The 115,343-nt window shown below is 68.3% G+C and carries 89 protein-coding genes and 5 pseudogenes (1 of these 94 running past the window's edge); 37 read left to right on the plus strand and 57 right to left on the minus strand.

What is annotated here, in order from left to right:
- Positions 1-730: 730 nt before the first annotated feature.
- On the plus strand, positions 731-1,852 hold the full coding sequence (locus ACWD02_RS04525) for an SAVED domain-containing protein (protein WP_451204414.1): 1,122 nt from the start codon (positions 731-733) through the stop codon (positions 1,850-1,852).
- A gap of 14 nt (positions 1,853-1,866) precedes the next feature.
- On the opposite strand, the gene ACWD02_RS04530 is transcribed toward ACWD02_RS04525, so the two are convergent.
- The 11 genes from ACWD02_RS04530 to ACWD02_RS04580 form a co-directional block, all read right to left on the minus strand.
- Positions 1,867-3,612, minus strand: coding sequence for a ThiF family adenylyltransferase (locus tag ACWD02_RS04530; RefSeq protein WP_451204416.1), 1,746 nt, complete (start codon positions 3,610-3,612; stop codon positions 1,867-1,869).
- On the minus strand, positions 3,609-4,604 hold the full coding sequence (locus tag ACWD02_RS04535) for an SMODS domain-containing nucleotidyltransferase (protein WP_451204418.1): 996 nt from the start codon (positions 4,602-4,604) through the stop codon (positions 3,609-3,611). Before ACWD02_RS04535 ends, ACWD02_RS04530 begins: the two co-directional genes overlap by 4 nt.
- A 540-nt stretch (positions 4,605-5,144) precedes the next feature.
- A complete protein-coding gene (locus ACWD02_RS04540; RefSeq protein WP_451204420.1) occupies positions 5,145-5,663 on the minus strand; it encodes an ImmA/IrrE family metallo-endopeptidase in 519 nt (172 codons plus the stop codon).
- The gene (locus ACWD02_RS04545) at positions 5,650-5,967 is read right to left on the minus strand and encodes a helix-turn-helix domain-containing protein (RefSeq protein ID WP_451204422.1); all 318 of its coding nucleotides are present in this window, start codon (positions 5,965-5,967) and stop codon (positions 5,650-5,652) included. Before ACWD02_RS04545 ends, ACWD02_RS04540 begins: the two co-directional genes overlap by 14 nt.
- Positions 5,968-6,004: 37 nt before the next feature.
- A complete protein-coding gene (locus tag ACWD02_RS04550) occupies positions 6,005-6,175 on the minus strand; it encodes a hypothetical protein (RefSeq protein ID WP_451204424.1) in 171 nt (56 codons plus the stop codon).
- A complete protein-coding gene (locus ACWD02_RS04555; protein WP_451204426.1) occupies positions 6,168-7,025 on the minus strand; it encodes a hypothetical protein in 858 nt (285 codons plus the stop codon). The genes ACWD02_RS04550 and ACWD02_RS04555 overlap by 8 nt, the downstream gene beginning before the upstream one ends.
- Positions 7,025-8,551 (minus strand): AAA family ATPase, encoded by a 1,527-nt coding sequence (locus ACWD02_RS04560; RefSeq protein ID WP_451204428.1) that lies wholly within the window; start codon positions 8,549-8,551, stop codon positions 7,025-7,027. Before ACWD02_RS04560 ends, ACWD02_RS04555 begins: the two co-directional genes overlap by 1 nt.
- A gap of 400 nt (positions 8,552-8,951) precedes the next feature.
- Positions 8,952-11,186 (minus strand): Helicase associated domain protein, encoded by a 2,235-nt coding sequence (locus ACWD02_RS04565; RefSeq protein ID WP_451204430.1) that lies wholly within the window; start codon positions 11,184-11,186, stop codon positions 8,952-8,954.
- Positions 11,187-11,248: 62 nt separating this feature from the next.
- On the minus strand, positions 11,249-14,257 hold the full coding sequence (locus ACWD02_RS04570; RefSeq protein WP_451204432.1) for an AAA family ATPase: 3,009 nt from the start codon (positions 14,255-14,257) through the stop codon (positions 11,249-11,251).
- A 1-nt stretch (position 14,258) separates the two neighbouring features.
- Positions 14,259-15,458: an exonuclease SbcCD subunit D gene (locus ACWD02_RS04575; protein WP_451204434.1), complete on the minus strand. Its 1,200-nt coding sequence runs from the start codon at positions 15,456-15,458 to the stop codon at positions 14,259-14,261.
- Positions 15,459-15,901: 443 nt separating this feature from the next.
- Entirely contained in the window at positions 15,902-16,108 is a 207-nt protein-coding gene (locus tag ACWD02_RS04580) for a hypothetical protein (RefSeq protein ID WP_451204436.1), read from the minus strand.
- A gap of 116 nt (positions 16,109-16,224) precedes the next feature.
- On the opposite strand from ACWD02_RS04580, the gene ACWD02_RS04585 reads away from it, so the two are divergent.
- Positions 16,225-19,131: an NACHT domain-containing protein gene (locus ACWD02_RS04585; RefSeq protein WP_451204438.1), complete on the plus strand. Its 2,907-nt coding sequence runs from the start codon at positions 16,225-16,227 to the stop codon at positions 19,129-19,131.
- 179 nt (positions 19,132-19,310) lie between these two features.
- Here ACWD02_RS04585 and ACWD02_RS04590 read toward each other — a convergent pair whose 3' ends face one another.
- Complete coding sequence (locus tag ACWD02_RS04590) at positions 19,311-19,607, minus strand: hypothetical protein (protein WP_451204440.1); 297 nt, start codon at positions 19,605-19,607, stop codon at positions 19,311-19,313.
- Between the two features lie 221 nt (positions 19,608-19,828).
- Entirely contained in the window at positions 19,829-20,161 is a 333-nt protein-coding gene (locus ACWD02_RS04595) for a hypothetical protein (protein ID WP_451204442.1), read from the minus strand.
- 549 nt (positions 20,162-20,710) lie between these two features.
- On the opposite strand from ACWD02_RS04595, the gene ACWD02_RS04600 reads away from it, so the two are divergent.
- A complete protein-coding gene (locus ACWD02_RS04600; RefSeq protein ID WP_451204444.1) occupies positions 20,711-21,394 on the plus strand; it encodes an HNH endonuclease family protein in 684 nt (227 codons plus the stop codon).
- Between the two features lie 665 nt (positions 21,395-22,059).
- On the opposite strand, the gene ACWD02_RS04605 is transcribed toward ACWD02_RS04600, so the two are convergent.
- The 3 genes from ACWD02_RS04605 to ACWD02_RS04615 form a co-directional block, all read right to left on the minus strand.
- Positions 22,060-22,377, minus strand: coding sequence for a hypothetical protein (locus tag ACWD02_RS04605; protein WP_451204446.1), 318 nt, complete (start codon positions 22,375-22,377; stop codon positions 22,060-22,062).
- 22 nt (positions 22,378-22,399) lie between these two features.
- Positions 22,400-28,936, minus strand: coding sequence for an RHS repeat-associated core domain-containing protein (locus ACWD02_RS04610; RefSeq protein WP_451204448.1), 6,537 nt, complete (start codon positions 28,934-28,936; stop codon positions 22,400-22,402).
- A 102-nt stretch (positions 28,937-29,038) separates the two neighbouring features.
- Positions 29,039-32,800 (minus strand): LamG domain-containing protein, encoded by a 3,762-nt coding sequence (locus ACWD02_RS04615; RefSeq protein WP_451204450.1) that lies wholly within the window; start codon positions 32,798-32,800, stop codon positions 29,039-29,041.
- A 644-nt stretch (positions 32,801-33,444) separates the two neighbouring features.
- On the opposite strand from ACWD02_RS04615, the gene ACWD02_RS04620 reads away from it, so the two are divergent.
- The gene (locus tag ACWD02_RS04620) at positions 33,445-34,008 is read left to right on the plus strand and encodes a hypothetical protein (protein WP_451204452.1); all 564 of its coding nucleotides are present in this window, start codon (positions 33,445-33,447) and stop codon (positions 34,006-34,008) included.
- Positions 34,009-34,464: 456 nt separating this feature from the next.
- Here the strand turns inward: ACWD02_RS04620 and ACWD02_RS04625 are convergent, their stop codons facing one another.
- Together ACWD02_RS04625 and ACWD02_RS04630 are read right to left on the minus strand one after the other, a co-directional pair.
- Complete coding sequence (locus ACWD02_RS04625; RefSeq protein ID WP_451205888.1) at positions 34,465-34,992, minus strand: hypothetical protein; 528 nt, start codon at positions 34,990-34,992, stop codon at positions 34,465-34,467.
- 22 nt (positions 34,993-35,014) lie between these two features.
- A pseudogene (locus ACWD02_RS04630) lies at positions 35,015-35,473 on the minus strand (hypothetical protein); the annotation flags it as partial.
- A 301-nt stretch (positions 35,474-35,774) separates the two neighbouring features.
- Here ACWD02_RS04630 and ACWD02_RS04635 point away from each other — a divergent pair.
- The gene (locus tag ACWD02_RS04635) at positions 35,775-36,458 is read left to right on the plus strand and encodes an HNH endonuclease family protein (protein WP_451205837.1); all 684 of its coding nucleotides are present in this window, start codon (positions 35,775-35,777) and stop codon (positions 36,456-36,458) included.
- 382 nt (positions 36,459-36,840) lie between these two features.
- On the opposite strand, the pseudogene ACWD02_RS04640 reads toward ACWD02_RS04635, so the two are convergent.
- From ACWD02_RS04640 to ACWD02_RS04650, 3 genes and pseudogenes are all read right to left on the minus strand, one after another.
- Positions 36,841-37,341, minus strand: a pseudogene (locus ACWD02_RS04640) (RNA polymerase sigma factor); the annotation flags it as partial.
- Between the two features lie 150 nt (positions 37,342-37,491).
- Positions 37,492-38,022: pseudogene (locus tag ACWD02_RS04645) on the minus strand (RNA polymerase sigma factor); the annotation flags it as partial.
- Positions 38,019-38,834: a hypothetical protein gene (locus ACWD02_RS04650; RefSeq protein WP_451204454.1), complete on the minus strand. Its 816-nt coding sequence runs from the start codon at positions 38,832-38,834 to the stop codon at positions 38,019-38,021. The pseudogene ACWD02_RS04645 and the gene ACWD02_RS04650, both read right to left, overlap by 4 nt.
- Before the next feature lie 940 nt (positions 38,835-39,774).
- Here ACWD02_RS04650 and ACWD02_RS04655 point away from each other — a divergent pair.
- The 4 genes from ACWD02_RS04655 to ACWD02_RS04670 are packed head-to-tail and all read left to right on the plus strand — an operon-like array spanning position 39,775 to position 48,201.
- On the plus strand, positions 39,775-41,433 hold the full coding sequence (locus tag ACWD02_RS04655) for a DUF2397 domain-containing protein (protein ID WP_451204456.1): 1,659 nt from the start codon (positions 39,775-39,777) through the stop codon (positions 41,431-41,433).
- Positions 41,430-42,674 carry a TIGR02678 family protein gene (locus tag ACWD02_RS04660; protein ID WP_451204458.1) on the plus strand — a complete coding sequence of 415 codons (1,245 nt, stop codon included), beginning with the start codon at positions 41,430-41,432 and terminating at the stop codon, positions 42,672-42,674. The genes ACWD02_RS04655 and ACWD02_RS04660 overlap by 4 nt, the downstream gene beginning before the upstream one ends.
- On the plus strand, positions 42,671-46,885 hold the full coding sequence (locus tag ACWD02_RS04665) for a TIGR02680 family protein (RefSeq protein ID WP_451204460.1): 4,215 nt from the start codon (positions 42,671-42,673) through the stop codon (positions 46,883-46,885). Before ACWD02_RS04660 ends, ACWD02_RS04665 begins: the two co-directional genes overlap by 4 nt.
- A complete protein-coding gene (locus ACWD02_RS04670) occupies positions 46,882-48,201 on the plus strand; it encodes a TIGR02679 family protein (RefSeq protein WP_451204462.1) in 1,320 nt (439 codons plus the stop codon). The genes ACWD02_RS04665 and ACWD02_RS04670 overlap by 4 nt, the downstream gene beginning before the upstream one ends.
- Positions 48,202-48,337: 136 nt before the next feature.
- On the opposite strand, the gene ACWD02_RS04675 is transcribed toward ACWD02_RS04670, so the two are convergent.
- Positions 48,338-48,784: an SDR family oxidoreductase gene (locus tag ACWD02_RS04675; protein WP_451204464.1), complete on the minus strand. Its 447-nt coding sequence runs from the start codon at positions 48,782-48,784 to the stop codon at positions 48,338-48,340.
- 24 nt (positions 48,785-48,808) lie between these two features.
- Here ACWD02_RS04675 and ACWD02_RS04680 point away from each other — a divergent pair, with 24 nt between their 5' ends.
- Positions 48,809-48,937, plus strand: a complete 129-nt coding sequence (locus ACWD02_RS04680; RefSeq protein WP_451204466.1) for a hypothetical protein — start codon at positions 48,809-48,811, stop codon at positions 48,935-48,937.
- 139 nt (positions 48,938-49,076) lie between these two features.
- Positions 49,077-49,322, plus strand: a complete 246-nt coding sequence (locus ACWD02_RS04685) for a TetR family transcriptional regulator C-terminal domain-containing protein (RefSeq protein WP_451204468.1) — start codon at positions 49,077-49,079, stop codon at positions 49,320-49,322.
- 47 nt (positions 49,323-49,369) lie between these two features.
- On the opposite strand, the gene ACWD02_RS04690 is transcribed toward ACWD02_RS04685, so the two are convergent.
- Genes ACWD02_RS04690 through ACWD02_RS04710 form a run of 5 tightly spaced genes read right to left on the minus strand, consistent with a single transcriptional unit; the run spans position 49,370 to position 54,656 of the window.
- The gene (locus tag ACWD02_RS04690) at positions 49,370-50,524 is read right to left on the minus strand and encodes a thiolase family protein (RefSeq protein WP_451204470.1); all 1,155 of its coding nucleotides are present in this window, start codon (positions 50,522-50,524) and stop codon (positions 49,370-49,372) included.
- A 31-nt stretch (positions 50,525-50,555) separates the two neighbouring features.
- Entirely contained in the window at positions 50,556-51,317 is a 762-nt protein-coding gene (locus ACWD02_RS04695; protein WP_451204472.1) for an enoyl-CoA hydratase, read from the minus strand.
- Positions 51,314-52,981 (minus strand): (2,3-dihydroxybenzoyl)adenylate synthase, encoded by a 1,668-nt coding sequence (locus ACWD02_RS04700; RefSeq protein WP_451204474.1) that lies wholly within the window; start codon positions 52,979-52,981, stop codon positions 51,314-51,316. The genes ACWD02_RS04695 and ACWD02_RS04700 overlap by 4 nt, the downstream gene beginning before the upstream one ends.
- 15 nt (positions 52,982-52,996) lie before the next feature.
- Entirely contained in the window at positions 52,997-53,779 is a 783-nt protein-coding gene (locus ACWD02_RS04705) for an SDR family NAD(P)-dependent oxidoreductase (protein ID WP_451204476.1), read from the minus strand.
- A 34-nt stretch (positions 53,780-53,813) separates the two neighbouring features.
- The gene (locus tag ACWD02_RS04710; RefSeq protein WP_451204478.1) at positions 53,814-54,656 is read right to left on the minus strand and encodes an amidohydrolase family protein; all 843 of its coding nucleotides are present in this window, start codon (positions 54,654-54,656) and stop codon (positions 53,814-53,816) included.
- A 156-nt stretch (positions 54,657-54,812) separates the two neighbouring features.
- On the opposite strand from ACWD02_RS04710, the gene ACWD02_RS04715 reads away from it, so the two are divergent.
- From ACWD02_RS04715 to ACWD02_RS04725, 3 genes are all read left to right on the plus strand, one after another.
- Positions 54,813-56,216 carry an MFS transporter gene (locus tag ACWD02_RS04715; protein ID WP_451204480.1) on the plus strand — a complete coding sequence of 468 codons (1,404 nt, stop codon included), beginning with the start codon at positions 54,813-54,815 and terminating at the stop codon, positions 56,214-56,216.
- A 63-nt stretch (positions 56,217-56,279) separates the two neighbouring features.
- On the plus strand, positions 56,280-57,149 hold the full coding sequence (locus ACWD02_RS04720) for a TrmB family transcriptional regulator (RefSeq protein ID WP_451204483.1): 870 nt from the start codon (positions 56,280-56,282) through the stop codon (positions 57,147-57,149).
- A 324-nt stretch (positions 57,150-57,473) separates the two neighbouring features.
- The gene (locus ACWD02_RS04725; protein ID WP_451204485.1) at positions 57,474-57,830 is read left to right on the plus strand and encodes a hypothetical protein; all 357 of its coding nucleotides are present in this window, start codon (positions 57,474-57,476) and stop codon (positions 57,828-57,830) included.
- Positions 57,831-58,024: 194 nt separating this feature from the next.
- On the opposite strand, the gene ACWD02_RS04730 is transcribed toward ACWD02_RS04725, so the two are convergent.
- Positions 58,025-58,711, minus strand: a complete 687-nt coding sequence (locus ACWD02_RS04730) for a TetR/AcrR family transcriptional regulator (RefSeq protein ID WP_451204487.1) — start codon at positions 58,709-58,711, stop codon at positions 58,025-58,027.
- Positions 58,712-59,002: 291 nt separating this feature from the next.
- On the opposite strand from ACWD02_RS04730, the gene ACWD02_RS04735 reads away from it, so the two are divergent.
- The 7 genes and pseudogenes from ACWD02_RS04735 to ACWD02_RS04765 all read left to right on the plus strand — a co-directional run.
- Positions 59,003-60,268, plus strand: a complete 1,266-nt coding sequence (locus tag ACWD02_RS04735; RefSeq protein WP_451204489.1) for an MFS transporter — start codon at positions 59,003-59,005, stop codon at positions 60,266-60,268.
- A gap of 62 nt (positions 60,269-60,330) precedes the next feature.
- Positions 60,331-62,106, plus strand: coding sequence for a glycoside hydrolase family 3 protein (locus ACWD02_RS04740; protein WP_451204491.1), 1,776 nt, complete (start codon positions 60,331-60,333; stop codon positions 62,104-62,106).
- 97 nt (positions 62,107-62,203) lie between these two features.
- Positions 62,204-63,301: a 5'/3'-nucleotidase SurE gene (gene surE, locus ACWD02_RS04745; protein ID WP_451204493.1), complete on the plus strand. Its 1,098-nt coding sequence runs from the start codon at positions 62,204-62,206 to the stop codon at positions 63,299-63,301.
- Between the two features lie 15 nt (positions 63,302-63,316).
- Complete coding sequence (locus ACWD02_RS04750; protein ID WP_451204495.1) at positions 63,317-64,816, plus strand: carboxylesterase/lipase family protein; 1,500 nt, start codon at positions 63,317-63,319, stop codon at positions 64,814-64,816.
- A gap of 34 nt (positions 64,817-64,850) precedes the next feature.
- The gene (locus ACWD02_RS04755; RefSeq protein ID WP_451204497.1) at positions 64,851-67,133 is read left to right on the plus strand and encodes a glycoside hydrolase family 3 C-terminal domain-containing protein; all 2,283 of its coding nucleotides are present in this window, start codon (positions 64,851-64,853) and stop codon (positions 67,131-67,133) included.
- 483 nt (positions 67,134-67,616) lie between these two features.
- On the plus strand, positions 67,617-68,228 hold the full coding sequence (locus ACWD02_RS04760) for a dihydrofolate reductase family protein (protein WP_451204498.1): 612 nt from the start codon (positions 67,617-67,619) through the stop codon (positions 68,226-68,228).
- A 221-nt stretch (positions 68,229-68,449) separates the two neighbouring features.
- Positions 68,450-68,799 (plus strand): annotated as a pseudogene (locus ACWD02_RS04765) (transposase); the annotation flags it as partial.
- Positions 68,800-69,156: 357 nt separating this feature from the next.
- Here the strand turns inward: ACWD02_RS04765 and ACWD02_RS04770 are convergent.
- A complete protein-coding gene (locus tag ACWD02_RS04770; RefSeq protein WP_451204500.1) occupies positions 69,157-69,738 on the minus strand; it encodes a fasciclin domain-containing protein in 582 nt (193 codons plus the stop codon).
- A 451-nt stretch (positions 69,739-70,189) separates the two neighbouring features.
- Here ACWD02_RS04770 and ACWD02_RS04775 point away from each other — a divergent pair, with 451 nt between their 5' ends.
- Positions 70,190-71,752 (plus strand): molybdopterin-dependent oxidoreductase, encoded by a 1,563-nt coding sequence (locus ACWD02_RS04775; RefSeq protein ID WP_451204502.1) that lies wholly within the window; start codon positions 70,190-70,192, stop codon positions 71,750-71,752.
- Between the two features lie 536 nt (positions 71,753-72,288).
- Here the strand turns inward: ACWD02_RS04775 and ACWD02_RS04780 are convergent.
- From ACWD02_RS04780 to ACWD02_RS04800, 5 genes and pseudogenes are all read right to left on the minus strand, one after another.
- Positions 72,289-72,945: pseudogene (locus tag ACWD02_RS04780) on the minus strand (hypothetical protein); the annotation flags it as partial.
- A gap of 193 nt (positions 72,946-73,138) precedes the next feature.
- A complete protein-coding gene (locus ACWD02_RS04785; RefSeq protein WP_451204503.1) occupies positions 73,139-73,954 on the minus strand; it encodes an AfsA-related hotdog domain-containing protein in 816 nt (271 codons plus the stop codon).
- A 201-nt stretch (positions 73,955-74,155) separates the two neighbouring features.
- The gene (locus ACWD02_RS04790) at positions 74,156-74,653 is read right to left on the minus strand and encodes a DUF4383 domain-containing protein (protein WP_451204505.1); all 498 of its coding nucleotides are present in this window, start codon (positions 74,651-74,653) and stop codon (positions 74,156-74,158) included.
- A 1,001-nt stretch (positions 74,654-75,654) separates the two neighbouring features.
- Positions 75,655-76,314: a fasciclin domain-containing protein gene (locus ACWD02_RS04795; protein ID WP_451205840.1), complete on the minus strand. Its 660-nt coding sequence runs from the start codon at positions 76,312-76,314 to the stop codon at positions 75,655-75,657.
- A gap of 96 nt (positions 76,315-76,410) precedes the next feature.
- The gene (locus ACWD02_RS04800) at positions 76,411-78,069 is read right to left on the minus strand and encodes a molybdopterin-dependent oxidoreductase (protein ID WP_451204507.1); all 1,659 of its coding nucleotides are present in this window, start codon (positions 78,067-78,069) and stop codon (positions 76,411-76,413) included.
- Positions 78,070-78,600: 531 nt separating this feature from the next.
- On the opposite strand from ACWD02_RS04800, the gene ACWD02_RS04805 reads away from it, so the two are divergent.
- From ACWD02_RS04805 to ACWD02_RS04815, 3 genes are all read left to right on the plus strand, one after another.
- Complete coding sequence (locus ACWD02_RS04805; protein WP_451204509.1) at positions 78,601-78,864, plus strand: chaplin; 264 nt, start codon at positions 78,601-78,603, stop codon at positions 78,862-78,864.
- Positions 78,865-79,038: 174 nt separating this feature from the next.
- The gene (gene sigK, locus ACWD02_RS04810) at positions 79,039-79,623 is read left to right on the plus strand and encodes an ECF RNA polymerase sigma factor SigK (RefSeq protein ID WP_451204511.1); all 585 of its coding nucleotides are present in this window, start codon (positions 79,039-79,041) and stop codon (positions 79,621-79,623) included.
- Positions 79,620-80,369 carry an anti-sigma factor gene (locus tag ACWD02_RS04815; RefSeq protein ID WP_451204513.1) on the plus strand — a complete coding sequence of 250 codons (750 nt, stop codon included), beginning with the start codon at positions 79,620-79,622 and terminating at the stop codon, positions 80,367-80,369. Before sigK ends, ACWD02_RS04815 begins: the two co-directional genes overlap by 4 nt.
- Positions 80,370-80,904: 535 nt before the next feature.
- Here ACWD02_RS04815 and ACWD02_RS04820 read toward each other — a convergent pair.
- Positions 80,905-81,249 (minus strand): ArsR/SmtB family transcription factor, encoded by a 345-nt coding sequence (locus tag ACWD02_RS04820; protein WP_451204515.1) that lies wholly within the window; start codon positions 81,247-81,249, stop codon positions 80,905-80,907.
- Between the two features lie 170 nt (positions 81,250-81,419).
- Between ACWD02_RS04820 and ACWD02_RS04825 the strand changes: the two genes are divergently transcribed.
- Complete coding sequence (locus ACWD02_RS04825) at positions 81,420-82,562, plus strand: FAD-dependent monooxygenase (protein ID WP_451204517.1); 1,143 nt, start codon at positions 81,420-81,422, stop codon at positions 82,560-82,562.
- A gap of 602 nt (positions 82,563-83,164) precedes the next feature.
- On the opposite strand, the gene ACWD02_RS04830 is transcribed toward ACWD02_RS04825, so the two are convergent.
- From ACWD02_RS04830 to ACWD02_RS04845, 4 genes are all read right to left on the minus strand, one after another.
- Positions 83,165-83,431, minus strand: coding sequence for a MarR family transcriptional regulator (locus ACWD02_RS04830; RefSeq protein WP_451204520.1), 267 nt, complete (start codon positions 83,429-83,431; stop codon positions 83,165-83,167).
- 1,290 nt (positions 83,432-84,721) lie between these two features.
- Positions 84,722-85,096 carry an STAS domain-containing protein gene (locus ACWD02_RS04835; protein ID WP_451204522.1) on the minus strand — a complete coding sequence of 125 codons (375 nt, stop codon included), beginning with the start codon at positions 85,094-85,096 and terminating at the stop codon, positions 84,722-84,724.
- Positions 85,097-85,210: 114 nt separating this feature from the next.
- Positions 85,211-85,645: a BON domain-containing protein gene (locus ACWD02_RS04840; RefSeq protein ID WP_451204524.1), complete on the minus strand. Its 435-nt coding sequence runs from the start codon at positions 85,643-85,645 to the stop codon at positions 85,211-85,213.
- Positions 85,646-85,735: 90 nt separating this feature from the next.
- A complete protein-coding gene (locus ACWD02_RS04845) occupies positions 85,736-86,203 on the minus strand; it encodes a hypothetical protein (RefSeq protein ID WP_451204526.1) in 468 nt (155 codons plus the stop codon).
- A gap of 391 nt (positions 86,204-86,594) precedes the next feature.
- Here ACWD02_RS04845 and ACWD02_RS04850 point away from each other — a divergent pair, with 391 nt between their 5' ends.
- Positions 86,595-87,068, plus strand: coding sequence for a transposase (locus ACWD02_RS04850; protein ID WP_451204528.1), 474 nt, complete (start codon positions 86,595-86,597; stop codon positions 87,066-87,068).
- 11 nt (positions 87,069-87,079) lie between these two features.
- On the opposite strand, the gene ACWD02_RS04855 is transcribed toward ACWD02_RS04850, so the two are convergent.
- From ACWD02_RS04855 to ACWD02_RS04870, 4 genes are all read right to left on the minus strand, one after another.
- Positions 87,080-88,558 (minus strand): UvrD-helicase domain-containing protein, encoded by a 1,479-nt coding sequence (locus ACWD02_RS04855; RefSeq protein ID WP_451205842.1) that lies wholly within the window; start codon positions 88,556-88,558, stop codon positions 87,080-87,082.
- Positions 88,555-89,025 (minus strand): hypothetical protein, encoded by a 471-nt coding sequence (locus tag ACWD02_RS04860; protein WP_451204530.1) that lies wholly within the window; start codon positions 89,023-89,025, stop codon positions 88,555-88,557. Before ACWD02_RS04860 ends, ACWD02_RS04855 begins: the two co-directional genes overlap by 4 nt.
- On the minus strand, positions 89,022-89,894 hold the full coding sequence (locus ACWD02_RS04865; RefSeq protein ID WP_451204532.1) for a DUF6083 domain-containing protein: 873 nt from the start codon (positions 89,892-89,894) through the stop codon (positions 89,022-89,024). Before ACWD02_RS04865 ends, ACWD02_RS04860 begins: the two co-directional genes overlap by 4 nt.
- A 176-nt stretch (positions 89,895-90,070) precedes the next feature.
- Complete coding sequence (locus ACWD02_RS04870) at positions 90,071-90,325, minus strand: helix-turn-helix transcriptional regulator (protein ID WP_451204534.1); 255 nt, start codon at positions 90,323-90,325, stop codon at positions 90,071-90,073.
- A 606-nt stretch (positions 90,326-90,931) separates the two neighbouring features.
- Between ACWD02_RS04870 and ACWD02_RS04875 the strand changes: the two genes are divergently transcribed.
- Positions 90,932-91,495, plus strand: a complete 564-nt coding sequence (locus tag ACWD02_RS04875) for a hypothetical protein (RefSeq protein WP_451204536.1) — start codon at positions 90,932-90,934, stop codon at positions 91,493-91,495.
- A 158-nt stretch (positions 91,496-91,653) separates the two neighbouring features.
- On the opposite strand, the gene ACWD02_RS04880 is transcribed toward ACWD02_RS04875, so the two are convergent.
- From ACWD02_RS04880 to ACWD02_RS04890, 3 genes are all read right to left on the minus strand, one after another.
- A complete protein-coding gene (locus ACWD02_RS04880) occupies positions 91,654-92,007 on the minus strand; it encodes an ANTAR domain-containing protein (protein WP_451204537.1) in 354 nt (117 codons plus the stop codon).
- An 875-nt stretch (positions 92,008-92,882) separates the two neighbouring features.
- Positions 92,883-93,290, minus strand: coding sequence for an STAS domain-containing protein (locus ACWD02_RS04885; protein WP_451204539.1), 408 nt, complete (start codon positions 93,288-93,290; stop codon positions 92,883-92,885).
- Between the two features lie 11 nt (positions 93,291-93,301).
- Positions 93,302-93,616 carry a helix-turn-helix transcriptional regulator gene (locus ACWD02_RS04890; RefSeq protein WP_451204541.1) on the minus strand — a complete coding sequence of 105 codons (315 nt, stop codon included), beginning with the start codon at positions 93,614-93,616 and terminating at the stop codon, positions 93,302-93,304.
- 682 nt (positions 93,617-94,298) lie between these two features.
- Here ACWD02_RS04890 and ACWD02_RS04895 point away from each other — a divergent pair.
- Positions 94,299-94,718 (plus strand): ATP-binding protein, encoded by a 420-nt coding sequence (locus tag ACWD02_RS04895; protein WP_451205845.1) that lies wholly within the window; start codon positions 94,299-94,301, stop codon positions 94,716-94,718.
- A 733-nt stretch (positions 94,719-95,451) separates the two neighbouring features.
- Here ACWD02_RS04895 and ACWD02_RS04900 read toward each other — a convergent pair.
- The 4 genes from ACWD02_RS04900 to ACWD02_RS04915 all read right to left on the minus strand — a co-directional run bounded on the left by ACWD02_RS04900 (position 95,452) and on the right by ACWD02_RS04915 (position 101,399).
- Positions 95,452-96,930 carry a zinc-ribbon domain-containing protein gene (locus ACWD02_RS04900; protein ID WP_451204543.1) on the minus strand — a complete coding sequence of 493 codons (1,479 nt, stop codon included), beginning with the start codon at positions 96,928-96,930 and terminating at the stop codon, positions 95,452-95,454.
- Between the two features lie 282 nt (positions 96,931-97,212).
- A complete protein-coding gene (locus ACWD02_RS04905; protein WP_451204545.1) occupies positions 97,213-98,382 on the minus strand; it encodes a hypothetical protein in 1,170 nt (389 codons plus the stop codon).
- A 192-nt stretch (positions 98,383-98,574) separates the two neighbouring features.
- Entirely contained in the window at positions 98,575-100,545 is a 1,971-nt protein-coding gene (locus ACWD02_RS04910; RefSeq protein WP_451204546.1) for an SsgA family sporulation/cell division regulator, read from the minus strand.
- Positions 100,546-100,565: 20 nt separating this feature from the next.
- A complete protein-coding gene (locus ACWD02_RS04915; protein ID WP_451204547.1) occupies positions 100,566-101,399 on the minus strand; it encodes an RNA polymerase sigma factor in 834 nt (277 codons plus the stop codon).
- Between the two features lie 225 nt (positions 101,400-101,624).
- On the opposite strand from ACWD02_RS04915, the gene ACWD02_RS04920 reads away from it, so the two are divergent.
- Complete coding sequence (locus ACWD02_RS04920; RefSeq protein WP_451204549.1) at positions 101,625-101,816, plus strand: hypothetical protein; 192 nt, start codon at positions 101,625-101,627, stop codon at positions 101,814-101,816.
- A 119-nt stretch (positions 101,817-101,935) separates the two neighbouring features.
- Here the strand turns inward: ACWD02_RS04920 and ACWD02_RS04925 are convergent, their stop codons facing one another.
- From ACWD02_RS04925 to ACWD02_RS04940, 4 genes are all read right to left on the minus strand, one after another.
- A complete protein-coding gene (locus ACWD02_RS04925) occupies positions 101,936-102,154 on the minus strand; it encodes a DUF6207 family protein (protein WP_451204551.1) in 219 nt (72 codons plus the stop codon).
- A gap of 136 nt (positions 102,155-102,290) precedes the next feature.
- On the minus strand, positions 102,291-103,016 hold the full coding sequence (locus ACWD02_RS04930) for a helix-turn-helix domain containing protein (protein WP_451204553.1): 726 nt from the start codon (positions 103,014-103,016) through the stop codon (positions 102,291-102,293).
- The gene (locus tag ACWD02_RS04935; RefSeq protein WP_451204555.1) at positions 103,016-105,130 is read right to left on the minus strand and encodes a hypothetical protein; all 2,115 of its coding nucleotides are present in this window, start codon (positions 105,128-105,130) and stop codon (positions 103,016-103,018) included. The genes ACWD02_RS04930 and ACWD02_RS04935 overlap by 1 nt, the downstream gene beginning before the upstream one ends.
- Positions 105,131-105,156: 26 nt before the next feature.
- Positions 105,157-105,753, minus strand: a complete 597-nt coding sequence (locus ACWD02_RS04940; protein WP_451204557.1) for a helix-turn-helix domain-containing protein — start codon at positions 105,751-105,753, stop codon at positions 105,157-105,159.
- A 285-nt stretch (positions 105,754-106,038) separates the two neighbouring features.
- Here ACWD02_RS04940 and ACWD02_RS04945 point away from each other — a divergent pair, with 285 nt between their 5' ends.
- The 5 genes from ACWD02_RS04945 (at position 106,039) to ACWD02_RS04965 (ending at position 110,870) form a co-directional block, all read left to right on the plus strand.
- Positions 106,039-106,755 (plus strand): hypothetical protein, encoded by a 717-nt coding sequence (locus ACWD02_RS04945; protein ID WP_451204559.1) that lies wholly within the window; start codon positions 106,039-106,041, stop codon positions 106,753-106,755.
- Positions 106,756-108,034: 1,279 nt separating this feature from the next.
- Positions 108,035-108,181, plus strand: coding sequence for a hypothetical protein (locus tag ACWD02_RS04950; RefSeq protein ID WP_451204561.1), 147 nt, complete (start codon positions 108,035-108,037; stop codon positions 108,179-108,181).
- Positions 108,182-108,318: 137 nt separating this feature from the next.
- Positions 108,319-109,407 (plus strand): helix-turn-helix domain-containing protein, encoded by a 1,089-nt coding sequence (locus ACWD02_RS04955; protein WP_451204563.1) that lies wholly within the window; start codon positions 108,319-108,321, stop codon positions 109,405-109,407.
- Positions 109,404-109,865 carry a hypothetical protein gene (locus ACWD02_RS04960; RefSeq protein ID WP_451204565.1) on the plus strand — a complete coding sequence of 154 codons (462 nt, stop codon included), beginning with the start codon at positions 109,404-109,406 and terminating at the stop codon, positions 109,863-109,865. The genes ACWD02_RS04955 and ACWD02_RS04960 overlap by 4 nt, the downstream gene beginning before the upstream one ends.
- A 189-nt stretch (positions 109,866-110,054) precedes the next feature.
- A complete protein-coding gene (locus tag ACWD02_RS04965) occupies positions 110,055-110,870 on the plus strand; it encodes an SAM-dependent methyltransferase (protein WP_451204567.1) in 816 nt (271 codons plus the stop codon).
- A 152-nt stretch (positions 110,871-111,022) separates the two neighbouring features.
- Here ACWD02_RS04965 and ACWD02_RS04970 read toward each other — a convergent pair whose 3' ends face one another.
- Both ACWD02_RS04970 and ACWD02_RS04975 read right to left on the minus strand, forming a co-directional pair.
- Positions 111,023-111,955, minus strand: coding sequence for a helix-turn-helix domain-containing protein (locus ACWD02_RS04970; RefSeq protein WP_451204569.1), 933 nt, complete (start codon positions 111,953-111,955; stop codon positions 111,023-111,025).
- A gap of 86 nt (positions 111,956-112,041) precedes the next feature.
- The gene (locus ACWD02_RS04975; protein WP_451204571.1) at positions 112,042-112,275 is read right to left on the minus strand and encodes a DUF397 domain-containing protein; all 234 of its coding nucleotides are present in this window, start codon (positions 112,273-112,275) and stop codon (positions 112,042-112,044) included.
- 252 nt (positions 112,276-112,527) lie between these two features.
- On the opposite strand from ACWD02_RS04975, the gene ACWD02_RS04980 reads away from it, so the two are divergent.
- Positions 112,528-112,980, plus strand: a complete 453-nt coding sequence (locus ACWD02_RS04980; protein ID WP_451204573.1) for an ATP-binding protein — start codon at positions 112,528-112,530, stop codon at positions 112,978-112,980.
- A 522-nt stretch (positions 112,981-113,502) separates the two neighbouring features.
- Positions 113,503-114,372 (plus strand): radical SAM protein, encoded by an 870-nt coding sequence (locus ACWD02_RS04985; RefSeq protein WP_451204575.1) that lies wholly within the window; start codon positions 113,503-113,505, stop codon positions 114,370-114,372.
- Between the two features lie 19 nt (positions 114,373-114,391).
- Here ACWD02_RS04985 and ACWD02_RS04990 read toward each other — a convergent pair whose 3' ends face one another.
- Positions 114,392-115,343, minus strand: the 3' portion of a protein-coding gene (locus ACWD02_RS04990) for a helix-turn-helix domain-containing protein (protein ID WP_451204577.1). The gene runs 533 nt beyond the window's last position; only the last 952 of its 1,485 coding nucleotides appear in the window; the start codon falls outside the window, past its right edge; the stop codon is at positions 114,392-114,394.

Here is a 115,343-nt window from a genome sequence, read left to right on the forward strand (position 1 = left end):
ACCGATATAAACAAAATCGCTGTCACACCCTTCCCCCCCCCCCCCCCCTCCGGAGCGGGGGGGCGACCCGGTGCCTCTACTGTGGGGCCTGGCGGCCCAACACGGCCCTGACGGGCCGTCGGACGGGCCTGACGGCCCGTCAAGGTTGCTGTCGTCGTGCCTGGCGGCACGACGGTGTGTCAGGTGCAGGTGTTGGCCCTGACGGGCCAACTTCTTTGGTTTCTTTGAGAGTTGGCAGTCCTGACGGCCTGCGCTGGTTAAGGGAGTGTGTCCTGCCTGGCGGCAGGACAGGGCCTGACGGCCTGTCCTGGGTGCTGTCGTCGTGCCTGGCGGCACGACAGTGTGTCAGGTGCAGTGCTAGGCCACTCCCCTCCCCCGAGTCAGGATTTGGGTTCCGGCGCCTGGCGGCACCGGTGATGTCAAGCCGTGGCGTTACGCAAAGTTTTAGGTTCGCTCCCCTGCCGGGGAGCTTGCTCAGCGCCGGATGGGGACGGTTTCGTCTGTGCTCGGCGGCCCTCCGGCAGGGCCGGTGAAGCCCTCGGCGTTGTCAATCCCCCTCATTGAAAGGGCAGTTACTGTCTAGTGTCGGGAGGGAAGATCGGGAAGTTTTCGGTGAAGGCGAGGACAGGTGGACGGAGGCAGCGCGGCGGGCGGACGGCGCAAACAGCCCTCCGCGCAGACACGCTTGGAAGTGTGGGTGCGCAGCGGAGGCCGGTGTGTGTTGTGCAATATGTACCTGCTCGAGGGGCCGATGTCGGCGCGGACACTGCACCTGGGCGAGTTGGCGCACATCGTCGGTCAGGGTGTCGGTGCGCGGTCGCCTCGGGGTGGGTACCCGCTGGATCCCGGTCTGCGGGACGAGGCCGACAACCTGATGCTGCTCTGTGCGCATCAGCACGGTGAGATCGATGCTCAGGGGGCTCTGGACGTCTTTAGCGTGGAGCGGCTGCGTCGGTTGAAGCGGGAGCACGAGGACCGGATCCGGCATCTGACCGGGCTCGGGCCTGAGCGGGCCACGACGGTGGTGCGGCTGCTGGGTTCGGTGCACGGTCGGGCGGTGGAGTTGTCGCGGCAGACGGCCGCGGACGCGGTTACCGCGCGGCACCGGTTTCCTCTGTTCTTGGAGTCGTATGCGCGGCATGGCGTGGAGATCGACCTGCGGCAGATTCCCGGGGAGCGTCCTGCGCTGTCCGAGGACGCGGTACGTGCTGCGGCCGGGAGCCGTGCGTACTACGAGCAGGCTGTGCGGATCATTGACGACGTGCTCGAGCACCGGTTGCGCGCGGGGGTGGAGCGGAATGTGGTGCAGCATGTGAGCGTGTTCGGGTTCGCTCGTCTGCCGCTGTTGGTGTACTTGGGGGCGCGGCTGGACGACACCGTGCCGACGGATGTCTTTCAGCGGCACCGGGGTGAGGAGTCATGGAGGTGGCCGGACGAGGGTGGTGCGGGGGTGCAGTTCGCCGTGCACGTTGATCAGGATGTTCCGGCCGGGGACGACGCGGTGGTCGTCGTGAACGTGTCGGGGATGATCGGGCGGCACGAGGTGCCCGAGGAGCTGTCCGCGCTGCGCCGCTATGTGATCAGTCCGGTCGGCGTGGCGACGGGGCCGGACATCCTGCGTCGGCGTGCCTCCTTGGGGCTCTTGGAGGGCGTCCTGCGGGAGTTCTTTGCGGTGCTGGAGGTGGAGGGAAAGCCGGTGCGGCGGCTGCACGTGCTGCCGGCCATGCCGATGTCAGCGGCGGTGGCACTGGGGCGTGCTCATCATTTTCAGGTGCACCCGCAGCTGGTGATCTACGAGCGGTTGGCGGGGGCGTACGTGCCCACACTGGAGCTGGGCCGGTCGGCCGGTTGATGCTGCGCTGTTGGTCAGGGTGGATCTGCGTGGGCGATGAAGTGGTGCGCGGGGTGGGTCCCGGTGTGGGGCTGGGCGCACAGATGGGTTCCGGAGACCGGGTGGCGTATCTGGGTGCCCAGCAGGTTGACGAGGGTCGCGGTGGTGGCCATGAGGTCGGCGGCGGAACCGTGGAAGGTGGGCACGGAGCAGCCGCGGGTGGGGCGCAGTTCGTCGCCCGGTGCTGGCTGGGTCCACAGGCGGTGATAGGGCTCCAGGTGGGGTGTGGTCAGGACGTGGTGGCCGCTGGCCTGGTCGATGGCGGTGGCGGTGGTGCGGGTGTCGGGGGCGACGAGGATGAGGATGCCCAGGCTGGCGCTGAGGCTGTCGGTGGCGAGTTGGGCGAGGACGGCTTTGCGGTGGGGGTACTGGGCCAGCAGGTCCAGGAAGCGTCCGGCGGTGATGCTGACGGTGGTGTCGATGATGAGGTCGGCGTGGTCCGCGGCCTGGAGCAGTGAGGGGGCGGGCGGCGGGTCGGTGATGTCGATGGTGAGGTCGTCTCGGATGCTGCGCAGGCGTCGGGCCAGGGCGGTCGCCTTGACGGTGCCGATGTCGTTCTCGGTGTAGTTCTGGCGTACGAGGAGCCCGCCGGTGATGCGGCCGGGGTCGCTGAGGGTGAGGTGGCGGGCTCCGGCGCGGGCGATCAGTTCGGCCGTCCATGAGCCGATGGCGCCGCAGCCCCAGATGTGGACGTGTGCGCCGTGGAAGGAGTGGGCCGGGCGTTGCGTGTCGCGGCGGGTGGTGACTTCGGGGCGTTCGTCGGACAGGGGGCACCAGGTGAGGGCGGCGTCGCGCAGGAGGGTGGGGAGGGTGTCGCGGGGTGGTGGGGTGCGCGGGTCGAGGTGGCGCAGTGCGTCGCTGGGTTGGGGCTCGAGGCGTCCGGCGAGGAGGAACGGGGGTGCGGTGGGGGTGGCGGGGTGTGGGACGGCGAGGAGGAAGTGCTGGGTGGTTTTGGCAGGGTTGCGGCGGGCGCTGGCGGCCAGGGCGGTCAGTAGGAGGTGGGAGGGGGTGTTTAGTGTCGGGGGTGCGGTGTCGGGGGTGCGGTCGATGAGCGTGAGCAGTTCGTCGAGGGTACTGCCGGCGCCCAGGGGCAGTGAGTGGTTCAGGAGCAGGATCGGGGTCCGCTGTCCGTCGGTGGGGTGGGTGGTGGTCAGGTCGAGGCGGTTGTCGGTGCGCGGGGTGAGCCAGGCGGTGCCGGCGCGGCGGTTGGGGACGGAGGTGCGCACGACGATGGTGGGGGTGCCTGGTGTGTGGTGCAGGACGCCGCCGACGGGGTGGTAGAGGGCGGTGTCGGGGTCGAATTTTGCGGCTGCTGCGTCGGTGAGCCACTGCCACAGGCGGTTTATGACGGGGGTGAGGCCGGCGGCGGGGTCCCATTCGCGGGCGGGGTCGAGGTAGAGGCACAGTCGGTTGCCCTGCAGGACGTGCGGGGTGCCGGCGAAGCGGAGGTGAGTGGTCTCGACGCGGGGCGGGGTCAGCGGGGTGGGTGCCAGGACGAGGAGGAAGTCCTCGTCCTGGCCGAGGTGCAGGCCGCCCGGTGCGTGCGACATGTCTGCGGTGTGCAGGCGGATGGGCACGGTGCACGGGCCGTCGGGGGCGGTGTGCGGGCGGGCGGTGAGGTGGATGTCGGCGGGGTGCTGGGCTGAGAGGGTCTTGAGCTCGGCCAGCAGTTGCTGTTGATATGCGTTGGGGTGCCGTGCCGGGGGCTTTCGCTTGGTCATCCGGCGCGTCCGGTGCGGGAGACGGTGGTGAGTAGGGCCGGTGTGGCGAACTTGACTGCGGCAGGGGTGATGCGGCTGTTCTGGGCGGGGAAGGTGTCGCCGAACAGGAAGCGCCAGAGGCGCACGCTGCGGTCAGGGTCCGTCTCGTGGTACGCGTCGTGGATCTGGCGGGCGTGGGTGTGGATGCGGTCGCGGAAGTAGCTGTAGGTCTCATGGTTCCAGCGGTGGTCGAAGGTGACGCCCGAGCCGGACGGGTCGGGGATCGATGGCTTGAGCGGGCGGGCCTGGAGCCAGGTGTCGAGGTCCTCGACGATGGTGAGCAGGGCGGTGGGGACGTTGGCGTAGCAGCCGGGGCGGGTCATGGCCTGCAGTTGGCTGACGCGGTTGCCGAGCAGGGTGGTGAGGATGATCGAGCGGGTTCCGGTGAAGGAGTCCCTGTGGTCGCGCACGAACTTCATCAGACGGATGACCAGGCGCAGGTGGCCGTTCGCGATCTTGTCCTGCTGTTGCATCCAGGCGGTGAATCCGGCCGGGTTGGTCTGCTCCCACGTGTTGTCGTCCCGGTTGACGATCACTTCCCGTCCGTCGGCCAGGTGCAGGTAGGGCACGATGTCGACGTGCATGGAGTTGGCGTAACTGAGCTGCACGCAGCGGCACTTGCGGGTGTGCGGCATGTCCCCGTAGACGCTGTGGTGGTGGAGAGCGGCGTAGACCTTGTCGATGTAGGTCTTGGGGCTGTCGGACCAGGCGGGCACCTCGGCGAGGTGGAGCATGAAGTCGGCGTCGAACTCCTTGCCGCTCTGGGGGTTGATGATGGTGCGCTGGGCCCAGGACCCCTGGGGCTTCTTGCCGAGGACCAGGGGGCCGAGGTCGGGGTCGTTCTTGAGGGCCTGGTAGATGGCCTCGACGCGGTCGGTGAGCAGGTTTAGTCGGCTCTGGCTGAGGTTGACGGTGTCGCGAAGGAACGTGCGGAAGCTGTCGGCGTGCTGCATGGGGGTTCCCTTCTGTGCTGCCTGGGGTGCAGCGGGTGTCTGGGGTGAGGGGTGCGCGTGGGAGCGCAGCCAGGCTGGCCGGGGGCATCGCGGGGTGCGCGCAGGGGTGTGCCCTGGTGCGTGCCGTTGGGGATGCCGTGTGGTGTGCGGTTGTGTGAGGGGCGCCGGGTCTGCCGGTGGTGGGCACGGCCAGCTGGAGCCGGGGCCCTGGGGCTGCGCGGTCTGGCCGTGTCGGCAGCGGATTGGTGCTGTCCGGTCAGTGGTGCCTGGCCCCCGTGGGCGGGCACGTGTACGCGATACAGCCCGGCGGGTGGAGGTCTGCTCGGCTTGGCGCCAGGCAGGGTTCACCCGTTGCAGGAGGCTCGTGAGCCTTCTGCTGTAACAAGGACACCACACAGAGCGACACTCACACAAGGCCCATTTTCATGGACAGTTTCCCTGACATTGCGGCAGGTGCCGTCCATCCGGGCCGAGTTAGCCGCCGTGACGCTCAACCCCTGTGACCGCAGGAGCTTTCGGAAAAAACGCGGTGCCCGGTTTTCAGAGTGCCGGGCCGGAGATGATGCCGAGGTTCATCAGGCGGTAGGTCATCGCCGTCTCGCTGAGCTGGAACTGCCCGGCAAGTACCTTCACCAGGTCCTCGACCGTCGAGATGGCAACGTGCTGAGCGGCCTGGCGGACCATCGGCTCGGGGGCCAAGAGCGCGGCGGCGAAGCGGTTAGCGTCGATCTCCTCGCGGTCGGTGGCCATGCCCGACACTGTGTTGCGGTAGTTCACGCGCACGTCCGTGTCCAGGATCAGGGGGCGCCCCTCGTGCAGGCGCAGGTGGCCGAGTTCGTGGGCCACGGTGAAGCGGCGCCGCAGCCGCGAGTGGTCCTGGTTGACGCCGATGACGCAGCTGCCGTCCCTGCGCAGCAGCATGCCCGAGACGTCGGGGTCCAGTTGCTGGGGCACCACCACCACGCCGAGCCGTTCGGCCAGTGCGAAGGGGTCGACGGGCGGGGCGCTGACCTGCATCTCCCCCAGCAGGGCCTGCGCTGCGATGTCAGCCTTCGCCATGACCGCCCCTCAGTTCGGCCGCCCGGGCCCATACGGCACTGACACCGGCCGCATGCCGCGCGGAGAGGTCCGCGGTCTCGTCGGGCACAAGCGGCGGAAGGAGTTCTGCGGGCTGCACGTTCAGCGCCGCGGCGATGCGGGCCAGCCGGTAGAGCGGCGGCGCCTGGGTCCCGGCCTCGATGTTCGTGATCGACCCCCGCGACAGTCCCGCCCGCCGCCCGAGGTACTCCTGGGTCACCCCTGCGCGCGCCCGCGCCTGCCGGATCAGCCGGCTCACCGCCGCGTTGAACTCCTGCTCCTCCACACCGCCCCCTCCCTGCATGGCCAGCCTCGCTGACAACCTACTTCCCCACCGCGGGCCGGACCAGGCATGTGCGGTTCTCCTGTCCTGCGGCGGCACCGCCCGAGTTGGCACGGCCGCCGTCCTCGCCGCCGGTCACCGCGAGCCCTTGTATCTGCAGAGAAGCCGAGCCCAGCGCCCCGTTGGCCGCGTGCAGCGGACACCTACTCATCCTGCAGCCCTTCGGTGAGGTACAAGTCGCTGTCGGCCAGGGCGAAGTACAGCGCGGTCTCCCAGGCGTTGGGGTTGGTCTTCGTCCAGCTCTCGGCTTCGTCGCGCAGCGTCTCGCGCAGTAGTTCCGCGTCCATGGCGAGCAGTTGTCTGTGCTGGCTGTGTCTCCCGGCCAGGTGCCTGCTGGCCTTCATCGCATACCGGCTGCCCAGGTCGTACGCGGTGAAGTGGTGTTTCACCCGGGCCGTCAGCACGGTTGACCACTCCGGGAGCGCCCTGACGGCGAAGCACGCGGTGACGGGGATCGTGGGCAGGATCTCGGCAACGAGCCAGCGTCCCGGGCCGAGCTGGTCGAAGTAGGGGTGCAGCGGCTGGGCGTCCGGCGAGTCGGAGACGGCCGGTCCCTTGTCGTGGTTGCAGTGCATGCACGCCGGGACGAGGTTGATCGGCAGGATCGCGCACAGCGGGAAGTGGGCCTTGGGCAGGTAGTGGTCGAGCGTGTCGACCTCGCCTATGCCGCACAGCGGGCACTCGCCGTGCGGCGCCAGCGCCTTGATGCGGTTGTAGAGCGCTCTGCCTTCCTGGCGGGTGACCATCCCCTGGTCGTAGATGCGCACGAGGACATTCTTGTCGGGGTCCGGATTGCAGGAGGTGTGCCTGCGCAGGCCGGGCTCGGTCAACAGCGCGTGCAGGTCTGCGTCCTCGGCGCAGCGCCGGTAGCTGTCCTCCGCGCTCTGCATGTCCGCCAGTCGGCCGCGCAGGCGCGTCTCTTCCGTGCCGTCCTGCATACCGGTGCAGCAGGCGTCCAGGGCTTGCGTGACGGTCGTCTCGGGGCGTTGGGGCCAGCGCATCAGGCCTGCCGTTCACGGCTGCGCATGACCGTCATGGCGCGCAGGAGGGCCCGGGCTTCGGAGCCCATCCCGGTGAACTCGGCGACGATCTCCTCGTAGGACAGGTCCTGCTGGACGAGCTCGGTGAGGGTGGCGTGGTAGCCGGTGGCGGCCACTTCCAGACCGAAAGCCTCGTGGGTGAGTTCGCCGAGATTCTCGCCGTAGGTCTCGCGCTCGGGGCGCTGGGCGGTCAGGATGTTGCCGTAGCGGCGCATCTTGTACACGCACGAGGCGGGGATCTCCTGCAGGACCACGGGTGAGTGGGTGGCCATGACGGCCATGCCGTTGCGGTCGGTGAGCAGATCGGTGAGCGTGCGGATGAGGGCACTGAGCAGGGGCGGGTGGAGGTGGGTCTCGGGTTCGTCGATGAGGACGAGGGTCGCCTCTGTGACGGTCTCGATCAGCCGGGTCACGATCAGCAGGGCGATCCGGTGGCCGGAGCTCAGCGTGTCAAAGATGTCGAGGAGGGTGTCGACGACATGCTCATGGTCGTCTGAGCGGATCAGGGACTCGATGCGGTCGCGGTGTTCGTCGAGGAAGCCGGAGGCGGAGTAGCTGAGGGTCTCTATCGCCTTCTGCCACCGCTGGCCGCGCGCGCCGATGCGGCAGACGAAGAAGCTCTGGACGAACTCCATGCCCAGTTCGTGCTCGGTCTTCAGACGGACCTGTGCCCCGGATGCGTCCGCGGGTTCGTCCAGGACCTGCAGCCCGATGTAGGTAAACGGCAGGGCGGTCGGGCCGGCCGGCTGCTGGGCGTAGAGCTTGTCGAACGGGCTGAAGGAGACGGCGACGCAGTTGGTCAGGGCGCCGGTGTCGGCCGAACGGCTCACCGGGATCTCCCCTGTGGCGACGCGGCGCGCCAGATCGCGCAGCAGGCTGGACTTGCCGACGCCGTTGCGGCCGATCAGCGCGTGCAGGTTCGTCGACGGCCGGGAGCCGGGCACCGCCCGGAAATCCAGCGTGGGCGCCACCGAGTCCGGGTCCATGACGGGTGCTGTGTAGGACCACTGATAGGGCAGGATGCGCTGGCGTCCGCCGGCGATCTGGCAGAGCCGTTGCAGCTCGGTCCGGTCGGAGCCCCGCATCAGGGAGTCGCGGAACACGTCCAGCTCCTGCACCTCATAGATCAGGTCGGGCCGGTAGGCGATGTCGCGCAGGCCGGTGAGCACGTCGCGGCGCACGGGCGCGGGCAGCGTGTTGAGCACCTCGTAGTAGGTGTCCTGGTGGGCAAGGCTGAAGTAGCCCTCCGGCAGCGCCTCGAATTGTGAGGGCATCCGGCTGGCCGTGGCGCGGAAGTCCGGATCGGTCTGCATGTCGGTGTGCGCAATACGCACGAACCCGGCCTGGAGCAGGCGCCCGTCGTCCTTGCGGACGTACAGATCGAACGTGGTCACATGACTGTAGTCGTCCCAGCTGTCCTTGATCAAAAACGCGCCGTCCTGGTTCGGCGTCGGATGCTGCCGGAACTCCAGGACGGTGAACAGCACGGTGACCTCATTCCCAGTGGTCTCGGCACACCGGCCGAGACGATCTCTTTGGGCCGCAGCTTAGACGCCAGCTCCGGCGAGAACTGCCCCGGTCAGCGCGGCAGTCGGCGCCCCGCTCGATGCGCCGGGCACCCGGGTTCGCCCACGGCTTCCCCGTCAGACCGTCCGCCGGTGTGGCCACCTCTGGGGTGGAACAGCCCTCACCCGGCCGCGCCGGGCGGACCGGGTGACGACGGCACGCAGACGGTACAGCTCGTGCGGCGCCGCACCGTCGCGTCGAGGCTTCACGACGCGGCGCACCGCCCTTCCGGCCGGGCACACACGCCTCTGCGGTGCGCGGAAGCGGCCGATTGCTGCTGGTTGTTCGCGGCGGGCCTGCTTCCCGCGCGGGGCGCAGACGTCACAGGCCCAGCGCGGCCAGCGCGGCTCGGCGCTGCTCGCTGAGAGCGGAGCGGCGCCGGTTGATGTTGCTGAGCCATTGCCCCAAGCGCACTTGCTCGCCGTCGATCTCCTCGATGTGCCGCTGCGGCACATCGAGGTGGCCTTCGCGGTCACGGAAGGTCCGTGCGGCGGTCAGGCCGCGTTGGAAGGTCCGCTCCCGGGGCGGTACCGGACTGCGGGTGGGAGGGGGGATGTCCGGCAGGTCCAGGCCCAACTCTTTGAGGAGGCGGCGCTGGTCGGGGTGGAGGCGGCTGGCGCGGGCGCGCTGTGCGGCCAGCCATGGTGCGGGTTCAGCGGCGGCGCGCTGGCGTGCGGCGTGGTAGGCGCGTTGCCAGGTGATCGGCCAGGGCGGGTTCCACCATGTATCCAGGGCGGTGAGGGCGGCGGCGCGCTCGGCGGTGAGGGGGCGGGCGCGTTGGTCGGCCAGCCAGCGGCCCAGGGCGAAGCCGTCGTGGACGGTGTCGACGGGTGCGGCCAGGTGGCCGTGGGTGGCGGTGTAGGCGGTGGCGTGGGCGAGGCCGCGGTCGAAGGCCTGCTGGCGGGGGTCCCAGATGATGCCCAGCCGGTCGAGGGCGCGGGCGCGGGCAGCGTCGAGGGCGCCGGTGGTGTTCAGGTGGCGTTGCCAGGCGAGCCACCGTCCCAGGGGGTAGTCGTGAGGGTCTTCGAAGTCGGTGGCGACGTCAAGGTGGTGGTGGGTGCGGTGGTAGCGGCGGGCTGCGTTCAGGCCGCGGCGCCACTCGGCGCTCTTGGGGGCCAGCACGCGCAGGGAGAGGGCAAGGGCGACGTCGTCGGCCTGGGTGGGGCGGTCGAAGCGGAGCCAGGCCTCGGGGTCCTCGGGGGGTGCGGTGGGGCGGTGGGTGCGGGGGTCGGCGAGGCGGGCTTCGAGGCGGTCGTCGTGGGCGCGCAGGGCCTTGATGGTGTGCCAGAGGGGGGTGTAGGCGTCAGCGCCGAGGAGGTCGTCGGGGTCTTCGTCGGGGGTGAGGTAGACGGGGACGACGAGGGTGGCTTTCTTGCCGGCGCCGGGTTGTTGGCGCAGGGCGCGGCCGACAGCCTGGACGGTGTCGACGGGGCTGTTCTTGGGGTCGGCGAAGACGACGGCGTCGATGGCGGGGACGTCGATGCCTTCGCCCAGGACGCGGGCGTTGGACAGGACGGCGGGGGTGTCGGCGGTGTGGGAGGCGAATTCGAGGAGGAGGCGGCGGCGGACCTGGGGCGAGTGGGTGCCGCTGATCCAGTCGGCCCACAGGCCCGGGGGGCGCAGCGTGGTGGGCAGGGTGGTGGCGGTCGTAGTGAGGGTGGTGGCGAAGGCGCGGGCGTCGGCGACGCGGTGGTGGAAGGTCAGCACGCGGCGCAGGTGGTGGTCGTGGATGGCGCGCAGGGTGGCGACCTGGCGGCCGGCCAGGCGCAGTCCGTCGACGCCGGCGCCAGGGCCGGTGGCGAGCCAGTCGCGCAGGTCGGTGTCGGTAATGACGGGGACGAGGATCTGGTAGTCGGCGAGGAGGCCGAGGTCGATGGCGTCGGAGAGGGTCAGGCGGTAGGCGACGGGTCCGAAAAGGGCCTCGTCGTCCATGGAGGCGGCCCCCTCTCCCCCGCCGTCACTGTCGCCGGCTGTGTCGGTGGTGTCATCCCAGATGCGGGGGGTGGCGGTGAGGTAGAGGCGGCGGGCAGCGGGGAGTTGGTCGTCGTGGTGGACGGCGGCCCAGGCCTTGCCGAGGCGGCCCGCGGTGCGGTGGGCCTCGTCGACGACCACCAGGTCCCAGGCGGGCTGGTGGTGCTCGCGGTGGGCGGCGACGACAACGGGCAGGGAGGCGTAGGTGGCGTAGACGGTGAGCGAGCCGGGGCCGGACTGCGTGGTGAGGGTGGTGAGTTCGGCGGGGTTAGTGGTGAGGGGGACGTCGGCGCCGAGGGGTTCGTGGGCGAGGGCCTGGCGGGCGGAGCAGACGGCGATGGCGGGGCCTTGGCGGCCGGCCATACGCCAGGAACGGATGGTCTGGGACAGCAGGTCCAGGGTCGGCAGGAGGATCAAGACGCGGCCGCGGGGTGCGATGCGGGCGGCGGTGCGGGCGGCGATGAGGGTCTTGCCGGTTCCGCATGCGGCGATGACACTCGCCCGGGGGTGGTCTTTGAGAGTACGGGTGGCGGCCGCGACAGCGTCCTTTTGGTGCGAGCGCAGCTGGAGCTCGGCGGAGGCCATGGAGTGGTGGCTTTCGGTTGCGGCGGGCTGGGATGGGGGCATTGTGGCATTCGCCTGGGCGGCTATTCGGCGGCTTCGGTCATCTGGGTGAGGGTGGAGCCGGCGGGGTCCTTGGACACGTGCAGGCGGTGGGTGATGCGGCGGCGCAGTTCGGGGACGTGGCTGATGACGCCGACGGTGCGGTCGTGGGCGCGCAGGGAGTCCAGGACGTCGAGGACGGTGTGGAGGGTGTCTTCGTCCAGGGTGCCGAAGCCTTCGTCGATGAAGAGGGTGTTCAGGGGGTTGCCGCCGGCTTCGTGGGTGACGACGTCGGCCAGTCCCAGGGCCAGGGCGAGGGAGGCGAAGAAGGACTCGCCGCCGGAGAGGGTGTCGGTTTTCCGGGGGCGGCCGGTCCAGGCGTCGGTGATCTGCAGGCCGAGGCCGGATTTGGCGCCGCGGGCGGCTTGCGTGTCGTCGTGGGCCAAGGTGTAGCGGCCGTCGGACATGATGTGCAGGCGGGTGTTGGCGGCGGCGGTGACTTCTTCGAGGCGGGCGGCCAGGACGTAGGACTCCAGCTGCATGCGGGTGTGGGCGCTGGTGGAGTTGCCGGTGACGAGGTCTGCCAGGTGGCGGGCGGTGCTGTGAGCGCTTTCGAGGGGCTCGAGGCGCTGGATGGTGGCGTCGAGGCTCTCGGCAAGCTTGCGGAGGTCTTGGCTGCGTGTGCCGGTGACGCTGGCCGTGGTGGCGGCCTGGGTGTGCTGCTCGTCGGCGGCTGCGCGTGCGGTGGCGGCGTCGTCGAGGTCGGCGGCGGGCTGTGCGGCGGCCTTTTGTAGGTCCGGGTTGTCCAGGGCGGCGGTGTGCGTGGCCTGGTGCTCGCGCCATTGGGCGATCTCTGCCTCGATAGTGCGCAGGGTTGCGTCATCAAGGAGCGCCTGCTGGGCCAGGAGCAGGGTGTCAAAGCCCTGGTCGTGCGCGGCCTGGGTGGCCTGCGTGGTGTGGTCGTGGAGGGTTTGCTGCGCGGCGGCCAGGGCGCGGGAGGCTTCGGCGGCATCTTTGAGGTGGTCGGCGGCGCGGGTGAGGTGTTCGGCGTGGGCGGCGACGGTGGGGTGGGGGCCGCGCGCTGCGGTGAGTTTGCTGTTCAGGTCGTCGATCGTGGTGGTGAGCGTGTCGTAGGTGGCGTTGCGGGCGGAAAGGCCGGTCATGGCGGTGTGGTGCTGGCGGGTCATCTCCTCGTGCTCCCGGTCGAGTTTGAGGAGTGCTTCTTGGACGGGTGCTTGGTCGGCGGCACGGGCGAGGGTGGCGGACAGCTGGGCGTCGAGGTCCTGGTGTTGGGCGGTGAGGTCGGCCAGAGGTGTGTCGCCGGCTTCACCGGTTGCGGTGGCGGCCGCTTCCCGCAGGTCGTGCAGGGCGGCTGCGGCGGCGTCCTGGTCGGTTTTGGCTTGCTCGTGGAGGGCTTCTGCGGCCTGCTCGTTTTCCTTGGTGGGTTGCCCGGTCTGGAAAGCGGCGGGCTGGGGGTGGGTGGCCGATCCGCAGACCGGGCAGGGGGCGCCGTCGGTGAGGGTTGTGGCGAGTTCGGCAGCCATGCCCTCGGTGCGCCGGCGGCGGATGTCAAGGTAGTCCTGGCCCGTTGTGCGGGCGGTTGCTTGTGCGCTGGTCAGTAGCGCCTGGGCTGTGGTGATCTTGGCTTGTTGCGCATCGCGGCGTTCGGCCGCCGCCAGGCGGACTTGAAGGCTCTCGAGGGCTTCGTGGTGGCGTTTGCTGTCTGCTTCGGCCTGGCGGGCGTTGTCGCGACGTGTCTGCAGGGCCTGGCGGCGCTCGGTCTCCTGCTCCAGCCAGTCCTGGGCGGTGTGCTGCTGGGCAGTGAACTCCTGGCGCTCGAGGTCGGTGCGCTCGAGGTCGGCCCTCATCTGGCCGATGGTGGCCTCTTGGGGCACCATCGCCGCAAGGACGGCAGCCCTGGCCCGCACGTCCTGTTCGGTGTTTGCCAAAGCGGTGGCGTCCAGGCTGGTGTGCTCGGGCGGCAGTTGGGACCGGGTGGCCTGTTCGGCGGCGGCACGGCGGGTGTGCTCGCCGGTGGCCGTGGCCACGTCGTGGAGCCGGGTCGCCAACTGCTGTGCGCGGTGAGCCTGTTCCAGGCGATCGCGCAGGGTGTCCTGGTGCGGGGCCTGTTCGTGCAGCAGGGCGAGCTGCTGCTGGGCGGTGGCGTAGGCGGTTTGCTGCCGGTGGAGTTCGTGGGTGGCCGCCTCGGCTCGCTGCTGCTGGCCGAGGTGGTCCTTGGCCGCCTTGGCCGCGTTAAGGGCTGTGGTGTGGGCGCTCTGGCTGGCCTGGATGAGGTCTTGGGCCCAGAGGCGGGCGGGTTCGGTGAGGGTGTGGGGGTCTTCGGCGGTGGGTGCGGGATGGTTGGGGGTCAGGTCGTCGCCTGCGGCCTGGTGGATGCGTTCGGCCAGGCGCAGTACGTCGCTGCGGGCGGCGTCCCGGTGTTTTTCGGTGGTGCGGCTGTGGTCGTTGAGCCAGCGTTCGATCTCGGCGAAGCGGTGGGTGTGGAAGAGCTTGCCCAGCAGTTCGCGGCGCTTGTGTGCGTCGGCGTGCAGGAATTTGGTGAATTCGTTCTGGGGCAGCAGGACGACCTGGCAGAACTGGGTGCGGCTCATGCCCAGCAGGTCGGTGATCTCCAGGGCGGCTTCCTGGTGCGAGCTGCTGGTGGGCTCGAAGCGGCCCTGCCCGTCGGGGCCGGGGGTCCAGTGGCTGAGGTGGGTCTCGGGCTTTTGTGAGGTCTCCCCTGTGCCGGAGCGCTTGGGGCGCATCTGGGCCGGGATCCGGGTGATGCGCAGGCGGCGGCCGGCCAGGGTGAGGTCCAAGGTGACCTGGGTCAGCAGGGTGTCGGGGGCGTGGTGGCTGCGCAGCAGCAGGTCACGCTCGCCCGGTGGTTTGCCGTAGAGGGCGAAGCAGATGGCGGCGAAGACGGTGCTTTTGCCGGCGCCGGTGTCGCCGTGCAGGAGGAACAGGCCGTCGGTCGTCAGGGTGTCGAAGTTGACGGTGTGGGTGGTGGCGAAGGGTCCGAAGGCCTGCAGGGTCAGGGAGTGCAGGCGCATGTCAGACCGTTTCCTTGTGCTGTTCGGTGATGCGGGAGGCGTCGATGGCCTGTTGGAGCAGGGCGTGTTCGTCCGCGGTGGGCTCCGTGCCGCGCAGGTGGGTGACGAAGTCGCAGGCGATGGTGAGGTCGCTGCGGCCGCGGACGCGTTCGCTGTAGGTGGGGGCCGGTCCGCCCTGTGCGGGGATACGGATCGGCTGGTGCTTGAGGCTGAGGGTGTGGGGGAAGCGGCGGCGCAGGCAAGCCATCGCTTCGAACGGCATGGCGGTGTCGGTCAGGGTGACCTCGAGCCAGGCATCGGCGAGTTGGGCGTGGGCGGGGTCTGTGAGCAAATCCTGCAGGAGGCCGGTCACCCGTTCCAGGCGGTGGGGTGCGGGGCAGGGCTCGCGGACCAGGCTGGGGGCTCCTTGGGCGGAGAGTTCGACGAGGGTGAGCGACTTGGTGTGTGCGGCCTCGGAGAAGGAGTAGGCGAGCGGGGAGCCGCTGTAGTGGATGCGGTCGGTGACGTTTTGGGGGCGGTGCAGGTGGCCCAGGGCGACGTAATCGATGCCGTCGAAGACGTCGGCGCCCGCGTGGGCGATGCCGCCGACGCTGATCTCGCGTTCGCTTCCCGGAGACTCGTCCAGCTCTTCGCGCGCGTGTGGCCCGCTGCCGGGGGTGACGAAGGCGTGGGCGAGGACGACTGAACGGGTGCCGGCGGGCTGGTTCTGGGTGAGGTCGGTGCGGATCTGTGACAGCGCTGCGCTGAGCACCGCGTGGTGGGAGGCGCCGTCGGCATCGAGGCGCTCGTGGACCATGGACGGCTCGAGGTAGGGGATGCCGTAGACGGCGACCGGGCCGTCGGCGTCGTGGAGGACGACGGGGATGTGGCAGGTGTCTGGGTCGGTGCGCAGGTGGACGTCTGCGCGGGCCAGCAGGGCGGAGCCGACGCCGAGCCGGTGGGCCGAGTCGTGGTTCCCGCTGATCATGATGATCGGTACGTCGAGGTCGGCGAGCTGAGTGAGCGCGCGGTTGAACAGGCGCACGGCATCCACACTCGGGATGGCCCGGTCGTAGATGTCGCCGGCCACCAGGACCGCGTCGACGTCACGGGTGCGGGCGGTGGCGACCAGATGGTCGAGGAAGGCCTGTTGGGCATCGATGAGATGTTCTGTATGAAACCGGCGGCCCAGATGCCAGTCCGAGGTATGTAAGAACCGCATGCACACAGACGGTAACTATCGGGGGCATAGTTACGGGCGGTTTTCCCGATAGACGGCCTCTTTACCGGGAGAGCGGAGGTGTGAGAGAGGGGCGCGCTCGTAACGTGGGTTTGATTGTGCGCCCGCCTTCTCTTCCAGGTCCTACCGGCGCGGTGGGGCGCAGCAGATCGCACGGCGGTGAGCAGCCGCCCGTCAAGGCAGATATTTGAAGCGGCCTTCGGCCCGCGCCAGGCGTTCCCGCATGCCGACCCGTCCGGGGTGTTCGCCTGGAGGTGCTTTGCCAGAACGCATGATCGAGCCTGCTGCCGCACGTGGCCCTCGGTGGGCTTGCGCAGCGTTGCGGCTTCGGTCTGGTAAACGGCCAGCGACCAACGCAGGTTCGTGGCCACCCAGTTCACCGAAGTCATTCTTCCGTGGCTATCGCTCTTGTGGACACCTGCTTCTCACAGTCCTGCGACAGCGAAGGTGAGGAAGGCAAGAGAGAGAGTGACACCGCCGGCGAAGACGCTGGCGCCGCGCAACAGCGCTTCGCCCGGGGTGGCGCCGTCCTGCCGGGTCACGAAGGCGGCTGCTACCGCTACCAGACTGCACAGCAGTGCATCGAGGATCAGTACCAAGACGAGGAGCATGCGGGCCTGAGGTGTGTTCATGGTCTTCTCCACGAGTCTCGAAGCGGTGGTGGTGAGGAGGTTCGCGGATTGTGTGTTCACGGGGGTTCGCGGCGAACGACAATGAACCAAGGTGAACCGGAAGGACGGCCGTGGTCATGGCAGATGACGGGGTAGGTGAAAGTGGCGGCCCGCTGCCGGATCTCGGCGCGCGCCTGCGTGTGTTGCGGTTGCAGAGAGGGCTCACGATGGGTGGGCTGCAGCGGCTGACGGGTCTCGGGCGTACCACGCTCAGCCAAGCTCTCGGTGGCAAGCGTCTCCCGTCGGAGGCCACCGTGGTCGCTCTCGCGGGAGCCCTGAAGGCAGATGCTTCCCCGCTCCTCGCCCTGCACAGGCAGGCAGCCTTGAGCCATTCGCCGACCAGCCGTGTCGGCAGGGGCGCTTCCAGGCCCGTACAGGATTTCGCACAGCGCTACTTGGCTTATGTGTCCCGGCGGCATGCTGATCTCACCGTCGTGGGGCTGGACCTGGCACGCCCGGACCGGGCGTGCTGGCCGCTTGATGCGGCCTATCTCAGCCTGGAGTTGGCCGAGCAGAGGGAAAACTGGGACCGCGGCAGCGAGGGGCCCCTTGAGACGAGTGTGGTCTGTCGCGCCGAGCAGGCCTTGGCAGGCCGACAGCGCATCCTGCTCAAGGGGCTCGCCGGTAGTGGGAAGACCACGCTGCTGCAGTGGCTGGCGGTCTCTGCGGCTCGTGCGGAACTTCCCGAGGAACTGACCGCTCTACGGGAGCGGGTTCCGTTTGTTCTTCCACTGCGTACCTTGGCACGCCGCGGCCCGCTCCCTCAGCCGCAAGACTTTCTTGCTGCCGTCGGCGCACCCTTGGCCGACGCGCAACCGCCGGGTTGGGCCGATGCCGTGCTTCAGGCCGGGTCGGCGCTGGTCCTGGTGGACGGGGTCGACGAAGTGCCCCAAGAACATCGGGCGGCAACGCGGCAATGGCTCAGCGATCTACTGGCAACCTACAAGGACGCCGCGTTCGTGGTCACGACTCGCCCTTCTGCCGTCCCCGATGGCTGGCTCGCGCCACTGGGGTTTTCGGAACTCTCGGTGCGTCCCATGAGCGCCGCAGACACCGGACTCTTCATCGGTAGGTGGCACGCTGCAGCGCAGCACAGCGTCCAAGACGAGGCAGAGCATGCCCATTTGGAACAGCTCGAGGCTCTTCTGCAGGTGACCGTGCGTGCCGAACGCGACGTGGCGCAATTGTCGACCACTCCCCTGATGTGCGCGCTGATCTGCGCGCTGCATCGGGAGCGGCGAGGTCATCTGCCGCACAGCCGGATGGAATTGTACGAGGCGGCGTTGTCCATGCTGCTGGCCCGCCGTGATCGCGAGCGCAGTATCGCGGTAGCTGAGGGCATTGAGCTCACCGAGCACCAGAGCATGCAACTGCTGCAGCGGCTGGCCTACTGGCTTATCCGAAATCAGCAGACTGAGATGGACTACACCACTGCATTGCACCTCGTGGGAACAGCGCTGCCAGCAATGAGCGCCGTGGCCAGCCAAGGCGGACCTGCCGAGGTACTGGCGCATCTGGTGGGCCGCAGCGGTCTCTTGCGGCTGCCCACTGCCGACACCGTCGACTTCGTGCACCGCACGTTCCAGGACTATCTCGGAGCCAAAGCCGCCGTCGAGAATGTGGACTTCCCTCTCCTGGTCAACAACGCTCACGACGACCAGTGGGAAGACGTCGTCCGCATGGCCGTGGCGCACGCCCGGCCACAAGAGGCAGACATGCTTCTGATGCTTCTTGTCGATCGAGGCGACCGTGAGGAGGAGTGCCGCTCCCGACTCCACCTGCTGGCAGCAGCCAGCATGCCCTACGCCACCGAAACTGCTCCCCATGTCCGCGCCGAGGTCGAGCGGCGGACAAGTACTCTCCTGCCACCCCGCTCACCGGAGGAAGCAGAATCGCTCGCCGCGCTGGGCCCAGGCATCCTGGATCTGCTCCCGCAACGAGCCGACCACCTGAAGACAGACGAGATCGCGGCCGTGCTGCGCACTGCCACCGCCATCGGCGGGGACCCCGGGTTAGCCTTCCTGCAACGACTGGCTCCTACCCTGGCACCGTCTGTATCTGGATACGAACTGATCAGGGGCTGGACAAACTTCGAGGCTGAAGGATACGCCCGGGATATTCTGGTCCCCTTCCCCGGTAATCTGCTTCCTGAAGTGAGAACCTTGGAACAGCAGCAGGCCCTGCGCCTGCTGACGCCGATCCCGAGGGCCTCCTTCGACGGCTCCTTCTCTGCGAAGGAGATCCTCAGGCATCTGTCACCCGACGTCACTCGCATGCTGAACATCTACCGCAACGACGTCATTGAGGATCTGGGATTCCTGCGGGACCTCCCCGCCCTGCGAGACCTGTCTGTCAGCGGGGGCGGCCAGCTGCGCACACTCGACGGCCTTGCCGGCCTGGACCTCACAGCACTGAGGCTCCTGGAGCTTGTACATGAGGTGCCCTTTGACGTCCTGGCATCGCTGCCTCACCTCACCGAACTCTCCCTGTACACCCTCTTGCCGTGGAGGAACCTTTCCCGGCTGCCCGCGCCCAAGGGGCTGACCAGCTTGTGGATGGGGCGTCAGATTGCTGCGTCTGCTACCGGAATTTCCCAGTGGCAGGGCCTGGAAGAGGTAGCTCTCAACCACATCCCAGACAGCGTGGAATGGCAGGAGATAGCCTCCCTCCCGCAACTGAGGAGGCTCTTCCTCAGAGACTGCGACTTCACGCAGGTGCCCTGCATGCCGGAAATTCATCACCTCGCACTCGTCCCGGAGCGCTCAGACACACGGCTCGACCTCATTCCAAGCTGCTTCCCCGACCTCAAAAGCATGTCTCTTGGCTGTCGGAATTCGGCTCCGGACGTCACGCCGCTCCAGGAAATTGCTGGTCTTCAGCTCTCCCTCAACTTCCCGTCGCACGTCACCGGCTTACAGGGGTTTCCTCCAGACTCACTCACCCTGTATCCAAGGCCCCGGCATACCGGAGAGCGACTGTCATAGACACGCCAGAGTGGTGGGTCCACAGGTCATCTCGGACAGCGAAGGCGGGCCTGAGCAGATCGTCGTCACCGGCCTTGCGGTCATGGGCCGCCACCTGGCCCGCGACTTCGCCCGGCACGGCTGCACCGTCACCGTCCCTGACCCCCCTCGCACGCCCGCGCCCTCATCGAGGAGTTTGGTCACGACAACACCTTCGTGCCAGCCGAGAGCGCCGAAGAGACCGCGGCCGCCCTTGAGTGTCTGCGCCGCCTCATGCTCGTGGTCCAGGCGGGCGCCTCCACCCACGCCGTCATCGACACCTTCGCCCGCTCCTGGAGAACGGCGGCATACCCATCGACTGCGGCAACGCCCACTACGCCAAAGCCTGCCGACACGAGACTGAACTCGCCGAGGCAGAGCGACCACTTCGTGGGCGCCAGCGTTTCCGGCGTCCTTAAACGGGCCCTTACCTCCACAGCGATGATCCAACGGGTCACGACTTCCTTCGTCAGCCCACCCCGCCCTCGTGCAGCACGTGGCAGCCTCCGATGACAGACGTGTGACGTACCGTCGCCCCCGCCGAGGGGGCGCGGCCGCCATCGTCAAGCGGCCAGACTAAAGACCGCCGGTGGCGACATCCAGATCGGCGCGGCCGAAGGAACGGCCCGGCTCTGGCATGAAAACGAGGATGCCGAAGTCGCTCACCGGGCCGGTCCGTTCAGATGTAGGTGACGGGGTTGCGGGACAGGTGCGGGCTGGGGGTAGGCAAGCCGACACGCGGGTCGCCGCGCAAGAGCTCACCCTCCAGGGCGTAGCGGCCGCCATGCTTGGAGATTCCGGTGATCTTCGCGACCGCGAGCACAACGCCTGCCGTGTTAATGATCTGCACCTCGTCCTGAGAGAGGGCCCGGTCGGCGTTGAACTTCCAGATACCGCGGCCCACTTCCCATGCCTCAGCCTCCCCCATGCCCGGACGCCAACCCAGCGTGGCCCGCCCCAGCAAGTCACCCGCGTCAGCCGTACGTTCGGCGCCGATCTGAATCTGCAACACCCGCCCACCCCTCACAGAAAACTCTTTAACTTGTTGCAAAGTTACCACTGTCCGGTGTAACTTCACAACAAGTTAGAGGGCTTATTCAACTCGTTTGCCCACAGCGCAACTTCACCTACCCGACGCGAAGGAGACGTCCGTGACCACGACGTACGGCGAGCCGCTCCGCGGCGTACGGACGGGCCAATGCCCCGCGTGCGCCGCGACCAGCGTGGAACTACTCCACGTACGATTCATCCCCGTAGCAGACATCCGTCGCTGCAGCGCATGCGACGCCGAGTCTGAGCACGAGATATGGGTGACCACTCCCCCGCGCGACGGGACTCTCCCCGGGGCCTGGTGAACCTACCGCCCGGGTGAACTTCCGGGTTGCCGACCACACCCGACTCCCCGAATTCCACGCGTACGTGCGGCCCTGGTACCGTCCCGGGGCTTCGCGCCGATCTGACTTACCGCTCGCGCGGGTGACACGAACGCCCTCTACGGCATGGCGGGGAACACCGACTCGCTACGAAGATCACGCACACTTTGTGACCTTCGAGGAGACCCGTGCCTGCCATCATCCGCATCGCCGTCCTGCTCACCGCTGCCCTCATCATCCCAACCGCCACCGCCCAAGCAGCCCCCTCTGGCCCCGGTGCGGCGCCGCGGGCCGTCGAGACCGTCACCCAGCCGCTGCAGGCCGCCCTGAAGTCCCTGACCATCAAGGACGAGGACCGCACCGGCTACGAGCGCACCTCGTTCAAGCACTGGGTGGACGCCGACAAGGACGGCTGCACCACACGGGCCGAGGTCCTGAAAGCGGAAGCGCTCACCACCCCCGACCAGGGCCCCAAATGCAAGCTGACCGGCGGCCGCTGGTACTCCGAATACGACGACCAGTACATCGAGGGCCCCTCCGGCCTCGATATCGATCACCGCATCCCGCTCGCGGAGGCCTGGGATTCCGGAGCCAAGGACTGGAGCGCTGCCGAGCGCCAGGAGTACGCCAACGACCTCGGCGACGCACGGGCGTTGATCGCCGTCACGGCGAAGTCTAACCGCAGCAAAGCCGACAAAGACCCCTCGACCTGGATGCCGCCAGCCGACGGCAACCGGTGCGATTACGTGAGCCAGTGGGTCGCCATCAAGACCCGATGGAAGCTCGCCGTCGACCCCAGCGAAGAAGCCGCCCTCGCCGAGAACGCCACTCGCTGCCCCAACACACCCATCAAAGTCCAACTCGCGCGCTAGCAGACGCTCACCTCGCCAGATCAGTCCTGGGTGAGGCCCTTGAGACTCGGGCCCCACCCAGGCGGCTCCTCTTCAGCACAGGATGTGCCGCCGGGCCCTGGCCAGCAGCGGTTGAAGAAGCTGGAGACCGCCGCCGGATTCGAGGTCTTCAACCCCCGAACACGCCCCGTCGTGGCGACGCCGCGCGGACGAGCGCTCCTTGATGAGGCTCAACGCCTGTTCGACCGGCTCGACCGAGGTGTGTAGTCGTAGCTGGTGCGGCTCCCGCCGGGAACCGTGACCGCCAACCCGCGGCCGCGCAGGCGGACAGGAGGCCGGACAGGAGAGTCTAGGTGTGGGCGCGGGGCAGGTGCTCAGCGTGCAGCGCAGTGGGGCGGGGGCGGCTGGAAGGCGGGTGGAGGCCCATGTGCGTGACCCGGTACCCGCCGACCGGACGATCGGCCATCTGGCCCTTGAGAACACATGCGGTGGCCCAACGATATCTTACGAAAGACGGGACGCACGAACCGAACGTCGATCCCTGAAGCGGCATCAACATTTTTTCCAACTCGGACCAAGCCCCGCAGGCGCTAACACACCTCGAGGGGCACTTAAATTCCAAGAACGCGCCCACACGCGACCTGGATCCAGCAGCTTTCCGGCGTCCACGACCTCGTGTAATTCCCCTATAGGGACTCGGATCGGAGAAGTTCGAGCCCCTCAACACCCCTCAGGCTTGCTTCTACATCCTCGGATACATTATCTGCGTAGACGAGGGTTGTGTACTGAGAGAAATCCGGCTCCGTCAGATCGCCATCATCATCACGGCCATGTCTTTCGATTGTAATCTCAAGATCGGAAGAGTCCTGAAAGTGATAGTACTCCCCTCCCTTGTATGAACTATCCCTCACAGCGAAGTCGCACCCCACGGACTCCGAGATCTTCTTAGCTAGTCGGGCCGTATCCGGCTCGACGGCTCCGTACAAGTTGAACCGATCAGACATGCCGAGCTCTCCCCTGGTTTCGCTACGGTCGCATGATAATGCTAGGCGACCGGCCAGCAGCCGACTCTGCCGAGCCGTAGATCATGAAGTTCACCGGTCGGCCTGCCTCGCGGGACAGGTCTTTCCGAAGCTGAGTCAGCCCCATCTTCTTCAGCGCCGCCCCCTTGAGTGGTCCAGTGCGCGTACCCTTTGAGCGCAATTTGATTCCCGCACCCTTGGCCCGGTTCAGCACATCCGCTCCGGTCAATGCGACGTCGAAGTCACTGTGCGAACCGAACGGTCTTCCCGTCTTGAAGCTTTTCCCAGTGACAGCACTTCCCTGGAACACCGGAGTCGTTCCCCCTAGCCCAGCTTTTTGCAGTCCGGCGTTGAGCTGCGTTGCAAACTTGGCGAATCCGGCCGGGTTGGAGAATCCCAGTGGCATGCGCCTCGGCCCGGGAACAGGAGCACCAGCCCTTCCACCTCCGCCTGGCCCCACTGGAAGGACAGCGGAAAGCATATTCTCGCATGGATATCCGGGATTGCAGACAGGGCCAGAAATGAGCCTTCGGAAGAATTCTCCGAAACCCATACCCGGTTGCGGTCCGTACAGCCAGTCTCCGTTCCCGGAGGATTTGGTGGAATCCTGTGGACCCTTCTTGGGGCCACCGCAATAGGTGAGGAGGCCCGTCCCGGTGCAAGAAAGAGTGGAGCCTCCACCGGAAGATCCGGAGCTGCTTCTATTGACCTTCCCGCTGCTGCCGGGATAGTTCGGGTACTTGTCCTCCCAGGTCTGACCAGATGCGAAGTCGGGTGCGGCATGCGCATCAACAAAGTCGTCCTTCTCGCTTCGCCCGCCACCGCCACCGCCACCGCCACCGCCAGCACAGTGGTCGTCGCCGCAGAGTTCCAGCCCTGAGGGGTCACTGAAAGTGACTGGACTGTTGTTCGCGTAGACGTAACCGTTGAGGGACTGGTGTTGATCCAGAGTCAGGAGTGGATCGATGCTGAGGAATTGACCGATGCCAGGGTCGTATTCGCGGGCGCCGATGTGGGTGAGGCCGGTCGCAGTGTCGGCGGGTTTGCCGAGGAAGGCTTTGTCGTCGGGCCAGTTGGTGGTCTTCTCGCCGCGTGGCGCGCCGAAGGGGGTCGTGTAGCGCTTGGTGACGGCGTAGGTGGTGGCGTCCAGGGCGATGCTGGAGGTGCCGTGGTGGTCGGCGGCCAGCAGGTTGAGTTGGGTGCCTGAGGTTCCTGCGGTGGCGGTGCGGACGGCGATGGACTGGCCGTTGGCCGTGTAGTAGCGAGTGCCGGCGAGGGTCTTGGTGCTGCCCTTGGTGGTGAGACGGACTTCCGTGCCGCCCAGGTAGAGGACGGTGTCGCCGTCCCCCTTGGCCCGGCGGATGAGGAGTTCGCCGCTGGCGTCGTACAGGTAGTCCGTCTGGGCCGGGCCCTCTGTCGTGCGGGACAGCTTACCCTCGGTGTTCCAAAGGAGATCCTGCTGGGCCGCACCATCGGGTCGGGAGATGGTGTTGCCGGTCTTGTCGTAGGCGTACTTCTGGGTCTTTCCGGCGCTCTCGGTCTCGGTCAGCGGGTGAGGCTGGCCCTGGTCCGTGCTGTACCTGTACGCCGTGGTCTTGTCGCCGGAACTGGCGTGCTGTGTCTCGGTTTTGCGCTGGCCTGATTCGTTGTAGGTGTAGCTGTTCCAGTACGGTGCGGCGCCGTCGATGTTGGAGGTGGCGCGGCCCGCGGCCGCGCAGTCAGAGGTTTTGGGGGTCCAGGCTTCGGTCAAGCGGCGGTGGCCGTCGTAGGCGAAGCACTGGTAGTCGGGCTTGGTGGTGCCGCCTTGGGTGGTGGCGTCGAAGATGGAGGTGACGTTTCCGGCGTCGTCCTGGGTGTACTTCAGTTCCTGCGGCATGTAGCCGTGGACGTCGTCGGTGACATAGGAGCGGGTCAGGCGGCGGGTGCCCGCTTCATAGTCGTAGTTGAGGTAGGCCTTCTTGGCCGAGGTTCCGCCGCTCATGCCCAGGGTGAGCTGGCGCAGGTCTCCTTGCGGGGAGTGGACTGCGCCTTGGAGGTAACCGCTGGTGCCCTTGGAGGTGAGCTGCTGGCCGGTGGCGTTGTAGGTGTAGGAGACGGTCTCGGCGGCGAGTCCGGCCACGGCGGGCTGGAAGTCCTGGCTGACGGTGCCGTCCAGGCGGTAGCCGGTGGTGAAGGAGAAGGTCTTGGGGACTCCGGCGGCCACCAGCGGGTCGTCGTCAGGCAGGGCCAGCTGACTGCCGGTGACCTGGTAGAGGCTGTCGTAGCCGGTGACTTTCTGGGTATAGGCCTTGCCGGTGGTGCCGCCGTCGTAGCGGACCGCGGTGTCCTGCTGTCCCTTGGCCAGGCTGTCGAAGGTCCAGGCGGCGAGCTTGTTGGAGTCGCTCTTGCTGGTCTGCCACAGCCCGGTCTTGCGGCCCAGGTCGTCGTAACCGGACAGCAGGGTCCGCTTCTCCATGTCCGTGACACTCACGGCCCGGTCAAGGGTGTCGTAGCTGGTGCTGCTCGTGCCGGAATCCGGGTCACTAGAGGTGGTCTGGCGGCCGAAAAGGTCGTAGGTGTAGGACCACTTGGCGTCGTCGGGTCCGGTGACGGTCTTCTGCTGGCCGTCGGGGGTGTAGGTGTAGTGCGTGGTGGTGAAGTCGGTTCCGGTGGGTTGAGGGCCGCCGTATTCCCGGCGCAGCGTCAACTGGCCTAGTGCGTTGGTAACTTCGGCGGTGGCCTGGCCGCCGGTGGGGGCGCTGGTGGCCACCGTGTCGCCGGTGTAGGTGGTATTGGTGGTCCAGCGGGTGACGCCGTAGTTCTTGGTGGCTGTCTTGGTGGTGCGGCCCGCGCCGTCGTAGGTGGTATCCGTCTGAATCGGGGCCTGGCTGCCCTCGGTCTGCACGGGGGTGGCAGACGGGGCCGAGGTGTTGTCCCAGATGTCGCCCTGGGCGCTGGTGGCCAGCCCCCGGTCGTCGTACTGGGTCAGCGAGACGAGGCGGCCGCCGACGGGGGTGGGGGTCTGGGTCTGGCGGGCGCGCAGGAGGGAGTCGTAGAACTCGTAGGTGGTGTTGTAGCCGGATCCGTCGCCCTTGAGGACGCCGGTGGACACCCACGGCATGGCCTTGCTGGTGACCTTGTAGTCGTAGACGTAGTTGGGGGTTTTGCCCAGGTCTTTCGAGCGGTTGGGCAGCCAGGCCTTGGTGACGCGGCCCAGGCTGTCGTACTCGCTCTCGGTGATCTTGCCGTTGGCGTCCTTGGTCCTCACCGTCGCCCCGGTGGCGAAGTCGAGGTAGGTGGCTTCCTCGTGCTGCTTGGCGTTGGTCACGCTGCTGGAGGTGAGCGGACCGGCTGCAGAGGGGGTATAGGTGGAGGTGGCGATGGTCAGGTCGTTGGTGTCCTTGACCAGCAGGGGGCGGCCCAGGGTGTCGTATTCGGTGGTGGCTGTCTTCTGCCAGAGGGGGGTGTTTTCGCTGGTGTAGGACTTGGCGCGGCCGCTCCAGGTGACCTCGCCCGTGGTCGGCTTCTGAGAGGCTGACCAGGTGGTTGCTGCCTTGTCGTCATACACGGTGGCCGAGTCCGCGATCACGTCGCCGGGCTTGTCGGAATCGGTCGGCAGGTCCAGGTCCGTGTCTGTGGTCGTGCAGGGCTTGGCGACGGTGCGGGTACGCGAGGCGAGGGAGTTGATGCCGACGCCATCGTTGCGGGCGTACCAGGAGCGGGTGCAGGTCTCATCACCCGGGACGGCGTCGTCGCCGTTGTCCTCGACCGTTTCGGCCATGCCGTAGTCGTCGTAGCTGGTCTTGGTCGTGCGGATGCGGTCGCGGGGGGTCGCGGTGCTGGTGATGTTGGTGCGTTCGTGGCTGGCGGCGGTGCGGACGTAATAGGCCTCGGTGTCGGCATACGACTTGTGCTGGGTGGCGGTCCTCTTCGACCAGGGGGTGCTGATCGTCCCGCCGATTTCGGTGTCGCCGTTGTAGGTGACTTCTTCGCGGGTGAAGCCAGCGTACTGGTCGGCGTCCATTATCTCGGCGGCCTTGATACCGGTGACCTTGACGCTCTTGCGTTTGTCCGGGTCGGGGGTCTTGCCGTCCGCGCCCGCGACGCGGTCGCCGTTCATGCCCCGCAGGTAGACGCTGACCGTCTTGAGCTGGGCGCTGTCCTTGTCGCCGGTGAGGCGGGTGACCTTTTCGTAGCCACGCCAGATCGACCAAGTGCGTTCCTTGGCCGGGGTCATGGGGTCGTCGTCGTAGTGCCAGGCACCGCCGCCGGAGTACTGGTAGGTGCGCTGGACGGCTTCCGAGCCTCCGTGCGGGTCGGTGGTGGAGACCGCGGTGACCGGGTACTTCTGGAACCAGTCCAGGATGGGGGTCTGCTCACCGTTGGGCGACCAGTACACCGGGTAGCAGCGACGGGTGTTGTCATCAGGCTTGGGCATGGTCTGCCCGGCCACGCAGTCCGCCTCCATGTAGGAGACGATCGTCTGCGCGCCCGTCTCGGAGGTGACGGTGCGCAAGCGGGGCTTGTCCAGGGAGAGGATGTCGTCGGAGGCGCCGTCGACCCGGTTGGGCAGGAAGGCGTGGGTGAACTTCACCGGATCCAGGGCAAGATCGGTGCCGCGCTTGCCGGTGTGCTTGATCTCATCCAGCCACAGCGACTGGTCGCTGGTGTCACCGGTGTCACCCGGGTCGAGGTAGAGCTGCTTGAGCTCCCAGGCGTCCACCGCGGCAAAACCGGGGGTGGCGGCGGCCGCGTCCCACGCGTAGGTAGCGATGGTGGTCATGCGCTTGCGGGTGAAGAACGACGGGCCGACGTTGCCGGTGCACTTGTCGCCATCCTTACAGACCGAGTCGAAGGGCACGTCGGGCCAGTTGTCGCGCTTGTCCTCGGTCAGCGCGTCACAGCCGGTGCCGGTGGCAAGGCAGCGCTCGGCGTAGCTGAAAGTGACCTTGTTGGAGACGGCCGGGGTAGCGGAGAAAAGGGAGCCGGCGCGCTGGCCGTAGCGGATTTCCTTGAGGTAGCCGCCGCGAGTGTAGTTGGTGCCGGTGGTGTCGTCGCCGAGCTTGTCGTAGTTGTTGTGTTCGGCCGCGTACCAGTAGGTCATGGCGTTGGTGTGGGTGTCCTCGACGAGGTCGAGGTTCCATCGCCAGGCCTGCTTCTTGTCGCGCCCGGAGAAGGATGTGCCGTCCGTGTAGCCCGGTTCGCCCTCGTCGTCGCCGAAGACCGGCACCGTCCACACCGACTGGGTGCGGTCATCGGCGCCTGCACCCTTTAGCTTGTTCAGGCCGAAGGTGTAGGTGGTGCCGTCGCCGGTGGTGACGGTCCAGTATTCGCCGTTGTCGTCGCCGTTGTCGGCGCCGGTGGATTTGGTGACGGTGGAGGCGTCGTCGTCCTTCAGGCGCCACTTGCCGCTCGTGTCGTCTTTGACGAGCTCGGTGGCCTGGCCGTTGAGGACGAGGGAGGCGTTGTCGTACTTCCAGCACAGGTCGTACTTCTTGTCCTGGCCGTCGTCGTCGCAGGAGCCGTACTTGCGCTCGATGTAGGAGGAGGTGAGGTCGAATCCCTCACCGATCGCGGTGCCCTGGTTGTTCGTGGAGGCAGTACGCCCGTCCACACTGCCGGAGTCGTAGGAGATCGACATGTCGGGCGAAGGACCTGCCGCAGCCGGGGGTGTGCGCAGCGGGTAGGACCAGGTGAAGGCGCCCGCCGAGCCGCCCGCCTCCCAGGTGGAGGAGGAGGCCAGCGGGGTGGCCTTGTAGTCGCCGGAGCCGGACTTGGTGCCCGCCGCCAGGGCCAGCACCATCGTCCGGTCTGCGGTGGCACCGCTCTTGGCAGCGGCCGGGAAGGCGAGCGCAGTGGTGAGCTGCTGGCTCTTGCGGTCATTGGTGGAGTTGAGCGGTGTGCGGGTGCGGCAGTCGGCCTTGGACGGGTCGCTGAGCGCGCAGTCGGGCAGCCGCAGGACCTGCAGGCGGCCGGCCCAGTCGCCGCCGTACGCGGAGGCGAATGCCTCGTAGCCGAGACTCAGTTGGGCCTGTCCAGCATTTTTCGGTGCGGTGACGCTCAGCACGACGCCCTTGACGCCGAGCTTCTTGGCCTTCTTCTGGTCCAGGACCTGGACGGTGAGTTCCTCGGCGGCCGGCGTCTGCTTCTTGCCCTTGGCCTGCTTGGGCGCGGCGAGGGTGAGGGGCAGGTTGCCCGGGTTCGCCGTGGCCTTGCCCGACGTGGGCACCGACAGAGTTGACTGCCCGCCCTTGGGCCAGGTGACCGTGCGCTCCTGGGCGTTACGCGAGCGCCGGGCGGCCGTCTCGTCGGCCGCGGCCGACTTGGCCACCGCCGACGCGTTCTTCTTGTTCGTCTCGGCGGTGAACGGCGTCACCTTCGATGCGCGCGGCGCCCCCAATTTCGGCCTGCCCAGCGGATCGGTGTCCGCAGCGAAGGCGACCGGGCTCAACAGGCCCGGTAGCAGGGCGAATCCGGTCAGCGCCGCGATCCGCCGCGCGCGTATCCGCGAAGGTCTTTTGGAGCCGCCCGTCCTGGGCAGGCCGAAGGCAGACAGGTTCATCACGCATCTCCTCGCGTGCGGCCACCCACAGTTCGGTGGCCGCACGCCGTTGAAAATCGCCAAGAAGACAGAAGGAAGAGCACAGGGTGCTCGGCGGTGCCGCTAGGTCGAGGGCTGGGCAATCTGGCTGCTCACCTGATCCGGCGCCATCGCCCCGGTCCATACGCGCAGCTTCGCCATGTCGCCCGGCAGGTAGTGACCAGTCGTGCCCTGAGCCGCACCGCGGCCAACCGAGAGGGCGCCGCTGCCCTGTTGTGGCGTGCCGAGGCCGGGATCCTCTTCACCCTGCTGGATAAATGGCCCGACATACAGCTGGGCGACGCCGGACTGCTGCTCGCCCTGGTCATCGATGAAGTCCAGGCCGGCGTCGAAGACGCCGGTCACATCCACCCAGGTGTCCCACTCCTTCTCCCCGACCGGCTCCTGGGCCGGGGCAAGCGCGGTGTCGATGATCTTGCCGGTGGCGTCCACGGCGCTGCGGCCGAACTTCCACTGGTAGATGTCGGCGGACACCTTCTCCACCCACAGGCCCCAGGAGGACTCCTTGCCGACCGGGGTGGCCTGGGCGGCGACCAAGCCGCGGTAGCCAACCGGCTTGGCCGCCAGCAGTGCCTTGCTCAGCCGCACCCGCGCCGACACGGTGAACGAGCCGGTCTCATCGACCACCGGGCCCGTCCCCGAGGCGTATCCGGAAGTGCCATTGAGCACCAGCGCCGTGGCGTCCTCGCCCGTCAGTCCGGCTCCCGACCCTGACAGCGCCATCGCGCCGCGGCGATAGGGGAAGGAGGCACTGCTCGGGTCGTCCGGGTCCTCTGGGCTCTCGGTCACCTGGCTGCCGGAGGAGATGGTCGCGTCCCAATGGGCGACCAGTTCATTGGCCGCCAGGCCCTCCGGACTCTCCAGCCGGTTCTCGGTGCGGATCTGCTCAGGGGTCAAAGCCTCCTGCCAGGTCGCCACCTCGTCGATGCGGCCGTGGAAGTACTCGCCGTAGTTCCCCCCGACCTTCGAGCGGCCGATCATCAGGTTCCGGTCCGCCGTCCAGGGCGTGTAACCGGCGGCCTCGTCCGCCAATACCACCTCAGGGCCCTGGGGCTGCCCGTTGACAAACAGCCGGATCGTGTCGTTGCTCTTGTCTCCGTCATTGTGGCTGTCGAAGACAGCGGCCAGGTGCGTCCACACCTTCAGCGGCGGGCTGGCTGCCTTGCCCAGGGAGCGGATGTAGACGGGCCCGTCCTTGTCCTGGTCAGTGCGGTTGAACACCCACTTCTTGTGTGTGGCCGAGTAGTAGAGCGTGAAGGCCGACCCGTGCTCCCCCGGCGCCGACAAAACGGTGTGGTTGGCCGAGGCGTCGGTCAGGTAGGCCCAGGCGGACACAGTGAACGAGTCCTGCGAGTTGACCGGCACCCCGTCCGTGGAGGCGTAGCCGACCTGCTGGGCCGGATCACTGAGGTTGTCGTTCAAACGCAGCGAATAGTCCGACGCACCACGCCGGCCCATGGTCGACCAGCCAGTGCCTGCCTCATCGCGCAGCACCGCATCGTGACGGGCACCGGTCTCCCCCGTGTCCTTGGCAGTCATCACCTCGGACCCTGGGGCGCCGTCATTGAAGCGCCAGCGACCGGTGGGCCCGTCGGAAAGGCTGGTCTTGAAGACGAACTCGGCCGATGGCCCCCACCTTTCCCGCCCTTCCTTATCGAGCTTGAGGTCGCTGGCCTCGACCGAAAGAGTCTGGGTCCCCGGCAGACCCGGCCGGACGTCTTCGACGGTCACCGGGGCATTAGTTGTTGAGGCCTTCACCGTCTTGGTGGCCTCAGCATCCGACGTCAGCAGTCGCCACCGGTAGGCCTTCACATCCTTGTCGGCCGTATTGGGCTTGAAGGTGAAAATGCCCGGTTCACCTGGCCCGCCATGGGGTTCGCAGGCATTGGTGGTGCATTCGGTATAGGGGGCGCCGGTCACGATCGTCGGCGGCTTCGGGGCGGTGGAATCGACGCGCAGATAGCACCAGGAGGAGTACGGCGAGAACAGGTCGTCGGACTTGCCGTTGTAATACCAGTGCGACTGCGTGCGAGCCCGGAACCGGTATAGACCACCGTCCTCGCGGTTACCCGTCTTGGTCCTCTCCAGGTTGCCATCGGGGCTCCATCCCGAATCCGGTTCGTAATCGGTCCAGACCTGCGACCAACTGCCGGAGGTGGTGTCGGTACTGGAGCGCTGCATCACGAACTCAGCCTGCAGAGAGCCCTCTTCCTCCCCTTGATGTTGCTCGACCTTCGTCTGCACCCGCGCCTGGATCGTCGGCGTCTCCGTCGTCACCGTCAGCGGATTTGAGGACTTCCTGCACGAGGCCGTGCCACCGTCACCCGTGCCGGGAACGGCGGCGACCGACGTGGGCACGCCGGGCTTGTGCACGTACCAGACCTTGAGCTCGGCGTTGGAGTCAAAGCGCTTCCACGCCCGCGGCTCGCCCTCGTCCTTGGCCCGCAGCATCAGCGTCAGCCGGGAGATCTTGCCCTCCGCCAGTGAGCGCACCGTGGAGGCGAGGTTCTCGTCGTTCTCGTCCGGGTTGTCGTTGAACTCCACCCAGGCGTTGGGCTGGTCAGGGCTGCACAGGTCCCCGCGGCCGGCAGAGACGTAGCGATCGCCCATCTGGTCCAGTTGCTTGGGGCCCGGCCAGCGGGTGCCCTCGGAGATATTGTCGGTGCGCTCCAGGTCCACCCAGTACGGGTTGCAGGTGAACGACCAGGTCTCATACGCGCGAAAGGTGGCGTCCAGGACGTGCTTGCCGGCCAGTTTGGAGGCGCCGAACTCGAAGTACATCCGGTCGGTGTAGCTGCCGTTGGACGAGCAGTAGTAACCCTCGGCGACGCCGCACCGGCCGACGCCCTTGGGCTCGCTGAACTTCCAGAACTTGTCGCCGTCCGAGGAAAGTTTGGTCCACTCCGACTTGTCCAAGCCGACGGCGGGGTCGATGAATACCGGGTAGACGGTGTCCTTGCCGCGCAACAGGTCCAGGTCGGGGGAAACGGACACAGCTCCGTTGCCGACCGTCACCGGCAGCTCGGCGGTGGCATCTCCCTCACCGGGCTGGGTCGGATTGTCTTCCGCGCCCTGTTCCGCCTGCGGCGCCACGCTGGCCTTGGCCGACCGGGACCGCGCCTGCAACTGGGGCTGTTCGTCGGTATCGCCTGCGGAGTCCCACATCTGGCCGGCAGGTCCTCGAAAGACGGCGTTGCCGTCGGCGTCCAGCGCGCGCAGGCCGCCGCCTTCTCCCGGCACCAGGCTCAACCCCTCGCCGGTGGCGGTGAGTCTGACCTTCTCGAGTTCGGGGCTGGCTGCTGCTTCGGCGCTCTTGACGGCCAACACCTCTCGGTAGCCCTCCGCAGTCGCCGTCAGCTCGAGGTCCACACCCTTGATCGGCACATCCGCGTACGTCGCGGTCGGCCCCTCCAGGGTCGGCGTCGGCAGGGAGGTCGACCACCCCAGCTTCAGGCCCTGGCCCTCGTGCCCCAGGCGCAGCATGCCAGCACCACTGCCGCCCCCGGAGAACGACAGATCCACCACGGACGACTTCGGGCCGATTGTCCCGTCGGGCCGTTTCTCCAACGTGACGTCGATACCGCGCCAGGTGCCGTCCGCGGTCTTGGCACGCTGCGGTTCGGTGGCCTGGGTGATGACGAACGTGCCGTCCGGGTTGGCCATCGTCGTCGTGTACTCGGTGCGCTCCGACGTCACCTCGACCGGATCCCCCGAGGCCACCGCCCGCTGCGAGGCCGTCTGTTCACTCACCCCGGCTGCCGGCGCCTCCACACGAGTCCGGTCGGCGGACGCGTGTACCACGGACGGCACAAGCGACAGCAGCATCGCCGCTGCCGCCGTCCCACCGATCACACGACGTGCCCCCGCTCTTCGGTCACCGGCATAGCGGTGCCCCCACCCAAACCCCACAGTCCCCACCCCAGAGTCACAAGTTCTTTACAGACTGCGTGATTTAAGGCCCCACCAGCCTCATAAGTCAATGCGAACCTGAGGCCAACTTCCGGTTCCACGCGACCCTGAGCAGGAGAAATAGCAACGCGTGACCGACTTGCTCCACTACGGCAGCCAGAGGGTTCAGCTACGGAAAGTAGCTATACCGGTACACCAGACAGCGTGAACACGCCAATCGTTGCCGCCCTCAGCATCACCGAACGCGCACGGCTGCCATCGACTGAATCAACTGGCGCAGGCGGGCACTTCGAGGACGGAGTGCTCCACGCCAGCGCCCGACACAGTACACAGCTGGGCGGCCAGAACCAGCCACCCAACTACCTCGCCCGCACGTGCGGTGACGCAGCGTGCCCTCCCGGCGATCCAGCACAGCAGATCCTCATCACTGCCCCAGCCGCCACAGACTTCCTGCAGCTCGAAGCACCGCTTCTCATCCCATCCTCGCGTCCAAGACGGGGCTCTCCAGAGCCACCCTGTCGGCCGCGACCCAAGGAACCATGTGCCCTCCTTGGGACACGATGACCAAGTACCTCATCACATGTCAGGAGGACCCCGACGCCTGGCGGCCCCGCTGGGAGGTGGTCGCCGAACAGCGCCAGCGTGACAACGCAGGGCTGCCGGACGACGCGCAGCAGCGTGACGTCTTCCGCCGCATCATGCCTGCCGAGATCCAGACACTCTCCGGCTTCGCGATCGCGCTACGCCAGCTCAAGGTCTGGCATTACCAGCCCACCTACGGCCGGATCTCCCAGACCGCCGCCCGGGCCGGGTTTTCGGTGCGCGGCACGACGATCTGCAACGCCTTCGGCGGGGCCAGGCTGCCGACTGAGAGCGCGCTCCTCGGTGCCCTCGTCGGTGTGGGCCTGGAGCGAGAAGACCCCGAGATCGCCCAATGGCTCGAAGCCCGTCGGCGCTTGGGGGCCGCCGCCGTCGAGGAACAGATCATCACCTCGGTGGAGGCCGCCGACGCCGCGCCGGACACCAAGGCGATCAACGACGCCCCCCGAGTTGCCAGCAGGTGGCCAAGCGCCTGCCACGTCAGGGGGCGGCGCCGTGGGACCGATCACCAACGCCAACGGTAGTAACCGCTACAGCCGTCCCGTACGAAGGAGGGCGGGCTCGATGCTTCTCACGTGAAGGCCCGCCTCACGACGAGATCGAGGACTGGCAGTAGCGGGCCTTGGCTTGCGACCACCGAATCGGTCGCGACCGCGAACTGCTCGGGCTGCGGCACCTCAACTCCCCTACACGCTGAGGCCGTAGTGGCCACATCGGTGCGAGGACGGACAGCGCGTTCACACTGAGGGAGGCCGAAGGGTTGGATGCGCTGGAAGCCGGCCGGGGGGGGCGCATGTCCGTTGGTGATCGGCAGCTTGGCGGCGATGGACCGCAGTCTTCGTCCCGACCCCGCCGGGGTCGCAGAGCGGTTGATGCCCTGCCTCTCCCTGCGCGGCTGCACGGCGGTGCCGGGGCAGTTGCCAGGAACGCTCGTGCGGCGCATCGAGAGGCGTGCTGCACGATGTTTTTGCCTTGCCGGGTCAGCTGGTGGTCTGGTAGCGCAGGAGTGTGTTGTCACTGCGGGTGAGCCAGAGATCGAAGGCTCTTCCGCTGCCGTCCACGTCTCCCGGAGACGTAATCAGAGGGATGTTCGTCGAGCCGAAGTTGGTTCCTGTTCGGATCTTGGCTGACTGATCTGCGAGTCCGTCGCCGTTGGTGGCGCCGGGGGTGAAGAGGTCCAAGTCCTTCCAGCCACCCGGACCGATCAGGATGGGTTCCCGGCCGGTGTCGAGACGGTTGTCCGCCGCACCGAAGTAGAGCCAGAGCAGGCTGCCTTCCTTGACCAGAAGGTCAGGAAATCCGGCCGTGTCCGGGGTGCCGTCGTCGTCGATACCGAGGGGGCCGTCGACGTCGCCGACCGCAAGGATCTCGTCGGTGTTGTTCCAGTGGCTGTTGGCCTCGTCGCAGACAGTGATCTCCTGACGGTCGCTGTCGTCGCCTTCGCAGTCGGTGCAGGCGAAGGCGTAGCCGTTGCTTGCACTGCACGGCCCAGACCCGGCCATCGGCATCCACCGCGCGCACGTCGCAGGCATCATCGCCGGCGCCGCCAATTTGCTCAGCCCTGAAGCCGTCGCGCCGCATCAGATCGCGAATCGTGACCTCGAAGTCGCGGTGGCCGGCCTCGTCCAGCTCGTGCAATTCCCTGCGCAGCCCTCGCACCCGGCTCTCTTCCCACCTCCTGCGGTCTCGCACCGCCAGGCTGCAGAGGGCCGAGAGCATGAGCCCGATCTGCGGCAGGAGGCTGCAGATCCCCCAGTGGTCCTTCAGCCAATCGCCCAACCAGATGAAGAAGCCGATGGACGCTGCCCAGAGAAGCACCATTCCGGCAGCTTCCAGCTTTTCGTGGAGCTCTGCCCGCCGATCCGCATCGTCACCCACCGCCCCGAGTGCGGTGAGCCGTCCGCGTACGTCCACGAGACAGACGCGCAACTCGGTCACCCGCTGGTTTACCCCCACCCGCAACCCGTCGCGCCCGAAAGCTCCAACCATGCAGTCCCCACGCCAGTTGACACTCCACCTGCTGACTCAGTGGACCACAGAGCACTGACAATGAAGGGCTCCAGCCGACGCGCGACGATCAGGGCCAGCGGCTTCCAGCAGGTCGCCGCGCACACGCGACTCCAGGGTTCCGAGCGCACACACCGTGTCGGGACAGGCCCGGGGGCTTCGCACCCATCTGACTTACCGCTCGCACGGGTGACACGAACGCCCTCTACGGCATGGCGGGGAGCCCCCACTCGCTACGAAGATCACGAACACTTTGTGACCTTCGAGGAGACCCGTGCCCACCATCACCCGCACCGCCGTCCTGCTCGCCGCCGCCGCGGCCCTCATCATCCCCACCGCCACCGCCCAGGCCGCCCCCACCGGCAGCCCGAATACAGCGCCCCAGGCCGGCGAGACTGTCACCCAGCCTCTCCAAGCCGCCCTCAAGTCCCTGACCATCAAGGATGAGGACCGCACCGGCTACCAACGTACCTCGTTCAAGCACTGGGTGGATGCCGACAAGGACGGCTGCACCACACGGGCCGAGGTCCTCAAAACCGAGGCACTCACTGCCCCCGACCAAGGCCCCAGGTGCAAGCTGACCGGAGGCCGCTGGTATTCCGAGTACGACGACCAGTACATCGAAGGCCCCGACAAGCTCGACATCGACCACCGCATCCCGCTCGCAGAAGCCTGGGATTCCGGAGCCAAGGACTGGAGCGCTGCCGAGCGCCAGGAGTACGCCAACGACCTCGGCGACGCACGGGCATTGATCGCCGTCACGGCGAAGTCCAACCGCAGCAAAGCCGACAAGGACCCCTCCACCTGGATGCCGTCGGCCGACGGCAACCGGTGCGACTACATCAGCCAGTGGGTCGCCATCAAGACCCGCTGGAAGCTCACCATTGACCCCAGCGAAGAAGCCGCCCTCGCCGAGAACGCCACCCGCTGCCCCAACACACCCGTCAAAGTCCAACTCGCGCGCTAGCAGACACTTACCTCGCCAGATCATCCCTTGAGACCCGGGGCCCCAGGCTGCTCCTCTTCAGCGCAGGATGTGCCGCCGGGCCCTGGCCAGCAGCGAGTCCAGCGGGCGCCGGCATAACTCGCACCGCCGCCCGTCCATCTCGCTCAGTTCCGCCGTACAGTCCCGCGACAACGGGCAGACATCAGCGTCCGCCCGTCGCTCATCGTGCGGACACCGCCGGTTGGCATTGCAGGGCAGACCGTATGCGTCGCCGCGCGGTGGCGGTGGGCTTCGCAGCCTTGGTGCATTCGGCGGCTACTTCGTGCAGGGCGCGGGAGACCAAGGGCCGCTCCTGCACGGGCTGTTGATCCGTCGGTTGTTGAGGGACGGTGGGTTTGTGGGCAGGCAGGGCCTTGGCGAGGGCGCGTACTGCACGGTGCTGCAACGTCTTGATTGCGCCTTCGTTCTTGCCCATGATGCGGGCCGTCTCGGCGACCGACAGACCTTGCAGGAAGCGCAGGGCGATGCACTCCTGCTGGGGCGGGCTCAGGAGTCTGATCGCCTCGATGAGTTCGGCGTTGTCGGGCAGCCCTGGGGGCGCAGCCCGCCCGTGGCCGGCGGGAAGTATGTCGGCGCCGCAGACGCTGAGCCGGAAGCTGTTGGACTCGACGTAGTCGGCGATGAGTGCCCGGGCAATGGACAGCAGCCAGGCATTGAAGTCCCGCTCCTGCCAGGTGAAGAGATGGATTCGGCGTATAGCGCGCATGAATGTCTTGGCGGTCAGTTCCTCGGCCGGTTTGCGTTCTCCGGTTCTTAAGAAGATGTATCCGTAGACGTGATCAGCGTACTTGTCGTAAAGGGCGCCGAAGGCTTCTGGGTTGCCGGCCCGGGTGCGGGCCACGAGGACGGTGACCGAGTCTGTGCCGCCGGCGGTTTCGGGCGGTTCGCCATGTGTGCAGGGCCGGGGCGGGGCAGAGTCCGCTGCCGGCCGGGCAGGCTCAGGCGAGGGTCGAGAGGTGCGCAGGCCGGGGGAAGAGGTCAACAGCCGTTTCAGGCGTCGCCGCGCGTGGGCGAGATGGGTGCGCACGGTGCTTTCGGTTACGCCCAGGATGCTGGCGACGTCCGCGGTCGGCAGGCCCTCGAAGTAGTGCAGCACGATGGCCGAGCGCTGCATGGTGGGCAGATCGCGCAGGGCGGACATGAGCGTGAGGTGGTGGACGACGGCGTCGCTCGAGTCATCGAAGGCCAGGTGCTGTTCCGCTAGGAGGGGAGTCAAAGGAGTGGTGCGGGCGTGTCGGCGGTGGTTCGCCCACGCGTTGTGACGTGCGGCGGTATGGGTGTAGGCGAGCGGGTTGTCGATGGTTGCCCAGCGGCGCCATGTGTCGATGAGCGCGTCCTGGACGGCGTCCATGGCGGCGTCATGACTGTGGCAGTGGGGCCGGACCGCGGCGACCAGGTGGGCCAGATGAGCGGCGCAGAACGCCTCGAAGTCGGGGACGGGGACGGCCGGTGCACGGCCGTCGGCAGGGGGTGGTTGCCCCCCGCCGGTGCGGGGGGCTGTGTCCGGCGGGGGCAGCCGAGTCACTGAATACCGTCCTCCTGGGTCTCGGTCCGTGCGGGCGGGAAGGAGGCGCGGCTGTCGCCGGTCAGGCCGTTTTGGGTGATGCTCAGGATGAGGGTGAGCACGGCGGCCACGAACAGCCCGAGCGTGATCTTGGCCATCGTGTCCATCGACCGCCACCAGCCGACCGGTTCGGCGGCGGCGATGCGTACGCGGGAGCGGCGCATGATGCGGCCGGCAGTAAGCCAGCAGGCACTCGGGATGGCAAGCGCGAAGGCGGCAAGGGTGATGCGGGCGGGTGGCGAGCCGAGGAGTTCACCGGGGGCGAAGGCGAAGAGTACCGCCGCTGCCAGAGCGTCGAGGGCGATGCCGAAGGTGACGAAGTCCCGTCGGTCGAAGCTGGACTTGCGTACCCAGGGACGCCTGTTGGGGGTGAACACGGTACGCAGCTCGCGGCCGCGGGCTTGTACCCAGTCCTGGTCGACACCGGCGATGTCGATGTCGACTCCGTCGGAGGTGATGACGATGTGCACGGTGCGCTGGGGGCCTTGCGCGGCGATGGTCAGGTTGGTGAGCTCGATGAAGGTGCCCAGCGGTACTGCTGCGGTGAGTTGGTCGCTGTGCAAGAGGTCTTCGAGCACGGCGGCGCCGGCCTCGACACTGCTGGCTTCGTCGTCCTGGGCTCCGCGTATCGGGTAGCGCGTCCGCAGGTCGGCGATCTGGTTTGCGTCGAAGTGCCGGCTGACGACGCGGTATGCCTCTTCGGCGGTCTGCCGGGTCACCCGCCGAGGCCGCAGCCGCAGCTTGTGGGAATACGGCAGCACAACTGCTGTCATGTACTTTCAATTCCTTATTGAGGGTTGAATTTTTGACGGTTCTCGAATGCGTGGTACCTACTTCTTTTCTTGCTGCGACGACTCCAGTCCGGCCAGAGACTCGAGACGTCAGAGGAAAGCATTATCAGCACGGGCGCCGCCCGTCCACTCCACCCCACTGCCACATCAACTGAACTTTGTTCAGGATCAGTTGAGTCAGCAGCAGGAAGAATGAACGCCCCTTACGTCGGACCGCCGGGCGCATATATGCACAGCGCTGGCGCCGAACAGCACTTACCCGGCGCGCTGACCTCACGTCAAACCATGGCCAGAGCCCCGATTTGAAGATCTTGCACCGGCCCCGCACTCTCGCCGACACCCCGCACCACAGCACGGCTCTATCCGGGATGCGCACTTCTTCAAAAGACGGCGCACCGCGGGGCTTTCCCGACGGCCGCCAAATGTTCAAGAAGAGCCCCACCAAAAGATCGTTCTATATTCGGGTACTTCCGAGGCGTCCGGAACAACGGCCGCGCATGCGATACCGCCGTCGACTCGCGCGGCGCGCAATTGTTCGCCCGCGGCGCTGTGCGCGGGCGCACCCGTGAGTTCCGTCATCCCTGCGGGTCGGACAGATGCTTAAAGACCGTGCCAGAGGAGCCCGGCCCGGGAGAAACAGAGCTCCCGGACCGGGCAGACCTGCCTCGAGTCTCTGGCCGGAGAGGGCAGGCTTTAACCAGATGCGGTACCAACGCATCGAGGACCCGTCATGCAAGCCCTCGCATGTATGAGTACCACCCGGCGAAGAACGCCGAACTCCTTCCGGAGTTTCTGGTTACGCACCGCCCCCCGAGCCTGGCGTCTCAAAGCGGGTCCGCTGTGCGCCGCGACGTCCGGCCGGCAGGCCGCTCGCATGCGCCCCGCATGAGCTCTGCCGGGCTCCGATGCTGTTCAGCGAGTCATGAAGCGGCGCTATTCGATCGGATGCGCTCATAGGGCCTGCGGTGGATACCACAGTGGTTACTGTCGGCGTGGGAGCGTCACGGGCGGGGTATCGAGACAGCTCAGAGGGGGGAAGTTGACGGGGAATGATGCTGTAAGCGGGGGCGGGTACGGTGCAGGGGCGAGCGAGCGGCTGAATCTCTTCCGGTATCTGACGGCGGACAACGCCGAGGACTACCTGGCGGTCATGCGGCTGTTCTCTTCCACCCTGCTGGCCGACCTGTCGGCAGTCGAGGTGAGTGAACTGCTGCGGGACAGTGGCCACGGTCTGGACGCCGATGCTGTAGAGGAGCGCTGCCGCAAACTGGTGCGCTGGGGCAATCTCATTCCCTCCGTCCGTGATGCGCGTGTGCCCACGGTGGCCGCCTACCGTAATTCGCGGGCCCGGTTTCAGATGTCCACGCTGGGCGGCCGTGTGCACCGCCAGATCGAGGATGTCCTCAAGGCCACCGACGGGGCGCGGGAAGTGGCCCGGGAGCTGTTGGGGCACACGGTCGGTGTCCTGGAGCAGATTCTTGAGCAGTTGACGCAGCCGTCGCCAGATGCGGAGACGCTGGCCGCCGATGTCACCACGGTCTTCAACAACCAGGCCCTGTTCAGCGAGAGCGCCCGCGACTTCTACAGCTATCTCGGCTCCGTGCTGACCCGCTACGACCTGGCCGGCGAGGAGTACTCGACCCTCAAAGGCCTGTTGCTGGAGTATGTCGAACTCATCAGCAACGATGTCGCCCGCCACTGCCCTGCGATTGTCGACCGGCTGAACCGGCTCGCCCCCTTCCTGACACAGTTGGTGGACAGGCTGGCAGCGCTGCCGGGCCTGGACGGCGGCAGCGAGCCGGTGGAACGGCTGCCGGGCAGAACCAAGTCCGACTGGGCCCAGCTGTCCGCCTGGTACAGCGGCGGTAGCGGCACGTCAGGTCCGGCCCAGCTGCGTGTCGCGGCCGAGCAGGCGCTGGGGCAACTGATCACCAACGCCAAGCGGATGCTGTCGTCGGGCGGAACAGGCGTCTCCCGGCGGGCCGATCTGCTGCGCCTGGCTGGGTTGCTTGCCATCTCGGATACGGACGGTGCGCAGCGGGCCTTCGCGGCAACGTTCGGGGTCTACGGAATGCGGCACCTGGGGCACGGTCCGGAGGAATCGGACACCCGTGTGCCCCCGACGACGTCGTGGTGGGACGCTCCCGCGGTCGAGGTTCCCATCTCGCTGCGCGAGCGGGGTGACCGCACCGCGCGCGGCCGCTCCTCCCGCGTCCCCGATCCCGGCATGGACCGGGCCCGTCTCCTGGCCGAGGCCGAGCGGGAGGAGAGCCGGCGGCGGGCCGCCGTAGCGGAACTGATCGCGGTCAGGGCCCTGCACGGGGCCCGGGTGTCCGACTACGCCCGTGAGCTGCTCCTGGACCTGCTCGGAGATTTTATGGCTACACACCCCATGCCAGCGCAGGCGGATCAGCCGTGCGCGCTGCCCTTTGAGGACCTCGGGATGGACCTGGTTGTGACCTACCGCGAGGGTGAGCGTACGGAGATCTTCTCCCCCACCGGCCCGCATTGCGTGATCCACGGGCTGATCGTCTGTGTGGAGCAGATCGGTGGACAGCAGGTCTCCGGAGGGCAGCAATGAATCAACAGCCATCCGCCGCCACCACCGCGCATGATGCGCTGGAGCGCCGTCAGGCGGCACGTGTGCTGCTGTCCCGGCCCGTGCTGACCGCGCACCGCCACCCCGGCGAGCTGGCCCTGGTGCGGCGCCATGCTGCCGCCCTGCGGTCCGTGTTCTCCCGCATGCTGGGTTACCCGCTGATCGTCGAGTCCTCCTTCGCCCGTCTCGTCAAGGCGCCTCTGGACGGTGAGGCTCCGGCCCGGGACAGTGCCGGTGCAAGCTTTGGCCCGCAAAGCAGCGCCCTGTTCTGTCTGGCCTGTGCGGCACTGCTGGCCCCCGGGACCGGCGAGCAGGTGCTGATCTCGTCGTTCATCGAGCAGATCAGGGCGGACGCCGCTCTGGCCGGGGTGGCCCTGGACGACAGCCGTGCGACGCGCCGTCATCTGGTGAACGCGCTCGGCCTGCTCACCGAGTGGGGGGTGTTGACCGAGACGGACGGCAGCCTGGCCGCCTGGAACGAGCGGCAGGAGGAAGCCCTGCTGAGTGTGCACCGCCCGCTGCTGCCGCATCTGCTGGTCCGCCCCCTGCACGACGTCAAACAGCTTCAGGACCTGTGGTCCTTGCCGGCTGAGCCGTCCGGGGAGGAACCGCGCCGCTCGCTGCGGCGCAAGCTGGTCGAGAATCCGCTGGTACGGCGCAGGGAGCTCAGCGAAGCGGAGCGGGACGTACTGTCACGTGAGCGCAGTGATCTCACGAGGCTGTTGGAGGAGCACTTCGGTCTGGTCCTGGAGGTGCGGGCCGAGGGCGCACTCGCCTACGCGGAGGACGGACCGGCCAGCGACATCGAGTTCCCCGGCCCGGGCACGGTGCGCCAGGCGGCCCTGCTGCTGATCGACGCAGTGCTGGCCGACGGCGTGGCTCAGGAGAACCGGCTCGAGGCGCACGATGGCGTGTGGTGCTCGTGGTCCCGCGTCGAGGCCTCGCTCGAGGAGCTGGCCGGCGCGCACGGCAAGGCCTGGTCGTCCCTGTACACCAGTGACCTGCGGCGGCTGCGTGACGACGTGAGCGATCTGCTGGCCGCCATGTCCTTGGTCACGGTGGACGAAGCGGGTTTGCGGCTGGAGGCGGTCGCGGCCCGGTATCGGCCGGTGGTGCGCACCGCGCCTCCCACCCGGGCGGCCACCCGTCTGCACGCCGACAGCCCTGCCCCTGACGCCCTGTTCGAGGACACGTGGCCCACCGCAACGGAGACCGACTCGTGAGCACTGCCGCTCTTCCCTCGCCGCGCCCGCATCAGGACACCCCCTCCCCCACCCTGGGCCGCTGGCGCATGCGCCGGGCCGGGATCGTGAACGTGTGGCACTACCTGGACCAGGAGTTCGACATGCCCGGCGGCCGGCTGGTGCTGCGCGGCACCAACGGCTCTGGCAAGTCACGGGCCTTGGAGATGCTGCTGCCCTTCCTCCTCGATGCCGACCGGCGCCGGATGGATGCCACCGGCTCGGGCAAGGTCCGGCTGGAGGAACTGATGCGGGCCGGCGGCGGCGAACAGGCCAACCGTCTTGGCTACTTGTGGCTGGAGGTGGCCCGCTCCCCCACCGGGCATCCTGACACCGCGCGCGATGCGGCGCAGTACCTCACCATCGGGGCCCTGGTCCGTTTTGCCCGCAGCACTGCCGAGGCCAAGGTCTGGTACTTCACCACACCGCACCGGGTCGGGCACGACCTGGTGCTGATGGACGACACCCGCACCCCCCTCTCGCGAGAGCAGCTGGTCGCGCTGATCGGGGCGGAGCGGATCACCGACCGGGCCGAGGTCCACCGTGAGCGGGTCCGCACCCAGGTGTTCGGGCTCAAGGGTGAAGCAGGACGCCACCGCTATGCGGGACTGCTGCAACTGCTGCACACCCTGCGCTCGCCGGATGTGGGCAACCGGATCGACGAGGGACGGCTGCCGCAGATCCTCTCCGACGCGCTGCCGCCGCTGTCCGAGCCGGCCCTGTCCGCCGCCGGCGAGGAACTGGACGGACTGGAGGAGACCCGGGCCGCGCTGGCCCGCCTGGAAGACGCATGGCGGCACGTCGCCGACTTCCACAAGGTCTACGCCCGCTATGCAACCGGCATCTTGGCCGACACCGCCCACCAGGCACGCGAGGCGGCCTGGCACACGCAGGCAGCGGAGCAGGACGCGGCAGACCGGGAGGAGGCGCACACTGCGCTGCTGCACCAGCATGCCGAGGCGCTGGCCGCGCAGGAGGAAGCCGAGGGGTATGCGAAGGAACTCAGCGCCACCGCTGCGGGGTTGAAGGGATCGCGTGCCTACCAAGAGGCGCGGGAACTGACGGAGCGGCTGGGCAAGCTCGATGCGCTGGCGAGCGCCGCCGACCATGCCCTGCAGGTCGCATCCGGCACACGCCGCGAGGAGACCGCGGCCGCGCAGGCCTCGGCCAGAGCCGGGCAAGAGACCAGTGCTGCCGCAGCGGCGGCCGGAACGCTCCTGGTAGAGCTTCATACCTGCGTGGACCGCGCCCGGTTCACCACCCGGCTGCCGGCCGGCCTGGCTGTTCAGGTGCGCGCGGCGGACGCCACCGCAGAAGCGGTACGTGTCCGGCGCGAGGACGACCCGATCACCGTGGTGCGCCCCAGGCCCACGGGGCTGGAGCCTGCGGCCGATGTGCTGCGCGACCAGGTGGAGGGCCTGCTGCAGGCGGGGGCCGAAACCGGTGACGCGGCGGGCCTGCGCCGGGTGCAGGCTCAGGCGCGTGCCCAGGACGCCGGCGCCGTGGAGACACAGCTGCGCAATGTGCAACGGGCCGAGGAAAGGGCCGAGGAAACCGCCCAGGACGCCCGCGCCCTGGAGGAGGCCGCCGCCGAAACCTTCGAGCACCGCGACGACTGCGCCGCCCTGCTCGCCGAGGCCTGGCGCAGCTGGATCGCCGCTCCCGACAGCCGCACGCTGCTGCCCGGCATCGACTGGGCTGACAGTGCGGCCGCACAGCTGCTGCTGGATGTGCACGCCCTGGCCGGTGACGATTCAAGAGACGACGCCGACCTCGCTGCGCTGGACTTGCTGCCCAACCGGGCCGCTGCCGCGGCCCGCACTGCACATGCTGGCCGGCTGGCTGCTCTGGATGCCGCCGAACAGCAGGATGCCGAGCAGATCCGGCAGCTGGAGAGCGAAGCGGCCGCGCTGCGCCGGGCCCGTGACATGCCGCCGCCCATCGCCCAGTGGGCCGACAATCCTCCCGCCGAGGGCACCGCACTGTGGCAGCTGCTGGAGTTCAACAACGAGGTCAAAGGATCGGACCAGGCTGGCCTGGAGGCGGCCCTGCTGGCCTCAGGGTTGCTCACCGCCCACGTCACCGCCGACGGCGTGATCACCGAGTCCGGCCAGCTGGTGCTGTCCACCGACGCCCCGGTCGTGGTGCCCTCCGCACGCAGTGTGCTGACCGCCTCCCCGGGACAGCACACGGTCTCCCAGGAGCAGATCCTGTCCGTCCTGGACCGGATCGCTCTGGACGTGCCCGGCCATGCCACTTGGATCAGCCGCGACGGTTCCTTTGGTATCGGCGCCCTGCGCGGACGGCACACGCTGCCGGCCGCCCGCTATATCGGCGCTGAAGCGCGCAAAGCCGCCCGGGCCGAACGGCTTTGCGAGATCGATACGGCGCTGGATGCCCTGCACTACGCCGCGCAGAGCCGCCAGGCGCAACGTACTGCGCTCCTCGCGCAGCGGGACGCCCTGGAAGCGCACCTGGCCCGCGCGCCCCGCTCCCGGGAACTGGCTGCCCTGCGCCTGCAGGCCGTCAGCGCCCGCGAGAGCGCGGTCCTCAAACACCAGCAGGCGGCTGAACTGACCCGGGCCGCGGAGGGACAACGCCGCCAGTGGACAGCTTCCTGGCGCGCGCATCAGGAACGCTGTGCGGCATTCAACCTCCCCACTGCGGCGGGCGAGTTGACTGAGGCCGCTGAGGCCGCCGGGCAGGCGGCCGCTTTGTGCATGAAGCTGGCCACAGCCGGCCGCACAATCACCGGCCGGCTCGAAGATCTCGGCCGCACCCTGGAGCAACTGGATGAGGCCGCCGGGCGGCGGCGCAAAGCGGAGAGCACGGCCGGTGTGCAGTGGTCGGTGTGGGCCGGGCAGGCGGCGGAACTGGCTGCCCTGCAGGACAGTATCGGCGCCTCGGCCCAGGAGGTGCACGAGCAGCTCGCCGAGGTCGAAGCGGCCATGGTGCAAGCCGACGAGGAGCGCACCCGGCTCGCCCGAACCATCAACGGCCTGGCCGGCCGTCTGGGAATCGCCGAAGCGAACATGGCCACCGCACGCGATGGCGTCCTGGAGGCACACGAACAGCTCCACCAGGCGGCTGACCTGCTGGCCGCCCGGGCCGGCCACCCGGCACTGGCCCCGATGGCCTCCGGCCACCCAGCCGCCCCCTCGGCACCCGGCCACACCCCTGGCGAACTGCTGAGGAGCGCCCAGGAGGTACAGGACACGCTCGCCCACCCCGACGCGCGGGCCGACATCACCACCCTGCTGCGGGCCGTGTCCGCGCTGGAACGCGACGTGACGGGCACCTTCGATGTCCTGATTACCGTCGACGACGGCCTGCACATCGTGGAACTGGCCGACGCCGACGGGCGCCGGCACGTCTTCGACGCCGCCCGCGAGCTCCAGGAGCGCCGCGACCGCGGCCGGGAAGCGCTCACCACCCGCGAGCGGGCCGCCTTCGAGCATTTCGTGCTGGGCGGCATGGCCGAGGAACTGCGCCTGCGCATCTCCCAGGCCACCAAGCTGGTGAAGGACATGAACACCTCGCTGAAGTCCATCGCCACCAGCCACGGCATCGGGGTGCGGCTGCGGTGGCAGCTGGCCGAGGGCACCGAGCACCCTTTGGCCCGGATCAAGGACCTCGTCTCCCACGACACCCGCGTCCTGCGCGCCGACCAGCAGGACGACCTCATCGACCTGCTCAAGGCCCGCGTCGAGGAACGCTTCCAGGCGGACCCCCACGCCGGCTACACCGCCCACCTGCGCGACGCACTGGACTACCGCGCCTGGCACACCCTGGACGCCATCATCACCGGACCCGAACCCAGACGCGAACGCCAACTGAGCCGGCGCGCCAAACTCTCCCAGGGCGAGACCCGGTTCGTCTCCTACGTCACCCTGTTCGCCGCCACCGACGCCTACCTCAGTGGCCTGCCCGACCCCGACAGCGCGCTGCGGCTCATCCTCCTCGACGACGCCTTCGCCAAGGTCGACAACCGCACCATCGCTGAACTCATGGGACTCCTGGTCCGTCTGGACCTCGACTTCGTGATGACCGGCCATGCCTTGTGGGGCTTCTTCCCCGAAGTCCCGCTCGCGGACGCCTACGAGGTCCGGCGGGCCGAAGGCACCGCCGCCGTCACCACCCACGTCCACTGGGACGGCCGCACCCGACACCTACGCCTGGCAGACCACCCATGACCGCACCCAGTGACCGGCTGTCCGAACCCCTGCGCAGCTACCTCGCCCACCCCAGCCTGCACCCGCTGTGGGCAGCCGTCCGCCTCAGGCTGGAACGCAACCGCCTCACGGCAACCGGCAGCCTGCAGATCACACTCGGCGAGGAGGCCGCGCACCGGCTCGCCGGCCTGCTGGGCACTCCCATCACGGCCGGCTCCCAGCGACTGTCGCTCAAACGGCTCGACGAGTCCCTGCGCGCCTCAGCCGCCGCCTGCGGCCTGGTCACCGCCCTGAGTGATCTCACCGGCAGTGCCCTGCACGATCGCGCCGCCGCCCGCGACCAACACCAGGCAGAGCGCAGCAGTCTCTGGCAGCACCTTGACGCCGAACTCGCCCGGACCGCGCTGGCCTCCGCTCCCTGGGCAAGCGACTGGATCAGCACACTCCGTTCCTCTCGCCTGCTCAGCCGTTGCACCCCGCAGGTCGCTACGAGCGCCTTGAGCATGGCGGTCGAGGCCCTGAGCCTGCTGCCCGCCCTCACCGGCATCCCCGACCCCTCCGGCGGGCATGGCTGGGAGCTGGCCGAACTCGCCGCCGTGGCCACTCATGACGCACACGGCTTGGACGACGGCACCCTGGCCGGAGCGCTGACCTTGCAGGCAATCGCCCTGGCTCATCACCAGCCCTTGCCCACCACCGCACGGGACCGCCGCCAACTGTGGGAACGGGCAGGCGCCACCACCGACCTGCTGTCCTCGACCGTGCTCACCTGGCACCTCGACCCACCCGGCCCCTCCCCCTGGTCCCGCATGCTGCGCCAGCGCACCGCGCTCGGCCTGGCCACCCACCTGACCGCCCAGGAACTGCGCTCCGCCCCAGCAGCCCACAGCCCCCTGGCCCGCCCGGACTCGACCATCTTCGCGTGCGAAAACCCCCAGGTCCTCCAAGCCGCCATGCGCAACGCAACGACAGCGCCACTGATCTGTACGTCCGGCAATCCCTCGCACGCCACCTGGATCCTGCTCGAGCGTCTGGTCGCCGAGGGTAACCACGTCGTATATCACGGCGACTTCGACTGGTCCGGCATCGCCATCGCCACCCGCATCTACGCCGCCGGCATCCACCCGTGGCGCATGACCGCCAGCGACTATTGCACCGCCCTGAGCACTCCCGCCGCACCACAACGCCTCCCCCTGGTAGGCACCGCCCAGCCCACCCCCTGGGACCGGGCACTCTCCCCGGCCATGCAAGATGCCGGGACCGCCGTGCATGAGGAGAGCCAACTCCCCCTCCTCCTCTCCGAGATGGGCATCTCAACCAGACCACCCGAACGGTGAAAGTTCCCGCACGCAGACCCACTGCCGTCCGAAGGTGCTGATCGGCGGCCCACCCATCGGCACCGACCTGGCTCTACGGCGGCTGACCGGCACCACGCATCCTCGTTCGCCGGCCACCGGCGCACCGTGGAAGCAGTCATCCAGTACTCCAGCAGGACTTCTGGGACTCAGGCGGGAATGCGCAGCAAGTCGGTCGAGACGGACCACAGTTCCTGGGCCGCTGCGGGATCGAGCGCCCACTGCTTGACGGCATGGGGGTTTTCTGCAGGGCCGCGTCATTGGGTACGGTGTGCGCCTCTTGGGCGTCGTCGAGATAGTGCCCGACCGTGTTCGCGAACTCCGGTGCCACCGCGGCGACCAAAGTCGTGGCCGCACCCTGTTGCACGGTCTTGTACGCACAGACACCGGCAGCTTCGTGCTGGGCGAACTGGTCGCGTAGCTCCTGCGGGAAGGGCCGCTGGAGTCCGGTGTCGATCCCTCCGGGGTTTACGGCGTTGGCGGTAATTCCTTCACCGGACCAGCGCCGGGCGGCTTCGCGTGCGAACAGGATGAGGGCCGTCTTGGACTGTCCGTAGGCAATCATGGGGTCGCAAGGCCGCCGACGGAAGTGGCTGTCAGCCGACTGCTGCCCGCCTACCGGCAGCTGCCCGCCGACGCCCTGTCCCCCGGCAACGACCGCGACGACCTGCCCACCGTGCGCGCCCCCGGACGGGCACGTACCATCCCTAACGCCTGACGAGCTCGCCGGTCACGCTCTGCGCCCAGTGGTTCGGCGCAGAGGCCGATGCGGCGAGCGAGCGAATGCGCGAGGTGTCGAAGTTCAACTACCTGGTTTCCCGCAGCCTGCGCCAGGTGCTCGATCACCGGGCCCGACCATGAACTGCTGGGCGAGCCGCCGCGGTGTACGCGAACTCGCGGACCGGCTGCGCGTCGGCGCCGAGGCAAGTGAACTCAAGGCGGGTCTTGACCACGAGAACATCGCACGGGAGTGTGCGGCGCTCGATGCCGGACTGCGGCTCCAGTGGCTGGCGGGCGGGCGTTCCTTCGACTTGATCGCCGTGATGCGCTCGCACCTGAACCGCCTGATGAGCAGCATCGCGACCGACGGCAAGGGGCTGTGACGCCCAACTCCGCCTTCTAAAACGGCCTTTCCTGACACCAGTCGTTCTCAGACCCGCTCGACCAGTACGGCCATGCCCTGGCCGCCGCCCACGCACAGTGCGGCGATGCCCAGGCGACCACCGGTCGTCTCCAGCCCGTTGAGCAATGTGCCGATGAGCCTCAGCCCCGTCATGCCAAAGGGGTGCCCAAGGGCCAGGGCGCCTCCATGGGGATTGAGCTGCTCGTCCAGATCGATGCCTATGGCGCGGCTGACGGCCAGGACCTGAGAGGCGAACGCCTCGTTCAGTTCGACGATGTCCACCTCGTCGATGCGGAGCCCGGCCTGGTCGAGGAGGCGACGGACAGCCTCGATGGGGCCGACGCCCATCACCGCCGGATCGACGCCGCTCACCGCCGTGCCGAGGATGCGCGCCCGGACAGACAACCCCTCGCGCTCGGCGATCTGTTCGTCCACGAGTACGGCGGCCACGGCACCGTCGTTGAGCGAGCAGGAGTTCCCGGCGGTCACCGCACCGCCGGGCCGGAAGGCCGGTGGCAGCGCCGCCAGTTGCTTGATGCCGGTATCCGGGCGTGGCCCGTCATCGGCCGTGACCGTGCCTTGCGGGGTGTGGACCGGCATGATCTCACGGGCGAAGAACCCGGACCTGACGGCGGCCACTGCCCGGCGGTGGCTCTGTGCGGCGAAGGCGTCCATGTCCTCGCGGGAGATGGCCCACCGATCGGCCACGTTCTCGGCGGTGATGCCCATCGGTACGTAGACATCGGTGATCCGGTCGCTGGAGGACAGCTCGGGGTGTTTGTCCTCCTCCTTGAGGGTGCGTCCCACCTGGCTGACGGACTCGACTCCGGAGACCAGGTATGCCTGGGCCTCGCCGGCCCAGATCGCGTGTGTGGCGATCCGGGCCGCCTGCATGCTGGAGGCGCAGAACCGGGTCACGGTGGCACCAGGCAGTGCTGGACTCAGGCCGGCGAGCAGGCTCGCCCGCCTGGCCAGGTTGGATCCCTGGCGCCCTTCGGGATAGCCCGTGCCGAGCACATGGTCGTCCAGCAGGCCCGACCGGTCCGGCGCCAGGCCGGAATCCGTGACGGCTCGGCCGATGACACCGGCCGCAAGGTCGTCGGGCCGCATGTCGCGCAGCGATCCTTTGACGGCCCGGCCGATGGGGGTGCGGACCAGAGAGGCGATCACGACGGACCGCATACGTGAACTCCTTCGTTCGGGTGGGAGGCGGTCAGCCCTTGGGCTTCTTCCGGAGCTCGCGCAGGTGTTCCGCGGTGCCGGGCAGGGAAAGCGACCAGAGTTGCTCCCGCGTTTCCTCTTCCACCACCTGGCCGTGCTCCCGCCCGTCGCCCGCGCGCCGCAGCGATCGCTTCGTACGGCGGACAAGCTCCGGTTCGGCAGCGCCCGCTCTGGCGGCCAGGGTGTGGGCTGCGGCAAGCAGGTCCGGGTCGGGCACGCACCGGTAGGCCAGTCCGGCGGCGGCGGCCCCGGCGCCGTCCAGGCGCTCGCCGAAGAGCACCATGGCGGCGGCCGTCTGCGCTCCGACGAGGCGGTGCAGCATCCAGGTGTGGCCGCCGCCGGGGTGCAGGCCGAGCTTGAGGAAGCGGGTGTCGAACCACGCCGATGCAGCTGCCATCCGCACGTCGCAGGCCAGCGCGAGATTGAGGCCGGCGCCGACCGCCGGGCCGTTGACGGCGGCAATGGTCGGCAGAGGCGACCGGGCTACCCGGAGGAAGGACTCGTAGACGGTTTCGACTCCCGACGTGTCGCCCTCCGTTGCCGCCAGGAGGTCGGTGAGGTCGGCTCCGGCGCAAAAGGCCGTGCCCGCCCCGGTGAGGACAACCGAGGTGACGGCGGGGTCTGCCTCCAACTCGTCGAAAGCCGAGAGGAGTTCACCGACGAGCGGGGCGGACAGGACGTTGCGGCGGTCCGGATCGTCGAGCGTGAGCGTGGCGGTGCCCCGTTCACGCTCGATGCGCAGCAGGCCGCTCATGAGTCACCGCCGGGGGTGGCGGACGGCGCGCTGTCGGCGAACCGTTCGACCAGGTCTTTCTTGGAGACCTTGCCCACGTGCGACAGGGGGAGGCTCTCCATGATCTCGAGCCTTTCGGGGAGTTTGAACTTTGCGATCTCGTGCCGGGAGAGGAACTCGGTCAGCTCCTCCAAGGTGGGTGGCACCGCTCCCTCGCGCGGCACGACGCAGGCACACATGCGTTCACCCAGCACGGAGTCGTTCACCGGAATGCAGGCCACGTTGACGACCGCCGGGTGCCCGATGAGAAGGTTCTCGATCTCTTCGGCGCTGATCTTCTCCCCGCCGCGGTTGATGAGGTCCTTGCGCCGGCCGGCGACGACGTAGTTGCCCGAGGGGTGTCGGCGCATCAGGTCCCCCGACAGATAGAAGCCGTCCGGGGTGAAGGCGCGGGCGTTGTGCTCGGTGGCGCGGAAGTAGCCGCGCAGGGTGTAGGGGCCGCGCGCGGCCAGTTCCCCGACTTCGCCGTCGGGCACCTCCTGGCCGTTCTCGTCCAGGAGCAGCACTTCGTCGTCCGGGCAGACGGGGCGGCCGACGGTCTCCATGCGCACCTCTTCGGGGTCGTCGAGCCGTACGAAGGTCAGCAGTCCTTCGGCCATGCCGAAGTTCTCCTGGATGCGGCAGTCCGGCAGCATCCGCTGGGCCAGCGCGCGGGTTTCGGGCTGGAGCCGCTGACCGCCGCTCTGGATCACGCGGACCGACGACAGGTCGTACTCGTGGATCAGCGGGTCGTTCAGCCACTTGATCAGCAGCGCGGGCACCACATGGATGTGGGTCACCCGGTGCTTCTCGATCAGCGGGAACACCTGGGCGCCGCGTGTGGTGGGGTGCAGCACGGTGCGGGCCCCGGCGAGCAGGAAGCCGTGCAGGCCGGGGCAGGCCAGCGGCAGGTTGTGCGAGATCGGCAGGACGTTCAGCAGGCAGTCGTCCGGCCGGATGTCGCACACCGACATGGCGTTCTTGGTGTTGAAGACGTAGTCGTTGTGCAGGCGCGGAATCAGCTTGGGGACGCCGGTGGTGCCGCCGGAGAGCTGGAAGAGCGCCGCTTCCATGGGGTCGACCTCGACGGCCGTCAGGTCCACGTCGCCCTCCGCGCCCGTGCCGCCTGCCAGGACGGTGTTCAGCGCCGTGGCGTCCTGCCCCGGGTCGCCGGCGACGATGTGCAGACGCAGGGACGGCACCGTGGCGCGCACCCGGGCGACGATCTCACGGTGGTCGGCGTCCTTGGACCGGTCCGGAGTGATCGCGGCGACGGCGTCCGACAACCGCGCGAACTGCTCCAACTCCCGGTAGCGGTGCGCCGGGAGAGCCATGATGGGGATGACGCCGATCTTCTGCAGTCCGAGATGGGTCACGGCGAAGTCGGCGGTGTTGGGCAGTTGCAGCACCACCCGGTCCAGCGGACGCAGTCCCAGTGCCCACAGGCCTCGGGCCGCTCGCGCGGCGCGCTCCTCGAGTTCGCCGTAGGTCATGTCGGCGCCGTCGTGGTGCAGGGCCACGCGATCGGCGTACTCCGTGCATGCTTGCGCGAACACATCGCGCAGTGTGCGGTCCTCCCAGTAGCCCCTCGCGCGGTAACGCTCGACGTACTCGGGCGGGAAGGGAACGATTCCATCCAAGGTCACGGTGTCCTCCTGCACTCAGGTGGTCGCGCTGAAGCCGCCGTCGATGACGACGATCTCGCCGGTCACGAAGGGGTTGGAGTCGATCAGCGCGAGGACGCTCTGGGCCACTTCGTGCGGAGTGACGCATCGGCGCATCGGTGTGTGCCGGCCCCGCCGCTCCATCAGCCGTTCGTAGTTGTCTCCCAGCTGGTCCTCCATCCACTCCCCCACCATCCAGCCGGGGGCCACGGCGTTGACGCGGATGCCGTCGGGGCCCAGGAGCCCGGCGAGGGTCTTGGTCAGGTTCACCACCGCTGCCTTGGACGCGGCGTACGGGAACGGCTGCGGCCCCGGACGCAGTCCCACGATGCTGGCCAGGTTCACCACGGCCGTGCGGCCCGGACGCTTCCCGGCGGCGTCCTTGAGCAACGGCACGCAGGCGCGGGTCACTTGGAACAGGCCGCGCACGTTGACCGCGAACACCCGGTCCCACTCGGCCATGTCGAGCCCGTCCAGGTCAGCGGGCGGCGTACGGGCCGTGGTGCCCGCGTTGTTGACCAGCACATCCAGGCGCCCGAACCGATTGCGGATCTCCTCCATCATGGCGAGCACCGCGCTCTCGTCGGCCACATCGGCGCGGCAGACCAGGGCCGCGGCCCCGATGTTCTCGGCAAGGGTGGCGGTCTCCTTGGCCGCCTCCTGGCTGGAGGAGTAGTTCACCACCACGTCGTACCCGGCCGTGGCGAGGGCCAGCAGGGCCGCCCTCCCGATTCCCCGTGCGGAGCCTGTCACCAGCGCAACTGGCTTGTCGTCCGTCATGTTCATCCTTTCGTGTAGATGAGGGCCTGGGGCCCTACAGGCCAAGGAGCCGTTCTGCGTTGCCGTGGAACACCTGGTGCATGACGGCCTCCGTGTAGCCCAGCTCGTCCCATTCGCGCAGGAGCCGCTCGAACGGCAGGCTCGGGTGGTCGGTGCCGAACATGACCTTGTCCCGCAGCCGGGCGCGGATGTCGGTGCGCAGCTGCTGCGGAAAGTGCTTCGGCGCCCAGCCCGACATCTCCCAGTAGACGTTGCCCTTGTGCAGGGCCACCGCGGTCATCTCCTCGATCCAGGGCCAGCCCGGATGCGCGGCGATGATCGTCAGCTCCGGGAAATCGGCGGCCAGTTCGTCCACCGCCCGGGGGTGGGCGTGGCGGATGCGGGCGCCCATGCCGCCGGGCATGCCCGCGCCCATGCCCGTGGTCCCCACGTCGATCATCACCGGTACGCCCAAGGCGGTGATCGCCTCGAACAGGGGGTAGAGCTGCTGGTCGTCCACCGCGTAGCGCCCCATGATCGGGTGGAAGTGGAAGCCGAGCACGCCGTGTTCGCGCACCGCCGTCTCGGCGTCGGCGATGGCTTGTTCCCCGCGCAGCGGGTCGACGGCACCCCAGGCACCGAGGAAGGTGTCCGGGTGCCGGTCGCGCAGAGCGGCCACATAGTCATTGCCGCAGGGCGGGGCGCCGGTGACGGTCTCGATGTCGAAGGCAACCAGCACCGCTTCGATGCCGTGCTTGTCCAGGTCGGCCACTACCTCTTCCTCGGCGCGTGGTTCCCAGGGCTTGTTCCAGTACTCGGCGAGCGCTGCCGGGAAGGGCTGCTGGGAGGCGATCCACTCGGCAGTCCCCGGATAGCAATGCAGGTCGATCCTTCTCATCCGCGCCCCTCTTTCCGCCTGTGCCGGGAGCGAGTCGCTCCCTCACGTTTCATCCGCGCAGACCTCTGTACAGCGGGGCCTGGCTCGCCTCAGTGTGTACTACCTACTGCAGTAGTGACTAGACCTTCGCTGGGGCGATTGTTCATGGGAGGCGCAATGACCGAGGCACCGCCACGATCCGATGACACCAGTACGCGCGGGGGTGAACTCCTCGCCAGGTGGGAGCGGTTGCCGTTCACCAGCGCCCACCGCAGGGCCTTTCAGATCCTGGGGACGGGAACGTTCTTCGACTCCTTCGACACCGTCGCGCTGGCGGTCACACTCACCGCGGTCACCTCGACGATGCACATCGGCCTCGGCGACGCCGGCCTGCTCATCAGCGCCGGCTACGTCGGTCAGATCGCGGGCGCGCTCGGCCTCGGCTGGGCCAGCGAGCGCTACGGCCGCCGCCCGGTGTTCCTCGCCTCCATGGCCCTGTTCGGGGTGGCCGCCCTGCTGGCCGCGAGCGCGTGGAGCGGCCTGAGCCTGGGCCTCTTCCGCCTGGTGCAAGGGATCGGCCTCGGGGCCGAAGTACCGGTGGCCGCCGCGCTGTTCAACGAACTCGTACGAGGACGCGCCCGCGGCCGCTCGGTGATGCTCTACGAGACCAGCTTCACCCTGGGCAACATGGCCGCGTCCCTCATCGCGGCGGCCCTGTTCGGCCTGCTGCACGACGAGGCCACCTGGCGCACCATGCTCGCCCTGGGAGCGATCCCCCTGCTCGTCGCGCTCTGGGCACGCCCCCGGCTGGTGGAGTCCCCGCGCTTCCTCACCTCCCGGGGCCGGACCGCGGAGGCGGAGATACTGGTGGCCGCCATGGAGGCAGAGACGCTGCGCAAGGGACGCCAACTGGAGCCCGCCGAGGCGCCGATCGCGCCCGACACGCGGGCTACGCGACTGGCGGAGATCTTCTCCGCGCAGTACCTCAGGCGCACCGTGATGATCTGGACCGTCTGGTTCACCACCTACTTCACCCTCTGGGGCCTCACCACCTGGCTGCCGAGCCTGCTGGTCAACGAGGGCGGCATGCACCCCGCGACCGCGTCCCTGGCCAGCGCGGGACTCCAGGCCGTCAACGTGGCGCTGGTGGTGACCATCGCGCTGACCGTGGACCGGCTGGGGCGCAGGTTCTGGATCACGCTCGGCTACTCGGTCTCCGTACTGGGAGCGGCGATCGGCGCGGTCGCCACCTGGTCCGGGCAGACCCCGTCCCCGGTCGGCCTCATTGCCCTCGCCGTCCCCGTCCTGCTGGGCGTGAACGCGGTCGCGCCGATCGTCTTCATGTACACCGGCGAGCTGTACCCGACCCGGATGCGCGCGTGGGGCACCATGGCCGCCAGCAGCTTCCGCAACGTGGGGGCGGTCCTGGCCCCTGCGGTGATCGGCTGGGTCCTCGACGGCGACGGCGGCATGGCCGCCCTGTATCTCATGTTCTTCACCACCCTGGTCGTGGGTCTGGTGGTCTTCTGGGCGTTCGGGCCTGAAACCGCCCGGCGGAAACTGGAGACCCTGGCCTCCTAGCCGCCGATACACTCACTCTTTCGGTAGTGACCCTGCGAAGGCTGGCTGACGGGAGCGCGGACCATGAGTACGGCGGACGAGACCGCGGCCCGGCTGGTGGAGTTGGGCTTCTCCCAGTACGACGCGCGAGCGTACGTGGGGCTGCTGGGCCAAGAACCCCTGACGGGGTACGCGTTGTCCAACGTGACCGGCATCCCGCAGCCCAAGGTGTACGAGACCCTCCGGCGGCTCACCGCGCGCGGCGCCGTGGTCAAGACCGGCGATTCCCCGGCCCGGTTCGTCGCCGTGGCGGCCGACCAGTTGCTCGGACACCTGGAGACCGACTTCCGACGGCGGGTCTCGGACGCCCGCTATGAGCTCAACCGGTTCGTCGCCGAGGACCGGACCGAGCAGATCAGGCCGCTGCGGTCCATGAACGACCGCGCCTCCATCGTCAGGCGAGCCCGCACCATCCTCGCGGACGCCGAACGGCACGTCTATCTCTCGGGCCGCTCCGAGGAACTGGAAGCACTCGGCGATGAGGCGCTCGCCGCGGCCGAACGCGGCGTCACCTTCGACGTGCTCTGCTTCGGCACCCCGCCCTTCGAACTGCCGGGCCGCACACTCCGCCACGCCAGCACCGAAGGGGTCGTCTACCGCCACCACCAGGCCCGGCACTTGGCTGCCGTGGCCGACGGCGCGGCGGCCCTGTGGGCTCTGGCACCCGGCGGCAAGGACTGGGACTGCATGTGGGTCAACGACCCGCTGTTCGCCGCCCTGGTCAAGGGATACGTCCGCCACGACATGTACGTCCAGCAGATCTACACCGACCTCAGCGGCCCACTGGTCGAGCAGTACGGCCCAGGGTTGGCCGGGATGACTGGAATCAGCGAGGACCAATCTGCCACGCCCACGGCTCGAGCCGGCAAGAAGGCGCCAGGCCGAACCGCGTAATAGCGGTTCAGGCGTTCGGCGGACCCTGCGGCAGTCGCCGGTTGTCCGGGGCGGACGACGAGCGCCCGGTTGACCAGCAGGCGCGGGAGGTGCTCATCGCTACCAGGGCTACGAGGCAATACCCAACTGGGCGGCGTGCGGCGTGCCGAACAGGTCGTCGAAGCGGCGGGCTCCCTGGGTGGCGATCGGAAAGGACGGGGCGCCTCATCCCGCAATACTGTGTGGCCCCTTCTGTCCTGCGACGAGCACGTCGTACGGCGACCACGCATCGAGACCATCGAACTCGCAGAAGACCGGGAGCTGAGTCCAGGCAACGAGGTGCAAATGCGCCAGCACGGCAGCGCGTTCGACGGCATACCGGCCTGTTCGCCTGCTGGTCCTGCCGGCCTTGCAGTCGATCAGTACGAGGTCATGGACCTTCGCCGCAAGGAGATCCGGGAACCAGCGAATGCAACTGTCGGTCTTCCGGAGCGCGCATTGGAGCGCGCGGCTCGGCTGCCCTTGCCCCCAGAAGCCGACGTCTCACCTTCGCTCGGTGAGTTGCTCGGCGACGTACCGCTCATGCACGTCATCTATTGCTTTCCGCTGCTGAAAGCTCGTCATGGATGCAGTGTGGCCCGCAGCGAAGAGCAGGTACCCGATCATGGATTGAACCTAGCCAGTCCCATTCAGTCTCAGTAGTTCTCACTGTATTCGCGAGTTCGGCTTCGGCGAACTCAAACACGGCCTGGGCCTGGACCACTTCGAAGCCCGCGCCTGGCGCCGCCGACCCCTCCAGGTGGCCCCTCGTACCGCCGCCCAGCCCCTGCGCCGGTGTTGGACCGGCACCTGCACGGCCTGCGGCCGCCCCCTCACTCAGCCGAGCAACGGGCGCGTCAGTCGGGCTTCGCCGCCGTTGGCAGGGGCGTGCCGGCGACGGAGATCGACGCGTACAGGCGGTCCAGATAGGCGCGCAGACGCTCGGCCATGTCGACGTCGTCCGGTGCGAGGGCCCACTGGAGCTGGATGCCGTCCATGACGGCGAAGACCTCGCAGGCCGTCGCGTCGCACGGCGCATTCGCGAGGAGTTCTCCGGCTTCGACCGATTCGCTGAGCGTGGCGGCGAGTTGGGCGATGACGCGGTCGTAGCGGCGGGAGAAGAAGGCGCGGGCGGGGTGGCCGGGTTCGGAGGATTCGCCGACCAGGACGTTGAACATCTTGGTGCGGCCGGGGCGGCGGCTGTTGTAGTCGGCGAGGGCGATCAGGCGCCGGAAGGCGTCCGCCGCCGAGGCGAACTCCGCGGCGAAGAACTCCTCGATGTCCTGTTCCTCGCTGCGTTCGAGGACGGAGACGAGCAGGTCCTCCTTGCTGCGGAAGTGGTGGAGCAGACCGCCCTGGGTGACGCCGACGTCCTTCGCGATGCGGGCCAGTGAGGACGCATGGAAGCCCCACTGAGCGAAGTGCTCGACGGCCGTGTCGAGGATGCGGCGGCGCCGCTCGTCGCCGACCGCATAGGTGCCGCGCGCCTTGGCCGTGTTCCGGTTGGGGCTGGTCGGGCTGCGGCGGCTGTTCGTGCGCTCCATGCAGGTCACAGTAGCCAAGCGAGACCACCGAGGACTATTGAGTGACGCACACCACATTTTGAAAACCTACTACCTACTCGGGTTTCGTGGTTGCCTATGCGCGCCGACACGGCGTGGGAAGGGCCGCCCTCGTCGTGGGTCCGCGACGCACCGGCGCTGATCAGCCCGTGCCGCGCGCGTTTTCCCCGTAACCGCCGTCCACCTTCTGTCGCCGACGGCGCCTCCCCGTCCCCCTCACCCGTTCGTTCCGCCTGCCCGCCGGTGAGAGCCGCCGCCCCGAGGAGTTTGGCCATGAGCACTTCCAGATCCGAGACCAAGCACATGTCCCCCGCCCCCGAAGCGGAGCCGCGGCCACGCGCCGCCGTCGCGATGGGCCGCCTCCTGTGGCTGCTCGCTGTCGGCAATACGGCGATGTACATGGTCTACATGGGCGTGGGTCAGGTGCTGCTGCCCGTGCAGGTGGAAGCGCTCGACCCGGCGGGCAAGGTCGCCAATTTGGGGCTGGTCTCCGGGATCGCCGCCGTCTTCGCGACACTGTTCAATCCGCTGGCAGGACTGCTCTCGGACCGCTCGCGGCGGCGCAATCCCTGGATTTTGGGCGGTGGGATAGCCGCCCTCGGCGCGCTCGCGCTGCTGGGCGCCGTGCGCAGCATCCTGTTGGTGACTATCGGCTGGTGTCTGGTACAGGCGATGATGAACGTCTACCAGGCCGCGATCACGGCTGTCGTGCCGGACCGGGTTCCCCAGGAGCGCCGCGGTCTCGCCTCCGCCATGGTCGGTGTCGGTGTGCCGGTCGGCACGATCGTCGGGGTCACGGTCGCGTCGTCGTTCGTGCCGAAGGACGTGCAGACGGGCTATCTCGTGCTGGGCACGGTCATCGCGCTCGTGGCCGTGCTGTTCACGTCGCTCGTACACGAGCAGAAGCTGCCGGCCATCGAGACGGTTCCGCTCGGGCGCCAGCTCGCGGCGTTCGGTTCCGCGCTCAAGGCGGCCGACTTCCGCTGGGCGTTCATCGGCAGGTTCCTGATGATGCTCGGCTACTTCGCGGTCATCCTCTACCAGCTGTACATCCTGCAGGACCACATCGAGCTGCCCGGCGGTCTCTCCCCCACCGGCGCCGTCGCGATCATCTCCCCCGTCAACTCCCTCTGCATGCTGGTCTCGACGGTGATCGGTGGCGTCCTGTCCGACCGCATCGGCCGCCGTAAGCCGTTCATCGCGATCTCCTGTGTGTTCACGGCGCTCGGCATGTTGATTCCGGTCGTCAGCCCTACGTGGACGAGCATGCTCGTCTTCAGCGTGCTGGCCGGGCTGTCCTTCGGCTGCTTCATGGCCGTGGACACCGCCCTGGTCACCCTCGTCCTGCCCAACACGGACGACGCGGCCCGCGACATGGGAGTTCTCAACATCGCCAACGCGGGGCCGCAGATCATCGCCCCGTTCATGGCCTCCCTGGTCGTCGGCACGCTCGGCGGCTACGGCGCGCTGTTCGTCGTCGGCGCCGTGATCACCGTCCTGGGTGCGCTCTCCGTCGCCCTGATCCGCGGCGTCCGCTGAGCCGTCCTCGCCACCGCCGATCAGCCTCTCCCCACATCACCCCACTCTCCGAGGAGTTGTGCATGCCTCCCGCCCCCCGCAACGACGGCCATCCCTACCAGGACGCCTCCCTCCCCGTGGAGGGGCGCGTCGTGGACCTTCTCGCCCGTATGACCCTGGAGGAGAAGGCCGGGCTGCTGTTTCACACCATGCTGGCGGTGCACCCGGACGGCAGTCTCGTCGAGGCCGGTGACGAGGCGTTCGCGCCCACCGACACCAGCGGTGCGATCGGTACGAAGCTGCTCAGCCACGCCAACCTGCTCGGCTCGGCCCGGCCCCGGCAGCTGGCTCAATGGCACAACGCCGTCCAGGAGCTGGCGGCCGGCACCCGGCTGGGCATACCGGTCACGGTGTCGACCGACCCGCGCCACTCGTTCACGGCCAACATCGGGGCATCCATGAACGCCGGGGCGTTCTCGGCGTGGCCCGAGCCGACCGGTCTGGCGGCCACCCGCGACCCCGAACTCGTCCACCGCTTCGCCGACATCGCCCGGCGCGAGTACCTAGCCGTGGGCCTGCGCGTCGCCCTGCACCCGCAGGTCGACCTCGCGACCGAGCCGCGCTGGTCGCGTCAGGCGGGCACGTTCGGCGCTGATGCCAAACTGACGAGCGAGCTGGTCCAGGCGTACATCCGCGGCTTCCAGGGCGACGGGCTCGGGCCGGACAGCGTGGCCACCATGGTCAAGCACTTCCCCGGAGGCGGCCCGCAAAAGGACGGCGAGGACCCCCACTTCCCGCACGGCAAGGAGCAGATCTACCCCGGCGGCCTGCGCGAACTGCACTTGGAGCCGTTCAGAGCCGCCATCGCCGCCGGGGCTTCGCAGATGATGCCGTACTACGGGCAGCCGATCGGCACCGACTGGGAGGAGGTCGGCTTCGGCTTCAACAAAGGTGTGATCACGAACCTGTTGCGGGAGGAGCTCGGCTTCGACGGCATCATCTGCACCGACTGGGGCCTGCTCAACGACGCGCACGTCCTCGGCGAGCTGCACCGGGCCCGCGCCTGGGGCGTGGAGCACCTCACGGTCTGCAAGCGTGCGGCCAAAGCCCTCGACGCGGGCATCGACCAGTTCGGCGGCGAGGCCTGCCCCGAGGTCGTGGTCGAACTGGTCCGCTCCGGACGGATCAGCGAGGACCGCATCGACGTGTCCGTACGCCGACTGCTGCGCGAGAAGTTCGTCCTCGGCCTCTTCGACCGCCCCTACGTGGACCCGGATCTGGCCGAGGAGATCGTCGGCAACAGCGAGTTCCGCGCCGCCGGCGATGCCGCTCAGCGACGCTCGCTCACCGTCCTCGTCAACCGGGACGACATCCTTCCCGTTGCGGTTGAGCGCCCGAAGCTGTATGTCGAGGGGGTGGGTGCTGTCGCCGCCCGCGCCTATGGAGACGTGGTCGTCGACCCGGCCGACGCCGACCTCGCCGTTCTGCGGCTGCACACCCCTTACGAGCAGCGGGAGAACCGCTTCGAGTCGCTGTTCCACTCCGGTCGCCTCGACTTCACCGCGGAAGAGCTCGACCCGATCCTGAAGCTGCTCGACACGGTGCCGACGGTGGTGTTCCTGAACCTCGAACGCGCCGCCGTCGTACCCGAGATCGCCGAGCGGGCCGCCGCGCTCCTCGCCGACTTCGGCGCGAGCGACGAGGCCCTGCTCGACGTGGCCTTCGGCCGCGCACAGGCGCAGGGGCGGCTGCCGTTCGAACTGCCCCGTTCCATGGCCGCAGTCGATGCCTCCCGCCCCGACGTTCCGCACGACACCGCAGACCCGCTCTTCCCCTACGGGGCCGGCCTGGACCTCTGAACGACCGACCCCACCACCCAGTCCCCGGGGGCTGAGCAACCGACCCTGCCCCGCTGGCTCCGCCCCCGGCCCCACCCGCAAGCAAAGGAATCCCCGCATGCCTTCCCCCCTGCGCACGCGCCTCGCGGCCACCGGTGCCGCTGGTGTCGTCCTGACCACGTTCGGTGTCGCCGCCGCGGTCGAGACCGACGACAGCGCACAGCACGAGAAGCCCGCGGCCGCCCCCCGGACGCTCACCGGCCTGCGTGTCCTGCTCTCCAACGACGACTCCATGCAGGCCGCCGACGCGTCACACTCCGACGGCCTCGGCCTGTACGAGATCCGCAAGGCCCTGTGCGCGGCTGGTGCCGATGTCGTCACGATGGCGCCCTGGCAGGTGCAGTCCGGCAAGGGCACGTCCGTCACCAACGGCGGCACCCTTACCCTCGCCGAGCGCACCGCCCTGCCCGCCGGGTACGAGGCCGACTGCGGCGGCACCCCGTCCGGCGCGCCCGTGTTCGGGGTGTGCCTGTCGGACAGCCCCTGCGGCAAGGACACCCCGAGCGCCTCCCCGTCCGACACCGTCAAGTTCGCCCTGCGCACCGGCCTCGCGGCGAAGGCGGGCTGGAAAGACGGCCCTGACCTGGTAGTCACCGGCATCAACTCCGGCCCCAACGTCAGCGCCCAGGTCAACGACTCGGGCACCGTCGGCGCGGCGATCGCCGCCATCGACCAGGGTGTGCCCGCAGTCGCGTTCTCCTCGTCCGGTGACGCCTCCCAGACCAGCTTCCCCGCCGCCAACTACCGTGCGCACGCCCGCTTCGCCGCCCGCTTCCTCGCCGGAATGCGCAGCAAGAACCTTTTCACTGACCGCTTCGCGGTGAAGGTCGACTATCCGGACGTGAGCGCGGGACAGCGACCCGAGCCGCCGAAGTGGACGAGCATCGGCCACGGCCAGGTCGTCTGGCACGCCTACAAGGCCAAGCAGCGGACCGGCGCCGACAGTTACGGCATCGCCATGGGCGTGTGCAGGAACGGCGCCGACGACCCGTGTACCGAGACCGTCAAGGACGCCGACTCCACCGCCCTCCTCGAAGAGGGCCACATCACCGTCGCACCTGTTACCGCCGACCGTACGTACGGAGTCACCGTCGGCGGGAGAAAGAAACTGGCCGAGCTGAAGCACTACGTCACTCACGATGCCCCGCGCTCCTGACCCCTGGAGTCCCCCGTGCCCAACACATCAGCCCACGTCACCGTCCATACACCCCTCGGCCCGGTGCGCGGCGAACGCCGCCCCACCGGCGCCCGCTTCCTCGGCATCCCCTACGCCCAACCGCCGGTCGGCGAGCTCCGGTTCGCCGCACCCGTACCACCGCGGGCCTGGGCCGACGTCCTGGACGCCACCTCCTACGGGCCGACAGCGCAGCGCAGGCCGTTTGCCGAGGTCACCACCATCCCGGAGCCGACGATCCCGGGCACCTCCACGCTCAACCTCAACATCTTCACCCCCGATCCGGCCCCGGCCTCAGGTCTGCCGGTCCTCGTGTGGATCCACGGCGGCGGCTACGTCGCCGGCTCGGCGGCAAGCCCGTGGTACGACGGCCGCGCCTTCAACCGGGACGGCGTCGTCCTCGTCTCGCTCGGCTACCGGCTCGGCATCGAGGGCTTCCTGCACCTGCCGGACGCGCCCGACAACCGGGGCGTACGCGACTGGATCACCGCCCTCGAGTGGGTGCGCGACAGCATCTCCCACTTCGGCGGTGACCCGGATCAGGTGACGATCGCCGGCCAGTCGGCGGGCGGCGGCGCCGTGCAGACTCTGCTCGCCACGCCCGCTGCACAGGGGCTGTTCCGGGCGGCGATCTCCGTGTCCGGAGCGGTGATGGACCCTCAGGACCGCGAAACGGCCCCGGCCGTCAGCCGTCTGTTCACCAAACGCACCGGCGTCCCTGCGACAGCGGCCGCTCTCCGGGACCTGTCCGACGGGGAACTGCTCGCACACCAGGACGCGCTCGTCGCGCCGGGAGCCGATCGTGGAACGCTGCCGTTGCTCACCCTCGCGCCCTTCGCCGACGGCGAGTTGATCCACCAGCCGGTGCCGGACGCGCTCGTCGACGGCGACGCGGGTGCGGATATCCCGCTGATGGCGGGCTTCACGGCACACGAGTTCAATGCCCTGCCCGCACCCGGCGCCACCGAGGCCGACCTGCACGGCATGCTCGCCACCCTGGGCCTGGACGCGCAGCGCACCCGCCTCTTCCTCGACACGCACGCCGACCGCGCGGGCGATCCGGCCGCACTGATGGGCCAGGCCGTCACCGACACGACGTTCCGCGCGCCCGCACTCGCCCTTGCCGAAGCACGCGCGCGACGCGGACGCCCCACCTGGCTCTACCAGTTCGACCGCGGCAGCACCGCCCCGGAGTTCAGGGGATCGGCATATCACTGCGCGGATCTGCCCTTCGCGTTCGACCTCCTCGATGCCGAAGGCGTCACCGCGGCCCTCGGCGAGGACCCGCCCCAGCACCTGGCCGACGCCCTGCACGCCGCGTGGGTCGCCTTCATCCACCACCAGGACCCAGGACCATCCTGGCCCCGCTACAGCCCGGCGGGCCGCGAAACGATGCTGTGGGGCGACACACCCCGCGTCGAGAAGGACCCGCTGCGCCATGTACGGGTGACCTGGACCGCCCGGCCTTCGCAGCGACACCGCAGCAGTCATTCCTAGACCGAACCGCCCCTCTCCACTCAGGAGTTGCCGCATGACCATCGATGTCCAGCACCTCGACATTCCCGCCCTGCTCGCCGCACTCACCCAGGAGGAGAAGGTCTCTCTCCTCGACGGTTCGGACTTCTGGCGCACCCAGCCCGTCGATCGGCTCGGCATAGCGTCCGTGATGGTGTCGGACGGGCCGCACGGCCTGCGCAAGCAGCCGGAGAACGGTGACCACCTGGGCCTGTTCGCCAGTGTCCCGGCCACCTGCTTCCCGCCCGCCGCGGGCTTGGCGTCCAGTTGGGATGTCGAACTGCTCGGCCGCGTCGGCAAGGCCCTCGGCCGCGAGTGCCGGGCCGAGCGCGTCTCCGTACTGCTCGGCCCCGGCCTCAACATGAAGCGCTCCCCGCTGTGCGGCCGCAACTTCGAGTACTTCTCCGAGGACCCCCTCCTCGCGGGGGAACTCGGCGCGGCCTGGGTGAGCGGCCTGCAGAGTCAGGGAGTGGGCGCGTCCCTGAAGCACTTCGCCGCGAACAACCAGGAGACGGACCGCATGACGGTCTCCGCCGAAATCGATGAGCGCACTCTGCGCGAGATCTACCTGCCGGCTTTCGAGGCGGTCGTCACCAAGGCGCAGCCGTGGACCGTCATGTCCTCATACAACAAGGTCAACGGCACGTACGCCGCCGAAAGCCGCAAGCTCCTCACCGAGATCCTGCGCAGGGAATGGGGCTTCGAGGGTCTGGTGGTCTCCGACTGGGGCGGCGTCGACAACCGCCCGGCGACCCTCGCCGCGGGCCTCGACCTGGAGATGCCCGCGTCGGGCGGTGCGGGCGGCGGCGCGATTCTCGACGCTCTGGAGGCCGGTGAACTCACCGAAGACGAGGTTGACGTGGCGGTCACGCGCCTGCTCACCCTCGTCGACCGTTCGCTGACCACACTCGCCGCAGAGCCTGCGGGGGCCCCCTTCGATGCAGACGCCCACCACGCCCTGGCCCGCGAGGCCGCCGCGGCGAGTGCCGTCCTGCTCAAGAATGAGGGTGCGTTGCTCCCCCTCGACCCCGATTCCGGTGGCACCGTCGCGGTCATCGGCGAGTTCGCCCGTACGCCCCGCTACCAGGGCTCTGGCTCGTCGCAGGTGAGCCCCACCCGGCTGGACAACGCCCTGGACGCGCTGCGCGCCGCGCTCGACGGGCGCCGCAAGGTGTCCTTCGCGCCGGGCTATGTGATCGAGTCCGAGCAGGCCGACCCCGCACTCGTCGCAGAAGCCGTGCGCGCGGCGGCCGGCGCCGAGGTCGCCGTGCTGTTCCTCGGCCTGCCCCCGTCGTACGAGTGTGAGGGGTTCGACCGCGCGCACATGGACCTGCCCGCGCACCAGATCGAGCTGCTCCACGCCGTCGCGGATGCCAACCCCCGGGTCGTCGTGGTGCTGTCCAACGGGTCTGTCGTCACGCTCGCGCCCTGGCAGGACCGGGCGCCGGCCGTCCTGGAGACCTGGCTGCTCGGCCAGGCGGGCGGCTCGGCTGTTGCGGACCTGCTGCTCGGCGCGGCGTCGCCGTCGGGCAAGCTCGCCGAGACCCTCCCGGTCCGGTACGAGAACGGCCCGACGGTGGGCGCGTTCCCCGGCGAGTTCGGCTCCGTCCGCTATACCGAGGGCCTGCACATCGGCTACCGCTGGTACGACGCTCACCGCCTGCCGGTGGCCTACCCGTTCGGGCACGGTCTGTCCTACACGACGTTCGCGTACCGCGACCTGACTGCCACGGTGCGGGCCGACGGCGCGGACCCACAGGTCGAGGTCTCCTTGACCATCACCAACACCGGCGACCGGGTGGGCACGGAGACCGTCCAGCTGTACGTCACCGACCCCGAGGCCTCCGTGCACCGCCCGGAGCAGGAACTGCGCGCGTTCGCAAGAGTCACGCTCGAACCGGGACACAGCGCGCCGGTGACGCTTACGCTGGGGCGCCGGGCCTTCGCGTACTGGCACGAGAGGGCCGGACGATGGGCAGTCGAGGGCGGCGAGTTTGGCCTGCGCGTCGGCGCGTCCTCACGTGACATCCGCCTGGAGGCGACGGTCGAGCTGACGGGCGACGCGCCCGCCATCCCGCTCCGCACCGACTCCACGGCGGAACAGTGGTTGGCCCACCCCGAAGCAGGTCCCTGGCTGCGCGCGGCGCTGGGAACCGAGGGGTTCGGGGCGGTCCTCCACGATCCCCGCAACGGCCCGATGATGCGCGCGATCCCGCTGTCCCGACTGGCGCGTTTCCCGGGGTTCCCGGTCACACACGGGCAGGTGGCGGAGGTCGTGGCGAAGTATGTGACCTCCTGACCCCTGCCGGGCGGCGGATTCTCGTACGGCCGCCGAGGGGCCGTACGAGAATCCGCGCTGGCACCGTTCCTGTATGGGTCGTGTGCTGTGCCGCCGCGCCGTGGTTACTTCCCGGCCGCGCGGCCGTGCAGTTGGTGTTGGGGTATCGCGCTCGGCGACATCGGCGCGGAAGGCATGAGAACTATGGCGTATCCACGCCCTGGAAGACCGCTAGTGTCCTGCGCCGGAGATCTTTCGGGCCGTACGGTGGTGTGGGGGCTGGCCCCGAGGTTCTCGGTCCTCTTGACCGGCTCTCCGCGCTGCGGGACGGTCGGTGCGCGCAACTATGCGCAGGCACCCATCTCCGACATACGCGCTGCACGCGCCACTGTAAGCGTGCGAGGCGCGAGGGCAGAGTGTTCCGGCGACGTTCGCCAAGCGATGAGTTCCGGCGGTGCCAGGAGTCCTATGGGGCGAACGTCAACACTCAGAAAGGAACCCACCATGCCTGCGAACACCGAACAGCAGCGCAAGGTCATTGCCGACGCCGTCGTTTCGATGGACGGGTACACCAGTACAGGCCCCGAGGACGACATGAGCTGGGCCATGGAGCACATCACCAGCGAGCAGAGCGAAATCCTGTACGAGGGGATCTGGCGCGGGGTAGGCACGGCGGTCGTCGGCCGCGTCAACTGGGAGGGTTTCACCTCCGTATGGCCCGGCCTGACCAACGACCCGGCCAGTTCGGCCCGGACTCGCGATCTGGGTAACTGGCTCGCCACCGTCGACAAGGTGGTCATCTCCACCACCCTGCAGCAAACCGACCTGGACAAGACGGAGTGGGCCAACGCCCGAGTCTCCCGCGACCTCGAAGCCGAGGTGCGCTCCCTCAAGGCCGCGCCGGGTCGCGACATTCTGGTCCTGAACAGCGCCAGCATCATCAAGGCGCTCCTCAAGGCCGACCTGATCGACGAACTCTTCCTGACCGTGCTCCCGACGACCCTGGGCGCAGGAGTGCGCCTGCTGCCCGACGGCCTCTCGTCGAAATGGCGGCTTTCCCACGTCACCACCATCCCCACGACAGGCGCTGTCGCCCTGTGCTACCGCCGCCCCTGAGGTTGTCTCTGGAGCTCCTGCGCTCGTCCTACGGGAGACGGACTGACGTGATGGTGGGGTGGGTGCCTGGCAGCGAGCTGGATCCGACAGGCCGCGAGGATGCCGACTATCCGTGCTGCTCCGCGGTCCGCGCTGCTGGCGATCCTGCAGACTCATCCCCACCGCATTCATCGTGAACTCCGGTATCTCATAGCAGAGTTCACAGACGTGGGGAAAGCCGCCATCGCAGGATCAACAACGGGGTCTTATATCGGAACTGCACGGGATCTGCCCTGCACGTTTTGACAGGTGGAAGACCGCATATGAGCGACACCGACGCTGGTCGGCAGACGGCACCTGGGACAGCCTCTTCCCGGCCGTCCCGGCCGACGCCGACGTCGAGGGCCGCATCGACCGGTCGATGGTGAGCGTGGACTTCACCTCATGCCGGGCCCACCAGCACGCCGCCGGAACCCGCAAGAAGCGCCCGCGGGCGCCGGGAAAAGAACAACGCCCCGGCAGCACCGTCCGTCCCGACGAGGGACTCAAACGCTCCCGGGGCGGCCTCACTTGCAAGATCCACCTTGCCGGTGGCTTCATCGAGCAGTAGCGGCTCTGGTCCACTTCGTGAGCTCTAGCGCTGATGGGGGGGTGCACCTGATCACGGACGGGCGGACATCACCTGTTGCGTGATGGATGCGGTGAGCGTCGCTGACGTACTTCTGCCCGGTGTGGGGGTGGAGGTCGAGAGGGTCGTCCTAGGGGGGTCTGAGGTCCGGCTCGTCGTGCGGTATCCGGCAGGCTCGGCCGCCTGCCCGGAGTGCGGGCAGAGATCTTCACGGGCCACTTTTCGGTTTCCTCCGCTGTGGGCATGAAACGTGGCGGCGCAGCAGTGGGGAGCAAACCGTACCGGGCCTGCCCCCTCCACTGCTGCGCTGGTGCTGCCGACCTACTTCTTGGGCATGAGGACGGTGTCGATGAGGTTCACGGTGGCGTTGGAGGTCTTCACGTCACCGCACACGATGTTGGCCGAGTCGTTCACCTTGTACTTCATGTCCGACCCGGATGTGGTGAGAGTGCTGCCCTCGAGCGTCTTGAACGTGCCGTCCTTGAGTTTGTCGGTGGGGATCTTCTCGCCCACGACGTGGTAGGTCAGGACCTTCGTCAACTGGGCCTTGTCGGCGAGCAGTTTGTCCAGGTCCGCCTTGGGGATCTTCTTGAAGGCATCGTTGGTCGGCGCGAAGACGGTGATGTTCTTGGCGTTGTTGAGGGTGTCGACCAGGCCGGCCTTCTTCACGGCCGTCACCAGCGTGGACAGTTCCGGGTTGTTGGAGGCGGCCGTGGCGACGGGGTCATCGGCCATGCCCGCGGCGCTGCCCGCACCGTCCTTGGGAAGCGAGGAACATGCGGACCCGTAGGGTTCGTTGGCCATACTGGGTGCCGCGCTGGCGGCTGGGCCGATGATGCCCAGGGAGAGCGTCAGGGCAGCAGCCGCTGCTATGGACGCTCGGGAAAGAGCAAGGGTGTTCATGGGAGGTTCCTCCCGGAGAGGGGCGGGCCGACGCTGGTGTCGGGCCCGGAGATGTGGGGGCGCGGGCCAGCGGGCCTCACACCGTGCCCGGATGTCGGCCCTAAGACAGCAGCATGCTGCTCAAGCCGGTCCAGGATCTGCCCTATCAGGCTAACCAGGCTGCTCATGCCCCGCATGCGCAGCTCCTTGGCCAGCACAAACACCCATCTGTGCTGTCAGTGACCGCGAGTGTGGCCAGGCCATGAGTGGCTTCGGCTTCCGCATCCCCGGGGATTGAAGCTATGAGCCACCGACGGCTCATTACCTTGCTTCGGTCCGGGGTGCGGTGCGCTCAGAGTAGGTGAGGGCTGGTGCATGCGAGTGGGAGTCACGGCGCGTCAGCCCACCAGCCCCCGGAAGAGCACACGCTGTGGGTTCGAATCGAGGCGTGAGGACATCTCCCAAGTTGTGGGTGCGGTTGCCGCTGGGCGCGTTGAGCGGTCTGCTGGCGGGTTTTTCGGCGCTGGCTGTGGCGGAGCTGGTGTCCGCTGCGGTTCGTCCGGAGGCGGGGCCGATCATCGCGGTGGGCGGAGCGGCTATCGACCGCACGCCTACCCCTGTCAAGGACTGGGCGATCCGCCACTTCGGCGAGGACGACAAGCTGGTCCTGCAGCTGGGGATCCTTGGCACGCTGGCGTTGCTGGCCCTGGTACTGGGCGTCGTGGCGTTGCGGTTTCGGCGGGTCGGGGCGGCGGGGGTGCTGCTGTTCGGTGTGATCGGTGGGGCCGCTGCCCTGACGCGGCCTGACTCATCGGGGTTCGCCGATGCACTGCCTTCGGTGGCCGGTGCCGTCGTGGGCGCGGCACTGCTCTACTTCCTCATCGGACGGCTGACCGCGTCCGCGCGGCCCGCCCGCACGGGGGCAGCGCCGGAACAAGGGCCCGGATGGGACCGCCGGGGGTTCGTCGTCACCGCTGCCGCCGCCGGCGCTGCGTCCATCGGCGTGGGCGCGCTGGGACGTTACCTCAATGGCAACGCAGCGGAAGCAGCGCTCGAGTCCCGCAAGGCAGTGCGCCTGCCTGCTCCCGTCTCACCCGCACCTGCCCTGCCGGCCGGCACACAGCTCAAGATTCCGGGCATCAGCTCGTTCACGACATCGAACAAAGCGTTCTACCGTGTCGACACCGCCTTGGTGGTGCCGAAAGTCAACGCGAACACCTGGCGTCTGCGTATCCATGGAAAGGGTGTCACCCGCCCCACCACGTTGACCTTCGACGACCTCCTCCGACGTGAACTGATCGAGCGTGACATCACGCTGACGTGCGTGTCCAACGAGGTCGGTGGCCCCTACGTGGGCAACGCGCGGTGGCTGGGCGCGCGGCTGGCCGACATCCTCGCCGAAGCCGGTGTGCGCCCTCCCTCCAAAGGCGGCCCCGCCGACCAGCTCGTGGCTCGTTCCGTGGACGGCATGACGCTGGGCACGCCCGTGGAGACTGTCATGGACGGCCGGGACGCGATGCTGGTCGTGGGGATGAACGGGCAGCCGCTGCCCTTCACGCACGGCTTTCCGGTCCGGATGCTGGTCCCCGGTCTCTACGGTTACGTCTCGGCGTGCAAGTGGATCCAGGACATCGAGCTCACCACGTTCGACGACTACGACTCCTACTGGGTCAAGCGAGACTGGGCCCAAAGGGCGCCGATCAAGACCCAGAGCCGCATCGACACCCCCAAACCGCTGGCCCGGCTCAAAGCCGGAACGGTGGTGGTCGCCGGGGTGGCCTGGGCCCAGCACCGCGGCATCGACCGGGTCCAGGTCCGTATCGATGACGGCCCCTGGCAGAACGCCGAGCTCGCCACCGAAGCGAACATCGATACCTGGCGCCAGTGGTCCTACCCCTGGGAGGCGACTTCCGGAAGTCACACCTTGACCGTCCGCGCCACCGAACGCGGCGGGGAGGTACAGACCGAGAAGCGCACCGGCACCGTCCCCGACGGGGCCAGCGGCTGGCCCTCCGTCGTCGTCACCATCGACTGAGAGAGCGTTCTACGGTTTCCAGGAGTGGTTCCCTGCCGGTCAACCGTAAGGCCAGCAGAGCAGGGGCTCACGAGGCGGTGAGGGACTTCGGGTATGGCGCAGTGAATGTTTCACTGACGGATACTCACGCTTGGTCTTCTGGAGCCCGGCGACGAATGGACCGCTGACGGGGACACGCGACTCAAGCGCTCAGTAGGACAGCGCCGCCGAGGGTTTGAGTGGTTGTCTCTCAACCACCCGGCCTTTGCGATCAAGGGTTGGACGGTGGGCCGCTGGGGCCGGCGGGTTGGGTAACGAGAGCGACGCCGGAGGCGACGTGCGCCAGCAGGGCCCCGCTGCCTCGGCCGCGAGTCGCGGGCGCCGCGCAGAACGCTTCCCTTGTTGCATCCCGCAAGGCGCCGCCCCTCGTTTCCGGAGCTTTTGCGGGGAGCGGGAAGAACCGCACGGGCCCAGCCACCTCTTCCTCATCGGGGCTGGGCCGCGTCGTGCTTCCCCGATCTGTTGGCCGGGGGCGAGTTTCAGCTGTGGTTCATGCCGGCTGAGTTGTGGAGCATGCCGCAGCTGGCGGGGGCGGTGGCTTCTTGGGGCAGCTTGGGGTCGAGTTCGCTCTTGCCCTTGCTGAAGTCGTAGACACCGTTGCCGTTGGGGTCGATGCCGTGCTGCACGACGTGCAGGTTGGTGATGTGGTCGGCCACGGCCTGTGAGACCGGGATGGTGCGGGAGTAGGACACGTTGCCGTATCTGTCCGCGAGCGGCATCCGGTCTACTGCGAGTCCACTGGCCTTGGAGGTGTCGCCCTTGGTGGTCAGGGAGATGTTGATGTCTCCGTAGGCGGGGAGCCCTTCGGCTGTGGTGACGATGCCGTCGCCGTTCTTGTCCGCGCTGGCATCGGGGCAGTGGAAGTTGTGCCCCGTGGTGGAGCCGTGGATGTGCTGGGCGTGCGGCTGGCCGGGGACCAGGCCCTGGGCGTTGATCGTCACGGTGAGCTGCTGTCCGTGGAGGCTGAGCAGGGCGGTGCCGCTGGCGCCGGAGTTGTTCAGCTGCTGCAGGCTGACCTTGTAGTCCTGGCCATGCCGGGCGGGGGAGCTGCTGTCATGTCCGTCGTGGGCCAGGACGGGGGCGGCCAGGGCGATGGTGAAGGCCGCAGGCAGCGCCACGAGGGCGGTGAGACGGGCTGAGCGCTTGACGGTCATCGAAATGCATCCCCTTCCGGGGCGACTATCGGCCAGAGAACCCGGCTTCATGGTGGGGCCTTTGCCCCTTTGTAGGTAATTCGTCGCGGTCGTTGGGGTGGATTGGTCGAACCCCGTGATGCTCGACTGGTTCGGCTTCCGGTGTCGCCCGCTCTACTGAGGCTCTGGGCGGCTCCCTGCCTCCGCTGATCGCTCAGGCGTCCGACCGGGGCGTCAGTATCGAGACCGTGCCCACAGCGGCGATCCGGCCAGCGGCAGTGATGAGAACGCGGGACCCTGCGGGCTCCGATGCCACCTCGACCAGGGCCCCGCATGCCGGCACCGGTGCATGCACCGCGACGCTGAGCCCGGCCACGCCCGCAGCGGTCATGCCCGAGGACAGCAAAGCCGCTTGTCGCACGGCTTCCAGCAGGGCCAGGACGGGCAGTTGGGCCGGACGGCCGGCGAGCAGGATGGGATGTCTGGGGTCGCGCGGGACGATGACCAGGCGCCCCTGCGGCGCCCGCGCCAGCAGGACATCGGTGTCGGCGGCCGCGCCCACTGCAGCCGCCGGGGGGTGCATGAGCGAAGGCAACGGCTCTGCAACCGTCGCCCCGGTGCCAAGTGGCACCGGACGGGCCACCTGCATGGTGCACGACCCGAACGGCACTCCCGCGTGCTGATACTCCGCCGTGACGCGGAAGGCGGCGAGCGGGCCGGCGTATCTGGCGAGGTCGCTGACGTTCACCCGGGCGGTCACCTCAGTTGCACTGCCGTGTTCCGTTGGCTGGGACCAAGGGCGCAGACCAAGGCTTGCCGTGACGGGCTGGAGCGGGGCAAGCCCTGCTGCGGACAGATACCCGCGCTCCAGCGCGAGGGCGAGCTGGCGGGTGGACTCCGCCATGATCAGCGGATGGTGCGAGACGGCGACCGAGCGCTCATTGAGCGGATGCAGACGGGGCCACTGGCACTGAGCGGTGAAGCTACGGCTGCCAAGTCGCCGCAGGGACACGATGAGCAGGGACGCCATCGAATCCAGGCCAAGCGCGCGCCACGTCAGCGTTCCTGACGCCTCTGGGGCTGGCGGCCGTGGGGCTTCGGGCAGGGCCTCCCGGTGCTCGCGGGTTGACACTGCAACCCTCGCCACACTGTGCATGGGACTCTCCTGCCGAAGGATGGAGTGCTGCCCCGTGACGGGCCCGACATTCCGTGGCGAGCGGCCGAAGGCGGCTCATTGGTGGCGGGAGCGCCAGTAGGGATTGTCGTGAGGGAGGGTTCCGCTGACCCTGCCGTACATGCCGCCGGTCATCAGGAGCAGTCCGACGGCGAAGCTGAACAGCACGTTTTGCATGCGGAAGTTGAGGAGGTTGTAGCGGCTGCCCAGGGTGAACAGGTTGGCGAAGCCTGCGAGGAGGAAGACGATGCCGATCAGCGTGGTCAGGGTGGAGGCTGTGTTGCCTCCGCGGACAGACGCCGCCAGCAGCAGTGCACTCACGGCGATGGAGATGATGCTCAGGGCGCCGTTGGTGCTCAGGCCGAGCGTTGTGTGGCTGCCGGTGTCGAAGAAGCCGATGCGGTGGATGAGCCCGAGAATTCCAAATGCCAGCAGGAACAGGCCCATGAGTCCTGCGGTAATGCGGTAGATCTGACTGAGGCGGTGGTCGACGGGCAGATGCTCGTCGAGCTTCACGTGCCGCAGCCGGCGCGGTCGGGCGTGGGCCGTGGTCATGGAGGTGACCTCCTTGCCCCCCAAGTGGTGATGTGGGTCAGCAGTCCGGAGGCTGCCCTGCGGTGGGTTGGACGTGGGCGGCGCTGACCCACCCGTGATTGTTGTCGTCGAAGTACCACGTCGACGTTCCGCTCACCCAGTCGCCATTGGTCTGGCAGAAGAGCTGGATGTGCGCGCCCGGGGCAAGGACGGAAGTCGCTGGTGCGTGCCGGTAGGGAGCGTCGCGGACATAGGTGTCGGACCACGTGATCACCACTGCTGGCGCCGCGTGAGCGCGTGCATCCCAGTGTGGTGACGAGGTGTGGATCCACGGGCTTGGGTGCCCGTTTGAGGCGTGGGCGCTCCCCCCGGCTGCCGTGGTTCCCGCGAAAGCGAAGGCTCCCGTCATCACGGCGGCACACCACGCGGCACGGGATCGTGTTCTGTTCATGGCCAGATCCCTTCCTTCTCCCGGTGCTATCCGCATACCGGGGCGAGGTTGGCCGGGAGGCGCAGCAGGTTGAGTGAGTGTGTCCTCCCACCAGGAATTCGACGCCGGAGTGGGATACGGATTGGGGCAAAACCAAAAAACATCTCTTTATGCTGGATCTGACCGCTTGTGTGAGTTCTGGATCTTCCGTTGAGGGCGTAGAACGTCTTCGGTCACCGACCGCACCCGCGAGGCTCTGTTGGTCGGCGACGAGCGGCTTTTCAGTCTTCTGCATGTCGTCATGCAAGCTGTCAGAGCGTCTGGAACCGGGCAGCTTGGGGCGGACCGCTCGGCCCGCTCTCCTATGATCGCTGCCCCTTGGGTGATCATCTGGGCAGGCGGTTGCCGCCTGCGCCTCCCGTGTCGTGTGGCGTCGGGGAAATGCGCTCGCTGCCGTATGGGCGTCCGGTTGTCGGTTCATGTCTCCAAGCGGCCCCGCTGGTGCTCCCGCCACCGCGGCAACGTCCTTGCAGGGCCCTGGGGTGCGAGGGGCGGCGTATGCGCATGGCCGGCCCCTCGCACCTGCCGGTTGTCACATCTTCGGCATGAGGACTGTGTCGATGATGTAGACGTTGGCGTTGGCGGTCTTGACGTTGCCGCAGCCGACGTTGGCGGAGTTGTTGACCTTGTAGGACTCACCCGACCCGGCAGTCGTCAGCTTGGACTTCTCCAGCGTCTCGAACGAGCCGTTCTCCAAGTCCTTGGGCGCCAGCTTCTGGCCCACGACGTGGTAGGTGAGGATCTTGGTGAGCGTGGCCTTGTCGCTCAGGACCTTGTCCAGGTCAGCCTTGGGAATCTTGGCGAAGGCGTCGTTGGTGGGCGCGAACACGCTGATGTTCTTGGCGTTGTTCAGCGTGTCGACCAGGCCCGCCTTCTTGACCGCGGTCACGAGGGTGGACAGTTCGGGGTTGTTGGACGCGGCAGTGGCGACCGGGTCCTTGGCCATGCCGTCGAAGCTGCCCTTGCCGTCCTTGGGCACGGAGGCACAGGCCGGGCCGAACGGCTCGTCCATGGTGCCCGTGTCGCCGGCGCTTTCCTTGCCCTTGTCGGTGGCTGTGTCCGAAGCGGCAGACGACTTCGAGTCCGAGGACGCCTTGTCCTTGCCGTCGTCACTGGAGCAGGCGGTCAGGGCCAGCGGCAGGATCGCTGCCGCGGCAAGAACGAGGGCTCCACGGCGTGTACGGCGGGTGATGGCGTTCATTTCTACTCCTTGATTGTTTCTTCGTGCAGTACAGAAAGACGGGGAGGGTGCTGGCCGGGCCGGCGCATGGCCGCGGTCAGCGGCTGGTCAATCCACGGTGACCACCACCGAGTGCCAGCCGCTGGCCCCGTCGGGGATGGTGCGGGTCCGCTCCTGGGTCTGGGTCTGGCCCGTGCGGTCGGTGGCCCGGACCGTGAGGGTGTGGCCGCCGGAGGTGGCTTTCCAGGGGAAGGACCACTGGCGCCAGGTGTCGCGGGTGTCCTCGGCGGCCAGATCTGCCTGGCGCCAGGGGCCGTCGTCGATGCGGATTTCGACCTTGTCGATGCCGCGGTGCTGGGCCCAGGCGACTCCGGCGATCATGACGGTGCCTGCTTTGGGCCGGGCGAAGGGTTTGGGTGTGTCGATGCGGGACTGGGTTTTGATAGGGGCTTTGCGGGCCCAGTCCCGCTTCACCCAGTAGGAGTCGTAGTCGTCGAAGGTGGTGAGTTCGATGTCCTGGATCCACTTGCAGGCGGACACGTAGCCGTAGAGGCCGGGGACCAGCATGCGTACGGGGAAGCCGTGCACGAAGGAGAGGGGCTCGCCGTTCATACCGAGGGCGAGCAGCGCGTCACGGCCGTCCATGACGTCCTCGACGGGGGTGCCGATGGTCATCCCGTCGACGGAGCGGGACACCAGCTGGTCCGCGGGGCCGCCCCGTGAGGGGGGCTTCACGCCGCACTCCGTCAGCAGGTCGGCCAGGCGGACCCCGATCCAGCGGGCGTTGCCGACGTAGGGGCCGCCGACCTCGTTGGACACACAGGTCAGGGTGATGTCGCGCTCGATCAGCTCACGTTGCAGCAGATCGTCGAAGGACACCGTCATCTCGCGGGTGACGCCCTTGCCGTGGATCCGCAGCTTCCATGAGGTCGCGTCGACCTTGGGAACCACCAGCGCGGTGTCGACGCGGTAGAAGTCCTTGTTGGGCGTCACGAACGGGCTGATGTCCTTGATCCGCAGCGCGGCCCCCTTGGGGACGGGCGAGGCGGCCGAGGCCGGGGCGGGCAGCATGACCTGCTTGCGGGAGGCGACGGCATCCTGGCCCTGAGCGCCGTTGAGCGATCGGCCCAGGAGACCGGCCCCGGTAGAGGCGGCCGCCGCAGCCGTTGCGGCGACGATGAACCCCCGCCGGTCCCAGCCCGCTTCCTCGTGGTGAGCGGGCTGCGCGGTCGCAGGAGCCGTCACGCCACCTGCGGTCAACGGCTCTTCGACGTCGGCGGGATCCGGACTCTTGCGCGACCGCAGGTGCCCGACCAGGTAATACAAGAGCCCTGCTCCGACCACGGCACCGGCCACCGACGGCAGCGCGTCCATGGCGCTGGTGGAGTCGGGCCGCCCCGTCGCGGCGAACGCTCCGACCACGCCGAACAGGAGGACTCCGGCCGAGCCGACGCGACGGTATCGGGCCGCCAGCGCTCCCAGGGCGAGCGCGAGAAGGGTGAGGACGGCCAGGATGCCGAGCTGCAGGACGAGTTTGTCGTTCGTTCCGAATTCGCGGATCGCCCAGTCCTTCACCGCGGCCGGCGTGCGGTCGATCGCGGCCCCGCCCACCGCGATCACGGGGCTGGACTCGGGGCGTACCGCGGCAGACACGAGCTCGGCCGTGGCCAGCGCGGAGTAACCCGCCAGCAGACCACTCAAGGCGCCGAGCCCGCCAAGGCGCCACAAGCCTGTGCGATGCCTCGATGTCTTCGCTTCTTTGCTCACACCGGCTATCCGGAGCGGCGGCGGGGTGCGGATTGGTCCCACACTCATTTGAGGGAGAAATTTCTTCTCGACCAATCCAACAGGTCCACCGCTCCGAATCTCCCCTCCGGGCCTCGTGGAGGGCGCTGCGGAAGTGGGCGTCAAGCGGACCAATCCGGTGATCTGGGTCGCTCCGGATTACGTGCAGACAGGGAGGTGATGGCGAGATGACAGACGAAGAGTTCGACGCCCTGATAGCGCAGGTGCGTGGAGAGATCCTTCAGCACCGCTTTGCTCCGCCCCCTCCCCACGAGAAGCAGGACGACGATACGTACGCCGCCCGGGCCCGGCACGAGGAATTCGGAGCCTGCGCTCACTGACCAATGCCCGCCGCACGGCCCATCGTTGGTTCGTGCGGGTGATATGCGGCGTCCAGGCCAATCCGGCCGTCTGACGCCAACGGAGAACCGGTCGAGGGGCGCAACAGCATCTCTCGCGGGCAGGGACCCACCGTCCTTGCCCGCTGGTTCTCCATCCCTGTGAGGTAGTTCCATGTCTCGTCTTCTCAAGAGCGCGTCGCTGCTGGTCGCCGTAGGCGCGGCCATCCTGGGCGGCGCCGGCGCGGCATCCGCGGACAGCGGCGCCGAAGCGATTGCCGCCCACTCACCCGGCCTGCTTTCCGGCAACGTCGTCCAGGTGCCCGTCCACGTGCCCGTCAACGCCTGTGGCAACACGGTCAGCGTGATTGGCCTGCTGAACCCGGCCTTCGGCAATACCTGCGTCAACAGCTCCCACCACGGGAGCGCGTGGAACTAGCCGCCCCTAAGCGCCCTATACCTGCTCTGGGCCAGGACCCCGCATCGTGGCCCAGAGCAGGTCAGCGCCGTCATTTCCGCATTACCAATCCGCCCGGCCGTCGGCAACGAATCACTACCGCCACTCGAAGGCCATGGCGAGTACGTCACTGCTCGGGTCGGCGATGATGACGGCATGAGGAAAGCGGTGTTCATCGGCGGCAAACCGGACGACGAACCGGATCTCGCCGCAGTGATGAAACAGGTCACCGGCGGCGACGAGCAGGCATTCGGAAGACTGTACGAGTTTGTCGCCGGCCCGGTCTTCGGGATCGTGCGGGCCGTGGTGCGTGATGTGGCGCAGTCCGAGGAAGTGACGCAGGAAGTGCTGGTGGAAGTGTGGCGTCACGCCGCCGACTACCGGCCGGAACGGGGATCAGTGATGAACTGGGTGCTCACGCTGGCGCATCGGCGCGCGGTGGACCGCGTCCGCTCGGTCGTGGCCTGCGCCGCACGGGAAGAACGTGCCGCCCTGCGCGACCGGCTACCGGAATTCGACGTGACCGCGGCGGAGGTCGAAGCCCGCCAGGAACGCGAAGACGTGGTGCGCTGCCTGGAGACGCTCACCGACATCCAACGCGAGTCGATCAACCTGGCCTACTACCAGGGCTTGACCTACCGAGAAGTGGCCGAACGTCTGTCCACCTCACTGGGCACGGTCAAGACCCGCATGCGGGACGGACTGATCCGACTCCGGGACTGCCTGGGGGTGGCGACATGACCACGGCCGAACCTCACACCCTGTCCGGAGCATACGCACTCGACGCTCTCGAACCCGACGAGCGCGCGATGTTCGAGGAGCATCTGGCCCTGTGCTCGGACTGCCGCCAGGAGGTGGCGGAATTCGCCGCCACGGCCGGCCGGCTGGCACTCGCCGTCACCCTTGCCCCGTCTGCCGCACTCAAGCGGTCCGTCCTCGGAAAGATCCCCAACGTCCGCCAAGAGCCCCCGCACACCGTGCGTGAGGCGCACGTGCCCATATCGGCCCGAAGCACGTTGTGGCTCCGCCGGTTCATGCTGGCTGCCTGCCTGGCCGCCGCAGCCCTGGGCGGCGTGGCGACCTGGCAGCATCAACAAGCCCAGCAGGCCCGCGAGCAGGCAAGCCGGGCCGAAGCCAATGCGGATCAAGTGGCGGCCGTTCTGGCCGCCGACGACGCGCGAACCCACGCCGAGGCTCTGCCCGACGGAGCCCGCGGCGTCGTCGTGACATCGGCGAGTCAGAACCAAGCGGTCTTCACCGCCTCCGGCCTCGACGCGCTCCCCGAGGGCAAGGTTTACGAGCTCTGGTTCAACGACGACGGCACCATGCGTCCCGCGGGACTCCTCGACCGCGACCAGAGCAACCAGCTCACCCTCATGGAGGGCACCATCGGCCAGGCAACCGGCATGGGCATCACCGTCGAACCCGCGGGAGGCTCCAAGACACCGACCCTCCCGCCCGTCGGCCTGATCGACTTCCCCGCATGACAGCCCGGGCCGTCCCCAGGTTTCGCCGGCACCATGGCGCTGGGCCGGGAGTACGTGCCTGGCATCCATGCGGCGCTCGGTTCCGGTGCGGCGAGGCCCCTCGCCAGTCCAGCGTTCCACGTCTCAGATGATGTTGTCTGTCAGGGACGCTGGCCCAAGGTTGTTTCATTTGAAGTTGCGGCCAGGCATCCGGCCCTCAGCGGCGGTAGTGCGGTGCGTCACTGGCCTGTTGTGCTCGGTGGCTTGCCGGGGCTGGAAGAGGAGCGGAAGCGGTTCAGAGCGGCGGCTCGTTCGGACCCCGCCCTCACCCCCTCAGTGGCCCTGCTCCGCACGCAGGTTGAGGAAACCTCAGTGGGTGTGGGCGTGAGGGAGTGTGCGCAAGAGTTCGGCGCCGATCACGAGCGCGGGACGGTGGTCGAAGCGACACCGATCCCATTTGTGCCCGCGTCGTGCTCGGCTACCTGCGAGCCGGGCGCGAGCTGGATCCGGTCGGGCTCGCGGCTCTCAGGGCCCACTCGGACTCCTTCCGGTGTGCTCAGCTGTGCTCACGAGGGGCAGTACCGCCCGGGGACTCTGCACCCAGGAGCGTGAGCAGCCCGGGGAATCTCTTGTCGATGTCCGCGCGTCGTAGTCGGATGCCCTTGCGGTTGCCGTAGTCGATCTCGTCAATGAGACCTGCCTCGCGCAGGACCCGGAAGTGGTGGGTCTGGGTCTGCTTCGAGATCGGAAGATCGAACGAGTTGCAGCCCCGCTCGCTGTCGCTGCGGTCGGCGGCCAACTGCGTCATCACCGAACGGCGGTGCTCGTCGGCGAGGGCGCGAAACACCGCACCCAGATCGAGCGCATCGGCCTCCGGGCCGACCAGGTTTCTCCCGGCCACGCGGCACCTCCTTCAGGTATGACTTGCATCGTACCTGAAGGGCATGCTTCCCTGAGGTACGAAATTGATCGTACCTTGGTCCGGTTGCACCACCCCGTGCCGCCGCTCCCTCAGGCCCGGCCCGGCACTCGCCGGGGACCTGGTCATCGACACTCCGAGAGGTCATCGCCATGAAGAAGCCCGAGGTGCTGATAGTCGGTGCCGGAATCGCAGGACCCGCACTCGCGTACTGGCTCTCCCGCAATGGCTACCGGCCGACGGTCGTCGAACACGCCCGGCAGCTGCGCTCCGGTGGTAGCGCGATCGTCGTGAAGGGGCCCGCGATCCCGGTCGCCGAGCGCATGGGCGCCCTCCCGCAGCTCCGCGAGCTCGCCACCCGCAATCGGTCGCTGACCCTGCTCGACCCCGGCGGCAGGCGAATCCTGCAGCTCCCGCTCGCCTCGGACAAGGCGCCGACGGTCGAGGTGACCCGAGCCGACCTGTCCGAGGTGCTCCACCGGTCGGCGCAGACCGAGGCCGAGTTCTTGTTCGACGACACGGTCACCGCTCTCGACCAGGATGAAGGCGGGGTGGACGTTACCTTCCGGCGGGCCGCGCCACGGCGCTTCGACTTGGTAGTCGGTGCCGACGGGATGCACTCCACCGTACGGCGCCTGGTATTCGGCCCCGCGCAGCAGTTCGCGAGCGACCTGGGCCTGTACGGCGCGACCGTCCCGCTGGAACCCGACGCCATCGAGGACCCGAGTGAGATGACGATGCTGACCGTGCCGAACCGGATGCTGGTCCTCCACCCCTCGCGGACCACCCCGCTCGCGATCTTCACTTTCCGGGCCGCACAGCCGGCGCCCCACGACCGCAAGAACATCGCCCTTCACAAGCAGACCGTGGCCGACGCCTACGCCGACGTGCGGTGGCGGGCACCGGAACTCGTGGCGGCGTTCCTCGACCACCCAGCTCCGTTCTTCGACCCCCTGACCACCGTCCGGGTGCCCTCGTGGTCCCGCGGACGGGTCGTACTGCTCGGGGACGCGGCGGCGGCGACAGCCCTGCTGGGTGACGGGTCCAGCATGGCGATGGCGGGCGCGTACGCCCTCGCGGAAGAGCTCGCCGCCCATCCCGATGATCACGCCCGCGCCTTCGCCGCCTACGAGTCGCGGCTCCGCCGCGAGGTAGACCCGCGACAGCGACGCGTCGGTCTGCTCTCCAGGCTCATGGTGCCCCGCACCCGGCCGGGCCTCGCGGTGCGCAACGCGGTGGGCCGCGCGGTCGGTCGCACGAACCGGATCGCCTCTCGCGAAGCCGCGAACCGGTAGACCGAGCCCGCACCGACCGGTCACCGGCCGGTGCGCAGCTCCCCTGTAGCTCCCAACCGGGTCGGCACCGCCAGGTCCGACGAGCCCGGCGTGGCAGGCCGTCGCCGATGCGGCAGATCGACTGCTGTCGGCCTCACCCACCGTTCCCGGCGCTCGCCACGACACCGGTGCTGTGGGGGACTACACCCCCCGCGACGCGGAGGTGAAGTGCTGGACGGACAAGGCCTATCAAGGCGCCGGCGGCACCACCCGGGCGCACGTCCGCGGCCTGCCTATCAAGCTGCGGCAACGTCGGCACAACAGCACCCACGCCCGGATCCGTTGCCTCGGCGAGCAAGCCATGGCCGCCCTGAAGGGCTGGCGCCTCCCGCGGAAACTCCGCTCACGCACACGAGCGATCTTCTTGTCACGGCACAGCACTGTCGGCCACACGAGCCACCGGCCGGGCGATTTTCGGGCTATCTCAGACACCGTCACCAGAAGATCGACAGTCACGCTGCGTACGCGACCACACCAAGTGGACCAGAGCCTCTGAACGGGAGTCGTTTCGCCAGTCGGAGGCCGGTGTCCTTGCCCTGCTGCATGACCATGGCTTCCTCGCTTCAGCCTGCGGGTTCGGCGGCGGCCGCTTTACGGTCGTCGAAAAGCTCCACCAGGGCACGCACCGAAATCCCGGCCTCTGCGGGGTGGCGGAACGTGCCGTCCAGGCACAGCGTGTACTGATTGCACCGCCCCACCCGTCGACGGTGCAGATAGCCCGCCTGTTCCAGATCGGCCACGACCGCCTGAGCGGTGCGCTCGGAGATCCGGCAGGCAGCTGCCACCTGTCGCAGCGGCACGGCCGGTTCGCGTGCGATGGCCAGCAGCACTCGCGCATGGTTCGTTAGGAACGTCCACCCTCCAGCCTCGCTGGCCATGGCCCTTCTGCCTTTCCTTGCCGACCTGCCCCGTGATTGCGCAGACACCAGCACGGCGATGCCGGAACTTCCTCTCGTATATTGTCGCGCGTATTGCAGGCGAAAGTAGCCTCCTGTGCCGCGTGGGGGGTCGGCGGGTAAAGACCAGGGGCTCACGGACATGCCGTGCCCGTGATGGGGGAGCCGGAAGACGTAGGGTCCGGCCGCCGCGCGCTGTGCGGCGGCGGCGGCCGGAGGGCGCGAGGATCAAGGCTCCCCCTCGATCCTCGCGCGAGGGATGCCCCCGCCGGCGCTGCGAGGCTGCGGGCGTCGCCTCGCTGGTGCCTTAAAGGGCAGCGGCTGGAGCCGCGTGTCGGTGGTGCGGCTCCAGCCGGCCTCGGCAGTCGGTCACGGCTCCGGGTCAGGGAGCCGGCGGTGCGGGCCAGAGCCCAACGTCACCTGATCTGAGAGTAGAAGGAAGCCGGAATGATCGGAAGCGGACATGGCTCCGCTGGTCAGCTAGCCGCAAGCCGCCGACTGACTTCAGAACCGCCCGGGGGGACTTGTGTGAGGGCCGATCGGGGGGCTCGGTCCCTCGCGCCCCGGCCGTCGCCGAACCCGAACGCGGTGGCGGCTGGCCGCCCCCAGTTCCACCGCAGCCCCCCAGTACGCCGCTGACCGGGCCGCGGGCACGTCAGATCCCCTTGCGAACGGGCCCGGGGCCCGACGGTGATCATAAGCCGTCCCGGAGGGCGAGAACTGCTCATGCGACTACCCGCGGACCGCGCTCAGCGGATAGCGGACCGCGCTCAGCGGATATGTAATGCGCCGAAGAACACCGTTCCAGTCCCGCCTAGTTCGGGCATCAGGATGTCGTTCAGCGCACGCGCCCGAGGTGGATGACGCAGATGCGGCTCTAGCGAGTAGCGGGCCATTTGCCTGCGGATTTTCGTCCGGTCGTTGATCGGGTCGGTGCGTGGTTTCGCGCCAGCGGGCAGCAGGTTCTCTCAAGAACGGCTGCGTGACGTCGGGATGGGCAAGTCGGTCCGCTCCCCTGTTCCGCGGTCCTCGGGGTCGGCCTGGCCGCCCTACAACCGACGGCTTTCCACCGGCTGGCAAGCCAGCATCCTCGGCCCAGGGGTGCTGGGGAGCCGGTCGCTTCCTGCAGGGAAACGTGTGCTGCACCGACATCGCGTGGCGAGCGAGCTGCGATGGGGCGCGGCGCGCCTGGGCAACTCGCCTGCAGTCCGCGCTTCGGTTCCCCTAGTCTGCGCAGGGCTCGGCTTCAGCACGATGGGCGGCCAGCGCTGCACCGGCCGTGTCATACACCGGCAGGACGCAATCGAGACCCAAGCGGCTCAGGATGCGCTGCACCGAGAGTGGAACAGCGGTCAGGGACAGCGAACCGTCGAGGTTCTGCACCCGGTGCCACAGCCCGAGCAGCAGCCGGATGCCTGAGGAATCGAAGAAGACCACGTCGGCCATGTCCAGGACCACGGTCCGGGCTCCCTGGGCAACCAGATCGCTCAAGTCAGCTCGTAGCGCCTCTTCGGTCGCATAGTCCAGGGCGCCGGACAGGCCGGCAACCACCAGGGCACCACGCCGGTCCTGCACGCACACCGCGGCTCCCAGTGTCATGGCAAAAAGTCTAGCTCGCCCCTGCGCCAGACCTTTTTGCGCAGGTCATCGGGTTCTGTACAGCTGCACAAGGCCGTACGGCCGTCAGGCTGGGCAGGCCGGACCGCGTGCGGGCTAGGCCGGGGCACGCAGAACCAGGCCGGCATAGATTCCGGCGGCATCGGCCAGGGCGGGGCGGTTGGCGCGCAGCAGCGGCTGGACGTCCGCGTCGCCGTAGGTGCGCAGCGCGACGTCGCCGAGGCTCTCGCCGTCCCGGACGGTGACGAAGCGCGGGACCTGGCCTTCCTGCCCGGCGGCGACCTGGTCCTCCACCTCCGTGACGCCCGCGACGTTGCCCAGCGCGAGCAGGATGTGCTCCTTCTGCTCCTGCATCGCGGAATCCCCGGCCACGATGACACAGGACCCCTCCACCCTGATTCGGAAGTGATCGTGGGTCAGTTCCATCTGCTCGAGGCGTTCCTTGAGCTGAGCTGCGGCCCTGTCCGGCTCGCCCGACAAGGCCGCCTTGAGCTGGTGGCCCGCTTCCCGCGGGAACGTGTACCGCATCATGCGCCCAGCTTAGGCGGCCAGCGGCACCCGGTCGGGATCTGCCCCGTCAAAGACAAGGCCCGATGGCCGGCTGGGTCGGTCCTGTCGAGATCACGTGCTTGCATCCTCCGGGCTGGGAGGCAGCGGCGGCCGAGCGGTGTGGTCGGGGTGCCCCCGGGTGCGGCGGGACTCTTTCATCTCCGCCTCGTACAGGTGGGGCCGGCCATCGGCGAGTTCCTGGCGCACTCGCTCTTCCACGTCGGTGAACGGCTGGTAGTAGGTGGCGTTGTACGCCTCGACGATCTGGAACGTCCAGTGGCCGGGGATGACGTTGCGCCCCACGATCTCGCGCGCCACCAGCTCCGCCTGCGTGGCGTGGCCCGCGGCCCGCAGTTGCTCGACAGCCTCCCCCAGCTTCAGGTCGGCCCCTCCGGTGAGCTGGTGAAAGGCGAACAGATGCCCCCGAGCCCGCTCTACCGTTTCCAACGCCTCCGACAGCGTCCCCAGGGCTTTCACCGTGGCGTCGCTGACACCCTCGGGCCGCTCGTGCGCGGCATCGGGCCTGTTCTCATCGCTCATGGATTCGCTCACAACGATCACCCTGCCCGGCGGCCCGCTCCTGCGGCGGTCGGCGCGGCCGGTGGGAGCCAGCCGATCAGCCCCTTCGGCTCGCGGAACACTTCTGCTCCGCCGGGACGACACCGACCAGACCGTACCCGAACGTTCGCAGTCGCCCCAGGGACCTCAGAACGGTACAGAAATGAACAGCCATAGGGCAGCGGGGACTAGTGCTGGATTCCTCTTTCGCTAGGTATATGTCCTGGTGGCGGGGTAGTTGATGGTGCTCAGGGGCGGGTGCTGGACGATGGTTTTACGGGCACGGCCAGGGCGTGACGAGGACGAGCGGACGGTCGTTCGCCGCTTGTCGCGGGCATGGAAGGCGCCGCGCGATGCAGTGATGCGGGCCCGGATGATCGAGCTGAGTTGGTCGGGGCTACGGGCGCCGGCGATCGCCCTCTACGGCGGCCTGCGACCAGCCGACGGCCAGGCAGTCACGATGACCGCGTCCTCCCGCAACAGCGAGTACTACCAGCAGTTCCTGCAACTGATCGAGGACGCCAACCCGGAGGGAGAGATATGCATCGTTACTGACAACCTGTCCAGTCACAACAGCGTGTCCACCCGGACCTGGCTCGAGGACCATCCCCGCATCCACCATGCCTTCATCCCAGTGGGCGCCTGCTGGCTCAACCTGCAGGAAGGCTGGTGGCGCATCTTCCGCAAGGCCGCCCTCGCCGGCCGGTCAATCGCCAACCGCGACGACATCGCATACGCCACCACCCTGGCGACCGACCAGCTCAACGCCCACGCCAACCCCTGGATCTGGGGCAGGCCGACACCACCAACTCGCCTACTGCGGCGCCGATATGCGTACACCATTTGAGGAATCCAGCACTAGCCGACCGCTGCGCAAGGCAGCAGGCCAGCAGAATGGTTGTTGATCCAGGCCAGTCCTCCGATGTCGAGTCGGGTACGCGTGCGGGTGACGGCGACATAGGCGAGGCGTGCTTCGGCGTCGTCGACCGGACCGGGCACAGGGTTACCCGTCGCATCGCGCTCGTCGCTGTCCTTGGGCGGCGTAAAGTCCTCAGCGATTTTCACGCGTGCCCATTCGCGTCCTTTGGCTTTGTGTGCGGTGGAGACGGTTACCTCGGCGGCCTGTTCGGGAGCGAGTTGGGCGACGGCGGCGAGGATGGTGTCGGTACCGTGGGTGTCGACCAGGTCGACCAGGGGCTGCAGGTCGCGTCCTGCGGGGTCGTGGGCGGCGTAGTCCTGCAAGTCTCCCCAGGTGGGGAAGAGGACGAGTTCGGGGTGGTGGGTGCGGCGGCCTTCCTTGAGGTCGCCGGCGGCCTGGGCCAGGGCGCGCAGGCTGGCTCCGCCCCCGGCCAGAGCGACTTCGAGTCCGGCAGCCAGGAGGTGCATGACCTGGGTCATGGCGCCGACGTTGGTGCGGCACAGGACTGCGTCGGGCCGTTCCACGGGGCCGAGTTCGGTGGGTACCTGCGGGGTGCCGCTCAGGCGGAGGGGGGCGTCGGCCAGGACCAGCCATCGGTTGGCCTCTGCGGCGAGGTGAGGTCCGAAGCGGAAGGACTGGGACAGGGCCAGTTGCGTGCCGTCGAAGGTGGCCATGACGTCCTTGGCACCGCGCCATTGGTAGATGGCCTGGGCGGAGTCGCCGACCATGACCAGCTGGGCGTGGTCGCGCTGGCTGTTGAAGATGTGCTCGACGACGGGGTTGGTGTCCTGGGCCTCGTCCAGGAGCAGGAAGTCGGCGTGGATCTTCGGGGAGGTCAGGGACCAGAGTTTGAGGTAGTGGTCGTGGTCGAAGCGGACGGCGCCGTCGTCGGGATGCTGTAGGTCGGCCCAGGCTCTTTGGGCGAACGGGAGGATGTGGGCGGCGAGTTCGCGGTGGTAGCCGGGGTCTTCCAGGCCGCGCAGGCGGGGGACGTGGTGGCGCGTGAGGGTGGGGTCGGCGGAGTGGCAGAAGTGGGTGACGGTGCGCAGGGTGGCGTAGGAGAGGGCGGTGGGGGTCAGGTCGCGTTCGCCGAGGCGGATGGTTTTGGTGATGCCCAGGGCCTGGCCGGTCTGCCAGCCGGGGCGTCGGGGAGCGTTCAGGCGGCGGTGATAGCGGTGGCCGATGGCGGCGTAGGCCATCGAGTGGGCGGTCTTGCAGGTGACCGTGGACGGGAAACGCGTGGCGGCGTCCTGGGCGATGGCCCGGTTGTAGGCGAGGTAGCGGCCACGGCGTGGGGTGGATTTGGCGAGCAGGGCCAGGGTGGTGGTTTTGCCGGTGCCGGCGCCGGCCTGGAGGACCAGGTGGTTGCCAGCGCGGAAGACGTCGGCGGCTGCGGTCTGTTCGTCGGTGGGGTTCAGCACGGGGGTGCTCCGGTGGTGAGGGCGCGTCCGAGGGCTGCCAGGAGTTGTGGCGTGGATGTGCGGGCGAGCAGGGCGTGCAGGGTGAGGTCGAGGTAGTCGGCTTCTTGCCGGGCCTGTCGGGCCGTGGCCTGGCCTAGCGTCTGCTCGACGAAGGTGTGCGGGGCTTGGCCGTGCGCCCTGGCCGCCCGGCGGATGCTGTCGTGTACGGCGGGCGGGAAGACGATGTTGAGCAGGGTGTGGTTCTGGGCGTCGGGGTAGTGGGTGCTGATCACGTCGACGGGCAGCAGGGAGTCGAGTCGGCTGCGCAGGCGGTGCAGCGCCCGCTGGGGGGTCTTGGCGTGGACGAGGGCCATGAGTCGGGTGGCGTCGTGGTTGGTGGCCAGCGGCATCGTGCGTGCGGCCTGGTGGAGCTCAGCCTCAGTGAGTACTCGGGTCAGGGTGATCTCCAGGGCGTGGTGCGTCACGGCCTGGCCCCGCGGCGGCTGTTGGGGGCGGTTTTGGGCAGGTGGGGACTGATGTGGGGGTGGTGGATCAGGGGGTCGAAGGCCTGCCATTGGGTCAGGGCGAGGTCGGCGGCGCCGGGTGCGCCGGCGTGGGTGGTGCAGCGTTGGGCGCGCCAGCGCAGCTGCTCGGTGTAGGGCAGGTGGGTGAGGTCGTAGACGGCCATGAGCCCGCCGGGCAGGGCAAGTTGTCCTTGCCCGGGGTTGGCGGGCAGGAGGGTCCAGGTGCCGGAGGGGGCGGTGGCGTCGAGGACGGGGTGGGGGCAGCGGTGGCGGGTGCGGGTCTGGGCCACGCACTGGATGGACTCGAGAGGGTGTGCGGCGAGGTAGCGGGTGTAGAGGAACTGGACGACGGGCCGGGTGGCGGAACAGGCCGCGAAGGCTTTCGGTGGTGTAGGTGGGGGCGTCGGTGGTGGGGTGAACCGGCCGGTGTCGATCAGGGTGCGGGTGTGCACGGCGAGTTGTCGGCGAGCCTCGGCAATCCGGGGCGTGAGGCGGGAGGTGGGGGTGCGGCGGGGGCACAGGACGGCGTGCGGGAGGCGGCACCATGCGCTGCCGTCGGCGTGGCGGTGGGCGATGCCGCAGCTCAGGTGCCAGCGGCAGGAGGCGGGCACCGTGGCGGCGGGGAATTCGGCTGGGTGCAGGCTGATGGGACGGTGGTTGTCGCGCTGGTACCACTCGATGCGGTTGCCGCACGCGCGGCAGCGGCTGGTCTGTCCGGTGCGCAGCAGGCGGCTGGGACTGGTTGTGGATACGCGCAGCGAGCGGTGGCGGCGGGGGCCGAGTGGGCTGCCGTCCCAGCGTCGGGCCGTGGGTGGGGGGTGGGGGCACATGAAGGCAACGTGTCAGGCGGCGCGCCGCGGACGCGGGGCTCGCGGGAGGTCTGTCCCGCGAATGGCTCAGCTGATGCCAGCACCTGTGCGAGGCGGCGAGTGTTCGTTCTATTGCGGTGACCCGTTCAGGTGGCGTGCTCGCGCCGTCAGCGGGTGGCCGCAGCGGGCCCGCAGCCTCAGGCCTCAGGCGGGTTGTGGTCTTGACAAAGGGTGCCCAGCAGCTGATCGACGGGGACAGCGAAGGCGTGGGCGAGAGCGTGCCAGGTCTTCAGGCTGCCGATGGTGCGCCCTTGTTCGACCTCGATGAGGGTGCGCCGGGCCAGGCCGCTGCGGTCCGCCAGTTCGTCATACGACCATCCCCGCTCGGCCCTCAGGCGTGCCAGCTCCAGGCGCAGCGCGGTGAGGTTCGGGTCGGGCGGGAAGATCGTCACCCCACCATCCGAAGGTGCAGCACCCCGCCCTGTCAGTGCAGACCTCTGCCCTATTTCGGCAGGTCGTCGACTCCGCGACAGGGCAGGGGTCTGCACTAGCGTGTGCGGTCGTCATCCGACGTCGGCACGGATAAGGCGGGAGGAGCGCACCCGATGAGGCTCTGCACAACGCACGTGGGGGTGCGGCGGATGTGGACGGTGGAGCTACGGCCCGAAGCGGGCGGCCCGGTACTGGTGTGCCCGCACTGCCTCCGTGGCCCGCGTCCCGTTGCGGCGGGCTCGGCGCGATCAGCGGCGCTGGCTCATCTTGCGCAGCATGCCCGCCGCGACGTACTGGCGCCGCATCTGCGGACCTGTCAGTGCCACGAGCGGGGCTGCCGGTGGCATCCACGCCACCGCGGCTGCGCCGGCACAGTGCTGTTGGTCCTCACGCGCACTCACGGTGGCCGTCTGTGGCGTCTGGCCGATGCCTGCGCGGCCTGCGCGGGGGCGACCCCACAGGCCGCCGTAGTGCCCGACGCCCTGCTTCCCGCCTCCGGCCGAACTCACAAGACCTCGCGCCGGCCGCGCCGCCTCGTCTCCCGGCCATCCGGGGCGGATGAGCGCATGCGGGTCAAGGAGATGCTCACCTACCTGGCCGCGGCACTGCCCCGCTTCTCCTCTCCCACCGCCCGCCTTCTCGCCCTGCAGTGTGCACTGCGCGCCGACAGTCACGGGCACGTCGGCCTGCCGGAGGGTTTCTTGCGCGGCATGCGCCTGGCCTCTAACGCAGCCCCCTGGCACGAGCTCGAACACGCCGGCTGGCTGCGCTGCGCCGATCGCCAGTTTGGACGCAGGCAGGCACAGCTTCTGGACGCCGCCGTCCTCGCCCAAGCACCAGGACGGGAAGAACGGGCACGCGCCGCCCACTGGGCACTGCACCCCGTCCCGCTGACCACCCGAAACAGAACCCCGCCTTCCGTGCAGTTGGCGGCCCTGGCCGTTTCTGTTCACACCCAGACCGGCAGCGGCAGCGCCGACATCGACGACCTCGCCCGGTTGTGCACAGCCGATACTGACTCACTCAAAGATCTCCTCGACCAACTCACCAGCACCGGTGGACTCATGGCCTGGCAGCTGGACCTTGAGACAAATGAAGTCAGCTGGACACTCCCCTGCAGCCCCGCCTGAGCACGGTTCACCCATGGCTCCGCCTCCGACAGGCCAAGTTGGCGAGAGAAAGGATCACGTGGCATATACGAGTAGTGGCTCTGGCTCAACAGCGGAGGACAGTTTGCAGGCTCAACGCCGGGTACGGACGGCGCACTGAGCCGGTTTTGTGGAGCAGGTCATTGCTCGCCTCCTGGCCCCACAGCCGGCCCTTGCTGCTGTCTGATTTGGCCCCGCAGCTCGTGACTCAAAACGTCATCCAGGGCCCCTGTGCGCCCCCAGGTGACGATTTGCTGCGCAACCTCCCGCAGTTTCGTGTTCGTACGCATCGACACCTGGCGGATGACGTTCCAGGCTTCATCGGGGCTCAGTTGGCCGAGTACGACAACAACGCCGATCGCCTGATCAACCGTTGCATGCGCCCACACCGCCTGCTTCAGCTGCTCGACCTCGTCTTGCAACTCCACCACGGTCTCGGCCTCCCGGCCGGACGGAGCGTTGCTCGCGGCGCTGCTATCGGCGTCGGTCGACACGCGAGCCCTCCAGGGTCTGGGGACGGTTTTCGTTCCAGAATCCCGGACGATCTTGATGGAGGCAACCTCCCCAGCCGACCCCACCCTCAAGCTCGCCGCCACAGCGGCGGGCAGAGGCCTCAGGCGACGGGCCGCGCTCTGGAGTCAAGCGCGGTGCCTTGCGGAAGGCACCGGGAGGAAGCGTCCCGCAAGGCGTTCGCGTCCCGCGTCCGGGGGCGGATGGGAGTTCAGCCACCGGTCACGGTCATCGCCCGCACCGCAGCGACGACAGGTCCGCGGCGAAGACCAGTATCGCGGCCCACACCCCCGTCACCCCGGCACGACACAGCCGCCCGACGTCGGGCCCGTCTCGCGGTAGGTGTGGGCTGCTGCGTCAAGGTTGTCCAGCTGCTCCAGGAGGTGGGCCCGGACCGCGAGCAGGCGAGCGACAAATACCGGCCCGAACGCGAGGCTTCCGGAGGGTAGTCGCGTTGCAGGCCACCATTCTCCGCCCGCCGCCGGTAACCCGCCTTGCGCCCGATCCCCAGTTACCTGCACGCCTCGACGCTGCCCACCCCAGCCGCCAAAAGGCGTCAGAACTCGGCCTCGAGCTCCAGTCTGCGCTTGCGTCCCCGCCTCGCCATCAACACTCCACAATGATCATGGAATGTTGCGACACGCGTTAGTAGCAAAGCGTCCGATACCGCTCCACTTTTCAGCGCGCCTACAGCGGTCTTCCCTCGACCAGCTTCGGAGCAGGACCGGGCAGTAACGGCTCGCTGCGTGGCCACAGTTCGTCCGAGGCGATCCACGGCCGCGACTGACGATTTCCCATAACGAGATCAACCAGACAACAAGACACCGGTTACATGACCAAGCGCTTTGGTCAGAGCCAGTTAAGCCCGCAGCGGCAGCCGGTATTGCAGGCCTGCCTGTTCAATGGCGGCGTCGGTGATGGGTCCGGTCCAGGGGATGGCGACCGCAATGCCGACCTCGCCCAGGGCTTGGCAGATGCCCAGCAGGGCGAACAGTCCCCCGTCGTCGCAGTAGGTGAGGGCGGACAGGTCCAGCAGCAGCCGGCGGTGATCGTCGCGACGGCGTGATGCCAGATGCTCGGCCATCTCGCGCAGCAGGACGATGGTTCCGGGATCCAGCTCGCCGGACAGGCATAGCAGCATCACGGACGGGCCCGTATGCACGGGACGGAGCACCAGCCGGGGGTCGGTGTCCTTGTCCTTGTCCTTGTCCTTGTCCTTGTCCTTGTCCTTGTCCTTGTCCTTGTCCTTGTCCTCCTGAATGAGCATGGCTTCCCCCATCAGCCCGCAGGCGGGGCAGTGCCCGCTTTTCGGTCGTCGAAGAGCTCCACCAGGGCACGCACCGAGATCCCGGCCTCAGCGGGATGCCGGAACATTTGATCCAAGCGCAGCGAGTACTGATTGCACCGCCCCACCCGCCGCCGGTGCAGATAACCCGCCTGTTCCAGATCGGCCACGACCGCCTGAGCGGTGCGCTCGGAGATCCGACAGACAGCTGCCACTTGCCGCAGCGGCACCGCAGGGCCCCGCGCGATGGCCAACAGCACCCGCGCATGGTTGGTCAAGAACGTCCACTCTCCGGCTTCGCTGACCATGGTCCTCAGCGCCCCTCCCCGCCTGCCGACGCCAATCGCGCGGACACCAGTCCGGCGATGCCGGAACTCTCTCTCGCATATCTTCGCGTATCACGCAGGCGGAAGTCGTCGCTTTTGCCGTGCCGCAGGACGCGGCGGGAGAATGCGCCGGTTTTGCGAACATGCCGCCCCCTTGCCGGGGAAGCCGAGAAGGGTCCGGCCGCCGCACCTATGCGGCGACCGGGGCTCGGGGACCGAGGCTCCCCCTCGGTCCCCGCGCGAAGGTGCTACCTCTCCGCGCAGGTGCAAAGCAGAGTGCTGGCCGTCGGAGCCGTTCAGGAGTTCCAGCACAGTCACTGTCATCCCAGCAGCCTCCCCTCCGTGCCGATAGGCGTCAAACCTCCGGCACCCCGGCCGTTGTTGACCCGCTGGTACCGCGGGGATCTTGGATGCCGCGTACCGGTGCGATCGACGCCAGCGGGTTGTGATGCCTGGGCGACGCGGTCAGCGGCCCCGGCGCTGCGGGAGGCTGAGGGGCCCGCAGGCGCGGCTACTTGTGCCTCCTGCGGAGAACGCCGGGTGTGCCACGACGTATGGGGGGCATCCGGGCGCTGTAAACCGGGTAACTCAGGACGAGGGTGGCGGTGTGGGCCCTGTGGTGCACGAAAACGAGAACCAGTCGCAACCAGCCGGTCGCCCGATAATGTCGGCCCGCGCTTTTGAGGGCAGCGAACCGGTCGCCGAGGCCCGCCACACGGCCCGCCATTTCATGACCCAGGTGCAGGCCGCACACGGCCTGCCCGTGTCCGAGCGCACGATGGGCACGGTGCCGCTCGTGGTCAGCGAGCTGGTCACCAACGCGTACAAGTACGCGCCCGGCCCGTGCCTGCTCGACCTGGAGGTCACCGGCGGCGCCGTGCAGATCAGCGTGTGGGACAGCGACCCGTCGCTGCCGGCAGCCCGCGCCGCCAACCCGCGCCGGAGCGGGCAGCACGGGCTGGAGATCGTCAACGCGCTGTGCCGCAGCTTCGAGATCCGCGGCGAACCGGTGGGCAAGCGCGTCAAGGCCGGCATCATGCTGGCCGACGACCCCGGCGAAAACCCGGCCGACCACCTGCTGTGAACATCCGGCGGACCCGTGCACCCCGGCCGGTAGCGGAACACGCCTCACAGCTTCGAAGCCTGACCTCTCCACAGCGATCAGGGCCTTCGTATGCGTGGGCAAGCTGACGCGGCCCCGGGGCCGGGCAGGAATCGGGACCGCGGACGGCACCGGCCCGCCATGGGGAGCCAAACCAGCGCACGCGTCACCACCACCAACGCAAGCGGCTGCCGGAAGGACACGGGCTGCGCACTGCGTAGGACGCCAGCCGCCACGGCAGCCCGGATGCGGCTAGCGCACGTGGCAAACCGGACTACCCCCTGCACGCCAACGCAGAGCTTCACGCAGGTGGTGGCGATCCGGACTCACGTTCATCGTCAGGCGATGGCCGGCCTTCGGCCTGCTGCATGATTCGCTGGCCCTCCGATCGCAGAACTGCCAGCCTCTGCCACGTCCAGTCCAGGACCCGCTCCCGTGTGAGGTCCTGGAGGACCAGGTCCTGGCCGTCATCGGCGAGGGCGCCCTCCGGCTCCACCACCGGGGCCGGGGCGGCGTCCGGGCGCGGCGAGGGATGGCCGCATGCGCAGCATGCCCCCCCCGCCCCACCACTGCAAGATGTGGAGGCATAGGTGAAGCGGCGCCTGCCGGCCACCGCAGATGCCGCTGATGTCGTCGCCCGAGTCTTCCGTTGGCTCTGCCGGTACGCGTGATCTCCTCTTCGCGGCGCAGTCAACGAGATTGGAAAAGCATGTGGTCAGGAGATGCTCCGGCTTCTGCGTGACCGGGGGCAATGCTGGCAGACCATGCCCTTGCTCCGGTTGTTCACAGAGTCTTCGGCAGCATGTCCCTGCGCGCACAGCCACCACACCACGCGCCGGGTATGCGGCGTAACGTGCGTTGGCAGAAGGTCCCCGTTGAGCGTCGGATGCCACTGTGCGGCCAGGTCCGGTCTCCGTGCTGCGAGGGAGGTGGCCTCGGTGACGTAGCGGCCGGAGCAGAAGCCGCATCCGGTTCCCTTCCCGACACGCTGGTCAATCTTGGCGCGGAATGCGTGTCCGACGCCGCACAGCCACCACACTTCTTTGCCGGAGTTCGCCGTGACCTGCGTGGGGGTGAGGTCACCGTTTCGGTGCGGGTGCCACTGTCCGGCGATGAGGGGGACTTGCGCAGCGAGGGATCTTTCCCCGCGGTCCCGAGCACGCAGTGCGTTGACGGCGCGGTCTGCTTCGTCCTGGGCGACGAGTTGGGACCCGGTGATGTACGTCGCGGCCGCTACCCTGGCCGCGGCCTCTGGGAGGAAGCCTTCGTCGATCATCTTCTGCAGCACCGCCGCTGCTACGTCGAAGGGCTTGGCGGCTCTTGGCGCCGTGGTGTCGCTGGTGCCGGTCAGGGGCAACGGGTGCTCACGAACTCTGATCACTTGGTAGCCGGCGCGTTGCAGCAGCCGCGTCTTCTCTCGGTCGCGGGTTTCCATGTCCTTGTGCCAGTAGGAGCCGTCGAACTCCACTGCAATGTCGCCGAGGATCATGTCCACCCGTAGACGCTGCCTGTTGGGCGTTTCCAGACGCACATCACACCTGATCGGCTCTAGGTGGCCGTCGAGCACGTGGTGGAGTTCGGTGAAAGCTCGCAACTCGACTTCAGACACGCCGGTGAGCTTGCACCGGTCGCACGAGCTTCCTGCGGATCGCTTGAAGACCATGGCTCGCCATTCATGGCCGTCGGCACAGCGCCACCAGACATTGCGCCGCGCCCCGTATGGGATCGTGCCCGGTGTCAGGCCGCTGTTGCGGGTGGGGTGCCACTGTGCCGCGAGTTCGGGGTACCGGGTGGCGAGGTCGTTGCCGTACCCGACCTTCTGATTGGCGCAATAGGGGCATCCCGAGTGCCTTGCCGTGCGGTTCGCCACCACGGCCTGCCACTCGTGGCCGCACGAACCCAGCCACCAGGCTTTCCGGTTTGACCTGGGGGCGATCCCATCAGGTCGCACGTCGCCGTTGCGGGTGGGATGCCATTCGCCAGCCACCTTGGGAAACCGCGCTGACAGGTCGTTGCCGTATCCGACTTTCCGGCTCCCGCAGTAGGGGCATCCGCATCCACTGCTCCTGCTGTAGATCGTCGCCTGCCACTCGTGGCCGCACGAGCCGAGCCACCATGCCTTGCGGCTCGTCCCTGAGGTGACCAAGTCCGGTGTGAGGTTGCCGTTGCGGGTGGGATGCCACTCTTCGGCCACGTGCGGTGCGGCCAGCCTGAGGCTAGTGCCTCTGGGCGCTTTTGCCTTGTGGGGTCCTGCGGGGCGCGGCGGGGATGTCATGGATGTGACGTTAAGCCCCGCCACCGACAGTGGCGTTGGCTGTCCGCAGTTGGGCCGCTGCAGCGCGCTAGGAGCGCCGTCAGTCCTCCAGCGGGGGCAACCGGGTGGTCGGCCCGGCAAGGTCTTGGTGCGTGCAGGCCGGACAGTGGTGTTCCAGCAACCAGTGAGGGGTTCATGCGTCGTACGGCTGCCGTCGGGCCGTCACCAGTTCGACCAACCTTGCATTTGCTGAGCTACGCACCTCACATGCTGTGCAAGCCCTGCGGTGAAGGAGGTGAAGTCTTCTCCGAAGTAGGCGCCGACCAGGCCAAAGAGCGGGGCGTCAAGGGACAGCTGGTCCCGCACGCGGCCGTCAGGCCGGTAATGGACGAGCGTGTTACGGAATTGCGGGTTCGCCTGGATGACTTTCAGGCTCATCGGCGCGGTGAGGATGGCTTCCAATGTCTGGCGTGTGGAGGGCCGAAGCTGCGAACCGTAGGTGCTGGCGAGTTTAGTCAGACTCGAGAGGGTGTGATGCAGTGTGACGTAGCGCAGCTTCACGACGGTGGCGTCGGACTGCCCGTTGGTCTCGTCCGCGAGGAGCACGTCGGCCACGTTGAGCGCGCATGTGAATGCTGTCAGAGCAGCTTTGATCTCTTCGGGGAAGGCGGGGTCAAAGGACTTCTGATAGGTCTTCTTTGCGCGCACGTCCTGGGCCGTCGGGCCATTCTTCGATATCACTTCCATGAAGGACGTGCCTGTCCAGTCCAGTTCGCCCGTGGCTGCTGCCGTGTATCTCGCTATTTCGGATGCGACGGTGCGGAGTTCGCGGCCAAGGCTGGGAGGGTCGTGGATTTGGCTGGGCGAGAAGGACATGAAGAAGTTCATGACGTGCGAGGTCGAGATGACTCTGCCCTGGTAGCGCCACAGGGCGAGGTCCGTTTTTAGCGGACGCGTCAGAGGCAGCCAGGTGTTGCCCAGGAACTCTGCGCGATGGGCCCCGATGATACGTCCGAAGTCCGCACCGATGGCGGGCAGTTTCTTCTGCGTGTCGTCGAAGAGCTTCACCGAGTGACGCGCGCGCTCGATGACATCGGCGCAGTCGTACACGAGGGTCTGGGCGAGGTCTGGCTCGATCGCCCGCAACGCCCGATGGGACTCGTGGACCATGAGGCAGCTGTAGTTGTACATGCACATCAGGGGAACGATGGCCCGATCACCGGCCTCGACGGCGCCTTGCATGGCGCGTCGCAGGAACATCAGGTCCTGCGCGATGAGGCCAAGAGCGATGTCATTGCCCGGCGAGGTACTTGTCGTCATGGCCTGCGTTTCCCTTAAATCAAAGTGAGCAACCCCCAGCTCACGCTCCATCAGGCAGCGTTCGGCGCTCATCCAGATAGCCCCGTGACAGCCGGACCGTATCGGCGATCAGGCGCTCTGGTCGAGCTAGTGTCGCGTACGGCCGGACGGAGCGCGGCGAGGCCCCACGCCCTTGCCCTGCTTCCGGCGGCCTGCCCATCTCTTGCATCTTGTTGGCCCGGCACGCCGGCGACGTTGTGGGCAACGGCCCCCGTTCTGACGAGATCAGTCGCAGCCTCCAGGGTGGGCGGCGAGCTGGTGCAGGCGCGTCTCCAGGTCGAGCAGGCTGGAGCCGGTGTGGGCATGTTCGGTGCCCGGTGGCACGAGGCTGAAGGTTTGGTTCAAGAACTCCTCTACGCGAGCGCGGGGCAGGGACAGCAGTGCTGTCCCTGAGGGCGGTTTGAGTTCGACATAGGTGCGTGCGCCGTCGCTCTCATCTCCCTCCCCCGTTGCGCTTTGGGGGCATGCGCTGGGGGCAGTGCTGGGCCAGACCGTCACGTCTCCGTCACCCGTCGCTGTGTGCAAGCCCTGGCTCAGTAGGTCTCGGGCAAAGGTCCAGTTGACGTTGGCGTCCCCTGGTTCGAAGACGGCCTCGACCGCGTAGGGGTCCGTTGCCCGATAGCTGAGGCGTGTGGTCAGCGGCCACGTGCTGCCCTCCTGGCCCTTGAGGTGGAGCAACGCTCCGATCTTCATGCGGATGGTTTGTGTGTGGGCCTCCGGCCTTGGTTCCCTGGCGCCGTTCCTATCCGGGCGTGGCTGGGCCGGCCCTGTTTCGGGGGGAGTGTGTTGAGCATGCGGTCTGCCGTGGCCTGGGCTCCAGATGACCTTCGGTGGCTTCGCTGGTGTGTCCGGGCAGGGCGCGGCCAGCGCATGTCCCCACGAACGGGTCGCAGCGGCAGGCCACGGTGCTGGAGGCGTCTCCGCTCGGCACGCCTCGTCTGTCAGCCACCTGCGGTCCCTGCCCAGCACCGTGTCTGCGAGTGCTGCTTTCAGCAGCCACCACTGCAACAGTATTTCCGGCGCACTGTGTTGAGGCTGTGTTAGCCATGATGGTAGTGGCGGGAGATAGGCCGCGGGCAGAGGGTCGATCAGGGTGCGCTGCGCTTCCCAGAACTGACTCAGGGCTTGCAGGTTTCTCGGCCCGTCCTGTGCGGGCACGGTGCGCTGCTTCCTCTCCCACGGTTGACGGCTGGCGGTGTGTGTTGTCAGACGGAGCTGGGAGGCGAGGTGCTCAGAGACGATGACCGTCACCCGTGGCAGGCGTGACGCCAGGGTGAAGGGGGATCGCTGTGCTTGCTGCATGCTTGGGTGGGCGAGCCGTTCCAAGCGGGCGATCAGTCCTTGGAGTTCCTCCAGCCCTTCCCACAGACGTGGGAGGGTGCCGTGCGGTCGCTGTCCTGTTGTTGCGGCGATCCATAGTGCTGCTCGCTCCTGCCGGGGAGTTCGGCCGAGGCCGGCAGCGCCGGGCGGCCACGCGTGCGTCGGCGCGCCCCGTCCCGGCCGGGCCGCGAAGGACGTGGCGAGCTGCCCCGGTCCGCCGAGGTCGGCGTCAATGTCCTGCTCCAGGATGCAGGCGTGTCGCCGCAGGCGGGTGAGCGGCATGGACGCGGAGCGCGGCGTATGGGTGCGCAGCGCAAGGAACGCGGCCAAGTAGGCCTGCATGGAGGTGGACCAGGGGTGTGCTTCCTCAGATGCGGTGGGTCGCCTCTGTTCCAAGGCCCTGCGGCATTGGTCGATCAGATCGGTGCGCGGGAGCACTTCGATGCGCGGCAGCGGGTCAGCGGGTGCGCTTCGATCCAGCGCCCTGTAGTAGTCAAGGACAGACGTGGGCTGCGCAACGCTGCTCGCCTCGGCGGCCGTGCTGCAGGCCTGGTGAAAGAGGCGGAGATAGGTGACTGTCTTTGCCGACCCGACCGTCTGGGCCGGGGTGGCGGGCCTGTCCGGCTCACTCTCCGGTTCCGATGCGGGACGGGCCGCACGGTCAGGCGTGTGGACACGGTCATCGAAGATGCTGTTGAGGGTGGTGGGCACAAGCTCTTGGCCGCTGGTCTGGGGGTGGCGGGCGGCGTGTTCGAAACGGCGGCGGGTCTGGGGGGTTGCGGTGCCCAGTGCGGCCAGCACACGCGGGGCTCCGAGGCTGGAGGCTTCCAGGAGGGCATCGAAGTCGTCGTCGGCCGTGGCGGTGGCGTTGTCCATGGCTCCTTCACTCCTGCTGTTCATCGCGTACCGCCCTCTCCCGGTTCGAGCTGGCGCACCTGCTGGGTGAGCCGGTCGCGCAGTCGGCTGATGCGGCGCTCGAGGGCTTTTTCTGTCAGTCCGACCCGCTGGGCCGCCTGGGCCTGGGTGTAGCCCAGGGCCCGCCATCCCAGGGCCTCGCGGACCTGAGGGCTGGTCACCAGAGGCAGAAGGCGGTTGATGTAGTCGTGGGTCTCGGCGATGTGGATCGGGTCGGTGGCCCGCTGGTCGGGGACGAGGGAGAACACCTCGCCCGTGGCGTGCTCCAGCTCGGCCTGTCCCTGTTGATGGGTGTCGTACCAGCGGATGTAGACGCGGGGGAAGGCGCGGATGACCGCGCCGATGAAGTAGGTGTCCAGGCTCGCGCCGCCCTGGGCACTCCAACGTCCTTCGACGAGCCCGTATGCGCGGAAGACGTTCAAGCCTCCAAGGACGCTGTCGACGGCAACCCCGTGGCGGTCCTCTCCCGTCCACGTCAGGGTGATCTTGTCAGTGGGCACGGGGCGGCCGGCCTGGCGGGCTTTGCGGAAGATCTCTCCGCTCGCGGTCCACTTGGTCATCGTGTGGTAGCCGTACTCCGACAGGCGGTTGACGACCTTCTGGTACCGCGGGCCCTGAAAGCCGTCGGCACGCAGCCGATCGACGATCTTGCTGTCCAAGCTGCGGCGCTGGCGGCTGGTCACCTCGTCCTCGTCGCCGCCGAGGTCGCGGTCCAGGAGCGCCAGATTGCCCGGCGTCAGCTCTCCGTCCTGCGCTTCGGGCGGACCCGAAGCGGGGCGGGCCGTGTTCTCGCCGTCGTCGAGCGCTTCCGGCACATCCGCTCCCTAGCATCCGCAGCAGCACGCGACCCCCGTGCGGGCCGCATCACCTATGTCTTAGACGCGGCGGGCGATCCTCCCCCCGGCCTTTCCGGGAAAACTTTCGACAACAGAGAGTGACTCACGTCACAGGGGGTGAGCGGGGTGCTGCCCGCCTATACCTCCAGCACCAGACGCACCCGGAGTAACGGGCGCATCCCCTACCTCGCAACGGAGTTGACGGTGCCTCAGCCCAACGTGCAGTCCTCGCTGCTCAGCCAGCGTGCGGCGGTCATTTTGCTGCTCGGTGTCCTGGCCGCGGCCGCCGCGGCAGTTTTGACTGTCCTCGCCGGAGGAGCCCTGGCCAGTGGGCTCCTCGCCGCAGGCGGGGCGTTCGTCACCGGCGTGCTGTTCTTCAACACGATCATCGCCTGACAGCCGCAGAGGAAGGCCTCGTCGTGGTGGCGCCGCGCGGCTGCGTGGGGCACCACTACCGTCTCCGCAGGCGTGCCCGGCGAGCGGACCGGAGCGGTCCTGGCGGAGCGGCGCCGGGTCTATTCGTCGACCGTCGCAAGAGAAAGCGGGACTGCATCGCCGTACAGGCGCACGCACGCACCCTCCTGGCCCGGTACCCGGAAGGGGGCCGAGGCCCCGGTGAGGTTGTGACAGGCGATCAGGCGATGTGCCACGGCGAGCGCGGTTTCCTCGTCCGCGGCCTCGACGGTGATGCGGGCCAGTCCGGGCTGGGTCAGGTGTGCCGGGTGGTAGTTCATGGTCTTGCTGACGCCCGCCCTGGCGTGGGCAGTTCGCCTCCGCCGAACGGTTCACCCGTCCGAGAACTCGCCAGCTGCACCGCGGTCGCTCTGCGGGTCTTGCAGGGCCGCGGCAGCGAGGCGTGTCGTCGTCTCGTCAGCGGGGGCGCCAGGTGCGCACCTCGAGGTGGGTGATGTGGGCGTCGGGATGGATGCGCCCGCTGTCGACGAGCCACTGGTGGACGGCGGCGGTGACGTCGCCGCCCGCGGCGTCGACCCGGTGGGCGAAGTCGGCGGCGTCGAAGCCGCCGGTCTGCGCCGAACCGTAGGAGCGTTCCTCGCTGTGGTCGGCGCGCTGGATGACGTCGCGGCGGATGCCGGGTGAGTCGGTTCGGCTGCCGGAGGGGTGCACGTAGCCGGTTTTGGCCAGGCGGACGGTGAAGGCCAACTTCAGGTTTTGGCGGGCGGCTTCGGCGATCAGGGGGCGCAGGCGGGTGGAGCCGGAGGCGATGGCCTGGGCGGCGACGCGGCCGGTGCCGGTGCCGGTGGGGGTGATCAAGACGGCTTTGGCGCGGACTCGGGCGCGGGCGCCGGAGGCGGTGGTGCGGCGGGTGACGTGGGGGGCGGCGAGGGCGGCGAGGGCGGATACTTCGCTGATGTGGCCGCTCTGCACGGCGGCCAGGACCTGGTTGAGGGCGGGGACGAAGGCGGCGCCTTTGTGTTTTGTGTAGAACTGGGAGACCAGGGAGGCGTCGCGGTTGATGATGCGGGCGATGTCGCGTTTGGTGTAGCCGGCGGCCTGGAGTTGGTCGGCGAGTTGGGCGGCTTCGTTGAGCTCCGGCGCCGGACGGGCCGGGGCGGGGCGGCGGTTGCTCGGTGGCATCAGGCCCCCGTGGTGGTCTGGGTGAGGGCGGCGCGCCCGTTATCGCGCAGGGCCAGGAGTTCTTCTTCGCTGGTGGGTGCGGGCAGGGGGCCGGTGAGGTGGCCTTTCATGAGGTAGTCGCCGGGTTGGTGCTGGTAGGGCCAGTTGTGGGTGCTGGTGAGGTAGAGGGCGTCGGTGCGGAAGGCGATGACGCTGCCGGGCGGCGTGTGCAGGGCTCCGGCGTAGGTGTCCTGTTCGCGGTGGCGCTGGCTGAGCAGGGCGGCGCGGGCTCCGGACCAGATGGCAGCGGCCCATTCGGGGTGGGCGTTGGGGTCGCGGGCAAAGCCGGTGGGCTTTTGCCAGGTGATCTGCTCGTCGTCGAAGCCGATGATTTCGGCGTCCGGGGGCACCTCGCGCTCCAGGGTGCGGGGTGTGGTGCCGGTGACCATGCGGGGGCGTTGGGCGAAGGAGCCGATGCCGTACAGGAGGATGGCGCGCACGGCGCGGGAGGCGAGGTGGGCGGCGCGGGCCTGTGCGGGGTCGGTGTGGAAGTGGGACTGGGTGGTGAGGTTGGTCCAGGCTTCTTTGAGTTTTTTGGCCCAGTCGTCCAGGGGTTTGCCGTCGTCCCAGAGGATGCCATCGAGGATTTCGATCTTCCATGGCTGGATGGGGTTGGACAGGGCGGTGTGGATTTCGGGTCCGCCGGCCCAGGTGGTGAACGTGGTGCCCGGCGTGCTGGGGTAGTGCCAGGCGCGGTCGCCGGGGGCGGCTGCGGGCAGGATCCCGACGTGGTTCCAGGTGTCGGGGACGGTGACGCGCACCTGCCAGTGGCCGCAGCTGTACAGGGCCTTGGTCTGTTCTTTGTGGGACCAGGAGGCGAAGGTGTGGGCGGTGATGCGCCGGGGGGTGCCGACCGGGGACTTCCAGGTGTGCTTGGCGTAGGCGAAGGTGCGGTCGTACTCCACCAGTTGGGGTAGCTGCTCGGGCACGCGGGGCGGGGTGATCAGTTCGGTGCGGCCCTGGCCGGCGGTGGCGTGCAGCAGGCCGCGCAGTTCTTCGGAGAGGACGGGGTAGCCCTCGGCGTGCTGGCCGCGGGCGGGGATGGTGCGGGTCCACAGGTCGCGTCCGGTCTGGGAGGGCGATCCCATGACGACGGCGTCGTCGAAGTGGCGGCGCAGTGCCTGCCACAGCAGGACGAACGCGTCGCGGGCTACGGCCGGTTCGTCGCCCTGCAGGTCGAACCACTCTTCCATCGAGCGGATCTCGACGTACTGTTCGGCGTTCTCGCGCTGGTAGCGGGCGACAGGGTGGCGGGGGTGGACGAAGTGTCCGGCCATGCGGTCCTTGCCGCGGCCGGTGTCGGTGCGCCAGCCCGGCGTGGGGGCGTTCAGCCAGGCCGCGACCGCGTCGCGCAGGTAGGGGTAGCGCTCGACGTCGCGGTGCCAGGGGGCACCGCCGGTGATGTAGATGCGCTCCGCCCCGGCGGGCACCGCGTTGAAGACGGCGGTGAGGATCTCGGCGGCCGACCTCGAGCCGAGCTCGAGGCGGTGGGTCTGGTCGCGGTGGACCAGGACGCCGGTGTCGGTGTCGAGGAAGACGGTGGAGCGGGCCTGCTGGGTGAAGTTGGGGCGGGTGGAGGCCAGGTTCTTGGTGTGAGTGAACCAAGCCTCGCCCGCCTCGCCGTAGGGGATGGCGGGCAGGGTGCGCGGCTCGTCCTCCCGTACGAGCGCGGCCTTGGGCACGTGCGGAGCGGTTGCCTTCGACATGGTGGGCTGCGGGGCTTGGGCGGGCGGACTTGCCGTCGGCGGGGCGGCGGGCTGGGGCACGTGCGGCTGCGGGGCGGTTTCTGGCGCAGGGGCCGCCTCTGGTTCGGGTTCGGCGGGCGCCGCGGGCTCCGGTGCAGGGACGGCCAGGGTCTGCGGGGCCAGGTCCGGGGCGCGGGCGACGATCTCGGCCAGGCTCAGTCCGGCGGCCGGGGCGATGCGTTCGGCCTTGGCCTTGCCGTGGGCAGCCAGGCGAGTGATCCGCTTGTCGCGTTCGGCCTCCAGTTTGGCGAGCGCTGCCCGGGTCTTCTTGATGTCGTCCCGCACGGTGCGCAGTTCGGCGAGCGCGGCGTTGTAGCTCTGTGCGTCCATCAGAGTCCTTGGCTTCGGGCGGCGGGTCAGCCGGTGGGGCGGGTGGCGACGTAGGCGATGGGCCCGCTGGAGTGGGAGGGCAGGCGGGTGCCGAGCAGGCGGTCGGCAAGCCGCCGCTCCCCCGCGGCGGTCGCGGTCAGTGTTTTGGCCGGGGCGGCCAGGTCGCTGACGTATCCGGCCAGCCGGGCGTGTGGGAAGGCGCGCCGTCCCTGGGTGTTGTTCTCCCAGTGCTCCAGCCCGGTCAGCACGGCCACGACGTATCCGGCGACGGTGACGGGCAGGACACCCCCTGCGGCGACACTCGCGGCGTCGCAACGCCACCAGCCGCGCAGCGCCTTGAGCAACGTCTCGGGAGGCAGGGTTGTGGCGAAGCCGGTCCAGTCGCGGTCGTTCTCGGTGACCTGTCGGGCGGCGTCCACACGCAGCACCGCGATCTCGTCCGCCTCCAGGTGGTACAGGGGCGCGGGGCTGCGGGAGGCGAGGCTCTGCACGGTGTGGAGCGGGATCATCACGCGCACGCCGTGGCGGGTGAGACCGGGGAGCAGCCCGGCATGGATCAGACGGCGCAGGGTGGTGATGGCGCAGCCCAGTTCCCGGGCCGCCTGGCCGGTGGTCAGCAGCACCTCTGCCTCTCTTCTCCATCAACGCAAGTTGCATCAGATATTTGATGTTACTTGACAATAGGTGTGAGGTGACAGGGTGTCAAAGAGGAGAGGCCTGTGCCAGGTTTGGCCTGCGGTCGCACCACAGGGCGCGCCCCTTATGCGGCCAGTGGTGGACGCGGCTGGTGCCGTGCACGAAGGGAGCGCTCCGTTGAGCCGCTCCCTCGCGCGGGACTGGTGGAATCCTCGGCAATAGCTCGCGGCAGGGGCGGCTGCCCGTCTTCGTTGTCAGTGGGCGGCGCTAGCGTGAGCCGCATGACCTACACCCCTCGCCGACAGGCTGGCGAACTGCCCTTCGACACTTGGCAGATGGCCCTGCGATACCGGATGGACCACCCGGCGGTACCGATCAATTTCGACGACACCCTGGAGGAGTGGTTCGTCGACATCGTCCGCCTCCACGACGATGAGGAGTGCCCGGACTGCACGCCCGACCGGGGCTGCGCGGCGGCCGGGGCCGATACGCGGCTGGGATACATGGCCTTCGCGCGGATCCGCGACTACACCGGCGCCCCGGCCTGGGAGGCCGCCGACGCGCACTCCGGCGACCTCGAGAAGATCCTTGCGGTCTGCACGGACCCCGAGTACGCGATGACGCCGGGCCTGCACTGGTCCGAGGCATTTGAGAAGGCCATCGAACTGCCGGCCGGCGATCTGCTGATCATGGATCGTGTGCGCCTGGAGCCCGAGTGGCGCGGCTTCGGGCTGGGCGCGCTGGCCGCAGCCGAAGCCATCCGGCGGCTGTCGAGCGGCTGCTGTGCGGTGGCATGCGAACCCGCCCCGACCGACCAGGAGTTCGCCGACGGTGATGACCTGGCATTCGACCGCGCACGGGCCAAGATCGCCGCGGTGTGGGAGTCGGTGGGGTTCCGCCCGTTCAAGAACGGCATCCATCTCCTGGATCCGGCGCTGCGCTCTATGAGCGAGGCCCGCGCCCGCTGGCAGCAGCATTTCGGGCACTGACCTGCTCTGGCCTGCGGGCGTGCCGGAGGCGACCGGGCGGCTTCTGCCGGAGACAGACCGACCAGGCTCAACTCTTTTTATTTTGAGGTGAGTTGATTGTGGTGATGGTTTCCGCGACGTGTGCGTTCGCGCCTCAGTTCTGCGGGGTGTGGGCGCCTGGGCTCTCGGGTCGGTCCTTGGAGGCGGTATGGCGGCAAGTGCTCACGGTCCCGTGCACGGCGAGGCCCCCGCGGCCGTGGCGGGCCGAGTGCTGCCGCAGGTCGACCCCCAGCCCTTGGAAGGGGAGGGTCTCCACCGAACTCTCGGCGGTCGTAGGCGATGTGGTCGCCGAGCCGGGTGACGAAGTCCATCCATCCGTCGGTGGTGTGCATCGAGCAGCTTGGGAACGGTTCCCAGAGAGGTCGCTCCCGAGGGAAGGGACGATCCCAGGGAGGCGACAAGCTGGCCTCGAGATCGGTATTGATCGCGGCTTGTCGCTTCCCTCTCGCTTGTGGGCTGTCGTTTCGTGCGCGGCGGCACTGCATGCGCGCCAGACGGTTAACGCTGCCATGCCGGCGGGGCCCCTGCAGAAGGGGTGGTGAACGGAACCAGAGCGCTGGCCTGTTCGTCCAAGGTGGGCGGGTGCCGCCTTGGAGGACGTCATAGCGTCTCGTTTTGCATCGGCTTGGAGCCGGACCGTGGCAGATTGCAGCAATTTGCTTCCGCAACCTCTTTTGGTTTTGCATCTGCGCGTGCAGCGTTGCGGAATGAGAGGCTCCGCCGGTCTTCTAATCTACTTCTTTAGGGTGAAGGGTCGCACCGCCCTCACGTCGACTGTGCGTGTCCACAGATCACCACCGCGAGGGGCCCAAAGCCCTGATCTGACCGTTTGTTTCGCTTAGTTAGAAGAAAACGATCAGCTCCGCTGTGGGTTCTGCGGGATGTGCGCCGGTCCTTGATTGACCGGAGGACGCCGGCTCCGGGACGCCTGGCTGTGCAGAAATGGGGGCAGGGCTTTTGCATGACGCAGCGCTTTGCAGGTAGTTCAACTTCGGTAGCGAACGCCGGGATGACGGCTGTACGTTCTCTTTCGCCTGCAGGGCCCACATTTCTTGGCCCGGACAGCAGGCGGCCCCGGGGGGCAACCCGGGGCCGGTTCGAGCCAAACAAAAGAGGATCAATGTTCAACTCAAAGAGCCGAGGCGCCTTCACAGTGTCCTCGACGTCCCGTGAAATTAGCATTCCGCGTTCTGCGGTACCAGAAACCACCGCACTGTGTGTCTGGGATGTCAGGCTGTGCATGAGTCTCGTCCTGGCCGTGGTGGTGCTCGTGTGGGTCATGACTGCTGAAGCGATTCCGGCCGCCAGCGCTGGTCTGGTCTCGGGTGTGGTGATGGTGGCCGCGCGGCGTTCGCAGCTGCGCTACCTGCGGATTCGCCGTAGCTGAACGGCTGAGTGAGCTGGCGCCGGAGGCTGTCTGCCTTCGGCCCGGATCACAGCCGGCCATGTCACAGGGAGCACAGGTCCCCCGGGATTTGTGCTCCCTGCACCGTCGTGACAGGTACGCGGGAGAGAGATTCAGCCATGCCATCGCCCCTTTATGCCCGCTGCGGGTTCTGCGGGTGCCGCTTCCGGCAGCGGACCGGCCCCGGACGGCGCCGGGACTACTGCGATGCCGCCTGCCGCCGTCGGGCGCAGCGGCAGCGCGACGGACATGATGTTCCCCTGCCGCCGGCGCTGTGCCCGTGGGCCCAGCAGATCGCCAGCGATCTGCAGGCGCTCACGGCCCGGCTCGCCGAGGCGGAAGCGGACCGCTCCTCCTTGCCGGTGCTGCTGGAGTGCGCCGCGCTCGTGGAGCGCGAGGTGGCCTGCTACATCGCGGCTGCGGTCCACGACGCCCGCCGCTCGGGCTTGGGCTGGGAGGAGGTGTCCCAGGCTGCGGGCGTAGGCGTGCAGGCTGCCAGCTCGCGCTGGAGCGAGACGAAGGTGCGCCGGTTGCTGTCGCGGCGCGCCCGGGAACAGGGGCGCGAGCGGGTAGGGCGCCAGCGCCCGGTGCCCGAACTGGAGTTGCTGCCTGACGGGCCTGGAGCGGCGCCCCGTGCGTTACTGCCCGCCCGGGCCCTGGGGAGGGCCCTGTCGTATCTGCAGCGTCGGAGCCAGGTTTCCAGCAGTGAGGCCGCGCGGCAGGCGGATCTGTCGTCGTCCTACATCTCGCGGGTCCTGGCCGGTGAACGCACACCCGTGTGGCCGGTGGCGCACATGCTGGCCACGATCTTCGGGGGCGATCCGGCGGAACTGAGGATCCTGTGGGAGGACGCGAAGGGGATCCGGCATCCCTCACGCCAGTCGGTGACCGCGGCAGCGGGCCGGCTGCACGCGGCCCTGCGGGGGATGTATCTGGCTGCAGCCTGCCCCGATCTGGAGGGGCTGTGTGCCTCAACCGCCCTGCCGGCTCAGGTGGCCGCTGCGGTCCTGGAGGGTGATCTGATTCCCGACTGGCCCACCACGGCGCTGCTCGTGGGCCGTCTGACCGCCGATCCCGCCGCGATCCGGCCACTGTGGGAGGACGTCCACTACGCCGTGCTGGTCTCGCACGACATCTTCCCCGCCGCGGGCATGCCCCCGCCCGGACCGGCCGACGACGACGCGGACGACCCGCAGAGGCCGTCGTGACCGTCGTGAACCGGTCCGCGCCGCCGGACCCGGGCCCCGCACGGGCGGCGCACGGCACGGACAGAGACCTGCCGCTGGAACAGCTGGCCTTCCGCCAGATGCACCGCACCGCCTATCTGCGCTATACCGAAGCCCGCACCGAAAACCGTGTGATGGCGGTGCAGGTCGTGGAGGCGGCGTTTGCTGAACTCGCGGTGCGCTGGGCGGAGATGCTGCGCCATCCCTGCCCGGCGGCCCTGGCCTGGCACGTGCTGTGCCAGGCCCTGGATGTCCGCACCGGCCGCTGCCCGCGCCGCCCCGATGACACGGATCACCGGTGCCTGCAGCAGCGCCAGGACGACGCGGTGCTGCTGCACCATCGCCTGCAACTTCCCATTTCCACAGCGGCCGACCTTATGGGCCTGGACACGCAGTTGGTCCGGGCCCTGTTGCGCCAGGCCGCATCTCCCCGCCCCTAGCGCCAGGTGCTCCAGCGGCGCACGAGAGGGCCTGCGCAGGTGCGCGGGCGCTCGTTTCTCTCTCCCGTCGGGAGTTTCACTCCCGTCCTCACCAGATCGCCCGATCGTGGACTAGTCCCCGTTCACCAGGCTCTCTAGCATGGCCAGTTCACCTAACGGACGAGTCTCGGCAGAGAATCAGGGGAGCGGATGGTCCACGGGGAGAAACCGATTTCTCACGCTATTGATGCCCATACGCCCAGTGTTGCCCGCATGTACGACTGGCTGCTGGGCGGAGTGGAGAATTACGCCTCCGACCGCGATGCGTGCGCCCAGCTACTCGAGATCGCCCCCTCCAGCAAGGCGCTGGCCCTCAACAACCGGGCTTTTTTGCGCAGAGTCGTGCGCACCCTCGCCAAGGACTACGGGGTGCGCCAGTTCCTTGACCACGGCTCCGGGCTGCCCACCCAGGACAACGTGCACCAGGTCGCCCAGCACATCGATCCCGGCTGCCGCGTCGTCTACATCGACAACGACCCCATCGTCCTCGCGCACGGCCGCACCACCCTGGAAGAGAACGGCAGCACCGCCGTCATCAGCGCCGACATGCGCGAGACGGAGGAGATCTTCGGGCATCCCGAGGTTCAGCGGCTCATCCGCCTCGACGAACCGGTGGCAGCCCTGTTCGTGTCGGTCCTGCACTGCCTGCCCGGCGAAGAGGAACCCGCACAACTGATAAGCAGGGTCGCCGACAGGCTGCCCAACGGCAGCTTCATGGTCATGTGCCAACTCGTCAGCGCCGACCCCGCGGTGCGCCAGGGGGTAACCGACCTCATGTCGCAGAGCACGGGCGGCAACTGGGGCCGGGTCCGCGAAGAGCGCGAGGTCGAGGCGTTCTTCACCGGCATGCAGGTCCTGCCGCCCGGGCTGACCGACGTGGTCGACTGGCGCCCCGACGCCCCGCCCCCTCCCCCAGAACAGCGCCCGGAGGACTGGATGGAGTGGGGAGGGGTCGCCCAACTCTAGGACCAGTGCTTCAACACCGTCAGGATTACCGGCAGCTGGGGCCAGGTGACGTTCCCCGTGCCCCGATAAGACTGGACTGGACTGGACCATCCGATCAAGGAAACCCGCTCTGCAGGACGTGCCCTCCCGGGGAATGCCCAAGGCGCCCGGGGTCAGCGCTCTTTGCCGGCGAGTCGGCGGTAACGTGCAATCGCCTCGTCCAGCAGTCTTCTGCTGTCGCTCCACGACGCGGCGGCGTGGCTGACCTGGGCCAGCACGTGCCGGTACTGGTCCACCTTCGCGGGCTTCGTCAGATAGGAGGCGCTGTCGAGCAGTTCGATGTAGACCAGTTCCGGCGGCCCGCCGTCCCCGAAGCGCAGGTGCGTGATCGGGTGTGTCGGGGCCACGCTGGCGCCCTTGTCGAACTCGAGGATGCGGATGTTGACGCCCTTGGACTCCGCGGCACGCTTGAGGTATTCGAGCTGACCGCACATCACCTCGGCACCGCCCACAGGGCGTTGCAGAATGCCCTCGTCCAGCAGGGCGATCACCTGCGGCGGCTGCCCCTTGCGCAGGAGCTTGGTGCGTTCCATCTTCATCCGCAGGCGGCGCAGGATCTCTGCTTCCGATGCCCCGGGCATCGCGGCCTCCACCAGCACGCGGGCGTAGTCCGGTGACTGCAAGAGCCCCGGTACGACGTGGTTCTCATATGTGTAGATCTTGTCCGCGGTGCCTTCCAGGCCGATGAGCCGCCTGAGGAAGGAGGGGGTCACGTCGTTGTACTGCTCCCACCATGCGCTGTCCTCCATCAGCCGCAGCAGCTGCTCAATCTCCAGCAGCTTCTCGCGGCCAGCGCCGTAGAACCGCGCGAGATCGACGACGTCCCTTTCGCGCGGGGGGCTCTCGCCCCGCTCCATTCTGCTGATCTTGGAGATGGAGGCGCGGATAACGGGCGCTACGTTCTTGATGGCCAGCCCCCGCTCCTGCCGCATCCTGCGCAGCTCGTCCCCCAGCATGCGCGCCGCGGCCTCCCGCTTGGAGTCCTGCCCCGGCATGGGCAGGACCGGCGCGACGGGCGACTCACGATCCTTGCGGACAGCGGACATGCGAACTCCTGCAGGGGAATGGGCAGATGAGGCCAGTTTCCCAGAGTGTGGTCCGCATGTCCGCTGAACAACCTATGCCCTGAGCATCACGGAGTCAGGTGATCGAATTCCGCGTCTTTGGCTCCGGTCACGAACGCCGCGATCTCCTCGCGGGTGAATACCAGAGCGGGGCCGCCGGGGTGACGGGAATTGCGCACCGCCACCTCTCCCTGCGGCAAGGAGGCAAGCTCGACACAATTGCCGCCCCCCGTACTCGCCTGGGCCTTGATCCACCTGACATCCGGAATCTGGTCGGCCGCTACGCCGTTGCTGTACGTCATCCCGTTCCCTCACTCCTCACGCCTCGTTGCCCATCACGAAAGCCGGAGCCTCCCCAAGGCCACTCCCCCGGGCCGCCCGCAGCTACCGCCCGTCATGCAATCCCATATGCAATTGCATGGCGGGCGGTAGGTGAGAATGCTAGTGATTCAAGCTTCGACATACCGTCCCCCGGAAGGGTGTTCTTCACAGTGTCTGAAAACGGCACCCCACTCCTCGCGCACCATGCCAGCCCGGCAGGCGAGGAGGCCCGTGTGCCGGCGCACCCCGTCCCCCGACCCCTCGACTGGGGCCTGGCCATGGGCCTGGGCATCCCCGCCTTCACCGCCCACCGCTTCCGCCCAGACCCCCAAGCCCTGGGCCGCATCAGGACGTTCACCACACAGACGCTGCGCCAGTGGGAACTGACCACCTGCCTGGACGACACCATCGTGGTGGCCAGCGAACTGGCATCGAACTGCCTGCTCCACACCCTGCAGGCCGGACGCGAGCACAGAGCAGGATGGCTCGGCCTGGCACACACCCGCTACGCAGTCCTGTGCACCGTCACCGACCCGAGCCCCGTCCCCGCCGCCCCCCAACAGCACGATCTCCTCGCCGAAACCGGCCGCGGACTCCGCATCGTCCAGGCCCTCAGCGACGACTGGGGATGCAGCATTCTCGCCGATGGCTCCGGCAAAACGGTCTGGGCCCGCATCGCACGCTGAGCCCCTCCCCCTTCTGCAGGACAGGCAACGCCCCTCTGCCTGCCGGCGGAGACCGGCCGGGCTTCGGGCGGGGCCCTCGTTCAACGGCCCGTGACGGGCGTGAGGTTGTCACGCCCGGCCCTACCGATCCTCTGGAGGACTGAGCCAATCGACCTGCCCGGCGGCCAGAATTACTCGTGACCGCACCGTGTCAGCGGTCTTGCAATTCCCCCTGAAGGACCAACGCCTACTCCAGGCCGATGATGCGACGTCCGAGGTCGAATGCCATTCCCATGCCGATGACCACGGCCGACCAATCGAGCCTGTGCGCGGATCGTCGCCCAGCTCCAGGCCCAGGCCGATACGGGGTGCCTGATCACCTGGGAATCGAACGTCGACGCCACGGTGCTTCCGGCGCATCACTCCGCCGATGACCGAAATCAGCCTGCCTCAGGCCGTGTCCGGAAAGCTACATTAAGAACATCTCCCATCATATGTACGGGAGTTCGCAGAGAATCCGAGGATGCCCTAGGGGGCAGCTCCATGCGAGAAGCGGCACATTGCCCCGATGACCAGCGGGACCGTCTGGCGTTCCTTTGGCTGGAGCTCACCGCGAAGTGCCAGTTGGAGTGCGCGCATTGCTATGCCGATAGTGGCCCTTGGGGTACGCACGGCATGATGACGCGCGAGGACTGGGTCCGAGTCATCGATGAGGCCCATGATCTTGGTGTCAGAACCATCCTCTTCATTGGTGGGGAACCGACGCTCCACCCCCACCTCGGGGATTTGATAGAGCGGGCCGTCCGGCCGGGAGTCGAGGTGCGGGTCTTGACCAACCTGGTCCATGTACCTCACGCCTTGTGGCCGGCACTGAAGTTGCCTGGCGTGCGGGTTTCTGCCAGCTATTACTCGCACGATGCAGCCGAGCACGACACCATGACCAAGCGACGGGGCAGTCACGCACGCACCACGAAGAATCTGCGCAAGGCGGCAGAGCGGGGTGTCCAGGTGTCCGCGGCGGTGGTCAAGCAGAACGGCGACGACGGAGCCGCCGAGACCTCGGCACTGGCAGCCCTCGGCATCACCAGGCCCGCGGTCGATCGCGTGCGGTACCTGGGGAGGGCTGCGGTTGGCTCGACGCCGCAGACATCGGAACTGTGCGGCCAGTGCTCAGGCGCGCTACTCGCCGTGGGCCCGGACGGTACGGCCTTCCCCTGCCCCATGTCACGGTGGATGCACGTCGGCAACGTACACGAGAACTCACTCGCGACCATTGCCATCTCAGTTCGCCTTCATCAAGTGCGGCAGACGATCGCCGACGCGTTCAACCCAGCGGTGACCGGACTTCCGCCGGTGGAGATGCGGGATGAGTGTTTTGGCGCCTCGGGTGGTGGAGGAGGATGCAGCCCTTGACGCTCCGCGCTGATACGCCTCACAGGGCGCTGCCGGGAAGCATCGGCACGCGGAACGCTTCGATCTCTGCCTGGAGTTCAGCGACGCGCGCAACGGCGCGACGGGTATGTGGGCGCAAGTGGGAGCTGAATTCCCGGAGTTTGAAAACCATGAGGTCGCAGCGCATGTGCGGTGCGAGGGCGAGCACGGGGCGCAGCTCGTTCGCTGCCCCTTCAATGTCCCCGGTCAACAACGCGGCGGTGGCCAGTGTGATCCGCGCGCTCGGTTCCAGTGCGATGTCCCGCTGCTGTGGGGGTTTGTGCGCGTAGAGCTCAATGGCCGTGCGGGCGCACTGGGCCGCATCCTCGGCTCGGCCAAGGACGATCATTCCGTTGGCCTCGTTCTGAAACTGCTTGGCCGCGTCCGCGATGAAGACCCCGCCGACCTCGTCGAAGAAATCATCTCGCGTGCGAATGCGCGCGCGGTCGTCCGTGGCGGCGCTGAAGGCCCGCACCGCTGCTGCCTCATCTCCCATGAGCGCCAGGGCCGTTCCCTCCATGCTGTGCAGGCGCTGTTGAGCTGCCGGATTCCTGCGCGCGTAACTCTGCCCCGAGCGTGCGAGCGCCACCGCCTCATGAGGCCGCCCGTCGCGGTACGCGTGCCATGACTGGGCGGACCTGCACCAGGCGCGGATGGATTCATGGCCCGCGAGTTCCGCATACGCCCAGGCAGCCCGCGTCTGCTCCAAAGCGGCGATCCGAAGCCCGAAGCCCTGACTGGCCTCAGCCAGCAGACAGGAGACGACCGCAGCCAGGAAGTACAACTCGCGAGTCTGGCAGGGGTATTGATGGCCCTCGAGGATCTGGTAGATACGGTCTCTGGTGCGGATCATCTCGGGAAACAGCAGCAGCGCGTCGACACTGACCAGTTGCCGGGCCAGGCGTCGGGTCTGATCGTGCAGCCCTTCGAGCGCCGCGGGGCCCACGTTGGTC

This window comes from Streptomyces sp. NPDC002853, from assembly GCF_053591915.1.

Coding starts and splice junctions, on each gene's coding strand:
- ACWD02_RS04720 (WP_451204483.1), top strand. CDS start 56,280: ATGAGTACGGCGGACGAGACCGCGGCCCGGCTGGTGGAGTTGGGCTTC.
- ACWD02_RS04705 (WP_451204476.1), bottom strand. CDS start 53,779: ATGACGGACGACAAGCCAGTTGCGCTGGTGACAGGCTCCGCACGGGGA.
- ACWD02_RS04725 (WP_451204485.1), top strand. CDS start 57,474: ATGCGCCAGCACGGCAGCGCGTTCGACGGCATACCGGCCTGTTCGCCT.
- ACWD02_RS04540 (WP_451204420.1), bottom strand. CDS start 5,663: ATGGCGAAGGCTGACATCGCAGCGCAGGCCCTGCTGGGGGAGATGCAG.
- ACWD02_RS04865 (WP_451204532.1), bottom strand. CDS start 89,894: ATGTGCCCCCACCCCCCACCCACGGCCCGACGCTGGGACGGCAGCCCA.
- ACWD02_RS04895 (WP_451205845.1), top strand. CDS start 94,299: ATGTCGGCCCGCGCTTTTGAGGGCAGCGAACCGGTCGCCGAGGCCCGC.
- ACWD02_RS04965 (WP_451204567.1), top strand. CDS start 110,055: ATGGTCCACGGGGAGAAACCGATTTCTCACGCTATTGATGCCCATACG.
- ACWD02_RS04615 (WP_451204450.1), bottom strand. CDS start 32,800: ATGCTGCTGTCGCTTGTGCCGTCCGTGGTACACGCGTCCGCCGACCGG.
- ACWD02_RS04580 (WP_451204436.1), bottom strand. CDS start 16,108: ATGAACACACCTCAGGCCCGCATGCTCCTCGTCTTGGTACTGATCCTC.
- ACWD02_RS04845 (WP_451204526.1), bottom strand. CDS start 86,203: ATGAGCGATGAGAACAGGCCCGATGCCGCGCACGAGCGGCCCGAGGGT.
- ACWD02_RS04610 (WP_451204448.1), bottom strand. CDS start 28,936: ATGAACCTGTCTGCCTTCGGCCTGCCCAGGACGGGCGGCTCCAAAAGA.
- ACWD02_RS04585 (WP_451204438.1), top strand. CDS start 16,225: ATGGCAGATGACGGGGTAGGTGAAAGTGGCGGCCCGCTGCCGGATCTC.
- ACWD02_RS04660 (WP_451204458.1), top strand. CDS start 41,430: ATGAATCAACAGCCATCCGCCGCCACCACCGCGCATGATGCGCTGGAG.
- ACWD02_RS04985 (WP_451204575.1), top strand. CDS start 113,503: ATGCGAGAAGCGGCACATTGCCCCGATGACCAGCGGGACCGTCTGGCG.
- ACWD02_RS04755 (WP_451204497.1), top strand. CDS start 64,851: ATGACCATCGATGTCCAGCACCTCGACATTCCCGCCCTGCTCGCCGCA.
- ACWD02_RS04815 (WP_451204513.1), top strand. CDS start 79,620: ATGACCACGGCCGAACCTCACACCCTGTCCGGAGCATACGCACTCGAC.
- ACWD02_RS04935 (WP_451204555.1), bottom strand. CDS start 105,130: ATGGACGCACAGAGCTACAACGCCGCGCTCGCCGAACTGCGCACCGTG.
- ACWD02_RS04875 (WP_451204536.1), top strand. CDS start 90,932: ATGCGGGTCAAGGAGATGCTCACCTACCTGGCCGCGGCACTGCCCCGC.
- ACWD02_RS04975 (WP_451204571.1), bottom strand. CDS start 112,275: ATGACGTACAGCAACGGCGTAGCGGCCGACCAGATTCCGGATGTCAGG.
- ACWD02_RS04905 (WP_451204545.1), bottom strand. CDS start 98,382: ATGAGCGCCGAACGCTGCCTGATGGAGCGTGAGCTGGGGGTTGCTCAC.
- ACWD02_RS04840 (WP_451204524.1), bottom strand. CDS start 85,645: ATGATGCGGTACACGTTCCCGCGGGAAGCGGGCCACCAGCTCAAGGCG.
- ACWD02_RS04735 (WP_451204489.1), top strand. CDS start 59,003: ATGAGCACTTCCAGATCCGAGACCAAGCACATGTCCCCCGCCCCCGAA.
- ACWD02_RS04670 (WP_451204462.1), top strand. CDS start 46,882: ATGACCGCACCCAGTGACCGGCTGTCCGAACCCCTGCGCAGCTACCTC.
- ACWD02_RS04605 (WP_451204446.1), bottom strand. CDS start 22,377: ATGTCTGATCGGTTCAACTTGTACGGAGCCGTCGAGCCGGATACGGCC.
- ACWD02_RS04620 (WP_451204452.1), top strand. CDS start 33,445: ATGACCAAGTACCTCATCACATGTCAGGAGGACCCCGACGCCTGGCGG.
- ACWD02_RS04885 (WP_451204539.1), bottom strand. CDS start 93,290: ATGCTCATTCAGGAGGACAAGGACAAGGACAAGGACAAGGACAAGGAC.
- ACWD02_RS04760 (WP_451204498.1), top strand. CDS start 67,617: ATGCCTGCGAACACCGAACAGCAGCGCAAGGTCATTGCCGACGCCGTC.
- ACWD02_RS04650 (WP_451204454.1), bottom strand. CDS start 38,834: ATGACAGCAGTTGTGCTGCCGTATTCCCACAAGCTGCGGCTGCGGCCT.
- ACWD02_RS04910 (WP_451204546.1), bottom strand. CDS start 100,545: ATGGACAACGCCACCGCCACGGCCGACGACGACTTCGATGCCCTCCTG.
- ACWD02_RS04655 (WP_451204456.1), top strand. CDS start 39,775: ATGAAGCGGCGCTATTCGATCGGATGCGCTCATAGGGCCTGCGGTGGA.
- ACWD02_RS04535 (WP_451204418.1), bottom strand. CDS start 4,604: ATGCAGCACGCCGACAGCTTCCGCACGTTCCTTCGCGACACCGTCAAC.
- ACWD02_RS04675 (WP_451204464.1), bottom strand. CDS start 48,784: ATGATTGCCTACGGACAGTCCAAGACGGCCCTCATCCTGTTCGCACGC.
- ACWD02_RS04715 (WP_451204480.1), top strand. CDS start 54,813: ATGACCGAGGCACCGCCACGATCCGATGACACCAGTACGCGCGGGGGT.
- ACWD02_RS04925 (WP_451204551.1), bottom strand. CDS start 102,154: ATGAACTACCACCCGGCACACCTGACCCAGCCCGGACTGGCCCGCATC.
- ACWD02_RS04955 (WP_451204563.1), top strand. CDS start 108,319: ATGCCATCGCCCCTTTATGCCCGCTGCGGGTTCTGCGGGTGCCGCTTC.
- ACWD02_RS04685 (WP_451204468.1), top strand. CDS start 49,077: ATGAACTGCTGGGCGAGCCGCCGCGGTGTACGCGAACTCGCGGACCGG.
- ACWD02_RS04550 (WP_451204424.1), bottom strand. CDS start 6,175: ATGAGTAGGTGTCCGCTGCACGCGGCCAACGGGGCGCTGGGCTCGGCT.
- surE (WP_451204493.1), top strand. CDS start 62,204: ATGCCTTCCCCCCTGCGCACGCGCCTCGCGGCCACCGGTGCCGCTGGT.
- ACWD02_RS04730 (WP_451204487.1), bottom strand. CDS start 58,711: ATGGAGCGCACGAACAGCCGCCGCAGCCCGACCAGCCCCAACCGGAAC.
- ACWD02_RS04565 (WP_451204430.1), bottom strand. CDS start 11,186: ATGGCCTCCGCCGAGCTCCAGCTGCGCTCGCACCAAAAGGACGCTGTC.
- ACWD02_RS04530 (WP_451204416.1), bottom strand. CDS start 3,612: ATGACCAAGCGAAAGCCCCCGGCACGGCACCCCAACGCATATCAACAG.
- ACWD02_RS04790 (WP_451204505.1), bottom strand. CDS start 74,653: ATGACCACGGCCCACGCCCGACCGCGCCGGCTGCGGCACGTGAAGCTC.
- ACWD02_RS04570 (WP_451204432.1), bottom strand. CDS start 14,257: ATGCGCCTGCACTCCCTGACCCTGCAGGCCTTCGGACCCTTCGCCACC.
- ACWD02_RS04710 (WP_451204478.1), bottom strand. CDS start 54,656: ATGAGAAGGATCGACCTGCATTGCTATCCGGGGACTGCCGAGTGGATC.
- ACWD02_RS04740 (WP_451204491.1), top strand. CDS start 60,331: ATGCCTCCCGCCCCCCGCAACGACGGCCATCCCTACCAGGACGCCTCC.
- ACWD02_RS04835 (WP_451204522.1), bottom strand. CDS start 85,096: ATGACACTGGGAGCCGCGGTGTGCGTGCAGGACCGGCGTGGTGCCCTG.
- ACWD02_RS04785 (WP_451204503.1), bottom strand. CDS start 73,954: ATGGCGTCCCTGCTCATCGTGTCCCTGCGGCGACTTGGCAGCCGTAGC.
- ACWD02_RS04575 (WP_451204434.1), bottom strand. CDS start 15,458: ATGCGGTTCTTACATACCTCGGACTGGCATCTGGGCCGCCGGTTTCAT.
- ACWD02_RS04695 (WP_451204472.1), bottom strand. CDS start 51,317: ATGAGCGGCCTGCTGCGCATCGAGCGTGAACGGGGCACCGCCACGCTC.
- ACWD02_RS04525 (WP_451204414.1), top strand. CDS start 731: ATGTACCTGCTCGAGGGGCCGATGTCGGCGCGGACACTGCACCTGGGC.
- ACWD02_RS04555 (WP_451204426.1), bottom strand. CDS start 7,025: ATGCGCTGGCCCCAACGCCCCGAGACGACCGTCACGCAAGCCCTGGAC.
- ACWD02_RS04625 (WP_451205888.1), bottom strand. CDS start 34,992: ATGCCGATGGCCGGGTCTGGGCCGTGCAGTGCAAGCAACGGCTACGCC.
- ACWD02_RS04770 (WP_451204500.1), bottom strand. CDS start 69,738: ATGAACACCCTTGCTCTTTCCCGAGCGTCCATAGCAGCGGCTGCTGCC.
- ACWD02_RS04890 (WP_451204541.1), bottom strand. CDS start 93,616: ATGGTCAGCGAAGCCGGAGAGTGGACGTTCTTGACCAACCATGCGCGG.
- ACWD02_RS04930 (WP_451204553.1), bottom strand. CDS start 103,016: ATGCCACCGAGCAACCGCCGCCCCGCCCCGGCCCGTCCGGCGCCGGAG.
- ACWD02_RS04950 (WP_451204561.1), top strand. CDS start 108,035: ATGAGTCTCGTCCTGGCCGTGGTGGTGCTCGTGTGGGTCATGACTGCT.
- ACWD02_RS04850 (WP_451204528.1), top strand. CDS start 86,595: ATGATCGAGCTGAGTTGGTCGGGGCTACGGGCGCCGGCGATCGCCCTC.
- ACWD02_RS04825 (WP_451204517.1), top strand. CDS start 81,420: ATGAAGAAGCCCGAGGTGCTGATAGTCGGTGCCGGAATCGCAGGACCC.
- ACWD02_RS04805 (WP_451204509.1), top strand. CDS start 78,601: ATGTCTCGTCTTCTCAAGAGCGCGTCGCTGCTGGTCGCCGTAGGCGCG.
- ACWD02_RS04690 (WP_451204470.1), bottom strand. CDS start 50,524: ATGCGGTCCGTCGTGATCGCCTCTCTGGTCCGCACCCCCATCGGCCGG.
- ACWD02_RS04970 (WP_451204569.1), bottom strand. CDS start 111,955: ATGTCCGCTGTCCGCAAGGATCGTGAGTCGCCCGTCGCGCCGGTCCTG.
- sigK (WP_451204511.1), top strand. CDS start 79,039: ATGAGGAAAGCGGTGTTCATCGGCGGCAAACCGGACGACGAACCGGAT.